Origin of the sequence: Streptomyces sp. NPDC001852 (assembly GCF_042891825.1) — a bacterium.
Lineage (GTDB): Bacteria > Actinomycetota > Actinomycetes > Streptomycetales > Streptomycetaceae > Streptomyces.
In genome coordinates this window covers 170900-283512 of sequence record NZ_JBIATN010000007.1, presented here as the reverse complement: position 1 = coordinate 283512, position 112613 = coordinate 170900, and the positions used below count along the sequence as shown (strand labels likewise).

Here is a 112613-nt window from a genome sequence, read left to right as displayed (position 1 = left end):
CCATGAGAACGATGGTACGGCGCGCCGAGGGGCGTCCGGGATGCCCCTCAGCGGTCGTCTGCGTCACGTCCCGGCGACCGGTCTGACCGTTCCGCCGGGAATACGACATGCCCGGCGTGCCCGTCGTGCCGTCGCCTGTCCTCCAGCTCCTTGACCAGGTCCTGCAGTTCCGAGCGGATCCAGTCGCGGGTCGCGACCTCGCCCAGGCCCAGGCGCAGCGCGGCGATCTCCCGGGTCAGGTACTCGGTGTCGGCGATGGACCGCTCGTTCTGCTTGCGGTCCTGCTCCAGGTTGACCCGGTCGCGGTCGTCCTGCCTGTTCTGCGCGAGCAGGATCAGCGGGGCGGCGTAGGAGGCCTGCAGGGACAGTGCCAGGGTCAGGAAGATGAAGGGGTACTCGTCGAAGCGCAGGTGGCGGGGCGCGGCGATGTTCCACAGCACCCACAGGATGATGACGGCCGTCATCCAGACGATGAAGCGTCCCGTGCCCAGGAAGCGGGCGATGCGCTCCGACAGCCGGCCGAAGGCCTCCGGGTCCCACTCGGGCAGCACCCGGCGGCGCGGCGGGCGCGGCTGGTCCAGCCGGGGCGCACGGGGCCGGGTGGCGGCCGTGGCGCCCGCCGGAGTGCGCTCGCGGGTCGCGCTGTCACGCTCAGGAGCCATAGGTGCCCACCCCCTCGTTCTCGTCGTTCAGGTGGAACTCCGTCTCCCGCCAGTCCTCGGGCAGCATGTGGTCGAGTACGTCGTCCACGGTGACCGCGCCGAGCAGCGACCCGGACTCGTCCACCACGGGCGCGGCGACCATGTCGTACGTGGCGAAGAACCCGGCGATGACGCGCAGCGCCGCATCCGGGTCGAGGGGCTGCAGGTCGGTGTCGACGATGGAACTGACCAGGGAGTAGGGCGGCTCGCGCAGCAGCCGCTGGAAGTGGACCGTGCCCAGGTACTTGCCGGTCGGGGTCTCGTCCGGCGGACGGCAGACGTAGACCTGGGCGGCGAGCGCGGGGGAGAGGTCCGGGTTGCGGACGCGGGCGAGCGCGTCGGCGACGGTGGCGTCCGGGCGCAGCACGATGGGCTCGGTGGTCATCAGACCGCCGGCCGTGTGCTCCTCGTACGACATCAGGCGGCGCATGTCGGCCGCGTCGCCCGGCTGCATCAGGCTCAGCAGCCGCTCCTTGTCCTCCTCGGGCAGTTCGCCGAGCAGGTCGGCCGCGTCGTCGGGGTCCATGGCCTCCAGGACATCCGCCGCGCGCTCCTCCTTGAGCTTGCCGAGGATCTCGATCTGGTCGTCCTCCGGGAGTTCCTCGAGCACGTCGGCCAGCCGGTCGTCGTCCAGGGCGGCGGCGACCTCGGCGCGCCGTTTGGCGGAGAGGTGGTGCAGGACGTTGGCGAGGTCGGCGGGGCGCAGCTGCTCGAAGGTGGCGAGCAGGCTCTCGGCGCCCTGTCCGTGCTCCTCCAGGGAGAAGCCGGTGACGGCCGACCACTCGACGGTCAGCGTCTCGCCCTTGGCCCGCCGGAAGGCGCTCGCCTTCCTGCCCTTGCGGACGAAGACGCGGTCGACCTCCCAGTCGCGGCGGGCCGGCAGCTGCTGCACGGACAGGTCGAGGACGGTGACCTCCTCGCGGGTCTCCGCCAGCGTCACCCGCCGGTCCAGCAGTTCGCCGAAGACCAGCCGCTCGGTGGGCCGCTGCTCGAAGCGCCGGACGTTCATCACGCCGGTGATGATGACCTGCCCGGACTCGACGCCGGTGACCCGGGTCATGGGCAGGAAGATACGGCGCCGGGTGGTCAGTTCGACGACCAGCCCGAGCAGGCGCGGGGGTTTGCGTCCCACGCGCAGCATCACGACGAGGTCCCGCACGCGGCCCACCTGGTCGCCGTTCGGGTCGAAGACGGGGACCCCGGCGAGGTGCGAGACGAAGATCCGGGGGGCGCCGGCTGCCATGGCTGTGATTCCTTTGGGTGGGGTTCGTGTGAGTTGCTCGGATTTGCCCGCACGGTTGCGCTTCAGGCTAGCCCTTCCTGATCGGATACGCCCTGGTGGGCCGTCCGGACGGACTGGCTCCGCCGGGCGGCCGGGGCACCGGTACGCTGCGGTACGCCGCTCAGGAACCGTCAGAAAGGCAGCTCCACCTGTGACTGCGATTCCCCGGGGCCGAACCGGCCGCGCCGCGCGGGTCACCGCGCTGTGCACACTGGCCGTGACAGGGGTGGCGGTGCTGACGGGGTGCGGCGGCGGGGATCCGGACGCGGGGACCAACGGTGTGGGCAAGCTGCCCGCCGCCGAGATCCAGGCGAGGACGCGCGCGGCGGCGTCGTCGGCGTCCGCGGTACGGCTGTCGGGCACGGTCGTCACCAGCGGCCGTACGTACACGCTGGACATGCAGCTCAAGGCCGACGGCGGCAGCGGGTCGGTGACGTCGAAGGGGGCGACCTTCAAACTGCTGAGGGTCGGCAGGCAGCTGTATCTGAAGGCCGACGCGGACTTCTGGAACCAGGCCGGCGGCAAGGGCGGCGACGGCGCGGCCGCCACGCTCGACGGCAAGTACGTCAAGGTGCCGCAGACAGACCCCGCGTACAAGAAGTTCAGCGGCTTCACGGACAAGGACGTCCTCCTCGACGGACTGCTCACACTGCACGGCACGCCGGCGACGGACGGCCACCACGACGACGCGGGTACCCGCACCATCCGTATCACCGGCGACAAGGGCTCCGGCGGCAGCCTCGACGTCTCCCTGGAGGGCACGCCGTACCCCCTCCGCCTGGTCCGCGGCGGCGGGGCCGGGACGCTCAGCTTCTCCGACTGGGGCAAGGACTTCGCCGTGACCGAGCCCGCGAAGGGTGAGACCGTCGACTACGGCAAGCAGCTGCCGACGTCGTGACCGTCCGCCGGCGCTGTTCGGTGCCGACGGTGGCGCACCTGTGTGAGCCGCCGGCTGCTACTTCTTCCGTCGCCTGGCAAGCAGCTTGGGGAGCCCTGCCGGGACCGGCCTCCGTGTGGTCGCCGGTGTCGGCACAGGAGTCTCGGCCAGGCTGCCGGAAGGCAACGGCGCCAGGGACCCGGCCGGAGCCAGGCGCAGCACCCGGCACTCACGCGCCCAGCGGGCCGGCATCTCCTCGCCGTCGGGGGCGTTCAGCCGCTTGCCCTTCAGCTCGGCGACGGCTGCCTCCCACTCCGCGGAGCCTGCGGGCAGCTCGGACACGGTCGCCGGGAACGTCACCAGCCGCCCGCCCTTGTCCTTGCTGCGCACGGTGACCTCGGCGGTGCCCCCGTCGACCAGGCCCTCCAGCGGCTGCTCACCGGGCCCGCCGCCGACCAGGCACACCGCGCCCTCGTGCCACACGTGCCACAGCGCACGCGCGGCGGACGCCCCGGCGCCCCTGACCCAGATGAGGCCGGACTTCTTCGAGGCCTCCTCGATGAGGGCCCGGTCGAGCAGCTCGCTTGTCATGGGCCCAGCCTATCCAGCGCCCGCTCACAGCCAGCCGTTGCGCTTCAGTACGCGGTGGATGCCCACGCACGCGGCGACGGTGACGCTCAGGACCAGCGGGTAGCCGTACTTCCAGTGCAGCTCCGGCATGTGGTCGAAGTTCATCCCGTACACACCGGTCACCATGGTCGGCACGGCGATGATCGCGGCCCAGGCCGTGATCTTGCGCATGTCCTCGTTCTGCGCGACGGAGGCCTGCGCCAGGTTGGCCTGGAGGATGGAGTTGAGGAGTTCGTCGAAGCCCAGCACCTGCTCCTGGACCCGGGCGAGGTGGTCGGCGACGTCCCGGAAGTACTTCTGGATGTCCGGGTCGACCAGCCGCATCGGCCGCTCGCTCAGCAGCTGCATGGGCCGCAGCAGCGGCGCCACGGCGCGCTTGAACTCCAGTACCTCGCGCTTGAGTTGGTAGATCCGCGCCGAGTCCACGCCCCGGGACACCCCGCCCCTGCGGCCCGGCGAGAAGACCTCGGTCTCCACCTCGTCGATGTCGTCCTGCACCGCGTCGGCGACCGCGATGTAGCCGTCCACGACATGGTCGGCGATCGCGTGCAGCACCGCCGACGGGCCCCTGGCCAGCAGCTCCGGGTCGTCCTGCAGACGGTGCCGCAGCGCCCGGAGCGAGCCCTGGCCGCCGTGCCGCACGGTGATGAAGAAGTCCCGCCCGGTGAAGCACATGACCTCACCCGTCTCGACGACCTCGCTGGTGGCGGTGAGCCGGTCGTGCTCGACGTAGTGGATGGTCTTGAAGACGGTGAAGAGCGAGTCGTCGTAGCGCTCCAGCTTGGGCCGCTGGTGGGCCTGCACCGCGTCCTCGACGGCCAGCGGGTGCAGCCCGAACTCGCTCGCGACACCGGCGAATTCGGCCTCGGTCGGCTCGTGCAGGCCGATCCACACGAAGCCGCCGTCGCGCCGCACCTGCCGCATCGCCTCGTGCGGGCTCAGCGGCTTGTCGCTGCGCACCCGCACGCCGTCGCGGTAGATCGCGCAGTCGACCACGGCGGACGGCGTGGCGGGGTCGCGGGTGGTGTCGTACGACGCGCCCGAGGTGCTCGTGGGCTTGCGCAGCGAGACGCGGGACGGACGGACCACGGCGCGCAGGTCGCGGATCATCGACATGGGCAGGCTCCTTCGCGACAGGCAACGAAAGACCGCCGGCGACGGGTGGAACCACCCGGAATGAGGACGTCCTGAGTGCGGATGTTTGGCACGTCCACAAAGCGGGCAGCACCGCACCGTCGCGGTGGCGACTTCGCTACTGATGCAGAACTGATTCAGATCAGGCAAAGCAAGACGAAGTGCTCTTCCGAAGGGCGGACGCGCACGGGAAGGCGTCGAACAGCCAGAAACCAGCCAGTGAGCAGATTCAGCGGGCGGAAGAGCGAGTGGTACTGCACGGTCGACTTCGATCCATGACAGCCCCACCTCCTCCGGCCGGTCCCTCGTAAGGGAGTCTCAGTGTCGGGGCTTGACGGCACGCTCTGCGGGCTGCCCCGAACCACCGGCTCAGCGTAGCAGTCGCCCGATGTGTCAAGGCGCCGCTTTGCCCGCAGCTGACGAGTTCTATGCTCGCCGCATGGTTGATGTTCTTCCTCTGGTCGAGGCACGGTTGACCACCGCGCTGGGCGAGCCGGACGCGCGCGCCGCCGTCACCTTCCTCGGTACGGACCGCATCGAGGTGCTCCGGTTCCAGGAGGGGGACGTCCTGCGGTACGCCACCCTCGGCATGTCCGCGCACCCCATGAGCGACCCCACCGCGATGCTCGCCGACCCCGTCGAGGGGCCCCGGGCCGAGCTGGTCCTCTCCGTCCGCGCGGGCCTCGCCGACACCGACAAGGTGCTCCGTCCGCTCGCCGTGCTGGCCGCGTCCCCGCAGGTGGAGGGCCTGATCGTGACCCCGGGCGCGTCCCTGGACACCGGTGAGCCGCTGTGGCCCGGCGCCCCCTTCACCTCGGTCCTGGTGGGTGAGCCCGGCGGCCTGGTGGAGGACCTGGAGCTGGACGCCCCGATGGACCCCGTACGGTTCCTGCCGCTGCTGCCGATGACCCCGAACGAGGCCGCCTGGAAGCGCGTGCACGGCGCCCAGGCCCTGCAGGAGCGATGGCTCGCGAACGGGACGGACCTGAGGGACCCCGGCCGCAGGTCCGTCCCGCTCGACTGATCCGGAGAGTGACCGATCTCACCAACGCAAGGCGGAATCCGGCCAGTTGGCGCAGCCGGTGAGGCCGCCTGGTGCGCGGCAGGGCGTGCAGGTTAGCGCGCCTAATAGGTGTGGATTGCATCGAGTCTGCCGGACGGGTGATCGTCCTTGACGTGGGCGGGCCGGGGTAGGACCGTGGAGCCCTATGAGGGGCGAACCCAGTTGCCCGAGGTGCGGTGGCCGGGTCAGGGCGCCCGGTCTCTTCGCCGATGCGTGGCAGTGCGATGTGCACGGCACGGTGTATCCGCTGCAGCCCGTGATCCCGCCCAGCGTCGAAGCCCTCGGTGCCGTCGTGCACCGCACGCACGTTCCGTTGTGGATGCCCTGGCCGCTGCCGGTCGGCTGGCTCTTCACGGGTGTGGCCTATGCGGGCGACGACCGCAGCGGAGGCCGCGCGACCGCCGTCGCCTGCTCCGGCCCCGGCCCGCTGGGCGGTCCGGCTGAACTCATCCTGGTCGCCGAGGAACTCGGCGTCGGCCTCGGCGCCCGGTATGCGGGCATCGACGGCCCGGACCCGGGGTCGTACATGAACGTCGAGAAGCCGCCGCAGGCCAAGGTGCTGGCCGTCGGCCGCCCGACCCCGCTCTGGCACGTCTACCGCACCCCCGACGACCGGGCGGTCTTCGCCGGTGAGGCCCTCGGCATGTGGCTGTGGGCGGTGATCTGGCCGGAGCAGGCGGGTCTGCTCATGTACGACGAACTGGTGCTGACGGATCTGCGGGACGCGGGGGCGGAGCTGGACCTGGTGCCGTTCGGGGCGTTGTCGCCGCGCTTGCTTCGGCCGTAGCGCCCACCGGGGTGCCGGGTGCTGCCCGGTGGCGGCCGCGGGTTTCGCCGTGTTGCCCGCGCCCGCGTGGGGGAGCCGCGCATCGGACACGGCCTCGCGCCCCCAGGGGGTGCAGGTAGGGGGCGCTGAGGGGTTGCGGGTGTGACATGCGGGCTGGAAAACCCCGCTATCCTTAGGTGTCCCCTTCCGTAGCGTCCCCCGTCTGGAGTCACCGTGCGCATCGATCTGCACTGTCACTCCACGGCCTCCGACGGTACGGACACTCCGGCTGAACTGGTGCGCAACGCCGCTGCCGCCGGGCTGGACGTCGTCGCGCTGACCGACCACGACACCACCCGTGGGTACGCCGAGGCGATCGCCGCGCTGCCCGAGGGGCTCACCCTGATCACCGGGGCCGAGCTGTCCTGCCGGATCGACGGCATCTCGATGCACATGCTGGCCTACCTCTTCGACCCCGAGGAGCCCGCCCTGCTCGCCGAGCGCGAGCTGGTGCGGGACGACAGGGTTCCGCGGGCCAAGGGCATGATCGCCAAGCTCGACGCGCTGGGCGTGCCGGTCACCTGGGAGCAGGTCGAGCGGATCGCGGCCGGGGGTTCGGTCGGACGGCCTCATGTCGCCACCGCGCTCGTCGAGCTCGGCGTCGTACCGACGGTGAGTGACGCGTTCACCGAGGAGTGGCTGGCCGACGGCGGCCGGGCCTTCGTGGAGAAGCACGAGACCGACCCCTTCGAGGCGATCCGGCTGGTCAAGAACGCGGGCGGGGTCTGTGTGTTCGCGCACCCGGCCGCCGCCAAGCGTGGCCGTACGGTCCCCGAGGCGCGGATCGCGGAGCTGGCCGAAGCCGGTCTGGACGGCATCGAGGTCGATCACATGGACCACGACGCCGATGCGCGCGACCGGCTGCGGGGCCTGGCGAAGGACCTGGATCTGCTGGTCACGGGCTCCTCGGACTACCACGGCAGCCGCAAGACCGTGACGCTGGGCGCGTACACGACCGACCCCGAGGTGTACGGGGAGATCACGCGGCGGGCCACCGGGGCGTTCCCGGTGCCGGGCACCGGCGGAGCCTGAGGCCGTCAGCGGCCCTCGCACGCCCCCAGTTCATCCCCTTTCCAGCAAGGCCAGTACTTCCCCATGTTCGACGTCGCCGTCTTCGGCTCCCTGTTCCTGACCCTTTTTGTCATCATGGATCCCCCAGGGATCACCCCGATCTTCCTCGCCCTGACCGTCGGACGCCCGGCCAAGGTGCAGAAGCGGATGGCCTTCCAGGCCGTCTGCGTGGCCGGCGGGGTCATCGCCACCTTCGGCGTCCTGGGCCACCAGATCCTCAACTACCTGCACGTCTCCGTCCCCGCGCTGATGATCGCGGGCGGTCTGCTGCTTCTGCTGATCGCGCTGGACCTGCTCACCGGCAAGACCGACGAGCCGAAGCAGACCAAGGACGTGAACGTGGCGCTCGTACCGCTGGGCATGCCGCTGCTGGCCGGGCCCGGTGCGATCGTGTCCGTGATCCTGGCCGTACAGAAGGCCGGCGGTGTGGCCACGCAGATATCGGTGTGGTCCGCGATCCTCGCGATCCACGTCGTGCTGTGGCTGGTGATGCGCTACTCGCTGCTGATCATCCGGGTCATCAAGGACGGCGGTGTCGTCCTGGTGACGCGGCTCGCGGGCATGATGCTCTCGGCGATCGCCGTGCAGCAGATCATCAACGGGGTCACTCAGGTGATCCGGGGGAGCTGAGCCCTCGTCGGCTCGGCTCCCCCGGAAAGCTTGAGTGGCGCTCTGCGCGTGAGCGTTATGAGGCCTGGGTCTCGGCCGGGCGGATCCACAGGCGCTGTCCGATGGCGGCGGCCTGCTGCACGATCCGGTTGACGGAGGCGGCGTCCACGACGGTGCTGTCCACGGTGGTGCCGTCGACCTCGTCGAGTCGCATGATCTCGAAGCGCACGGGCTTCTCCCTTCGTCTGGTCATCCTCCTGAGGAGAACTACTCGGTGCACCCGATGTGTATCCGGTGTCGTACGTAGTCAACGAGCCGTTTGTTACAAACATTCCCTACGCTAAAGAAATTTTTCGAACGACTAATTACTGACCGGTAAGCGTCCGGTTGTGTTCGCAGCGTGACCACCGGGACAATGGAGGCGATGAACGACGACCCGGCGGCCCTGGCCGCCCGCATCGACCGCACGAACGAGCTGCTGGAACGCATGCTCGCCGAGGTGGCGAAGACGCCCTCCACCCACGCGATCTTCGTCGACGCGGGCTACCTGTACGCCGCCGCGGGCCGGCTGGTCGCCGGGACCGAGGACCGCCGGGCCTTCGACCTCGACGCCGAGGGCCTGATCGAGGCCCTCATCGACCGGGCCCGCCAGGTCTTCGCGGACAGCCGCCTGCTGCGTGTGTACTGGTACGACGGCGCCCGCCGCCGCATCCACACCGCCGAGCAGCAGTCCATCGCCGAACTGCCCGACGTCAAGGTCCGCCTCGGCAACCTCAACGCCAACAACCAGCAGAAGGGCGTCGATTCCCTGATCCGCGGCGACCTCGAATCACTGGCGAGGCACCGCGCGATCAGCGACGCGGCCCTGCTGGGCGGCGACGAGGACCTGGTCTCGGCGGTCGAGGCGGCGCAGGGCTACGGCGCCCGCGTCCACCTCTGGGGCATCGAGGCACCCGAGGGCCGCAACCAGGCCGAGCCGCTGCTCTGGGAGGTCGACAGCCAGCGCACCCTCGACCTCGAGTTCTTCAAGCCGTACGTCTCCCGCCGCACGGCCGCCGCCTACGACGCCACGGCCGGCACCCGCCCCACCCGCGACGACGTCCGCTTCGTCGGCGCCCAGATCGCCGCGAAGTGGCTGGTCTCCCGGGGTCGCGAGGCCCTGGTCGAGCTGCTCCCCGGTCATCCCTACCTCCCCGGCTCCGTCGACCAGGACCTGCTGGTCGAGGCCGAGAGCCTGCTCCAGTACTCCCTGCGCGGCCAGGCAGACCTGCGCCGCGCCCTGAGGGACGGCTTCTGGGAGCATCTGCAGACGCAGTACTAGCGCCGTCCGCCCGGCCCGGTCTCGTCCCAGAAGTCGGCGAGCGCGCGGGCCGTGGCGAGGGGCTGGTCGGTGTTGGGGGAGTGCTCGGCGTCCTCGATCACCGTGCGCCGTGCGCTCAGCCGTACCGCCATGTCGTCCAGCAGGGACAGCGGCCAGGTGTCGTCCTGTGCGCCGGACAGGACGTGGAACCGCAGCGGCAGCGCGGCCAGTTCCGTGACGCGGTCCGGCTCCGTGCACAACTGGCGTCCGGTGGCGATGAGTTGGGCAGGCTTGGTGCCCAGCCAGCGACGCTGCAGGTCGTCGCGGTCGTCGAGGCCGCCGTCGAGCGCCGCCGTCTCGGTCTCCTCGGGCGTCTCCATCGCCCGCATCGCGTCCCACACCTGGCCCATGCTCATCACCGCGAGGGCGTCCCGCAGCAGCTTCACGCGCTGCTGCTGGGGTTCCGAGATCTGCGCGGGGCCGGAGGCCATGAGGGTGAGCGACCGGAAGGGTGCATGGTCGAGCAGTACGGCCGCGCGCGAGATCTGCCCGCCGAGGGAGTGCCCCAGCAGGTGCACCGGCTCCCCGATCGCCTCGGCCTGCGCCAGTACGTCCCGCGCCAACTCCTGCTGCGCATAAGCCGATTCGTCGGTCTCGGGCCCGTCCGACTCGTACTGTCCGCGCCCGTCGACGGCCACGGTCCGGTACCCGCGCCGCGCGAGCGGCACGTGCAGCGGATTGAAGTCCTCCTTGCTCCCGGTGAACCCCGGCAGCAACAGAGCCACCCCCCGGGGCTCGACCCCGTCGGCCACGGGAGCGTCGACGACGGCGAACTCCCCGCGCGCGGTGCGCAACGCGTACGCACGGGCACCGGGAGGCGGAACGAAGGTGTCGGGCCTGCTCATGGGGAGAGGCTATCGGAGTGTCCCGAAGGGCCGCGGGGCCCTGCTCGGTCTGCGGCTCGGCCGCGTATCGCGTGGAGAAGGGCGACGGCCCGGTCCACACCAGGTGGACCGGGCCGTCGCTCGTCGGGTGCCGGATCAGGCCTCGGCGGCCTCGACGGTCGCCGTGGCCTTGCGCGTACGGCGACGCGGCTTGGCCTCCGGCTCCTCGGTGGCCTGCGCCGGAATCTCGGCGGCAACCGCCTTGGCGACGGCCTTACGGGTCCGCCGGACCTTCGGCGCGGCCGCCTCGGCGTCCCCGTCCGCCTCGACGACGGCAGCGGCCGTCTTGCGGGTACGGCGGGGCTTGGCCTCGGCTTCGGGTGCCTCGGTCGTCTCCGGTGCGGCGGCGGCCTTCTTGCGCGTGCGGCGGGGCTTGGCTTCCGTGGCCTCGGCGGTGTCGACGGTGGCCTCGGCCTTGGGTGCCTCGGTCGTCTCCGGTGCGGCGGCGGCCTTCTTGCGGGTGCGGCGGGGCTTGGCTTCCGTGGCCTCGGCGGTGTCGACGGTGGCCTCGGCCTTGGGTGCCTCGGTCGTCTCCGGTGCGGCGGCCGCCTTCTTGCGCGTGCGGCGCGGCTTGGGCTCCGCCTCCGTGTCCGCCGGTGCTGCCTCGGTGACCGTGGCGGCCGCCTTGCGGGTGCGGCGCGGCTTGGTCTCCGTGCCCTCGGCCGTGGCGACGGCCGCCTCGGCGGCGGGCTCGGCCGTCTTGCGGGTACGGCGGCGCGGCTTCGCCTCCGGGGCTTCCACGGGCGCGGCTTCGGCCTGCGGCTCGGCGGCCACAGGTGCCGGCTCCGGCGCGGTGGCCTCGGGCGCCGTCTCGGTCACGGCCGGTTCCGCCGACTTGCGGGTGCGGCGGCGGCGCGGCTTCTCCGCGGCCTCCGGAGTCTCCGACTGCGCCGGGCCCTCCGCGGTGTCGACCGACTCGACGGCGGCCTCGGTGGCCGTCGCCGGCTGCGCCGGCGCCCCACCGCGCGTACGGCGACGGCGGCGCAGGGTACGGGGAGCTCCGGACTCCTCCACGCCGGCGGCCTCAGCGGCGCCCGGCTCGGAGGCCGGCACCGCGGTGGTCGCGGCGGCGTCGACCAGTGCTCCACCACGGGTACGGCGGCGACGGCGCGGCGTACGAGCCGTACGCTCGCGCTCGGCGGTGCCGGACTCGGGACGGCCGCCGCGCTCGCCCCGGCCACCAGCGCCGCGGCCGCGCGCGCCACGGCCGCCGGTCTCGCCGAGGTCCTCCAGCTCCTCCGCGTCCAGACCGGCACGCGTCCGCTCCGAGCGCGGCAGGGTGCCCTTGGTGCCGGCGGGGATGCCGAGGTCGGAGAACAGGTGCGGGGACGAGGAGTACGTCTCCACCGGGTCGTTGAAGTCCAGCTCCAGCGCCTTGTTGATCAGCTGCCAGCGCGGGATGTCGTCCCAGTCGACGAACGTGATCGCCGTACCCTTGGCGCCCGCGCGGCCCGTACGGCCGACCCGGTGCAGGTACGTCTTCTCGTCCTCGGGGGACTGGTAGTTGATGACGTGGGTCACGCCCTCGACGTCGATGCCGCGCGCGGCGACGTCGGTGCAGACCAGGACGTCCACCTTGCCGTTGCGGAAGGCGCGCAGCGCCTGCTCGCGGGCGCCCTGCCCGAGGTCGCCGTGGACCGCGCCGGAGGCGAAACCGCGGCGCTGGAGCTGCTCGGCGATGTCGGCGGCCGTCCGCTTCGTACGGCAGAAGATCATCGCCAGTCCGCGGCCCTCGGCCTGCAGGATGCGGGCGACCATCTCCGGCTTGTCCATGTTGTGCGCGCGGTAGACGAACTGCTTGATGTTCGCGACCGTCGCGCCCTCGTCGTCCGGCGCGGTGGCACGGATGTGCGTGGGCCGGGACATGTAGCGGCGCGCGAGGCCGATGACCGCGCCCGGCATGGTCGCCGAGAACAGCATGGTCTGGCGCCGGACCGGCAGCATGTCGATGATCTTCTCGACGTCGGGCAGGAAGCCCAGGTCGAGCATCTCGTCGGCCTCGTCGAGCACCAGGCACTTGACGTGCTTGAGGTTCAGCTTCTTCTGGCCCGCGAGGTCGAGGAGACGGCCCGGCGTGCCGACGACCACGTCGACGCCCTTCTTCAGGGCCTCGACCTGGGGCTCGTAGGCCCGGCCGCCGTAGATCGCGGCCACGCGCACGTTACGGACCTTGCCCGCGGTCAGCAGGTCGTTGGTGACCTGGGTGCACAGCTCGCGCGTGGGGACGACGACGAGGGCCTGCGGGGCGTCGGTGAGGGCCTCGGGGGCGGCGCGTCCGGCCTCGACGTCGGCGGGGACGGTGACGCGCTCGAGGAGCGGAAGACCGAAGCCCAGCGTCTTGCCGGTGCCGGTCTTGGCCTGGCCGATGACGTCCGTGCCGGACAGGGCGACGGGGAGCGTCATCTCCTGGATGGGGAAGGGAGTGATGATGCCGACGGCCTCCAGGGCCTCGGCGGTCTCGGGAAGGATTCCGAGTTCTCGAAACGTCGTAGTCAGGGTCATGCCTCTTCTGTGTGCGCGGTGCGAGGCGAGCGCGGGGGTCATGTGCGACCGTGCCCGGGGACGTCGGCTGCCGTACGGGCTAACCAGTCAAGGCAAGCCGTAAGACACGGGACCTCTGCCGACGCTCTAGCGCTCGTACCGCTGAGGGTGTCCCTCCGGTCGTCGTACGTACTGCGCCGTACGGCCAGGGAGGGCTGTCGGGTCGGAGCCGATCGGGCCACCGACCGGGCATCCTCATGCGTGCGGCCTGTTCGGAGACGTCGAACACCGTCGACGCACTCTGGCAGGCGCATTACCACCATACCCCGGATTCGCGCACATGCGATGGCCGATTTCGTCACGTCATGGTCGTCACACTGATCGGCCGGGCCCCTCCGACGCCGCGCAAGCGGGCTATTGTGCGCCTCATGACTAGCTCTGACAAGCCTGAGAACGCGTCCGCCGCCTCCGCCGAACCCACCGGTGTCGCCGCCCAGGACTGGGCGCAGGCCTCCGCCGACCCGCAGTACCGCGCCGCCGTCGTGGATCTGCTCGGCGCGCTCGCGTACGGGGAGCTGGCGGCGTTCGAGCGGCTCGCGGAGGACGCGAAGCTGGCGCCGACCCTCGCGGACAAGGCGGAGCTGGCGAAGATGGCCTCGGCCGAGTTCCACCACTTCGAGCGGCTGCGCGACCGCCTGACCGAGATCGGCGAGGAGCCGACGGCCGCGATGGACCCGTTCGTCGCCGCACTCGACGGCTTCCACAAGCAGACCGCGCCCTCGGACTGGCTGGAGGGCCTGGTCAAGGCGTACGTCGGTGACTCGATCGCGAGCGACTTCTACCGGGAGGTCGCGGCGCGCCTCGACTCCGACACCCGCGAGCTGGTGCTGGCGGTGCTGGACGACACCGGGCACGCCGAATTCGCGGTGGAGAAGGTGCGGGCCGCCATCGACGCCGACCCGCGTGTGGGCGGCCGACTGGCGCTGTGGGCGCGGCGGTTGATGGGGGAGGCGCTGTCGCAGTCCCAGCGGGTCGTCGCCGACCGGGACGCGCTGTCGACGATGCTCGTGGGCGGGGTCGCCGACGGGTTCGATCTCGCGGAGGTCGGGAGGATGTTCTCGCGGATCACTGAGGCGCACACCAAGCGGATGGCTGCGCTGGGCTTGGCGGCCTGAGAGCCGGTGTGCTCCGTGGGGGCGGGTGCGGTGAGTTGCGCGGCTGCGGGTGCGTTGTGGTTGCTCGCGCCCACGCGGCGGAGCCGCATGTCGAACAGAGCCACGCGCCCCTTCGGGGCGCCCGGCCCCCTACGCCGTCGCTGATCGTCGGCGCAGGCCGGCTGACGGGCGCAGGAGCAGGGATAGGGAGGCCGCCGAGATGATCGCGGCGCCCAGGAGGCTCAGCCAGGCGATGCCGGGGTCGAGGGCGGTGTGGGTGACGAAGTCGCCGAAGAGGGCGCCGGCGACGCCCGTGCAGAGGACCAGGGGGCGGGCCGGCAGGCGGTGGGGCAGGCGGTAGGCCGCCGCCCAGGCGAGGACGAGACCGAGCACGGCGGATCCGAGTGCTTCCAGGATCATCAGCAGGTCCCTCCCACGGCACGGCTGCCCTTGACGGTCGTAGCCCGTCATACCCGTGACCTGCGGAGTGCAATCCTCCACTGTGGAGGAGTTGTGCTCCACCCGTGTGGAACGCTCATACGGAAGGGCCCGGCGGCTCGCGGCCGCCGGGCCCTTGTGCATGTCGTCCGCCTACAGCGTGCCGAAGCCCACCTTGCGCACGGTCGGCTCGCCGATGTCCACGTAGGCGAGGCGGTCGGTCGGGACCAGGACCTTGCGGCCCTTCTCGTCCTGAAGGCTCAGCAGCCCCGTCTTCCCGGCCAGCGCCTCGGCCACCACGCGCTCGACTTCCTCGACGCTCTGACCGCTCTCCAGAACGATCTCGCGGGGCGCGTGCTGCACGCCGATCTTGACCTCCACGGCTATGTCCCTCCGACGGTCAGTGATGTGCGCGATCTTCCGCGCCGTACGCAGCACACATTAGTCCGGTCATGGGACCCGCACGCTCCGGGCCGGAACGCCGTCAGCGAACACTGCACGGGAACAAACGGCCGTCAGCGGTGCGTCAGTGGTGCTCGGTGCCGTGCAGCGGGAAGCCGGCGATGCCCCGCCAGGCCAGCGAGGTCAGCAGCTGCACCGCCTGGTCGCGCGGCACACTGCGGTCGCTGTGCAGCCAGGAACGGGCCACCACCTGGGCGAGACCGCCGAGACCGGAGGCGAGCAGCATCGACTCCGCGCGCGACAGGCCGGTGTCCTCGGCGATGACGTCGCAGATCGCCTCGGCGCAGTCGTTGGTGACCTTGTCGACGCGCTCGCGCACCGCGGGCTCGTTCGTCAGGTCCGACTCGAAGACCAGCCGGAAGGCGCCGCCGTCGTCCTCGACGTAGGCGAAATAGGCGTCCATGGTCGCCCGGACGCGCTGCTTGTTGTCCGTCGTCGAGGCCAGTGCGTTGCGCACGGCCTGGATCAGCGACTCGCAGTGCTGGTCCAGCAGGGCGAGGTAGAGGTCGAGCTTGCCGGGGAAGTGCTGGTAGAGCACCGGCTTGCTCACGCCGGCCCGCTCGGCGATGTCGTCCATCGCGGCCGCGTGGTACCCCTGCGCGACGAAAACCTCCTGGGCGGCGCCCAGCAGCTGGTTCCGTCGGGCTCGGCGCGGCAGACGGGTGCCACGCGGGCGGGCCGCCTCAGTTTGCTCGATGGCTGTCACGCCGCCTCCCAAAGTCGTCCATATCGCGGTATCGGCCGCGCGGCCATCGTACTTTTCGGTAACCGTGGTGTGCGCGGTGCGAGCGCAGAATTTCACGTACCGGACGGCGGCGAAAGCCGCAGTGGGCCCCTCGTGCGTCCGCGGGAGTCGGTCGAGGTCAGCGGTAGTCGTCCTCGTCGAGCGAGACGACACGGGCCTGTTCGGCCAGATCGGCCTCGTTCGCGCGGGCCGGATCCACGTTCGTCAGGGGGTCGTCACGGTCCGGCGTGACATCGGCGTGCTGCTCGGCGGCGTCCACCTCGGGGGCTTCGACGTCGACCTCCGGGGCCGTCTCGTCCTCCAGGTCCTCGATCGTGTCGGGTTCGGTGGGGTCATAGGCCATGGTGGGGCTCCCTTCCTACGAACGTCCCTGGAAGCAGCAGGGGCCACATACGGGTGCCCTGTTTACGAGCCTAGGAGACAGCAGAACCGGACGCCATGCCGTCGCGCCCGTTCGTAGCGGGCCCGGTCCGTTCCGGTGCGGGCGTCGTTTCACCCGTCCCGCGGGGTTCATTCTGTGACGGCGAACACACGAGCCACGGCGTGATCACCTCGTAACATTGCCGCATGTCTTCGACCGAGTCGCCGTCCGTGCCGGCCGCCAGTGTGCTTCCGAAGGTGGCGCCCGTCCGGGTCGGTGAGGGTGAGCGGCTGCGGTCGGCGGGGCTGCCCGGAGTCACCCTGTCGATCCGGTCCCGCCCGCCCGCCCGCGAGGGCCTGCCGCCCGCGCTGTACGTCCACGGGCTCGGCGGTTCCTCGCAGAACTGGTCGTCGCTGATGGCCGCGCTGGACGGCGTCGTCGACAGCGAGGCGGTCGATCTGCCGGGCTTCGGCGACTCCCCGCCCCCGGACGACGGGAACTACTCCGTCACCGGGCACGCGCGCGCGGTGATCCGCTATCTCGACGCGGCCGGCCGCGGCCCGGTCCACCTGTTCGGCAACTCGCTCGGCGGCGCGGTCACCACGCGCGTCGCCGCCGTACGCCCGGACCTCGTCCGTACGCTCACCCTGGTGTCGCCGGCCCTGCCGGAGCTGCGCATCCAGCGCACCGCGGCGCCGACCGCACTGCTCGGCGTGCCCGGTGTCGCCGCCCTGTTCACCCGGCTCACCAGGGAGTGGACGGCCGAACAGCGGGTGCGCGGCGTCCTGGCGCTCTGCTACGGCGACCCCGGGCGGGTGTCGCCGGAGGCGTTCCAGCACGCCGTGGAGGAGCTGGAGCGGCGCCTGCAGCTGCCGTACTTCTGGGACGCGATGGCCCGCTCCGCGCGCGGGATCGTCAACGCCTACACGCTCGGCGGACAGCACGGGCTGTGGCGTCAGGCCGAGCGCGTGCTCGCGCCGACCCTGCTGATCTACGGCGGCCGCGACCAGCTGGTCGGCTTCCGCATGGCCCGCCGGGCCGCCCGCGCCTTCCGCCACTCGCGCCTGCTGTCCCTGCCGGACGCCGGGCACGTGGCGATGATGGAGTACCCGGACGTGGTGGCCACGGCCTTCCGGGAACTCCTCGCGGAGACCGGGGGCGCCGGTACCGACTCGGACACGGGGAGCTGAGGCCGGCGTGGGACGCCACAGCCGCCGGGGCCCGGCCCCGAAGGGCGACTCCGCGGACATAGCCCCCGACAGGCGGACGAGCGGTGCCCGGGGCGAGCAGCCGCTGCTGCCCGGGCAGCGACAGGCCCCGCCGGGCGGCACCGGCGTAGCTCCTGGTACCGGCGTGGCCCCCGGCGCCGGCGTGGCTCCTGGTACTGGTGCCGCTCCTGGCGCCGGCGCCGGGTACCCGCCGCGCGGCCGGCAAGCACCGCCGACGTTCCCGGCGGGGACGCCCGCGCACGGTACGCCGGGCTTCCCTGCGCGTACGCCCGGGCACGGTGTGCCCCGCCTGCCTGACGGCACTCCTGCGCGCGGAGTCCCGAGGCTTCCGGACGGCACGCCCGCGCAGGGTGTCCCGGGGTTCGCCGGTGGCACGCCGGTCGAAGGCATGCCGCGTTGGGGCCAGGGAACCCCGATGGGCGCTGTCCCCCGGCTCCCCGACGGCACTCCTGCGCACGGAGTCCCGAGGCTTCCGGACGGCACGCCCGCGCGAGGTATGCCCAGGCTTCCCGACGGCACGCCGGCACACGGCATGCCCCGGCTTCCGGACGGCACCCCGGCACACGGTGGCCCCGGTCCTCGTGAGGGTGCCCCCGCGCGTGGTGGGCACCCCGAGCAGCGGGAAGCCGGCGGTGGATGGGGGGAGTTCGCGGGGGCGGCCGGTCCGGGTGCGGTGCTGCCGCGGCAGCGGCCGGCCGGGCCGGGGACCGGTTCCGGGCCCCGGCAGGACTACCTCGACGCGTTCACCGACGGGCGCGGCGGCGGCGTCGGCCTCGACGGCATCGACGACCGCGACGACATCGACGTCTTCTCGCCCCGCACGGGGCAGCCTCGCCCCGCCGAGGAGCACCCGGCCGACGCGCCGGAGGCGGGTGGCGGTGACGCACCCTCGGCCGGCCGGCCCGGGCAGGACTCGGCCGGCCTGCCCGCGCAGCGCACCGGCGGCAAGGGGCGGGCCTTCACCGGAATCGCGGCGGCCGCCGTCACCACCGTCCTCGCGGTGGTCGTCGCCGGCCAGGTGACCGGGTCGCACCACGACGGCGGACAGTCGAGCTCCGCCACCGACCAGGCCCGGGACGCGGGCAACCTCGCCGATGGGACTCCCTCCGCCTCACCCGGCACGGTCACGCTGTCGTACGAGCAGAAGATGGACCGGAAGTACCCGCTCAGCGCCACGCTGAAGGGCCCGGGGAAGTTCGACACCGTGCCCGGTTTCGACAAGGCGCCCGGCAAGGGGCAGAAGTACACCTACCGTGTCGACGTGGAGCAGGGACTCGGGCTGGACGGTCAGCTGTTCGCGGAAGCCGTGCAGAAGACCCTGAACGACGACCGCAGTTGGGGCCACGGCGGCACCCGTACCTTCGAGCGGATCTCCTCCGGCAAGCCCGACTTCGTGATCACACTGGCGAGCCCCGGTACGACCGCCCAGTGGTGCGCCAAATCCGGGCTCGACACCACGGAGGACAACGTCTCCTGCGACTCCGCCGCCACCGAACGAGTGATGATCAATGCATACAGGTGGGCCGAGGGAAGCAAGACATATGGGGACAAGATCCACGCCTACCGGCAAATGTTGATCAACCATGAGGTCGGTCACCGGCTCGGCCACGGCCATGTGACCTGCCAGAAGGACGGCGAACTCGCCCCCGTCATGCAGCAGCAGACCAAGTTCCTCGACCATGACGGAATCCACTGTCTGCCCAACCCCTGGCCGTACCCCGGGAGTTGACGGGCGCCACTCATGTCACATTGACATGAGCCGTAAGTTCGTTCATATTTCTGCGCATGTGGTCTAGTCATGCCGTCCGTGGGAGCGCAGCCATCGAGCTGGCGCTCATCGGCGTGACCGCGCTCTGCGTGGCCGACATCGACTGTCGCTGACGCCGCCCCTTGGCGTTCGCGTCGCGACCTCTTTCCCTCTCTCTGCGTCCGTGACCGAGTCCGGACTTTTCGACGACCCGACGCCGGGGCTGACGTCTGCCTGTAATCGTCTCATTCCTCGTCCATCAGTCTCAGTATTCGAGAGGTCGTCATTCCGATGCGTCAACCGTCCGTGAACAGCGCCCGCGTGGCGACCGTTTCGCTAGCCCTGGTCGTGGCAGCGGGCGCCGCCGCCTGCGGCCCGAAGGACAACGATGCCAAGGGCTCCGGTGGCGACTCCACGCCGCACAAGGGCGGCACCCTCACGGTGCTGAACTCCCAGCCGCAGACCGACTTCGACCCCGCCCGCCTCTACACCTCCGGCGGCGGAAACGTCCCTTCGCTGGTCTTCCGCACCCTGACCACGCGCAACCGCGAGAACGGCGCGGCCGGCACCAAGGTCGTCCCCGACCTCGCCACCGACACCGGGCGCCCCAGCAAGGACGCGACCGTGTGGACGTACACCCTGAAGAAGGGCCTCAAGTACGAGGACGCCACCCCGATCACCTCGGCCGACATCAAGTACGGCATCGAGCGCTCCTTCGCCCCCGAACTCTCCGGCGGCGCACCCTACTTGAGGGACTGGCTGGTCGGCGCGGCCGACTACCAGGGGCCCTACAAGGACAAGAAGGGGCTCTCGGCGATCGAGACGCCGGACGCGCGGACCATCGTCTTCCACCTCGACAAGCCCGAGGGCGAGTTCCCGTACCTCGCCACGCAGACCCAGTTCGCGCCGGTGCCCAAGAGCAAGGACAACGGCACCAAGTACGAGGAGCACCCGATCTCGTCCGGCCCCTACAAGGTCGTCAAGAACGAGAACGACGGCGAGCACCTGGTCCTGGCGCGCAACACGTACTGGTCGGCGTCCGTCGACGACCAGCGCAAGGCCTACCCGGACACCATCGACGTCCGTTCCGGTCTGGACTCCTCGGTGATCAACCAGCGGCTGTCCGCGTCTCAGGGTGCGGACGCCGCGGCCGTCACCACGGACACCAACCTCGGCCCGGCCGAACTCGCGAAGGTGAGCGGCGACAAGGAACTGGCCGCACGCGTGGGCACCGGTCACTTCGGCTACACGAACTACATCGCGTTCAACCCGACCGTGAAGCCGTTCGACAACCCGAAGGTGCGGGAGGCGATCGCCTACGCCGTCGACCGGTCCTCGGTGGTCAACGCGGCCGGTGGCAGCGCGCTCGCCGAGCCCGCCACCACCTTCCTGCCCAACCAGAAGTCCTTCGGCTACACGCCGTACGACCCGTTCCCGGCCGGCGCGTCCGGCAGCCCGGCCAAGGCGAGGGAACTGCTCGCGCAGGCCGGTTACAAGAACGGGCTCACCGTGACGCTGACCCATTCCAACGCCAAGGACTTCGAGACCAGCCCGGAGATCGCGACCGCCGTCCAGGACGCCCTCAAGAAGGCCGGCATCACGGTCAGGCTGCAGGGCCTGGAGGACAACGACTACCGGGACAAGATCCACGGCGTGAAGACCGAGCCGGGCTTCTTCCTCGCCCACTGGGGTGCCGACTGGCCCTCCGGCGGTCCCTTCCTGGCCCCGATCTTCGACGGCCGGCAGATCGTCAAGGACGGCGCGAACTTCAACACGGGCCTGCTCAACGACAAGTCGGTCAATGCCGAGATTGACGCGATCAACAAGTTGACCGACCTTGACGCGGCCGCCAAGCGCTGGGGCGCACTGGACAAGAAGATCGGCGAGAAGGCCCTCGTCGTGCCGCTGTTCCACCCGGTCTACAAGCGTCTGTACGGCGCGGACGTCAAGAACATCGTCATCAGCGACTGGACCGGCGTGCTGGACATCTCCCAGGTCGCGGTGAAGTAGCGCCGTGAGCGAGGCACTCGTCGCCGTCGAGGCCGCCGGGACGGACGGTTCCGTCCCGGCGGCCTCGGGGGCCCGTCAGTTCTGGCGGCGGCTGCGCGCGCAGCGCGCCGCCCTGGTCGCCGCGGCCGTCGTCGCGCTGCTCGTCCTGGTCGCGCTCGCCGCCCCGCTGTTCACCGCCCTGGAGGGCCAGGACCCCACCACGTACCACCCGTCCCTGATCGACTCCGCGCGCGGGGGCGTGCCCATCGGCTCCCTCGGCGGCATCAGCGCCGACCACTGGCTGGGCGTCGAACCGCAGACCGGCCGCGACCTGTTCGCCCGTCTGGTGTACGGGGCGCGGGTGTCGCTGGGCGTCGCGCTCGCCGCCACGGTGGTGCAGGTCGTCATCGGGGTCGCGGTCGGTGTCGGCTCCGCGCTCGGCAACCGATGGGTTGATCAACTCTTGAGCCGGGCCACGGACATCATCGTCTCGATGCCGCTCATGATCATGTCGTTGGCACTGCTGGCCATCGTGCCCTCCAGTTTTCCGCGGCCGGTCCTGGTCACCCTTGTCATCGGCCTGATCGCCTGGGGCAACATCGCGAAGATCGTGCGCGCCCAGACGCTCTCCCTGAAGGGGCTCGACTACGTCTCCGCCGCCCGGCTGAGCGGCTGGGGAGCCTGGCGGGTCGCTCGCCGTGAACTGCTGCCCGGCCTCGCCGCGCCCGTCATCACCTACGCCGCACTGCTGGTTCCCACGAACATCTCCGTCGAGGCGGCGCTGTCCTTCCTCGGAGTCGGTGTGAAGCCGCCCACCCCGTCCTGGGGACAGATGCTGACCGCCGCGGACGTCTGGTACCAGGCCGCGCCCCAGTACCTGCTGCTGCCGGCCGGCGCCCTGTTCGTCACCGTCCTTGCCCTGACCGTCCTCGGCGACGGGGTACGCACCGCCCTCGACCCGCGCGCCGCCTCCCGCCTGCGCGTCGGCACCGGACGCAGGGACTCCCAGGACTCCAAGGCCGCCAAGAGCGCCACGGACGCCAAGGGTGCCAAGACCGACAAGGAGGCAAGCGCATGAGCGGCTTCGGCGGCTTCCTGCTGCGCCGCGCCGTGGGCGTGGTGGTCACCCTGCTCGCCATCTCGGTGATCGTCTACGTCGTCTTCTACGTCACCCCCGGCAACGTCGCCCAGATCACCTGCGGCCCGCGCTGCTCACCGGCACAGGTGCACCAGGTCGCCGGGCAACTGAAGCTGGGCGACCCCCTCTACCTGCGCTACTGGCACTTCCTGCAGGGCCTGTTCGTCGGCCAGGACTTCTCCACGGGCACCGCGGTCCAGCACTGCGCCGCGCCCTGCCTGGGGCAGTCGTACCAGACCGACCAGCCGGTGCTGGACATCATCCTGACCAAGCTGCCGGTCAGCCTGTCGCTAGTCCTCGGCGCCATGGTGGTGTGGCTCGTCCTCGGCGTCGGCACCGGTGTGCTCTCCGCGTGGCGGCGCGGCCGCCTCTCCGAGCGCGTGCTGACCGCGATCACCCTCGCGGGCACGGCCACGCCCGTCTTCGTCATCGGCCTGGTGCTGATGATCGTCGTCTGCGGCGAACTGCAGCTGCTGCCCTTCCCGCAGTACGTGAACTTCTCGGACGATCCCGAGCAATGGGCCTGGAACCTGCTGCTGCCCTGGCTCTCGCTCGCCCTGATCGAGGCGGCCGCCTTCGCCCGCCTCACCCGTGCCGCCATGCTGGAGACCCTCGCCGAGGACCACATCCGCACCTTCCGGGCGTACGGCATCGCGGAGCGTTCCATCGTCGGCCGGCACGCCCTGCGCGGCGCCCTGGCGCCCGTGATCGCGCTGAACGCCAACAACGTAGGCTCCGCCGTCGGCGGTGCCGTCCTCACCGAGACCCTCTTCGGACTGCCCGGCATCGGCCAGGAGCTGGTGCACGCGGTCAATGTCGTCGACCTGCCGGTGGTCGTCGGCATGGTGCTGGTCATCGGCTTCTTCGTGGTCCTCGCCAACGCCGTCGCGGACGTCCTGTACGCGGTGGCCGACCGACGGGTGGTGCTCGCATGAGCCTGGTGGAAGTCACGGACCTGACCGTCGAGTTCGGCTCGCTGAGGGCCGTGGACAGCCTCTCCTTCAGCCTGGCCGAGGGCGCCGCGCTGGCCCTGGTCGGCGAGTCCGGCTCCGGCAAGTCCACGGTCGCGGGGGCCCTGCTGGGCCTGCACCGCGGCACGGGGGCCCGGGTCACCGGCTCGGTGCGGGTGGCCGGGACGGACGTACAGGCCGCCGCGGACGAGGAGGTGCGGCGGCTGCGCGGGGCGAAGGCCGCCATGGTCTTCCAGGACCCGCTGTCCTCGCTGGACCCGTACTACGCGATCGGCGACCAGATCGCCGAGGTGCACCGCGTGCACGCGCGCGTGTCGCGCCGCGCCGCACGCGCGCGTGCCGTGGAGGTGCTGGAGAGGGTGGGAATCGCGGACGCGGTACGGCGGTCCCGGTCCCGCCCGCACGAGTTCAGCGGCGGCATGCGCCAGCGCGCCCTGATCGCCATGGCCCTCGCCTGCGAGCCGGACCTGCTGATCGCCGACGAGCCGACCACCGCTCTCGACGTCACCGTCCAGGCCCAGATCCTCGACCTGCTGCACACCCTGCGCGAGGAGACCGGCATGGCGCTGCTGCTCGTCACCCACGACGTGGGCGTCGCCGCCGAGAGCGTGGACGACATCCTCGTGATGCGGCACGGCAGGGTCGTCGAGCACGGCCCGGCAGCCACGGTCCTCGCGGCGCCCGCCGAGGCGTACACCCGCCAACTCCTCGATGCCGTCCCGCGCATGGACACCCGCCGCACCGCATCCCGGGCCTCCGACGAGGTCGTGCTGGAGGCCACCGGCGTGCGGCGCGAGTTCGGGCACGGCAAGCGGGCGTTCGCGGCCGTGGACGCCGTCTCGCTCACCGTCCGCCGCGGCGAGACGCTCGGCGTGGTCGGCGAGAGCGGCAGCGGCAAGACGACCCTCGGCCGCATGCTCGTCGGGCTGCTGGAGCCGACCGCCGGCGCGATCCGCTACGCGGGCCGCCCGCACACCGGGGTGAACCCGGCCGTCCAGATGGTCTTCCAGGACCCCGTCTCCTCCCTCAACCCGCGTCGCAGTGTGGGCGAATCCATCGCCGATCCGCTACGCGCGCGTGGGGAACAGGACGAGGAGCGCATCCGGGGGCGCGTGACGGAACTGCTGGAGCGCGTGGGGCTCGAAAGGGCGCACTACGACCGCTACCCGCACGAGTTCAGCGGCGGTCAGCGCCAGCGCATCGGCATCGCCCGGGCGCTCGCCGCCGACCCGCGCGTCATCGTGTGCGACGAGCCGGTCTCCGCGCTCGACGTCACCACACAGGCCCAGGTGGTCGAACTGCTGGCGGAACTGCAGCGCGAACTCGGCCTCGCGCTGGTCTTCATCGCCCACGACCTCGCCGTCGTACGGCAGGTCAGCGACCGCGTCGCGGTGATGCGCCGGGGCCGGGTGGTCGAGTACGGGCCCGCCGACGAGGTGTACGACAGCCCGCGCGAGCCGTACACCCGGCAACTCCTGGCCGCCGTACCGGCGCTCGACCCGGAGCTGGCGGCCCAGCGGCGCGCGGCGCGGCGCGAACCGGCCGTGGCGTAACGTTTCGCGCTTGGCTGATCGCCGTGTGAAGCCTTAGCGCGGCCGAACGCGGACCGCACGCGAAAGTTACGACCGTTCACCCCTTTTGGTGGCGCGATGGACAACCGTCCGTCGCGCCACCGCCTTGTCCCCTTACGTTCGTCCCGCTGCGCGCCGCCGGGGGACGGCGGCTCACCGGACAGGAGATCGGGGGTGCGCACGTGCGCATCGGACTGCTTACGGAAGGTGGCTACCCGTATGTGAGCGGTGACGCCGGACTCTGGTGCGACCGGCTCGTGCGCGGGCTCGACCAGCACGAGTTCGACGTCTACGCACTCAGCCGCAGCCGCCGCCAGGAGGACGACGGCTGGGTCGCGCTCCCGCCACACGTCGGCCGGGTGCGTACCGCGCCGCTGTGGACGGCCGAGGACGACGGCGTCGCCTACGGACGGCGCGCGCGCCGGCGCTTCACCGAGTGCTACGGCGAACTGGTCGCGGCGATGTGCGCCGGAGCCGACGGCACCGGGACCGAGGGCGGGCCGGACTCTCTGGCGGACCGTTTCGGCAGCGCGCTCTACGGACTCGCCGAACTCGCCCGCGAGGAGGGCGGACTGGTCGGCGCCCTGCGCTCGGACGCCGCCGTACGCACTCTCGAACGCGCCTGCCGCGCTCCCGGCGCGCTACGCGAGGCACGCGAGGCGCGCGTACCCGATCTGCTCGCCGTCACCGCACACCTCGAACGCGCCCTGCGCCCCCTCTCCCTCGACTGGTACGGCGACGACGGCCTCGGCGCGGCCGACCTCTGCCACGCCGCCGCCGGCGGCCCCGCCGCCCTCCCCGGGCTGCTCGCCCGGCACTTCGGCGACGTACCGCTGCTCGTCACCGAGTACGGCGTGCAGCTCCGTTCGCACTACCTGGCCCTCGGCCCCGACACCGCGGCCCCCGCCGTACGCGCCCTGCTCGCCGCCTTTCACGGCCGGTTCGCCGCCGAGGTCTACCGGCGCGCCGAGGTCCTCACCCCCGGCAACGCCCACGCCCGACGCTGGCAGGAACGGTGCGGTGCCGACCGGGCCCGGATCCGTACGGTCCACCCGGGCATGGACGCCACCCGCTTCGCGGAGGTAGGCGAGGCTCCGGACCGCGCCGACCCCGGCACGCTGGTCTGGATCGGGCGCGTCGAACCCGCCAAGGACCTGATCTCACTACTGCACGCCTTCGCCGAGGTCCGCAAGGAGGAGCCCGCGGCACGCCTCAGGATCGTCGGCGCGCCCGCCGGACCCGAGGGCGCGGCCTACCTCGGCCACTGCCGGGCGCTCGCCGCGCAGCTCTTCCCGGACGAGGCGGAGGGTGTGCACGCCGTCGGCGACAACCCCGTCTCCTTCGAGGAGATCGGCGGCCCGGAGGCCCCCACACTGCCCGAGGTGTACGCCGCCGGCGCGGTCGTCGTGCTGTCGAGCGTGGTCGAGGGCTTCCCGGTCGGCCTGATCGAGGCCATGTTCTGCGGCCGGGCCACGGTGTCCACCGACGTCGGCGCGGTGGTGGAGGTCATCGGGGGCACGGGACTCGTCGTGCCCCCGCGCAATCCGCGGGCGCTCGCCGAGGCATGCGTGGCGCTGCTGCGCGACCCCGAGCGCCGTGAGCGCCTCGGCGCCGCGGCGCGCGCCCGCGCGCTCGAACTGTTCACCGTCGAGCAGAACATCGCGGCGTTTCACGGCATTTACCTGCAGATCGTCTCGCACTGCCCGGTCCGCCGGGTCGTCCTCGACGAGTCCGGCGAGCCCCTGCCGTTCGCCGCCCCCGCCGAGTCCCACGTCCCCGGCCGCTGGACCGGCCCCACGGCCCGCGTCCTGCCCCGGACCGTCCCCGGATGGGCCACGGCCCCACCGGTACGCGCGACACGACTGGCCGCCGCGGAGGGGGCGTGATGGACACACGGGACGACCGCACGGCCGAGGACCGCACCGGGGCGGTGGACGCGTGGAGCGAACCGGGCGCACCGGGAGACCTCGGCCCGCTGGGCTCCGGGGCACCGGACGGGCCGGGTCACGCGGACCCGGACTTCGATGACGGCGGTCGGGTGGCGAGTGTGCCGGGTGGGCCGGACCGGCCCGGGATGCCCAGCGCGGCCGAGCCCTGGGGCTCGCGGCCGGAGGAGTGGTTCGACACGGGACGGGGCCGTGCGGAGGCCCTGTACGACGGGACCTCGCCGACGGCGTCCGTATCCGTCTCCGGTGCGCGTGGCCCCGCCGGTGGCCCGGAGCCGGGCAGGAGACCGGGGCGTCCCGGGGCGCTCGCCGCGGGCGTCGTCACCGAGGCGGAATCGGACGACTCGCCGGCGGACAACTCACGCTCCGGCACCAGGGATTCGGGCGCGCGGCGTGCCGTCGCGCCCCGGCGTGGCGCCGCCGACCCCGTGAAGGCCCTGCTGCACCGGCACCGTGAACTGTGCGAGCGGGCCGTGGACCCCTTGGAGATCGCCGCCGGGCTGGAGGCGCACGGCGTCACCGACCGGACCGCCGCCCGCTTCCGCCACCGCGACGTCTTCTCGCTCGCCGAGGAGCTGTACGCGCGCGTGCCGCGCACCGGAGAGCAGGGCCCCGGGTCCGAGCCCCCGCCCGTACCCCGTCTGCGGGCGAACCGGATCCTGCTCACCCTGCTGCCCGGCGCCCTCGGCGCGGCCACCGTGGCCGGACTGCGCCTGACCCACGGACACCCCCGCCTCCTGGCCGCCGCCGTCGGCCTGCTCGCCGTAGCCCTCGCCACGCGGGCCGCACTGCGCCGCGGCCCCCTCGCCGGCCCGCCCGGCACGCACGCGTGGCGCACGGCGAGCGGCACGCGCGCGTCGACGCTGTGGCTGCTCGGCTACGCCCTTCTCGGCGACGGTCTCCTCCACGCCCTCGTGACCGGTGGCCCCGACGCCCTGCCGACCGGCGCCCCGGACGGCCCCTGGCCCACGGCCGTCGGCCCCGTCCTGGCCCTGACCCTGGCCTGTGCCCCGGCGGCCTGGTGCGCCCACCTGCTCCGCGCGGGCGCCCGCCGCAGGCTCGCCGGAAGCCGGGGTCTGGAGGACTTCCAGGCCGCCGTCAAGCCGTTGCTGTTCGGCACGTTCGCCCTGTTCCTGGGCGCGCTCACCGCCCTGCTCCTGGTGTGCGGCACCGTCCTGCACGAACCCGTGGACTACCCGCAGACCCTCGCCCTGGGCGCCCTGCTGCTGCTCGCCCGCCTGCTCAGCGTGCACGGCCACCGGCACGCCCCGGCCGTGGTGCTCGGTGCCGCGGCGGCCATGGAGGCGGTGGCCCTCGCCCTGCCGCCGGCCGGGAGGCTGCCGGGCTGTGGCGTGCTGACGGCACCCGTACGGACCCTCGTGGACGCGTGGGGCGAGGCCGCCGTCCCGGCCCTCGCCTGCGGAACGGCCGCCCTGGCCCTGCTGTTCCACGCCGGCCGCACGCTCACCCGGGCCTCGGCGCACGCGCCCACGGGAGCCCCCGACTGAATCGTCCGCCGCCGGCCCGAACCGCAGCCGGAGGCGAACGCACCACCCCTTTTGAAGGAGAACGCCAGATGACCACCTCCCGACCCGGAGCGTCCGGAGCTCCCGGAGCCGCCGGCGCGCCCGCAGGAGCTGCAGCCGCGGGCGCACAAGCCGCCGGGACCGCCGGCGCCGGAGTCCGGGGAACCACCGGATGCGCCGGCACCGCGAGCCCGGGCGGACCCACCGCACCCTCCTGGCCCACGGCACCCGTCGGCCGGGCCGGTCACATCGGCACCACCGGTCGTATCCGTGCCGTCGGCCACGTCGGCCCCGCCGGTCACGCCGGCGCCCACACCCGGGGAGCCGCCCGATGAGGGTCCTGCTGATCGGAGCCAACGGATACATCGGCCGCTTCGTCGCCGACCGCCTGCTCGCCGATCCGGCCGTCCAGCTCACCGCGCTCGGCCGCGGCGACGACGCCGACGTCCGCTTCGACCTCGCCACCGGCAGCCCCGGCGCACTCACCCGCTTCCTGGACGCGGTGCACCCCGGGGTCGTCGTCAACTGCGCCGGCGCCATCCGCGGCGGCGCGCGCGAACTGACCCGGCACAACACCGTGGCCGTCGCCACCGTCTGCGAGGCCCTGCGCCGCAGCGGCTGCGGAGCCCGTCTGGTGCAGGTCGGGTGCAGCGCCGAGTACGGGCCGAGCCAGCCCGGCTCCTCCACCGCCGAGGACGCCGTACCGCGCCCCGGTGGTCCGTACGGCGTGAGCAAGCTCGCCGCGACCGAGCTGGTCCTCGGCTCCGGACTGGACGCCGTCGTGCTGCGGGTCTTCTCCCCGGCCGGTCCCGGCACCCCGGCCGGCTCCCCGCTGGGCCGGCTCGCCGAGGCGATGCGGCGCGCGATGCAGTCCGGCGACGGCGAGCTCAAGCTCGGCGGCCTCGGCGTACAGCGCGACTTCGTCGACGTGCGCGACGTCGCCCGCGCCGTGCACGCCGCCTCGCTCTCCGCCGCACAGGGCGTCATCAACATCGGCTCCGGCCGCGCCGTCCGCCTCCGCGACGCCGCCGCCGTTCTCGCCCGCGTGGCCGGATACGGCGGTGCCCTGCACGAACTCGACGCCCCGCCCGGGCCGCTGCGCAGCGCCATCGGCCACCCCCGCGCCGACTCCGACCACGCGGCCCCGGTGGCGTACCCGTACCCGGACGGCTGCGGCAGCTGGCAGCAGGCCGACGTGCGCACCGCGCGCGACCGGCTCGGCTGGCGGCCCCGCATCAACCTCGAAGAATCCCTGGCCGACATCTGGATGGAGGCGGCATGCCGCATCTGACCAGCACCACAGCAGGCGCCACGAGCACCGGCCTGCGCACCGCCATCGGCGTCCCCGGCTACGCCCACCCGCTCGTCGCCCCCGCCCAGTGGGCCGAGCTCGCCCGCCCCGGTACCCCGCTGGACTGGGTGGTCCTCAACGTGGCGGGCGGCCCCGGCACCCGCCCCGACCCGCACTGCCTGGAGACCGCGGGCCGGCTGCGGGGCGCCGGCGTCCGGGTCCTCGGCCACCTGGATCTCACCCACGGCGATCGTGTCCTCGCCGACCTGCTCTCCGACGCCCACCGTTACCTCGACTGGTACCGGGTCGACGGCTTCCTGCTGGACCGCTGCCCCACCGACCGCGCCGCGCTGCCCGAGGTCCGCCGCGCGGTCACCACGCTCCGGACGATCAGTGACACCGCCCACATCGTCCTGGGCCACGGCACCCATCCGCACCCGGGATACGCGGAGAACGCCGATCAACTGGTGACCTTCTCCGGGCCATGGTCCGACTACCGCTGGTCGCAGGTGGCCGAGTGGACCGCCGACTACCCGCCGGACCGCTTCTGCCACTTCGTGCACGGTGTGCCCCGCGGCCATCTGGAGGAAGCCCTGCGCATCGCCCGCTGGCAGGGAGCGGCCACGATCTACTTCACCGACCGCACGGATCGCGGGGGCCGCGCCGACCCCTGGGAGAGCATGCCCGGCTACTGGGACGAAATCGTCTCGCGTATCGGAACAGGTGTCTCGGAATGAAGAAGGCCGTGGCAGTGTTACAGGGAGAACAACTGTAGTGATTGACCGACCAACGGAGTCCCCGTGTCGCTGCCACCCCTGGTTGAGCCAGCCTCTGAGCTCACCGTAGACGAGGTCCGCAGGTACTCCCGCCACCTGATCATCCCCGACGTGGGCATGGACGGGCAGAAGCGGCTGAAGAACGCCAAGGTGCTCTGTGTGGGCGCCGGCGGCCTGGGCTCGCCGGCGCTGATGTACCTGGCCGCCGCGGGCGTGGGCACCCTCGGCATCGTGGAGTTCGACGAGGTCGACGAGTCGAACCTGCAGCGCCAGATCATCCACAGCCAGTCCGACATCGGCCGCTCCAAGGCCGAGTCCGCCCGTGACACCGTCAAGGGCATCAACCCGTACGTGAACGTGATCCTTCACGAGGAGCGGCTCGAGGCCGACAACGTGATGGACATCTTCAGCCAGTACGACCTGATCGTCGACGGCACCGACAACTTCGCCACGCGCTACCTGGTCAACGACGCGTGCGTGCTGCTGAACAAGCCGTACGTGTGGGGTTCGATCTACCGCTTCGACGGCCAGGCCTCCGTCTTCTGGTCCGAGCACGGTCCCTGCTACCGCTGCCTCTACCCGGAGCCCCCGCCCCCCGGCATGGTCCCCTCCTGCGCCGAGGGCGGCGTCCTGGGCGTGCTCTGCGCGTCCATCGGCTCCATCCAGGTCAACGAGGCCATCAAGCTCCTCGCGGGCATCGGCGAGCCGCTGGTCGGCCGGCTGATGATCTACGACGCCCTGGAGATGACGTACCGCCAGGTCAAGGTCCGCAAGGACCCGAACTGCGCGGTCTGCGGCGAGAACCCGACCGTCACCGAGCTCATCGACTACGAGGCCTTCTGCGGCGTCGTGTCCGAGGAGGCCCAGGCGGCGGCCGCCGACTCCACGATCACTCCCAAGCAGCTCAAGGAGTGGATCGACGACGGCGAGAACATCGAGATCATCGACGTCCGCGAGCCGAACGAGTACGAGATCGTCTCCATCCCGGGCGCCAGGCTGATCCCGAAGAACGAGTTCCTCATGGGCGCCGCCCTGGAGGGCCTCCCGCAGGACAAGAAGATCGTCCTGCACTGCAAGACGGGTGTCCGCAGTGCGGAAGTCCTCGCCGTCCTGAAGTCCGCGGGCTTCGCCGACGCCGTCCACGTCGGCGGCGGCGTCATCGGCTGGGTCAACCAGATCGAACCGCACAAGCCGGTCTACTGATCAAGGGGTCCTTCGACCAGCGGGCCTGACGAAGTCCACGGCTCTGAGCTGCTCAGACGCCGTGGGCTTCGGTCGTTGTCGGTTGGCGTTGGTCGGCCTCGCACGGCCCATGGCCGGCCCCGAAACCGCGCCGGTGGTGCGTGCCGGGAAGGTGCGTCACGGTGTCACGCTCACCTGCTGCGATGGTCCGCAGACGTGCACGTGTCCGCCGCCGTCTGTCGGCGTTGTCACGCAGTTGGACACTCACTGCTGCTGTGCCTGTCCGCACTCCTGTGACAGGTGACTACCGTGGCTCGTACGCCGTGGTTACCGGGAACGCTCCCAGCAACTGAGATTCGCACGTCTTCGCTCCCGCCAGAACGCCGCCGTTGAACTTCCACCAGACGGTTGGCGCCGCGCCCTTGTGGTTGCTGGGCGCCGCCATCTCCTAGTCGAAGAGCACTCCCGACAGCGGCGCTGACTTGGCGTTGCGCACGGTGGTGTAGGTGACCAGGTTCTGCCCGGCCTTCCTGGACGTCGGTTCATCGGACAGGTTGCCCGAACCTGGGCTGACTGCCCGCAGCCAACGGCTGTACACGCGCAACAAGTTGAGCGGAGACGTTGAAGGGCCTGTCGTGGTGAACGCAGAGACCGGCGGGCTCTTGGCCCGAGCGGGCTGATGCCGAGGGTGACTTGGTCGGACCGGTCCGACTGCCGACGGCCAACTGTGAGTATGGTCACACAGGTTTATGCACGGCGAGCACAACTGTCCGGCTGTGATCGGGTCTGTCCCGCTGGCGGCCCACGGCCCCGACCCACGTCCGCCGCAGGGCCACCCCGCAAATCCGCCCGCGGGGAATAGCATCTGCGTCCTGCCGCATCGCGTACAACCGCGACGGCATCTGCACTCTTCTCTCATTCTTGTCCTGACCCCATGAGGTCGTAGTGAAGCTGTCCGGTGCCCAGGCGGCGATCGGCTCGGTCTCGTCACCGCCTTCGCCACTGTGCCGGCGGGCCTCCCAGCCGCCCGCGCTGCACGGTCCTGCTCCGTCCTCACGTCCCCAAGAGGCGCGGCCGTCGCGAGTGCCCAAGGCATCCCCGCGCGTAGCTGTCCTCATCCCGCCCGTCGGAGGAAGTGTGATATCCAAGCGCGGCCTGTTCGCCGCCAGTGCAACCGGAGCGGGCGCCGTTCTGCTGTTCAGCGGCGCCGCCTTCGCCTGCAACATGAGCGACTTCTCGGTGACCCCCGTGGCCAGTTGTGACACCAGCTCCGGTGTCGCCAAGGCCGCGATCACGGTCACCGACAAAGACAGCTCGGGCACGCCTGCCCACATCACCATCGGCCCGCACATGGCGTCCGGCCTGCCCGGCCCGGTGTTCGACCAGTGGGACTTCCCCCACCCCACCGCGGCCGGAGTCAGTCACACCTTCTACGTGGACTGGAAGCCGGGCGCTCAATGGGACGTCCGCGTGACAGCCGGACCGATCAGGGACGAACCCATCACCCCGTACCCCACGTCCGCTGACAAGCCGTGCACCGTCCCGTCGTCGGCGCCGTCGAAGACTCCGGTGCCGTCCAACACGCCGACCAGCAGCGTGTCGCCTGCCCCCGCGCCCAGCTCGACCGCCGCCGCCAGTGCCCCCGCCCCGTCCGCCTCGGCGTCGACACAAGGCGCATCGCTCGCCAAGACCGGCGGCGGCAGCGACAGCGGAATGATCGCAGGAGTCGCCGGTGCCCTGATCGTCATCGGCGGTGGCGCGCTATTCACCGTCCAACGGCGCAAGGCCGCTGCGCGGCACTGACCCCGTCACGCGTAGCTCCGCTCCCCGAGGGGAGCGGAGCTACAGGCGTGGACTGTCGTCCGTGTTGGTCGTCGTTGAGCAGCAGTCTGTGTGGTTGCTGTACTCCGCTGCTGTACAGCGACTTTGGGGGACCCGTGACCGCCCTGCCGGCAACCGTCGACCGCGACATCCTCGATCACCGGATCCTCTGTGCGATCAAGGCGATCCGCAAAACGCTGCGCTGCACGATTCATGAAGCCATCGACGTGTTCGCGGCACGGTTCCTCCTTGCTCCCCGCTGCGCGCCACCTGAGGCGCTGGATGATGTCGCTACCGGGGGATGAGCTTCACTCGGACACCGCCGATGGTCGAAGCCCATGCTTGACCGCTCTCCAGCGCTTTCGCGCCCTCATCCAGCATTTCGATCTTCATGGCATCGGCCGATGTCCTCAGCTCATGCCACGGTCGGTCGGAGTCGAGGACACGTCGGGACCGTGCCACCGAGATGTCCAGTGCTCGGACAGCAGCGTTGACGTCAGCCACTTCCTCCCCCGCACTGCCGACGCCCTCAAGTGACCAGTTCAGCCACAAGTTCATGTTCTTACTTTCCCACGGCAGCCCAGTGGCGCGCTCCACCTGGACGCCAGGTGCATACGCGGCCGCGCCCGTGATGGCTTGTGGATAACACTCTGACCAGCGGTTTCTTCGCGAGTGCGGGAGTTTCGGACGCCGGGGCGGGTCAGGAGCAGACCGTGCCGGCCTTCGGCTCCCGCCCGTCCAGCAGATAGCCGTTCACCGCGCTCTGCACGCACCTGTTCTTGCTGTCGTACGCACCGTGCCCCTGGCCCTTGTACGTCAGCTCGACGGCGACGCCCTTGCCGAGAGCGTCCGCCATCTTCCTCGCGCCCTCGTACGGGGTGGCCGGGTCACCCGTGTTGCCGACGACGAGGATGGGTGCCGAGCCGGGCGCGCTGACGTCGGGATGGTCGGCGGCACCCGCCACGGGCCAGTCGGTGCAGCTGAGCATGCCCCAGGCCAGATAGTCCCCGAACAGCGGGGAGGCGGCGCGGAACTCGGGCAGCTTCTGCTGGACGTAGTCGGCGGTGTACCGCGGCTTCTCGTCGGCACAGCTGATGGCGACGTTGGCCGCGGTGATGTTGCTGTACTGGCCGTCCTCGCTGCGGCCGTTCATCGAGTCGGACAGCAGCATGAGGACTCTGCCGTCACCCGCGTACGCCTGCTCCAGGCCCTCGGTGAGGTACTCCCAGAAGTCCTTGGAGTACAGGGACTGCGCGATGCCGTTCGTCGCGGCGGTCTGGGTGAGCTCGCGCGGCGCGATGCCGGGGATCGGCTTCTTCTCCAGGTCGTCCAGCAGCTTCGCGATGCGGTTCTTCACGTCCTGCGCACTGTTTCCGATGGGACATCCCGTGGCCTTCGAGGCGCAGTCCTCGGCGAAGTTGTTCAGCGCGAGCTGGAAGCCCTCGGCCTGTCCGAGCGCGCTCTGTTCGGGGTTCTGCGTGGGGTCGACGACGCCGTCGAGCACGGCGCGGCCGACGTTCCTGGGGAACAGGTGGGCGTACACACCGCCGAGTTCGGTGCCGTAGGAGATGCCGAAGTAGTGCAGCTTGTCGTCGCCGAGGACCTGGCGCATCAGGTCCATGTCGCGGGCCGCGTCGGTGGTCGCCACGTGCGGCAGGATCTTCTTGGAGTTCTTCTCACACGCTGCGTTGAACTGCTTGGTGCGGTCCAGGAGTTGGGCGCGCTCGGCGCTGTCGTCGGGGGTCGCGTCCTGCTGGAAGTACGTGTCCAGCTGGGAGTCGCTCTCGCACGTCACCGGCGCGCTGCGGCCGACCCCGCGCGGGTCGAAGCTGACCAGGTCGTAGCGGGTGCGCAGGGCGGCGTAGTCCGAGGCGAACGCGGGCAGCGCACTGACGCCGCTGCCGCCCGGCCCGCCGAAGTTGAACACGAGCGAGCCGATCCGCTTGCTCGCGGGGCCGCTGGCCCTGGCGCGGATCAGGGCGATGCCGATCGTGTCGCCCCTCGGTCTGCTCCAGTCCAGCGGCGCCTTCATGGTGGCGCACTGCCATGTGCCGCCGCTCGGCAGCGGGGACGGGGCGCTGCCGCCGCCCTCGGCCTCGGACGGAGCCGGGCAGTCCTTCCAGTCCAGCTTCTGCGCCGAGAGGTCGCCGTGCGCACTGGCGTCGCCGCACCCGGCCAGCAGGGCCGAGAGCAGCAGGACAGCGGTGGTCAGGGCGGCGGCACGCAGCCGGGATGGGTTCGCCATACTCCCATCCTGGAGGCGCGCACGCCGGGGCGCGCGGGGCGCGGGCCGTACGAGGTACGGGCGCTCGGCACCCGTACAGGCCTTTCTGCGGGGCGGGCACCGCGCGCCGCACAGGGCGCCCCCAGAGGCTCCTCAGAGGGCTCCCTTGCGGGTGAGCTGGTTGAAGGCGAGCCAGCCCGGCAGCACCGGAAGCCACAGCGTGAGCAGGCGGTACAGCAGGACGGCCGGGGCGGCGACCTCCTTGGGCAGGCCGACGGCGATCAGGCCGACCGTCAGGGTCGCCTCCACGGCGCCGACGCCGCCCGGGGTGGGCGCGGCGGATCCGAGCGCGTTGCCGGCGAGGAAGACCACGGCGACGCTGGCGATGCTGAGCGATGCCGAGCCGTCGCCGAACGCGCGGATGGAGGCGTCCAGGCACATCACGAAGCAGAACGTCAGCAGCAGGATGCCGCCGATGCCGGTGACCAGCTTTTGCGGCCGCTGCAGCACGTCGAGCATGCGGGGCACGACACCCGCGAAGAGCGACCGCACGCGCGTGACCACGAATTTCCGCAGGAACGGCACCGATGTCACCACGAGCACCAGCACCGCGACCGTCAGCAGACCTGCGATGACCGTCCGGGACGGCGACAGGGACGGCGTCTTCTCGGTACCGGTGAGATAGCCGAAGGACAGCAGCATCAGGATGTGGGCGCCGAGCCCGGCCAGCTGCGAGGCGCCCACGCTCGCCACCGCGAGCCCCGGCCGGACTCCCGACCGCTGCAGATACCGGGTGTTCAGGGCCACACCGCCGACCGCCGCCGGCGCCACGATCTTCACGAACGAGCCGGCCACCTGGGCCCCGACGGCCCGCAGGAACGGCACCCGCTCCGGTACGAAGCCCAGGAGCTGCATCGCCGCCGCGACATAGCTGAGCGCCGAGAACAGCACGGCGGCCACGACCCAGCCCCACTGGGCGTGGGCGACCAGCGGACCGAACTCGATGTGCGTGAGCTGCGTCAGCAGGAAGTACGCGCCGATCGCACCGGCGATGAAACTGATCAGTGTGCGCGGCCGTACCCGCTCCAGCCGGGCCGGCTCCACCGGTGCCTGCGGCCTGATCCGCAGCACCTCGTGGCGGATCTGGGTGAGCAGATCCTCCTCACGCGCGTCCTCCAGGGCCTCGTCGATGGCCCGCTTCTCGGCCCGCGCCTGGGCGCGCACGGCCTTCTTGTCGGCCTTCGAGAGGGCGACGGCACCCTCCTCCCCGGCTTCCTCGGGACGGGCCTGTCTGGTCTGCCGGGACGCCTCCAGCACCGCCTCGCGCTCGCGCTGGGCCTGTTCCCGGGCGAGTCTGCGCAGCGTCGCGCGCGTGGAGCGCGTCAGCGCGATCGGCTGGAGCAGCGGCAGACAGTCGGCGACCGCATCGGGACCGAGGACCCGGACCGCCGAGGCCACGGCGCGCTCGGCGCCCACCCGCAGCCCCAGCGTCGTGACCAGCTGGGCCACGTCCATGCGCAGCAGCAGTTCGCCGGCCGCGATCTCACCGCCGCGCAGTTCGGTGAGGATCACCCTGCCGGAACGATCCACCAGAATCGCGTCACCCGCGAGTCTGCGGTGGGCGATGCGCCGGGACTGCAGCGCCTGCACCTGGTGCCAGGTGTTGCGCAGCAACTCGTCGGTGATGTCCTCGTCGGCCAGCGAGTCGAGCGTGCGCCCGCCGGTGTGCTCGTAGACGAGCATGACGGCGTCGGGGCCGAGCTCGGAGGTGGCGATCAGCTTGGGCGCGTGGGCGCCGGCCGCGATCGCCGCGTACGCCAGCAGGGCCTCCTGTTCCAGAGCCTGGCGCAGCGACTGGAGGCTGGAGCGGGTGGCGAAGCCGCGCAGGGTGAGATTGCGCCACGCGCGGTAGAAGAAGCCCTGGGCCTGCTGTTCCCGGTCCACGACCGTGACGTCCAGCGGCGGGCCGTCCTCCAGGGTGACGAAGTAGCGCCGGCCGCGGTCGCCGTTCTCCGTCTCCCCGGCCTCCTCGCGGGCCGCGCTGACGGGATGGAAGCCGACGTGCCGCAGGCCCGCCATCAGGGTCTGCCCGGTGGGGCGGACGTTGGGGGAGCCGACGGCGTACAGCGTGCCGTAGGCGATGGTCCAGCCGATCAGTACCGTCAGGATGATCGAGAACGGGGTCGTGTAGCCGGTGACCAGCATCGAGAACGCATCGAGCAGCAGCACGATCCACAGCACCGCGCGCCATCTGGGTCTGCGGGACATGCCGACGGCCGTCATGTAGGCGATGACGGGGGCCAGATATCCGTGCACGGGGTCGGTCAGGGCGTGGATGTCGCCCGGAGAGGGCTGGGTGAGCGCCTCCTGGATCGAGCCCGGGGCGGCCCGCGCCACCCACAGGTCGGTCGCGAGGGTCACTCCGTGGGCCAGGACCGCCGCGAGGACGCCGTCGGCGATGCGCAACCCGTCGCGTTTGATCAGCCGTTCGATCGCGAAGGCGACCGGCACCAGCAGGATCGCGATGCTGGACGCCAGCCCCGCGATCTTGATGAGCAGGTCGGGGGCCTGACCGGTGCCCTTGTTGATGTCCTGCTCGAAGCCGGAGGTGGTGCCGTGCGCGAACGCGGCGATCGCGAGCAGCACCACGATGGCGAGCACGCCGACCAGGAGCCGCATGAGGTCGGAGGGGCGGTGCACGCGCGCGGGGAGCAGCGGTTCGTCGCCTTCCACGGCCTCGGCGTGCGGATCGTCGTCCGCGCCCGGGCCGTGGCCGGAGCGCGTGTTCTCCGGGACGTGCGCTCCCTCGGCGTCGTCGTTTCCGCCCTCACGCGCGCGCGTGCCGTCGTTTCCGTTGTCCTCGCGCGTGCGCGAGGTGCCGTCGTCCGTGCCGTCGCGCCGACGCGGACCGGTGTCCTCCTGCTGGGCGTCGCCGCCGCCCTTGGCGGCGCCGTCGGCGGTGTCGGGGCGCGCGGCGGCGTCAGGGGTGCCCGCCGCGCCTTCGGGGTGCACGCCCTGCTGCTTCATGGTCTCTTCTTGGTCTCGTATCACCAGTCACCGCCCGCACGATGGTGGCATGCCCCACCGACACACGCGGGCATCAGGGTGCGGATCCGCGGGCGCACAGTCTGCCGGAAGCGCCGTCCGGTGGCGAGAGGGCCGTTCCCCGCGGTCCGCGCCGCGCTGTCGGTGGGGTGGGGCAGGATGGTCGGATGAGCGAGCAGAGCCCTGCCGAGGACACCCGCGAGGAGCACGCGGACGCGCTGCCGGAGTACGCCGAGCGGGTCCTCGAGGTCGCCGAGCGGATCCCTCCGGGGCGGGTCATGACGTACGGCGATGTCGCCGAGTGGCTCGAGGAGGGGGGACCGCGCCAGGTCGGCCGGGTGATGTCGTTGTACGGCGGCGCCGTCCCGTGGTGGCGTGTCGTACGCGCCGACGGGATGCTGCTGCCCGGCCACGAACTGCGCGCGCTCGCCCACTACCGCTCGGAGGGCACGCCGCTGAAGGAGGCGGCCAGGAGCGCCGAGGGGCATCTGCCGCGGATCGACATGCGGCGGGCCCGATGGGACGGCGGGGCGTGCGCGGTGGGTCACACATGACAGCTTCCGCCATCCGGTGCCCTCGGGGAGAGCCCGTGGCCCGTACGGGTGACGCGGGGGACATCCGTGGCATGACGTACGTTCGTGGGTTGTGGGACGCACGCGGCCCGAGCGCCACGAGAGAAGAAGCGGAAGCCCTGCTTCCGCCCGGTGCGGCGGCGTAGCGTCGGCTGCACGCGTCCCCCTCACCCCGCGGTCACCGCCTCGCGCCCCTGACCGCCCGCCCACCAGCACGAACACCAGGACCGGCCCATCACGTGAGCTCCTCTTCCTCCACCAGGCGCCTGCCGCACCCCCCGGTGCGGCAGGGGGGCCGTGGCGCTTACCGACTGGTCCGTACCCCGCCGGCCGCCGCCGACCCCCCTCGTCTGGACGCGGCACAGCGCGCCGTGGTTGACCACCGCAGCGGACCCCTGCTCGTCCTCGCCGGTCCCGGCACCGGCAAGACCACCACCCTCATCGAGTCCGTGGCCGCGCGAATCGCCCGCGGCGCCGACCCCGAACGCATCCTGGTGCTGACCTTCAGCCGCAAGGCCGCCGTCGACCTGCGCGACCGCATGGCCCTGCGCATCGGCGCCGCCCGCGCGCCCCGGGCGACCACGTTCCACTCGTACTGCTACGCACTGGTGCGCGCCCACCAGGACAGCGGCCTGTTCACCGAGCCGCTGCGGCTGCTCTCCGGCCCGGAGCAGGACGTCACCGTCCGCGAGCTGCTCGCCGGGCAGCCCGAACTGCAGCGGCTCGGACTGGCACACGTGCGCTGGCCCGACGAACTGCGCGCCTGCCTGACCACGCGCGGCTTCGCCGACGAGGTCCGCGCGGTCCTCGCCCGCAGCCGCGAGCTGGGCCTGGCTCCCGGCGCACTGGACGCCTTCGCCCGCCGCATCGGCCGCCCCGACTGGCGCGCCGCGGCCGCGTTCCTCGCCGAGTACCTGGACGTGCTCGACATGCAGGGCGTGATCGACTACGCGGAACTGGTCCACCGCGCGGTCCTGCTCGCCCACCGCCCCGAGACCGCCGCACGGCTCGCCGCCCAGTACGACGCCGTGTACGTCGACGAGTACCAGGACACCGACCCCGCACAGGTACGGCTCCTGCATGCCCTGGCCGGGGGCGGCCGCACCCTGGTCGCCTTCGGTGACCCCGACCAGTCGATCTACGCCTTCCGGGGCGCCGACGTGAACGGCATCCTCGACTTCCCGGCGGCCTTCCCGCGCGCGGACGGCCGCCCCGCCCCCGTCGAGGTGCTGCGCACCTCCCGCCGCTCCGGCAGCGCCCTGCTGGCCGCCACCCGGCTGATCACGCAGCGCATGCCGCTGCCCCGGCTGCCGGCCGACAAGGTTCGCGCGCACCGCGAGCCGACCGCCGTACGCGACGGGGGCCGCGTCGAGGTCCACACGTACCCGACGGCAGGTACAGAACTGGACAACATCGCGGACATCCTGCGCCGCGCCCACCTGGAGGACGGCCTCTCCTGGGGCGACATGGCCGTCCTGGTCCGGGCCGGATCCCGCAACCTGCCCACCCTCCGCCGCGCCCTCACCACGGCCGGCGTCCCACTGGACATCGACGGCGACGACCTGCCCCTGCGCCACGAGCCGGCGGTGGCGCCCCTGCTCACAGCCCTGCGCGCGGTGGCCACGGCGGAGGCCCGGAGCCACGAGGAGAACGCAGGCGCGCTCTCTGCTGCTGACGAATCCGGGACAACCGCCTCCCAAGAGGCCATCGCCGCGGACACCGGCCCCGAGGACGCTGCCCCCGAAGACACCGCAGGTCCGGCCCCGGCCACCTCCTGGCTCGACACCGAGACCGCCCTCACCCTGCTCGCCTCCCCCCTCGCCGGCATGGACCCCGCCGACCTGCGCCGCCTCGGCCGTGCCCTGCGCGAGGAGGAGCGGGCGGCCGGCAACCCGCTGCCGCCCCCCTCCGACGTACTGCTCGCACGGGCGCTCGCCGAACCCGAGCGCCTGGCCGTGCACGACCCGGTGTACGCGCGCGGGGCGCAGCGTCTCGGCGCGCTGCTCCGCACGGCCCGCCAGCGCCTCGCCGGCGGCGGTACGGCCGAGGAGGCGCTGTGGGACCTGTGGGAGGGCACGCCGTGGCCCGCGCGCCTGGAGCGGGCCGCCCGGCGCGGCGGCGCGGCCGGCCGCAACGCCGACCGGGACCTGGACGCCGTGTGCGCGCTGTTCGCCACCGCCGCCCGCGCGGAGGAACGCACCGGAGGCCGTGGCGCGCTGAACTTCCTGGAGCAGATCGAGGCCGAGGACATCGCCGCCGACACGCTCGCGCGCCGCGCGGTTCGCCCCGACGCCGTCCGCCTCATGACCGCGCACCGCGCCAAGGGCCTTCAGTGGCGGCTGGTCGTCGTCGCCGGGGTCCAGGAAGGCCTGTGGCCCGACCTGCGCCGCCGCGGCTCCCTCCTGGAGGCCGACCGCATCGGCCGCGACGGGCTCGCCGAACCGCTCACCCCGGGCGCACTGCTCGCCGAGGAGCGCAGGCTCTTCTACGTGGCCGCCACGCGCGCGTGTGAACGTCTCGTCGTCACCGCGGTGAAGGCACCGGCGGACGACGGCGACCAGCCCTCCCGCTTCCTGACCGAACTCGGCGTCGAGCCGAAGGACGTCACCGGCCGCCCCCGCCGCCCGCTGGCCGTGGCCGCGCTCGTCGCCGAGCTGCGCGCCACCACCGTCGACCCGCGCGTCTCCGCCGCCCTGCGCGAGGCCGCCGCCCGCCGCCTGGCCCGGCTCGCCGCCCTCGCCGACGAGGACGGCCGCCCGCTGGTGCCGTCCGCGCACCCCTACCGCTGGTGGGGCATGTACGACCCGACCGAGAGCAAGGTGCCGCTGCGCCACCGCGACCGGCCCGTCGTGCTCTCCGGCAGCGCCCTCGACCAGCTCGCCAACACCTGTGCACTCCAGTGGTTCCTGGGCCGCGAGGTGAAGGCCGACGCCCCGGCCACCACCGCACAGGGCTTCGGCAACGTCGTCCACGTCCTCGCCGACGAGGTCGCCTCCGGTCGCAGTCCGGCCGACCTCGACGTCCTCATGGAACGCCTGGACTCGGTGTGGAACGCGCTCGCCTTCGACGCGCCCTGGAAGTCCCAGCAGGAGAAGGACAACGCGCGCGTGGCGCTCGAACGCTTCCTGAACTGGCACGTGCTGGACCGCACCGGGCGCACCCCGGTGGCCAGCGAGCAGGACTTCGACGTCACCCTCGAGGCGGGCGACTACCAGGTCCGCATCCGAGGCCAGATGGACCGCGTGGAGACGGACGCCGAGGGCCGCGCCTACGTGGTGGACTTCAAGACCGGCAAGCAGGCGCCCAGCGCCGCCGAGGTGGCCCGCCACCCCCAGCTCGCCGTCTACCAGCTCGCCGTCCGCGAAGGCGCCGTCGACGAGGCCCTCGACGGCGTACGTCCCGAACCCGGCGGCGCCGAACTGGTGCACCTCAGGCAGGGCGCCGCCAAGCGCGACGGAGGCGACAGCCTGCCCAAGGTGCAGACCCAGGAGCCGCTGTCGGGGGAGTGGGTCGGCGAGCTGCTGGCCACCGCCGCCGGCAAGGTCCTCGACGAGCGGTTCGCGCCCAGCAGCGGCCAGCACTGCACGCACTGCGCGTTCCGCGCCTCGTGCAGCGCCCGGCCCGAGGGACGGCACGTGGTCGAGTGAGCCATCGTCAGATGCCGGAGTGACGCACGGCACCACACGTGCTGACCTGCGCTTCTTTCGCCCCGGTCGGCTGATCCGGCCTCGACTGTCAGTCCCCGCCGCTAGCCTTTTCCGACATGCCCGCCCGTATCACCGACCCCGAGCAGCTCAAAGAGCTCCTCGGCATCCCGTTCACCCCGGAGCAGACGGCCTGCATCACCGCGCCGCCCGCCCCGCAGGTGATCGTGGCCGGAGCCGGGTCGGGCAAGACCACCGTGATGGCCGCCCGCGTGGTCTGGCTGGTCGGCACCGGCCAGGTGGCCCCCGAACAGGTCCTCGGCCTGACGTTCACCAACAAGGCCGCCGGCGAGCTGGCCGAACGCGTCCGCAAGGCACTGATCAAGGCCGGCGTCACCGACCCGGACGCCCTCCCGTCACCCGACCACCACCCCTCAACGACAGCGCTTCGCGCTGATTCCTTCTGGTCGGATCCCGACAACCCGCCCGGCGAACCCGTGATCTCCACGTACCACGCCTTCGCCGGCCGCCTCCTCACCGACCACGGCCTGCGCCTCGGCCTGGAGCCCACCTCCCGGCTCCTCGCCGATGCCACCCGCTACCAGCTCGCCGCACGTGTGCTCCGCGAGGCCCCCGGCCCCTACCCCGCGCTGACCCGCTCCTTCGCCGACCTCGTCAGCGACCTGCTCGCCCTCGACTCCGAACTCGCCGAGCACCTCGTCGACCCCGAGGAACTGCGCTCCTGGGACGCGGACCTGCTGAGCATCCTCCAGAGCGCCAAGCTCACCAACGCCGACCTGCGCAAGGTTCCCGAGACGGCCGCCGCCCGCATCGCACTGGCCGATCTCGTCCGCCGCTACCGCACGGCCAAACGCGAACGCGACCTGCTCGACTTCGGCGACCAGATCGCCCTGTCCGCCCGCCTCGCCCGCATCCCCGAGGTGGGCCGGCTGCTGCGCGAGGAGTTCCGCGTGGTGCTCCTGGACGAGTACCAGGACACCTCCGTGGCCCAACGCGTCCTGCTGGCAGGCCTGTTCGGTGGTGGCACGGGCCATCCCGTGACCGCGGTCGGCGACCCCTGCCAGGCCATCTACGGCTGGCGCGGCGCCTCCGTCGCCAACCTGGACGACTTCCCCGCGCACTTCGCGCACGCCGACGGCCGTCCCGCCACCCGCCAGGCCCTCAGCGAGAACCGCCGCAGCGGCGGCCGCCTCCTCGACCTGGCCAACGGCCTCGCCGAACCCCTGCGCGCCATGCACGCGGGCGTGGAGGCCCTGCGCCCGGCCCCCGGCGCCGAGTACGACGGCACGGTCCGCTGCGCCCTGCTGCCCACCCACGCCGAGGAGATCCACTGGATCGCCGACGCGATCGCCCACCTCGTGCTCACCGGCACGGCTCCCGGCGAGATCGCCGTACTGTGCCGCACGGCGACCGACTTCGCCGAGATCCAGGGCGCCCTGGTGGCCCGGGACGTCCCCGTCGAGGTCGTGGGCCTCTCCGGGCTGCTGCACCTGCCCGAGGTCGCCGATCTCGTCGCCGTCTGCGAGGTCCTGCAGGATCCCGGCGCCAACGCCTCCCTGGTGCGCCTGCTGACCGGCCCGCGCTGGCGCATCGGCCCCCGCGACCTCGCCCTGCTGGGCCGCCGCGCCCGCCTGCTGGTCGCCCACGCGCGCGTGGACGACGGTGACGACCCCGACCGCCGGCTCGCCGCCGCCGTCGAAGGCGTCGACCCGGCCGAGGTGATATCGCTCGCGGACGCCCTCGACACCTTCCTCGAATCACCGATGGAGACGGACTTCGAGGAGGGCGCGGACGACGGGCTGCCGTTCTCGCCGGACGCGCGCGTGCGCTTCGCGCGCCTGGCCGCCGAGCTGCGCGACCTGCGCCGCTCCCTGTCCGACCCGCTGATGGACGTCCTGCACCGCGTGCTCGCCGTCACCGGCCTGGAGGTGGAGCTGTCGGCGTCCCCGCACGCCCTGGCCGCCCGCCGCCGCGAGACCCTGTCCAACTTCCTGGACGTCGCCGCGTCCTTCGCGGCGAGCGACGCGGAAGCCACCCTGCTCGCCTTCCTCGGCTTCCTGCGCACCGCCGCGCAGTACGAGAAGGGCCTCGACAACGCCCTGCCCGGCGGCGAGAACACCGTCAAGGTGCTCACCGCCCACAAGTCCAAGGGCCTGGAGTGGGACGTCGTGGCCGTCCCCGGACTGGTCAAGGGCACCTTCCCCAGCGCCCAGGGCCGCGAGAAGTGGACGGCCCAGGCCAAGGTGGTGCCGCACGCCCTGCGCGGCGACACCGACACCCTGCCCGACGTCGACAGCTGGGACGCGCGCGGCATGAAGGCCTTCCACGAAGCCATGAAGGACCACCAGCACACCGAGGAGCTCCGCCTCGGCTACGTCACCTTCACCCGCCCCCGCTCCCTCCTGCTCGGCTCCGGTCACTGGTGGGGGCCCAGCCAGAAGAAGCCGCGCGGCCCCTCCGATTTCCTCCAGGCCCTGCACGACCACTGCGCCGCCGGATACGGAGAGATCGAGGCCTGGGCGGAGGAGCCCGCCGAGGACGAGGAGAATCCCGCCCTGCATGCGGCCGGCGCCGACCAGGTGTGGCCGCTCCCGCTGGACGCCGCCGCCCTGGCCCGCCGCCGTGCGGCCGCCGAAACCGTCCTCGCCCACCTGGACGCCCTCGCCACCCAGGACCCCGCCCGGCCGCCGGCCGCCCACGACCCCGCCGCCCTCGACGACCCGGACTGGCCACCGCCCCCGGACGACGACCCCTACGGCGACGAGCCGTACGACGAGCACGGCGGGTTCCCGTACGACGAGGACGTCCCGTACGAGGAGTACGCAGAGGGCGTGCCGTACGCCGAGGGCGGCGCGGACCTCCCGTACGAGGAGGACACCTTCGGCGCCGCGGCCGCCCTCGGCGACGAGGAACCGCCGTACGACGCGGACACCCCCGACACCGAAGCCCCCGACACGGAAGCCCCCGCCGACCGGGACGCCGCCCGGCCCACGGTCCCGCACCAGGCGCCCGCCCCACCGCACCGCCCCCGCCCCGCCGGGCCGCGGCACTCCACCGACCTCACTCCCGAGGAAGCCCGCACCGTCGCCTCCTGGGACCGTGACCTGGACGCGCTCACAGGAGAGCTGCTGCGCGCCCGCCAGACCGTCACCGACGTCCCGCTGCCCGCCGTGCTCACGGCCTCCCAGCTGCTGCGCCTGGCCGAGGACCCGGACGGGCTCGCGCAGGAACTCGCGCGCCCCATGCCGCGCCCTCCGCAACCGGCCGCACGCCGGGGCACCCGGTTCCACGCCTGGGTCGAAGCCCGCTTCGAGGAGCTGGCGCTGCCCCTGCTGGAACCGGACGACCTGCCGGGCAGCGAAGCCGAGATCGCCGACGAACAGGACCTGGAAGCACTGAAGGAGGCCTTCGAACGCACCGAGTACGCCCGGCGCACCCCCCACCGGGTCGAGGCGCCCTTCCAGCTCACCCTCGCCGGCCGCGTCGTACGGGGCCGCATCGACGCGGTCTACAAGCACGGCGACGGCGACGGGGCGACGTACGAGATCGTCGACTGGAAGACCGGCCGCACCCGGACCGCCGACCCGCTCCAGCTCGCCGTGTACCGGCTGGCCTGGGCCGAGCAGCAGGGCGTGCCGCCGGAGTCGGTCACGGCCGCCTTCCTCTACGTGCGCAGCGGCGAGGTCGTACGGCCGCGGGACCTGCCGGGCCGGGCCGCCCTGGAACGGCTCCTCGGCGACGGCACCGCAGCGGAAGACTCCGAAACGGCACAGCAGGCGACCTGAGTGTGACGAACCGCCCGCCGAGGATGTCGGTGCGGGCCGATAGGCTCGTGAACATGAGCCAGACCCCGGACAGCGCCGTCCGCACGTACATCGAGCAGCACCGCGCCGCCTTCCTCGACGACCTCGCCGCATGGCTGCGCATCCCCTCCGTGTCGGCCCAGCCCGATCACGCGCCCGACGTACGGCGCAGCGCCGACTGGCTCGCCGCCGAACTCAAGGAGACCGGCTTCCCGACCGCCGAGGTCTGGCCGACCGCCGGCGCCCCGGCCGTGTTCGCCGAGTGGCCCTCGGGCGGCCCCGAGGCGCCCACCGTCCTCGTCTACGGCCACCACGACGTGCAGCCCGCCGCCCCCGAGGACGGCTGGGACAGCGACCCCTTCGAGCCGGTCGTCCGCGGAAACCGGCTCTACGCGCGCGGGGCGGCCGACGACAAGGGCCAGGTGTTCTTCCACACACTCGGCGTCCGCGCCCACCTCGCCGCCACCGGCCGCACCGCCCCCGCGGTCAACCTGAAGCTGCTGATCGAAGGCGAGGAGGAGTCCGGATCCCCGCACTTCCGGGCCCTCGTCGAGGAGCACGCGGAACGGCTCGCGGCCGACGTCCTGATCGTCTCCGACACCGGCATGTGGTCCGAGGACACCCCGACCGTCTGCACCGGCATGCGCGGCCTCGCCGAGTGCGAGATCCGGCTGTACGGCCCCGACCAGGACATCCACTCCGGCTCCTTCGGCGGTGCCGTGCCCAACCCGGCCACCGCCGCCGCCCGCCTGGTCGCCGCCCTGCACGACGAGCACGCGCGCGTGGCGATCCCCGGCTTCTACGACGGCATCGTGGAACTGACCGACCGCGAGCGCGAGCTGTTCGCCGAGCTGCCCTTCGACGAGGAGCGCTGGCTGGACACCGCCAAGTCCCGCGCCACCCTCGGCGAGGCCGGGTACAGCACCCTCGAGCGCATCTGGGCACGCCCGACCGCCGAGGTCAACGGCATCGGCGGCGGCTACCAGGGCCCCGGCAGCAAGACGATCATCCCGTCCTCGGCCATGCTCAAGCTGTCCTTCCGGCTGGTCGCCGGCCAGGACCCCGACCACCTCGAGAAGGCCGTCCGTGCCTGGGCCGGCGCACAGGTGCCCACCGGGATCCGGTACGAGATCGACTTCGGCGCGGCCACCCGCCCGTGCCTGACGCCGCTCGACCACCCCGCCCTGCAGTCCGTGGTCCGCGCCATGAGCCGCGCCTTCGAGAAGTCCGTCCGCTTCACGCGCGAGGGCGGCTCCGGCCCCGCCGCCGACCTCCAGGAGGTCCTCGGCGCCCCCGTCCTCTTCCTGGGCATCTCCGTCCCCTCCGACGGCTGGCACGCCCCGAACGAGAAGGTCGAGCTGGACCTCCTCCTCAAGGGCGTCGAGACCAGCGCCTACCTGTGGGGTGACCTGGCCGAGCACTGGCGTCCCGCGCCCTGACCGGCCGGCGCCGCACGGGACGGCATCGCGCGCGGGGCACACTGGAAGGACCGTCCCACCCGCGCCCGGCCCGGTGCCCTCCCGCCCACGTCCCGCCGAACCGCCCGCCGAACGAACCGCTGCACTGGGGGAGTTGGAAGCACCCGTGACCACCTGGACCGACGACACAGCCGATCGACCCATCTCGCTGACCGCCCCGAGCGGCATCGACCGCGCCGCCCACCACCGGCTCGACGAGGCCTGGCTCGCGGCGGCGTGGAGCCACCCCACGACCCGCTGCTTCGTGGTCTCCGGCGGCCAGGTGCTCATAGACGAGACACCGGACGGCCGGACCGAGCTCGTCATGACGCCCTCCTTCGAGGCCCCGCTCACCGAGGCACACCGCTACTTCCTCGGCATCGACGAGGAGGGCGTCAGCTACTTCGCGCTCCAGAAGGACGCGCTGCCCGGACGCATCGACCAGTCGGCGCGCCCGGCGGGCCTGCGCGAGGCCGGCCTGCTCCTGTCGCCCCGCGACACGGGCCTCATGGTGCACGCGGTCGGTCTGGAGAACTGGCAGCGCACCCACCGCTTCTGCTCGCGCTGCGGCGAACGCACGGTCATCGCCGCCGCCGGCCACATCCGCCGCTGCCCGGCCTGCGGCGCCGAGCACTACCCGCGCACCGACCCGGCCGTGATCATGGCCGTGACCGACGCGGACGACCGCATCCTGCTCGGCCGCCAGGTCCACTGGCCCGAGGGCCGCTTCTCCACGCTCGCCGGTTTCGTCGAACCCGGCGAGTCGATCGAGCAGGCGGTGCGCCGCGAGGTGTCCGAGGAGGTCGGCGTCACCGTCGGCACCGTGGAGTACGTGGCCAGCCAGCCCTGGCCCTTCCCGTCCAGCCTGATGCTCGGCTTCATGGCCCGCGCCACCTCCACCGACATCGACGTCGACGGCGACGAGATCCACGAGGCCCGCTGGTTCTCCCGGGAGGAACTGCACGACGCCTTCGAGTCCGGCGAGGTGCTGCCGCCCTACGGCATCTCCATCGCGGCCCGCCTGATCGAGATGTGGTACGGCAAGCCGCTGCCGACGCGCAGCTTCATGTGAGACACAGAGCTTCCTCCCGGACGCAGCAGGGCGGCCCCCGAGAGCTCGGGGGCCGCCCTGCTGCGGTCACCGCGGAAACCCGCGGAGCGTCATGCGGCGAGCTTCTGCTTCACCTGGGCGAGCGACGGGTTCGTCAGCGTGCTGCCGTCCGCGAAGAGCACGGTCGGGACCGTCTGGTTTCCGCCGTTCGCCTTCTCCACGAAAGCGGCGGACTCGGGGTCCTGCTCGATGTTGATCTCGGTGTAGGCGATGCCCTCCCGGTCCAGCTGGCTCTTCAGCCGCCGGCAGTAGCCGCACCAAGTCGTGCTGTACATCGTCACAGTGCCCTGCATGTCTCTCGCGCTCCTCAGGCAGCTCGGTAAATCGTCCAGGGGAAGAACGTACGCGAGCCGTCCGCCATTCCCGGCAGGCGTGTCCACAGGCGACGGTGGCGCCTGCGCCACCGCCTGTGGCGTCTGCCGCATTGGTACGACTATCTGGGCACGCCTGTGGACAACCGGCACGGCAGTCCCGCACGACCTGGCAGCATGGCGGTGTGACAGCAGCAACGCACTCCACCCTCTTCCCGCAGACACCGGACTCGGCCGACGCGGTGCTCGAAGGGCTCGACCCCGAGCAGCGCGCGGTGGCCACCGCCCTGCACGGTCCGGTGTGCGTCCTGGCCGGAGCCGGCACCGGCAAGACGCGGGCGATCACGCACCGCATCGCCTACGGCGTACGCGCCGGCATCCTCCACCCCTCCAGCGTGCTCGCCGTCACCTTCACCAACCGTGCCGCCGGAGAGATGCGCGGCCGGCTGCGCCAGCTCGGCGCACACGGCGTCCAGGCCCGCACCTTCCACTCCGCCGCCCTGCGCCAGCTCCAGTACTTCTGGCCGAAAGCGATCGGTGGCGGCATGCCCCGTCTCGTCGACCGCAAGATCCAGCTCGTCGCCGACGCGGCCGCAAGCCTGGGCACCCGGCTCGACCGGGGTGAGCTGCGGGACGTCACCGCCGAGATCGAATGGTCCAAGGTCACCCAGACCATCCCCGCCGACTACCCGTACGCGGCCGCGAAGGCCGGCCGTGAGGCCCCCCGCGACCCCGCCGAGATCGCCCACCTCTACGCGGCCTACGAAGACCTCAAGCGCGACCGCGCCGTGATCGACTTCGAGGACGTCCTGCTGCTGACCGTCGCGATCCTGCAGGACCGGCACGACATCGCCGAACAGGTCCGCGCGCAGTACCAGCACTTCGTCGTCGACGAGTACCAGGACGTCAGCCCCCTGCAGCAGCGGCTGCTGGACCTCTGGCTCGGCGACCGCGACAACCTGTGCGTCGTCGGCGACGCCAGCCAGACCATCTACTCGTTCACGGGAGCAACGCCCGACCACCTCCTCGACTTCCGCACCCGGCACCCCGGCGCCACCGTCGTCAAACTCGTCCGCGACTACCGCTCCACCCCCCAGGTGGTCCACCTCGCCAACGGCCTGCTGGCCCAGGCCCGCGGCCGCGCCGCCGACCACCGGCTGGAACTCGTCTCCCAGCGCTCCGCAGGCCCCGAACCCGTCTACACCGAGTACACCGACGAGCCGGCCGAGGCCGAAGGCGCCGCCCGCCGCATCCGCGAACTGATCGACGCGGGCGTCCCCGCCGCCGAGATCGCCGTCCTCTTCCGTACGAACGCCCAGTCCGAGACCTACGAGCAGGCCCTCGCCGACGCCGGCGTCCCCTACCAGTTGCGCGGTGCCGAGCGCTTCTTCGACCGGCCCGAGGTGCGCAAGGCGGGCATCGCCCTGCGCGGCGCGGCCCGCTTCGGCGGCAACGACTCCCTGCTGGACGACGCCGTGGACCTGCCCTCCCAGGTGCGTGCCGTCCTGTCCGGGGAGGGCTGGACCATCGAGCCACCGGCCGGCTCCGGCGCCGTGAGAGAGCGCTGGGAGTCCCTCGCCGCCCTGGTGAGCCTCGCCCACGACCTCGCCGCCGCCAGACCCGGCGCCACCCTCGGCGACTTCGTGGCGGAGCTCGACGAGCGCGCGAACGCCCAGCACGCCCCGACCGTCCAGGGCGTCACCCTCGCCTCCCTGCACGCCGCCAAGGGCCTGGAGTGGGACGTCGTCTTCCTGGTCGGCGTCGCCGAGGGCATGCTGCCCATCACCTACGCCAAGACCGACGAGCAGACCGAGGAGGAACGCCGGCTGCTCTACGTCGGCGTCACCCGGGCGCGGGAACGGCTCCACCTCTCCTGGGCGCTGTCCCGGTCACCCGGCACCCGCCCCAACCGCAGGCCCAGCCGCTTCCTCGACGGACTGCGCCCGGGCACCACGCCCACCGTCGGCCGCACCGGCGCCGCCGCCACGGCAGGCATCGAGCGCGGGAGCACCACCGGAACCATCGCCGCCCCACGGCGTACCCAGCGCACCCCCGCCCGCTGCCGGGTCTGCGGCCGCACGCTCACCGACGCCGGCGAGATGAAGCTGATGCGCTGTGAGGACTGCCCCTCGGACATGGACGAAGGGCTCTACGAACGGCTGCGGGAATGGCGGGCCGTCCAGGCCGAGCACAGCGGACAGCCCGACTTCTGCGTCTTCACCGACCGCACGCTGATGGCCATCGCCGAGGCCCGGCCCGAGACTTCCGCAGAGCTCTCCCGCATCCCAGGCGTCCTCAGCCGCAAGCTGCGCAGCTACGGAACCGACGTTCTCGCCATCTGCGCAGGCCACGAGGCCGGGGAAGCCGACGAGGACGACTGATGCGAACTCGTCGAAAAAATAGTTTGCGCATGCCCCAGCAATCCCCATAGGTTCTAGGCACGGATGCAGCGGCCTTCTCGAAGACCCCGCCTCCGTGATGTACTTGCATACCCGAACGGACTGGTTCACCCCAGTCCCCTGAGACGCCGAGAGGAGGCGAGTCCAGTGATCAGCATCAACACCAGCACCATCAGCACGGCCAAACTGACCGATCGCTCGACCGTCTCCCTGTGCATGCTCGGCGCCTCCCACCAGGGCACCGGTGTGTCCGGCATTCGTGCCGACCGTCCGGCGTCCTCCCACGCTCTCGCGGGCCTTCCCGTCCGTGAGCGCAATGAGCGACCGACCAAGGCACTGGAAGCGGTAGCGGCACAGGCACAGGCCTATGCCTTTGCGGCGGCCGGTGCCGGATTCCGGAAGCAGACGACGCAGCACCACCTGATGTGGGCCTTCCGTGGGCCAGAACCCTGGAGTGATCCAGCCTGATCCGATCAGGCCGGCGCCTTCAGGGCCGCGGAACCCCATCCGGGATCCGCGGCCCTTCTGTTTTCCCCGAACGGGGACGACGGAGCGAAGGGGCCTCGGGACAAGAAAAGAACCCGGTACCAAGCCGACACCCGGTCAACCGGCCGGAACGACCAGACGAGGAAGACCAACCGTGCAACTCGAAGCGCACGCCCCGTCCGTACCGCCTTCGCAAACGATCCCCCCGCCCGGCCTCACGGAGGACTCCACCTTGACCCCCCTCACCGCGCTCACCGCGCTCGACGACGCCATCGAGAACCTCGGCGTACCCGTCCCCTGCCGCTCCTACGACCCGGAGGTCTTCTTCGCCGAGTCGCCGGCGGACGTCGAGTACGCCAAGTCCCTCTGCCGCACCTGCCCGCTGATCGAGGCCTGCCTCGCCGGCGCCAAGGAGCGGCGTGAGCCCTGGGGCGTCTGGGGTGGCGAGCTGTTCGTCCAGGGTGTCGTCGTCGCCCGGAAGCGGCCGCGTGGCCGCCCGCGGAAGAACCCGGTCACGGCATGAACACCGCAGGAACGATCGACCGTCCCCTCACGCACGACCCCCAGAAGCAGGCCCCGATGAAGCCGTCCACCAGCGAGCCCGCAGGCTCCGCGACCGAAGACGTCACCACCACCGGCGCGACCGAAGCGCGCCAGAACAGGACCCGAGAGATGCAACTCATGCAAGAAGCCCTGGCTCGTGCGCATATGCACGAGCGACTCCATGACGCCGTGCACGAACGCCGGGCCATGCGCCTGGCGGTCGCCCAGCGGATGCAGCGCCGGGCCGAGCGTGCCTCGCGGCGCGCCCGGCGCGCGCTCGCCATGGCGGTCATGCAGTAACGATCACACCGTCAGAAGCGGTGGCCTCCCGGTCAGGGAGGCGAAGCCTTCGCCCGCGGGGGCCGGTCCGACGAACGGACCGGCCCCCGCGGTGCGTTGTACGGCGATCCGCCGCGTGCGGAGTTATCGTCGCCAGGTGACGAGTCTTCCCGGAGGAAGTGATCAGGGCGGCTCCACCTCGGAGCGCCGTGTGCTCGTGTGCGCCCGCTGCGGCACCCCCGCCGACGGCCCCCCGCCGGCCACCTGGACCTGCTCCGTGGAGAACGGCGTCCGCCAGTACTTCTGCGACACCTGCTCAAGGGAGAACCTGAGGGCGATCGAGGGGCGGCTGGACTCGTCCTGGTGGTGAGCCTCGTTCGGGGGCCCTCCCCCCTCCCCCCTCCCCCTCCCTCCCCACCTCCAACGAACCCGGGTCACACCCGATTGCAGGCATCCGGGTCACCCACGGTCACCCGGGTCACCCCTTTCCAGGCGCCCGGGAACCCGATTCCAGGCACCCCGGTCACCCATTTCAGGCACCGGGACACCCCTTTCAGGCACCCCGGATCACGCCTCCGCCGCAGACTCCTCCTCGGTCAGTTCGTCACCAGGCGCGTCGAGGACGAATCCCGGCAGCCACTCCTCCAGTTCCTCGCGGAGCCGTACTGTCGCCCCCAGCTGGCACAGCACCCCGATGGTGCTCAGGGTCACCCGGTGGATCAGCAGATAGGCGGGCGGCAGGTTGAGCCGCTTGCCCAGCTGGTAGGCGGGGGAGCGGGGATCGGCGATGCGGGCGGCCTGGTTGCGCATCCAGGTGCGGTTGAAGCTGAACGCCTCGACCCGGGCCGGTTCGATGATCGGCAGCAGGTAGTCGAGGACCGCGTCGGGGTCCAGCTCTATGGACTCCTTCACGAATCCTTCCTCGCAGAGGAGTTCGTAGACCGTCTCGGCCTCGCCGTCCAGCGTCATGCGGAGCGAGATGCCGATCGGTGCCGGCAGACCGCCGGGCAGCCGGTCGACCGTGCCGAAGTCCAGGACGCCCAGGCGCCAGTCGTCCTCGCCGGCCGGGCCGCCGGGCAGCAGCCGGAAGTTGCCGGGATGCGGGTCGGCGTGCAGCAGGCCGGTGCGGGCCGGGCCCGAGAAGAGGAACCGGGCGAGGAGCTGGCCGGCGCGGTCGCGCTGCTCCGGGGTGCCGTCCGAGATCACCTCCGACAGCGGGATGCCGTCGATCCACTCGGTGACCAGGATCTGCTCGCACTGGTGCACCACCGCCGGGACCACCACGTCCGGGTCGTCGGCGAACTCCTCCGCGTGAACGGTCTGGGCCTGTGCCTCCAGAGCGTAGTCCAGCTCCTCGGAGACGCGGTCCCTCAGCTCCGCGATGAGCGGCTTGAGGTCCATGCCGGGAATCAGCGGCCCCAACAGGCGGGCGAAGCGGCTCAGTTGGCCCAGATCGGAGAGCAGGGCCTCGCCGGCGCCCGGGTACTGCACCTTGACCGCCACCTCACGGCCGTCGTGCCACACCGCCCGGTGCACCTGCCCGATGGAGGCCGCGGCGGCCGGCTTGTCCTCGAACTCCTCGAACAGATCGCGCCAGTCCGGACCGAGCCGCTCCGCGAGCACCGCGTGCACCGTGCGGGTCGGCATGGGCGGCGCCGCCTCCTGGAGTTTGGTCAGGGCGGCTCGGTAGGGTCCGGCGATCTCCTCGGGCAGCGCTGACTCGAAGACGGACAGGGCCTGCCCGAACTTCATCGCACCGCCCTTGAGCTCGCCCAGCACCTTGAACAGCTGCTCCGCCGTGCGCTGTTGCAGTTCACGACCGACGATCTCCGCGGACTCGCCCACGATCCGCTTGCCCAGCCCCCAGGTCGCCCGGCCGGCGATGCCGAGCGGGAGCGCGGCGAGCTTGGCGGTACGGGTGACCGCCTTCCGGGGAAGATCAGACATGCGCCCTCCAAGTCCCTGTCGGCCGCGTCGCGCCCGCTGTGCGTCGCCGCTCCGTCGACGGCCGTTGCACCGCCATTGTCTCGCGCGCTTCGCCGCCCGATGAGGAGTGCTCCGCTTTGGGTCTTTCCGCAGCGCCGCACCCGCATGCCGGATGCGGCCGGACCGGTCGCGCGTGCCAGTGCAGGCCGGGTGTTGACACCTCCCAGCGGGTGCCCGCAATGGAGGGCGACCCCCCGTCCAGGAAGGCGAGCGCGTGCGCCGAGGCCAGGCCGGCGACCGCCGTGGCCAACGTCAGATCGCAGGCCCCGACCCGGCGGGCCCTGGCGCACCGCCACTGGGCGGTCAGTCGCGGCCAGGCCGGGTCGCGGTCCCCGCGGTCGAGGTGCAGGCAGCCTGCGCAGCCCGACTCGCCGGGCAGGACGAGCGGTCCGACGATTCCGGTGCCCTCGACGACGCCGGCGTACAGGTGGGGCGTCCCGGAGGCCATGAGCGGCTCGGCTTCGGCCGGGTCCGGTGCGTGCACGGCGACGTCGTCCCGGGGGGTGAGGACCACCAGGGAGAGCCCGGGGTCCCGGGCGCCGGATCCGGGGGAGTGGGCGCGGCGCGGTGGGCGGTCGGGTGCCGCACGGCGCACGGCGGCCCGCGCCGCCGTGTCCCGGCGCTCGCCGAGTGACTCGGGGGGCAGCCCGCCCGGCGCCACGTCCCACGGCTCCACGTGCCCCACGTCGCGCACGTCGACCTCGCCGACCCCGGCGCCCGACAGGGTGGAGGCGAGCACCGCGCCGACCCGTCCCGCGCCCCGCACCTGCACGCGCAGTGCGCGGCGGGCGGCGAGCCGGGCGAGCGCGCCGCCGGGCTCGGCCGTGGTCAGGGACAGCGCGGCGAGGTCGGGGCGCAGCCGTCGCAGGACGTCCGTCCTGGCGCGCAGCGCGTCGGCGGCCCGGCCGCCGCCGCGCGCGTCGTCGACCAGGCCCGCGCGGGTCAGCCGTGCCAGGAGGGTGTCGACATGGCCGGACGGGAGCCGCATGCGGCGGCCCTCCGCGCGGAGCAGTGGCAGTGCGCGGGTGCCGTTGAGCAGATCCAGGAAGCCGTGTGTCGCCGGATCCATCGGTCCCAGTGTCAGGGCGTGCGCCGGGGTCATCCCGAACTGCACGGTCTCGCGATCACGCCAGCCGCGCCGTAGCGCGGGCTTCATCACCGGATGCATGACTGGCCCCCGTATCCCTTGACAGCATCGTGAACATCTCGGCGCCGGTGGAACCGGTCACGTTCCTCCGACGCCTGCAAGCATGCCGCGCCGGGCCGCCCGGCGCCGAGAGTTATCCACAGGTTGGGGGTGTTCGTCATATAAGAGGGTCGGGAGAAGTGTGTCAAAGCGGACACGTGGATCCCGTGAAACAGACACGCGGAGCCCCGTAAACCGGATGTGCGGATCAGTCGTAGGAATCATAGGAATCAAACGCATGGTGGGGGATCGGCATCGAACCGTTCGGGAGCCGGGACTTCGGCCACGCCCAGCGGGTAACGTCGGGGCGTGCCCGCCGACCCACTGCACCGCGCCGGAAAGCCACAGCGCAGCACGACGAGCCAGCCACCCGGCGGCTCGGGGGCGAGCGCGATCGAGGTCCGCAGGAGTTCCCGGCGCCGCCGGACGGTCTCCGCGTACCGCGAGGGCGATCGCACCGTCGTACTGATCCCCGCCCGGATGTCGAAGGCGGAGGAACAGCGCTGGATCACCGTCATGCTCGACAAACTCGCCGCCCAGGAGAGCCGGCGGGTTCTCGGCGACGCCGAGCTCGCCGAGCGTGCCGAGCGGCTGTCGGACCAGTACTTCGACGGCCGGGCCCGTCCCGCCTCCGTACGCTGGGTCACCAACCAGAACACGCGCTGGGGTTCGTGCACCCCGGCGGAGGGCAGCATCCGGCTCTCGCACCGGCTGCAGGGGATGCCGGAGTACGTCGTCGACTACGTCCTCTGCCATGAGCTGGCCCATCTGCTGGTCCCCGGTCACGGGGCGGACTTCTGGCGGCTGCTGGAGGCATATCCGCGCACCGAGCGGGCCCGTGGCTACCTCGAAGGGGTGGTCGCCGCGGAACGGCTGCCGCATGTGCCCGGGGTGCGCGGGGAGTGAGCCCGGCGCTGTCCGTCCTCCTCCGGGTGCGGTTGTGTACCGGGTCTGTACCGGCTGCGTCCGCCGTCGGACTTTGCCGTTAGCCTGGCGCGACGCACTCACATTCGGGATGGGGGACGGTCGTTACGCATGGCCAGGGAATTCCAACGCGGCCACAAGGCCAGGATCAGTGACCTGACGGCGGGCACGGATCTGTACGTAGGCGTGCAGATCTCCGCACCCGGGCTGACCTTCGACATCAGCTGCTTCGGTCTGGACGCCGACGAGCGCCTCTCGGACGACCGGTACTTCGTCTTCTTCAACCAGCCGAAGTCCCCCGAGGAGTCCATCCAGCTGCTGGGTGCCCAGGCGGGCGACACCGAGTCGTTCCGGGTCACCCTGGACCGGATCCCGTCGCACATCCGCAAGCTGTCCTTCACGGCGACCGTCGACGGCGCCGGGCAGATGTCGCAGATCGCCCCCGGCTACCTGCGCATCGTGGCGGGCGGCGAGGAGGTCGCGCGGTACGCGTTCAACGGCGCGGAGTTCTCCACCGAGCGGGCCGTGATGCTCGGCGACATCTACCTGAAGGACGTGTGGCGGTTCGCCGCCGTCGGACAGGGCTTCGACGGCGGTCTGGAGGCGCTGCTGAAGAACTTCGGCGGCGAGGTGCTGGAGGAGGAGGCGCCGGCCGCCCCGCAGCAGCCGCAGACCGGTGCCGTCCCCGGCTTCGCCCCGCCCGCCCAGGCCGCGACCCCGCCCCCGTTCGCCGCCCCGCCCGCCCCCGCGCCGGCTGCCGCGCCCGCTCCGGCACCTGCGCCTGCCGCTCCCGCGCCGCAGCCCGCCGCCCAGGGCTTCGCCCCGCCGTCAGGAGCCACGCCCCCGCAGGGCTTCACCCCGCCGCCCGGCCAGACCCCGCAGAGCCACACGCCGCCCCCGCCCCACGCACCGGCCCCGGCGCCCGCGCCGAACGTGCACGCCGCGCCGACGGTCATCGCTCCCCTGACCCCGCCCGCCGGTGGCACCGTCCCGCCGCCGGCCCCGGCACCCGCACCGTACGGCCAGCCCCCGCATCAGCCGTACGGCCAGCCGCCCCAGCAGCACTCCTACGGCGGCCAGGCGACCGCGCCGATGCCCCCGGGCTACGGCCAGCAGCCGCCCTCCTACGGCGGTCATCCCGCCCCGCCGATGTCCCCGGGCTACGGGCACCAGCAACCCGGCGGCCACGGCGTGCCGCAGGGCGCCCCGCAGGGCGGTGCCGGTGTGGCGGCCGCGCTGCACATGTACAAGGAGACGCCGACCGGGCAGCGCTGGACGCAGCAGAACAAGAAGCTCATCCGCGTCGACCTCGGCATCGGCGGGCAGCCCGTGCTGGCCAGGCAGGGCAGCATGGTGCTCTACCAGGGCAAGGTCGACTTCGGCTACAAGGGCGCCGGATTCGCCGGACGGATCGTCGGCCACGCCACCGGCCAGGAGATGCAGCTGATGCGCTGCACCGGCAACGGCCAGGTGTTCCTCGCCGAGAACTCCACCCATCTGCACCCCGTCGAGCTGCAGGGCGACGCGATCTGCGTCTCCGCCGAGAACGTCCTCGCCTTCGACGAGAGCCTGCACCACGAGGTGCGCCGCATCGAGGGCCACGGCATCCCCGGTGGGGCGCTGTTCACCATGCAGTTCCAGGGCACCGGCACGATCGTCGTCAAGACGCACGGCACGCCCGTGGTCCTGCCGGTCACGCCGACCACCTTCGCCGACTGCAACGCGGTCGTCGCCTGGTCGGCCGCCTCCCAGGTGATCGTCTCCAGCCAGGTCCGCATGCGCCGCAACGCCTACCCGGGCGACACCGGCGAGAGCGTCAACCTCCAGTTCCGGGGCGCGCCCGGCAACTTCATCGTCGTCCAGCCGTACGAGGTCTAGAGGGAGCCCGTCATGAACCAGCCGCTCGCGGGCTACGCCCCCGCACCCGTCACCGCCCGCATGGAGAACCACGGCAGCCACATGCTGAAGGTCGCCATGCAGACCGGAAACGACCTCCTCGCGCGCGTGGGCTCGATGGTCGCCTACGAAGGCTTCGTCCAGTACGAGCCCAACCCGCCGGCCGTCCGCCAGATCGCCCGCGACTGGATCACCGGCGAGGGCGCGCCGCTGATGAAGTGCACCGGGGACGGCCTGCTCTACCTCGCCGACTACGGTGCGAACGTCGTCGTGATCAACCTCAACGGCGACGGCATCTCCGTCAACGCCACCAACCTGCTCGCCTTCGACGCGCACCTCAGCTGGGGCGTGGAACGGGTCAAGGGGCTCGCGAAGTTCGCCGGGCAGGGCCTGTGGAACACGAGGATCTCCGGGCAGGGCTGGGTCGCGCTGACCTCCCGCGGCGAGCCGATCGTCGTCGACTGCGGCGGCGGTGAGGACGAGACGTACGTCGACCCGGACGCGCTCGTCGCCTGGTCGCCGAACCTGAAGGTGAAGGGCAAGCGCAGCTTCAAGGCGCAGTCGCTGATCGGCCGGGGCAGCGGTGAGGCCTACCAGATGGCGTTCTCCGGTCAGGGCATCGTCGTCGTCCAGCCCAGCGAGGACAGCACCGACCGCATCCGGATCCGGGGCTGAGGGGGAGTCAGTAAGCCATGCAGAGCCCGCTTTTCGCGCACAACGACCTCCAGACCCAGGAACGCTGGAGCCTGCAGAACGCGCAGCTGCTCCGCGTCACCCTGGAGGGCCATGACGACATCCTCGCCCGCAAGGGCGCCATGGTCGCCTACCAGGGGCTGATGGAGTTCGACGCCGAGTACCAGAGCAACAACCAGGCACGCGCGCGTGCGTACACCGGCGAGGGCCTGGACCTGATGCGCTGTCACGGGCAGGGCACGGTGTATCTCGCCAACCTCGCCCAGCACGTGCACATCATGGATGTCGAGCAGGACGGCCTGACCGTCGACAGCTCCTACGTCCTCGCCACGGACTCCTCGCTGCACCACGAGGTCATCGCCGTCGACAGCCTCTACGGCATCTCCGGGTCCGGCAAGTACCAGCTGAACATCACCGGACGCGGCAAGGTCGCCCTGATGACCTCGGGCGCGCCGCTGCTGATGCAGGTCACACCGGACAGGTACGTCAACTGCGACGCGGACGCGATCGTCGCCTGGTCCACCGGGCTGCGCGTGCAGATGCAGGCCCAGACCCATTCCTCCGGAGTGTGGCGCCGGCGCGGCAACACCGGTGAGGGCTGGGAGCTGAGCTTCATGGGTTCCGGGTTCGCGCTGGTCCAGCCCAGCGAGCTGCTGCCGCCGCAGAACGCGGTGATCGGGCAGGGTCTCGCCGCGCAGTTCGGCATGGGGCAGCACGGGGCGCGGGGACAGAACCAGGGCAACGTCTGGAGCTGACCGTCCAGGAAACAAACGTAAGGGGCGGCCGCTCATGCGGACGCCCCTTACACGTTCAGAGCCTGGCGCGTGTCGCCTCCAGCAGGCGTACGACCGACTCGTCGGCCACCGCCGCCACCTCGTCGTAGGCGAACCAGCGCAGGTCGAGGGACTCGTCGCTGATCGTGTGCTCGGCGTCCGCGGGGGCCAGGGCCGCGTACTGGACGTCGTAGTGCCAGTGGCACGGCGCCGGGATCGGATGCCGGTCCAGGCGCACCGGGCCGCCGGGCAGCAGGGTCAGCCCCAGGACGCCGGACTCCTCCGTGGCCTCGCGCAGGGCCGCGGCGGCGAGCGAGGCGTCGCCCGGCTCGCAGTGGCCGCCCATCTGCAGCCACATCCGCAGCTTCCTGTGCAGCGTGAGCAGTACCCGGCCGCGCCCGGGATCGACCACCAGGGCGCTCGCCGTGACATGGCCCGCGTGGCAGGCCTTCCACATGCCGTCCGGGTGGGCCGCCAGATGGTCCAGGTAGTCCTGGCGCAGCTCGTCCTGGTCCTCGTACCCCTTCAGCACGAGGACCGCGTCGTCATGCAGGCTCACTCGGTGTCGTCGCCCTCGCCGTCGTCGTCCTTCTTGCGCAGGTCCGGCTTGCCCTGCGAGCCGCCGGCGGCCTCGCCCAGCATCTTGTCCAGCTCGGAGAAGTCCAGCTGCTCGCGGTGCACGAAGCCGTCCGGGTCGTCCAGGTCGGTCGCCGTCGGCAGCATGTCCGGGTGGGCCCACAGGCCGTCCCGGCCGTCGACCCCGCGCGCGTCCGTGAGCGAGGCCCACAGACGGGAGGCGTCGCGCAGCCGGCGCGGGCGCAGCTCCAGACCGATTAGCGTGGCGAACGTCTGCTCGGCGGGGCCGCCCGTGGCCCGGCGGCGGCGCAGGGTCTCGCGCAGGGCGTCGGCGGACGCCAGACGGGGCTTCGCGGCCGCGTGGACCACCGCGTCCACCCAGCCCTCGACGAGCGCCAGAGCGGTCTCCAGACGGGCCAGGGCGGCCTTCTGCTCCGGGGTGTCCTCCGGCTGGAACATGCCCTGCTGGAGTGCGTCCTGCAGTTGCTCGGGGTTCTGCGGGTCGAACTGGCCGACCACGTCCTCCAGCTTCGCGGTGTCGACCTTGATCCCGCGCGCGTACCCGTCGACCGCGCCGAACAGGTGCGAGCGCAGCCACGGCACATGCGCGAACAGACGCTGGTGGGCGGCCTCGCGCAGGGCCAGGTACAGCCGCACCTCCTCCTGCGGCACGCCGAGGTCCTTGCCGAAGGCCTCCACGTTGGCCGGGAGCAGCGCGGCCTTGCCGGCCGGGCCGAGCGGCAGACCGATGTCGGTGGACCCGACGACCTCGCCCGCGAGCACGCCGACGGCCTGCCCGATCTGGGTGCCGAACATGGCGCCGCCCATCGAGCGCATCATGCCGATCAGCGGGCCCGCCATGGCCTGCATCTCCTCCGGCAGGACGTCGCCCATGGCGGCGCCGACCCGCTCGGCGACCGGGTCGACCAGCTCCTGCCAGGCGGGCAGGGTCGCCTCGACCCACTCCGCACGGGACCAGGCGACCGCCGAGGCGGAGCCCGATGGCAGGGACGTCGCGTCGTCCAGCCACAGGTCGGCCAGGCGGACGGCCTCCTCGACCGCCCTGCGCTCGGCCGGGCCGACGCTCGCGTCCTTCGTGCCGTCCGGGCTGCCCTGGGCGACCGTCTGGCGGGCGATCTGCTTGGCCATGTCCCAGTTCACCGGGCCGCCCTCGTAGGAGAGCATCTGGCCCAGCTGCTGGAACGCGGCGCCCAGGTCGGTGGGGTTCAGCGACCCGAACATCGCTGCGAGCGGATTGTCGGCGCCGGGGCCGCCAAAGCCTCCGGCTCCGGGCAGGCCGCCGAAGCCGAACGGGTTGGCCGGTCCCTGCCCACCACCGCTCTGCTGGTCCTTCTTCTTGCCCTCGTCGCCGTCCTCCGGCTCCTCCGGCGGAAGACCGAAACCGAATGGGGTGTCACTCACGGGATTCCTCGGCTGGTAAGGCCGCCGGTTCTCTCCGGCGGCGCGGCTGCCCGACAACACCACCCAGCGTAGACACCCGGACCCGATCGGGCCTCGGTGCTTCACCCACGGAAGGCCTGCGGCAGGATGGATACACCTGGTACGTACGCGTCACTCGCGCCCGTACTGAAGACAACCGCTGGAGACGCCCGGTGAGTTCCCCAGATCCGCAGGTTCGCGCAGCGCGAAACCCTTCAACCCCTCCCGCGGTGCGCGGACCCGTCGTCGCGGTCACCGGCGCCGCCACCGGTGTCGGCGCCCTGCTCACCGAGCGGCTCGCCGCCTCCGAGGAGGTCAAGCAGGTCATCGCGATCGACGAGCGGCGCGGCGAGTGCGCCGAGGCGCAGTGGCACATCCTCGACGTCCGCGACCCTGCCATCGCGGACAAGCTGCGGGGCGCCCACGTGGTCGTCCACCTCGCGCTCGACCTGGACCTGGAGACCGATCCGGCCGCTCGCACCGCTTACAACGTCCGGGGGACGCAGACCGTGCTGACCGCCGCCGCGGCGGCCGGCGTGCACCGGGTCGTGCTGTGCACCTCGGCCATGGTCTACGGCGCGCTGCCGGACAACGAGCTGCCCCTTTCGGAGGACGCCGAGCTGCGCGCGACCGCCGAGGCCACCGGGGTGGGCGACCTGCTGGAGATCGAGCGGCTGGCCCGGCGGGCGCCGCGCGCGCACCCGGGGCTGAACGTCACCGTCGTACGGCCCGCGGTGCTGGTCGGGGGCACGGACACCGCCCTGACCCGGTACTTCGAGTCGCCGCGGCTGCTGGTCGTCGCCGGGTCGCGGCCCGCGTGGCAGTTCTGCCACGTCGAGGACCTGTGCAGTGCCCTGGAGTACGCCGTCCTGGAGAAGGTCGACGGGGAACTGGCCGTCGGCTGCGACGGGTGGCTGGAACAGGAGGAGGTCGAGGAGCTCAGCGGGATCCGGCGGATGGAGCTGCCGTCGGCGGTGGCGCTGGGCGCGGCGGCCCGGCTGCACCGGATCGGGCTCACGCCGTCACCGGCGGGGGATCTGGCGTACACGATGTACCCGTGGGTGGTCAGCGGGAGCCGGCTGCACGACGCCGGGTGGCGGCCTCGGTGGACCAACGAGGAGGTCCTCGCGGAGCTGCTGGAGGAGGTCTCCGGGCGGCACACGGTGGCCGGACGGCGCCTCGGGCGCAAGGACGCGACGGCCGCGGGCGCCGCGGGAGCCACGGTGGCGCTGCTCGGCGCCGCCGCTGTGGTCCGGCGCGCCCGGAAGGCCCGGCGGCGCGCGTGAGCCGGGTGGGCGGGGTGCCGCCGGGCCCCCGCCACGTCGTAGGACACTCCAAACGTCCCCGCGCGCGTGCCTGGTGAATCTCGTATTCCCCGCTGTCACAGGCGTGCGGCACGATGGGGGCATGGCACACGCGAACGAGCACCCCGGTGAGCAGGCGGCGCAGGATCCCATCAAGCTGATCGGTGTCCGGGAGACCGCCCTCTCCGTGGACGAGGTGTTCCGGGCCGTCGGGGACGACGCGGCCGGGGGCATCGCCCTGTTCGTGGGGACCGTCCGCAACCACGACGCGGGTGCGGACGTGGACGCGCTCGGGTACTCCTGCCATCCCAGTGCCGAGGCCGAGATGCGACGGATCGCCGAGAAGGTGGTGGCCGCCTATCCGGTGCGGGCGCTGGCCGCCGTGCACCGGGTGGGGGACCTGCGGATCGGGGATCTCGCCGTGGTCGTCGGCGTCGCCTGTCCGCACCGGGCCGAGGCCTTCGACGCCTGCCGCAAGCTGATCGACGACCTCAAGCACGAGGTGCCCATCTGGAAGCACCAGAGGTTCTCCGACGGCACGGAGGAATGGGTGGGGGCCTGCTGACGGCTGCCGCGGCCCCGCCTCGCTCCCACCCGCACTCCTGCGTCACTCGGAGCACATGGACGACTCCATGTTGCGTAACCGGCACCCTCGCGTGAGCGTTGTCAGTGCGGATGGTTAATCTGCTGATCAGTCAGTTGCGGACGCTCGTGGCGTTGGGAGGTCGGCATGGGGGCGCTTGTCTGGCTGCTGATTCCGCTTGTGGCCGCGATCGGCGGCGGACTGTGGGGCAGTTGGGCCAATCGGACTCGTAAGGTGCGCGGCGACGGGCCGGAGCTGGACGGCTATGCCCGGTTCCGCGAGGCCATGGAGAGATCCCACACGGGTGCCGGCGGCGCGTGACGGGGGTGCCCTGACGGTGCGCTGACAGAGGCGTCCCGTACTGTCGTGGCATGCCACGCCGCACCGCGACGATGCTCGCCTCCACCCTCATGCTGATCGCGCTCCTGTGCGCGGGAGTGCTCATCCCCGTGCCGTACGCGGAGATGTCTCCCGGCCCGACCGTGAACACGCTCGAGGACCATGACGGCGAGCCGGTGCTGCAGATCTCCGGGCACAGGACGTACCCGACCGACGGCCACCTGAACATGACGACCGTCCGGGTGACCAGCGCGGACTTCCGCATGAACCTGGTACAGGCCGTCTACGGCTGGCTGGACCCCGACACCAAGGTCGTCCCGCACGACACGCTCTACCCGAGCGGGACGACCGAGGAGCAGTCCTCACAGCAGAACGCCGAGGAGTTCAGCCAGTCCCAGGAGAGCGCCAAGGTCGCCGCACTGAAGGAACTGGGCATCCCGGTGAAGTCCTGGGTGATCGTCTCCACCGTCATCAAGGGCTCACCCGCCGAGGGCCGGCTGCACGCCGGTGACGTGATCAAGGCCGTCGACGGCACGGTGGTGAAGCAGCCCTCCGACGTCGCCAAGCTCGTCACCAAGCACAAGCCCGGGCAGAACGTCGTCTTCACCGTCGTGCCCGTCAAGGACCAGGCCGCCGCCGAGAAGGCACACCGGACGGCGGCGAAGACGCAGGACGTCACCCTCACCACCAAGCCCTCCGACGACACCGGGCCCAAGCGCGCCATCGTCGGGATCTCGGCCGGGACCGACCACACCTTCCCGTTCAGCATCGACATCAAGCTCGCCGACGTCGGCGGGCCCAGCGCCGGTCTGATGTTCGCCCTCGGCATCTACGACAAGCTGACTCCGGGCAGCCTGACCGGCGGCAAGTTCGTCGCCGGCACCGGCACCATCGACGACGACGGCACCGTCGGGCCGATCGGCGGCGTCGAGATGAAGACCGTCGGCGCGCGCGACAGGGGCGCCCAGTACTTCCTGACGCCCGCCGACAACTGCGCCGCCGCCGCCAAGGACACCCCGAGCGGGCTGAAGCTGGTCAAGGTCAGGACGATCGGGGACGCGCTCGACGCCCTGAAGGACATCCGCAGCGGTAACACCGCGGCGCTGCCCCAGTGCACCACCAAGGGCTGAGCGGCACGCACGCGCGACGGTGACACACGGCTGGGGGCGCCCCTCGCGGCAGGGGCGCCCCCATCGCCGTACCGAACCGGGCGGGGCCGCGCGGCGAAGCGGGCGGGGTCAGTCCTCGAACGTCGCCGCCAGGGCCTCGGCCAGGCCCGGCACCAGGTCGGGGCCGGTCAGGACCTCCGTCGGGGAGTCCTTCTCACGCAGCCGCAGCGCCGACTCGCGGCCGCCGTCGCGCAGCACCGCGACCGTCATGCGGACCTCCTGCCGCTCGGGGTGCTCGGCGACCCACCTGGTCAGCTTGGCCTCGCTCAGGTTCTTCGGGACCTGCGCCTCGGCGGACGGCGGCAGCATCAGGCGCTCCACCGAGAGCGCGCAGCCGACCACCGCGTCGGGCCAGGCGATGGTGCCGAGGAAGTCGTCCAGCGGCTTGCCGGACGGGATCTCGTCCTGCTCGATCGGGGTGAGACCGGTGGAGGCGGACTCGTCCTCAAGGCCCAGCTGGGCCGCGAGCGCGGGTTCCTGAGCCCGTAGCCGTGCGGTGTCGACAAGGGCGAAGAGGCGGGCGGGCTGGTCCCAGCCGAGGCCGGAGACGTACTCGTCGATCTCGAGTACGGCCCGGGTGAGCGGGCTCGCTGCCATGGGAGTGTTGGACATGGTCACAATCCTGCCTCGTTCCCCGCCCGAATCGGGAACCGAGCAAAGCGTGAGTAAGTTGCATAGGTGTGGGTCCGCGATCACGGGGGGCCACGGCGGGTCCGCGAACACGAGGGCCTGACGGATCGACAGCGAACTTCGAGGTGCGCACCTTGGCTTTCCAGATGCCGGACCGCGGCGGAGGCCCGACGGGGCCGCGGATCAGAGCGGGACGACCGTCCCGCGGTGTCCGGACCCTGCTGATGACGCTGGGCGTCCTGGCCGTCCTCGGCATGGCGTTCACCATGTTCGCGGGCTTCTGGACGGACTGGCTGTGGTACCGGTCGGTGCACTACTCGTCGGTGTTCACGACCACACTGTGGACCAAGATCGGCCTCTTCTTCGTCTTCGGTGTGCTGATGGCGGTCGCGGTGGGGGTCAACATCTGGCTGGCGCACCGGCTGCGGCCCCCGCTGAGCGCCATGTCCATGGAGCAGCAGAGCCTCGACCGCTACCGGATGGGCATCGCGCCGTACAAGAAGTGGCTGCTGCTCGCCGTCACCGCGCTCGTCGGGCTGATCGCCGGCGCCTCCGCGGCCGGCCAGTGGCGGACCTGGCTGATGTGGGTCAACGGCGTGCCCTTCCACCAGAAGGATCCCCAGTTCCACCTCGACGTCTCCTTCTACGCCTTCGATCTGCCCTGGTACCGCTTTCTGCTCGGCTTCGGCTTCGCCACCGCCATCCTGTGCCTGATCGCCGCCGCGCTCACGCACTATCTGTACGGCGGGCTGCGCGTCACCAGCCCCGGCGCGAAGGCCACCGCCGCCGCGACCGGGCACCTGTCGGTGCTCCTCGGCGTCTTCGTCGCCCTCAAGGCGGTCGCCTACTGGCTCGACCGGTACGGCCTGGCCGTCAAGTCCAGCGACTTCAAGGCGACCGGCCAGTGGACCGGCCTGCGCTACGTCGACGCCAACGCCTATCTGCCGGCGAAGACGATCCTGTTCTGCATCGCCGTCATCTGCGCGCTGCTGTTCTTCGCCACACTGTGGCGGCGCACCTGGCAGCTGCCGGTCATCGGCTTCGGCCTGATGGTCCTGTCGGCCGTCCTGATCGGCGGCCTGTACCCGGCGATCGTGCAGAAGTTCCAGGTCCAGCCCAACGAGCAGGCCAAGGAAGCCCCGTACGTCCAGAAGAACATCGAGGCCACCCGCGAGGCGTACGGCATCGACGACACCAAGGTCACCGAGTACGCCGGCAAGTCCACGGCCACGGACAGGCCCAGGCTGCGCAGTGACGCGGACGCCGCGGCGAGCATCCGGATCATGGACCCGAACATCGTCTCGCCGACGTTCCAGCAGGCGCAGCAGATGAAGAAGTACTACGCCTTCCCGACCAACCTGGACGTCGACCGGTACTCCGCGAAGGACGGCGCGGACGCCACGGCGCAGGACACGGTCATCGGGCTGCGCGAGCTGAACCTGGACGGCGTCCCGAGCAACAACTGGATCAACGACCACTTCCGCTACACGCACGGTTACGGCGTGGTCGCCGCCAAGGGCACCGAAGCCGACGACCAGGGCCAGCCGGTCTTCACCGAGTCCGGCCTGCCGTCCAAGGGCGACCTCGGCGCGTGCCAGCAGGGCGTCTACTACGGCGAGAAGACCACCACGTACTCCATCGTCGGCGGACCGCAGCAGGAGGTCGACTACTCGAGGGACGACGGCACCGAGAAGACCACCAGGTACACCGGCAAGAGCGGCGTCAACCTCGACAATCCGATCAACCGGGCCGCGTACGCGGTGGCGTTCAACGAGCCGCAGATCCTCTACTCCGGCGCGATCGGCAAGGGCTCGCGGATCCTGTACAACCGCACGCCCAAGGAGCGCGTGGAGGCGGTCGCTCCCTGGCTGACCATCGACGGGGACGCCTACCCGGCGGTCGTGGACGGCCACATCCAGTGGATCGTCGACGCGTACACCACGTCGAACGGCTACCCGTACTCCTCCCGTACGACCCTGGGCGACACGACGGCCGACTCGCTCACCGCCGCCAACAACAACCGCGCGGTGGTGGCCCAGCAGAACCAGGTCAACTACATCCGCAACTCGGTGAAGGCGACCGTCGACGCGTACACCGGCGAGGTCAGGCTGTACCAGTGGGACACCCAGGACCCCGTGCTGAAGACCTGGATGAAGGCGTTCCCGGGCACGGTGCAGCCGAAGAACGCCATCTCCAAGGACCTGCTGGCCCATCTGCGCTATCCGCAGGACCTGTTCAAGGTCCAGCGCGAACTGCTCTCCCGCTACCACGTGACGGACGCGCAGACGTTCCTCACCGGCAGCGAGGTCTGGCAGGTGCCCGACGACCCGACCAACGACTCGGGCAGCGCGGTGCCGCCGTACTACCTGAGCATGAAGATGCCGGACCAGAGCAGGCAGACGTTCTCGCTGACGACGACGTTCACGCCGAACGGCCGGGACAACCTCAGCGCGTTCATGGCGGTCGACTCCGACCCGGGCACCAGTGACTACGGCAAGATCAGAATCCTGAAACTGCCGACCAGTACGACGGCCGACGGTCCCAAACAGGTGCAGAGCCAGTTCAACTCCCGGCCGGACATCGCCGAGACGATCAGCCTGCTCACCCGCGGGCACTCCAAGGTCGAGTACGGCAATCTGCTGACCGTACCGCTGGACGGCGGGCTGCTGTACGCGGAGCCGGTCTACGTCCTCGGCGGCAAGCTGAAGTACCCCCTGCTGGGGAAGGTGCTGGTCACCTACAACGGCAAGACGGCGTTCGAGGACACCCTCGACGAGGCGCTCAACAAGGTGTTCGGCGTGGAGGGTTCGACCACCACGCCACCGGACACCGGCACCACCAACCCGCCGTCGTCCACCAACCCGACAGTCCAACAGGCCCTGGCCGACGCGCAGAAGGCGTACGACGCGGGGCAGAAGGCCCTGCAGGGGACGAACGGGCCGGACTGGGCCGCGTACGCCAAGGCCCAGAAGGACCTGAAGGACGCGCTGCAGCGGGCGCAGGAGGCGGAGGCCAGGGCCGGCCAGTCCGGCGGCGGCAAGAACGGGAGCGGGAAAAAGAGTTGATCAAGCGCACCCCGTGTCGTGATACGGTTGACACGCAACGGCGCGGGGTGGAGCAGCTCGGTAGCTCGCTGGGCTCATAACCCAGAGGTCGCAGGTTCAAATCCTGTCCCCGCTACTGCAGTCGAAGGCCCGGATCCCCAAGGATCCGGGCCTTCGTGGTGTGCGAACTCATGTACTGGGGGGAGGGACGGCCGCGCCGCCGTGGGGAGTTGAGGACGGTGTGTTTGACTTGTCGTCCTGTGGGCATGTCGACAAAACGCTGAAGTGACCTCACGGGCTGCGGTATACCGGGTGTACCCAGGTGCAGGTGGTGCGACGATGGACGTTATGGGGGACAAGGCAACTCTGTTCGAGTCAGGGCGATTTGTGCAGACTTCCGGTGAGGAGCCGACCCGCGACGAGCTGAGCGAGATGGGGGACGCCGCGGAGGAGGTGCGCCTCGGGCTGGCCGCGCAGAGCGGCGACGCCGAGGCGGCGAGCGTCCTCGGAGCCATGCGGCTGCGCCGCGGCGACCTCGACGGAGCCGAACCCCACCTGCGGGCCGCCACCGCGGCCGGCGACCGGGCCGCCGCCAACAATCTGGGTGTCCTGCTGCACCAGCGCGGCTACCCCGAGGAGGCCGCCGGCTGGTGGCGCATCGCCGCCGTCGCCGGTTCCGCCGCCGCCGCGCACGCGCTGGGCCGTTACCACCGTGAGCGCGGGGACGAACCCGCCGCCGAGTACTGGCTGCGCCAGTCCGCCGAGCAGGGCCACGTCCTCGGCGCCTACGCGCTCGCCGACCTGCTGGAGCACCGCGGGGACGTCGGCGCCGAGCACTGGATGCGCGCCGCGGCCGAGCGCGGCCACCGGGAGGCCGCCTACCGGCTGGCGCGCGCGCTCGACCAGCGGGCCGCGGGAGAGGACGAGGCCGGGTCCGACAACGCTGTCGAGGAGGCCGAGCAGTGGTACCGGCAGGCCGCCGCACGCGGTCACCGGCGTGCCGCGCTGCACCTCGGGGCGATCCTGGAGAAGCGCGGGGAGCTGAAGGAGGCCGGGCGCTGGTATCTGACCTCCGCCAAGGACGGCGAGTTCCGGGCCGCCTGCGCGCTGGGCTTTCTGCTGCGCGACGCCGGGGACACCGAGAGCGCGGCCGTGTGGTGGCTGCGCGCCGCTCAGGAGGGCGACGGCAACGCGGCCAACGCGCTCGGCGCGCTGCACGCCGAGCGCGGCGAGACGCAGACGGCCGAGCGCTGGTACCGGGCGGCCCTGGACGCCGGTGACGACAACGGCGCCTACAACCTCGGGTTGCTCTGCGCCGAGCAGGGACGGACCGCGCAGGCCGAGCAGTGGTACCGGCGGGCCGCCTACGCCGGGCACCGGGAGGCCGCCAACGCGCTCGCCATCCTGCTGCTCCAGGGCAGCGACACCACCGGCGCCGAGCCGTGGTTCTCCAAGGCCGCGGAGGCCGGCAGCGTGGACGCCGCCTTCAACCTCGGCATCCTCTACGCCGGGCGCGGCGAGGAGGCCACGGCGCTGCGCTGGTACGAGCGGGCGGCCGCCGCCGGGCACACCGAGGCCGCGCTCCAGGTCGGGATCGCCCGGCTGCGCGGGGGCGAGGAGCAGGAGGCCGAGCGGCATCTGCGGTGCGCGGCCGGCGGGGGCAGCGCGGAGGCGGCGTACCGGCTGGCGGCGCTGCTCGACGCTCGGCGGCCGCCGGAGCCGGCGCACGAGCTCGGCGAGACCGTGCACGAGAAGACCGAGTGCGAGGAGTGGTACGAGCGGGCGGCGACCCAGGGGCACCGGCGGGCGCAGGTGCGGGTCGGCATGCTCGCGGCGGCACGGGGTGACGTGGTCGAGGCGGCGCGCTGGTACCGGTCGGCGGCGGAGGCCGGGTCGCGCAACGGCGCCTTCAACCTCGGGCTGCTGCTGGCGCGGGAGGGGAGCGAGCCGGAGGCGGCGGTGTGGTGGACCCGCGCGGCCGACGCCGGGCACGGCCGGGCGGCACTGCGGCTGGCCCTTGTCTACGCGCGTCGGGGTGAGCTGGCGGAGGGGCAGAAGTGGGCCGACCGCGCGGTCGAGCTGGGACCGGCGGAGGTCTCGGAGCGGGCGGGGCGGCTGCGGGATGCGCTGCGGGAGGAACTGTCGGCGTGAACGAGTGAGCCCGGCCACGTCCCGGGTAATCGATTTGCTTCCGTCGACCCCCCTCACGTAATGTCGTGTTCACCGACGCGGGGTGGAGCAGCTCGGTAGCTCGCTGGGCTCATAACCCAGAGGTCGCAGGTTCAAATCCTGTCCCCGCTACTGAAGGCCGAGGGCCGGAATCCAGAGATGGGTTCCGGCCCTCGGTGTTTGTGTGGGCGATGCGTGATGCGCGTGCGACACGCAAAGAGCCCCGGCGGTCGCCGGGGCTCCGAAGAGGCGGCGGGTCACGCCTTCGCGCAGTCCGGGCACAGCCCCCGGTACGTCACCTCGACGTCCGACACGGTGAAGCCGAAGCGTTCGGTGTCGGGCAGGTCGGCGAGCGGGTTGCCCGTGGGGTGGACGTCACGGATCGCACCGCACCGGGCGCAGACCAGGTGGTGGTGCGGCCGGTGCGCGTTCGGGTCGTAGCGCTTGGCGCGTCTGTCCGTCGCGACTTCCAGCACCTCGCCGAGGGAGACCAGCTCACCCAGCGTGTTGTAGACGGTCGCCCGGGAGATCTCGGGCAGCTTCGCGACAGCCCTCGCATGGACCTCGTCGGCCGTCAGATGGACGTGCTCGCCGTCGAGGACCTCGGCCACGACGCGCCGCTGCGCGGTCATCCGCCATCCGCGTCCACGCAGCCGTTCCAGAAGGTCGCTCATGAGTCCAGCCTAACAGCAACGGCGACCAGGACGGGAATAGGTGTGAGTTTGGATCGCTGTTTGACTTAGAACTAGTCCAATGTAGGATCTGGAACGGCTTTGGCCACAGGACAGGACTGGGACAGGACAGGTCAGGAATGACGCAGGAGGCGCGCGTGACGCAGGGACCGCTCACCACGGAGGCCGGTGCTCCGGTCGCCGACAACCAGAACAGCGAGACGGCGGGCGTCGGCGGACCGGTCCTCGTCCAGGACCAGCTCCTGCTGGAGAAGCTCGCCCACTTCAACCGGGAGCGCATTCCGGAGCGGGTCGTACACGCGCGGGGCGCGGGAGCCTACGGCACCTTCACCGTCACCGCCGACGTCACGCCGTACACCCGTGCCGCCTTCCTCTCCGAGGTCGGCAAGGAGACCGAGGTCTTCCTGCGCTTCTCCACGGTGGCCGGCAACCTGGGTGCGGCGGACGCCGTCCGGGACCCGCGGGGCTTCGCGCTGAAGTTCTACACCGAGGAGGGCAACTACGACCTCGTCGGCAACAACACCCCGGTGTTCTTCATCCGGGACGCGATCAAGTTCCCGGACTTCATCCACACCCAGAAGCGCGACCCGTACACCGGCTCCACGGAAGCCGACAACGTGTGGGACTTCTGGTCGCTGTCACCGGAGTCGACCCACCAGGTGACCTGGCTGTTCGGCGACCGTGGCATCCCGGCGTCGTACCGCCACATGGACGGCTTCGGCTCGCACACCTTCCAGTGGAACAACGCGGCCGGCGAGGTCTTCTGGGTCAAGTACCACTTCAAGACCGACCAGGGGATCAGGAACCTCACCGCGGACGAGGCCGAGATCCTCGCGGGCAAGGACCCCGACTCGCACCAGCGCGACCTGCGCGAGGCGATCGAGCGCGGGGACTTCCCGAGCTGGACCGTGGGGGTGCAGATCATGCCGGCGGCGGACGCGGCGACGTACCGCTTCAACCCGTTCGACCTGACCAAGGTCTGGCCGCACGCGGACTACCCGGTCGTCGAGATCGGCAGGCTGGTGCTGAACCGCAACCCGCGGAACGTCTTCGCCGAGGTCGAGCAGTCGATCTTCAGCCCCGCCCACTTCGTGCCGGGCATCGGCCCCTCGCCGGACAAGATGCTCCAGGGCCGGCTCTTCGCGTACGGCGACGCGCACCGCTACCGCGTCGGGATCAACGCCGACCACCTGCCGGTCAACCGTCCGCACGCCACCGAGGCGCGCACGAACTCCCGCGACGGCTTCCTGTACGACGGCCGGCACGGCGGGGCGAAGAACTACGAGCCGAACAGCTTCGGCGGACCGCGGCAGACCGGCCGTCCGCTGTGGCAGGCCACCTCCGCCGACGGCTCCACCGGCAACCACCCGACGCCCGTGCACGCCGAGGACGACGACTTCGTGCAGGCGGGTGACCTCTACCGGCTGATGTCGGAGGAGGAGAGGGAGCGACTGATCGCCAACCTCTCCGGGTTCATCGCCCGGGTGTCGAAGGACGACATCGTCGAGCGGGCGATCGGCAACTTCCGCCATGCCGACGCCGGCTTCGGCAAGCGGCTGGAGGCGGCGGTGCAGGCGCTGCGCGGCTGAGCCGGCACCACTGACCGGCGGCGCTCGCCGCTGGGCGGGCCGGACCCCACGGTGCTCGGGGTCCGGCCCGTTCCGCATGCTCCGAGCGTGTTCAGAGCACCGGTGCGGGCTCGCGGGCCGGGGCCCAGCAGCGGATGATGTCGCGGACCGAGACGATCCCGGCCACCTCGCCGCGGTCGAGGACGACCAGATGCCGGAAGCCGCCATGGGTCATGGCGCGTGCGGCCTGCTCCAGGGTCCAGCTCGGAGCGGCGAAGACGACGTCGGTGGTGGTGTGGGCGTGGGTGCGTTCCGTGTCGGGGTTCTGGCCGAGGCCGACGGAGTTGAGGATGTCGCGTTCGGTGAGGATGCCGATGCCACCCGCGTCCGGGTCGAGGACGACGGCGGCACCGACGCGGCGGGCCGACATCAGGGCGGCTGCCTGGCGGAGGGTGTGGGCGGGACCGACGGTGAGGATCACCGTGCTCATGGCGTCACGGACGAGCATGGGTGGGGCCACCTCCTAGGAATCGCTGCCGTTGTGCATCGATTCACAAGTTCACAAGTGGGGGTAGACCCAGAGTGCCAGGTAAAGGACGGGTCAACAAGGGGGCGCGTGGCGCCAGTTGAGGGCGTACCGGAAGTACTCCCGTGTCTCAGTGGCGCGGGTTGAGATACCCCAGCAACTCGTCGTGCAGCAGGCCGTTGGACGCCGCCGCGTTGCCGCTGTGCGGGCCCGGACGGCCGTCGAGGCCGGTGAAGGTGCCGCCGGCCTCGGTGACGACGACCGCGTTGGCCGCCATGTCCCACAGCGACAGCTCCGGCTCCGCGCAGATGTCCACCGATCCCTCGGCGACCATCATGTACGGCCAGAAATCGCCGTACGCGCGCGTGCGCCACACCTGCCGGGTGAGGTCGAGGAAGCCGCCGAGGCGGCCCTGTTCCTCCCAGCCGGAGAGCGAGGAGTACGCGAAGGACGCGTCCGCGAGCCTGCCGACGCCCGAGACGTGGATGCGGCCGGCGGAGGTCAGGCTGCGGCCGGTGAAGGCGCCGTGCCCCTTCGCGGCCCACCAGCGGCGGCCGAGGGCGGGGGCGGAGACGAGGCCGACGACGGGCTCGTAGCCGCCCTCGCCCGCCTCCATCAGCGCGATGAGGGTCGCCCAGACGGGGACGCCGCGGACGTAGTTCTTGGTGCCGTCGATGGGGTCGATCACCCAGCGGCGGGGGCCGGAGCCCTCGACGCCGTACTCCTCACCGAGGACGGCGTCCCTCGGGCGGGCGCGCTGGAGCTGGCCGCGGATCAGTTCTTCCGCCGCTTTGTCCGCCTCGCTCACCGGGGTCATGTCCGGCTTCGTCTCCACCTTCAGGTCGAGGGCCTTGAAGCGTTCCATGGTGGCGGCGTCGGCGGCGTCCGCGAGGACGTGGGCGAGACGCAGGTCGTGGAGATAGTCCGGCATGTAGGGCACGGTATCTGCCGTGGCCGGTATGGGCCACCAAGGGCGGGGCGCGCCGGGCGCCCTGTACTGCGGCTGGCCGCGGGGCGCAGGTGAAGCGCACCCATGAACCACCGCGAACCCTTGACAGTGCATACAGGCGCGTCAAATCTGGGCGCAGAGCCGCTCCGCCCAGGGAGGCGATGATGCCTGCTGCCCGGGAGTCCCTGCTGGACGCCGCCTGTACGGCCCTCGCGCGCCGGCCGTGGTCCGCGGTGCGGATGGTCGACGTGGCCGCGGCGGCGGGAGTGTCCCGGCAGACCCTGTACAACGAGTTCGGCAGCAAGGACGGGCTGGCGCGGGCGCTGGTGCGGCGGGAGGCCGACGGATACCTCGCCGGAGTGGAGCGGGCCCTCGCCGGGCCGGGCGAGCCGGGGGAACGGCTCACCGCCGTCGCCGAGTGGACGAGCTCCGTCGCGCGGGACAACGCGCTGGTCCGCGCCCTGCTCACCGGCTGCTGGAGCGAATGGCTGCCCACCCCGCCGCTCGCCGCCGTACCGTCGTCCTCCTCGGTGCCGGCGCAGCGCCGCGCGGACGGCCCGCTGCCCACGCCCCGCGACTTCGTACGGATCGTGCGGGACCGCGCGGTCACCGCGCTGACCGGCCCCGCCGCCACCCCCGCCGACACCGCCGAGCTGACCCGCCCCTGCGAACTGGCCGTACGCCTCGCCCTGTCCTGTGTCGCGGCACCGCCGGAGGAGGGCGGCACGGCGGAGCTGATCCGGGCGGTCGTCCCCCGCCGGACGGTGTGACTCCAGGGCCCCGTTTCTCCGCAAACCCCTGCCGCGGTGCACCGGCCTAGTGCGCCGACCCCGACAACTGCAGCCCGATCACCCCGACGATGACCAGGCTGATCGAGACGATCTTCAGGGTGGAGACCAGGTCGCCGAGGAACACCATGCCGTAGATCGCGGTGCCGGCGGCGCCGATGCCGGTCCACACCGCGTAGGCGGGGCCCACGTCGAGCTTCTTCAGGGACAGGGTCAGCAGGCCGAAGCTGCCGAGGGCGAAGGAGGCGAAGGCGACGGTCGGCCAGAGGCGGGTGAATCCGTGCGAGAGCTTCAGGCACACGGCGAAACCGGTCTCCAGAATCCCGGCCACGATGACCAGCAGCCACGCCATGTGCTGTCCTCCCGTTGATCCGGATCACCGGCTCGGTGCGAGTATGCACTTACCGGACCCGGGCCCCGGCAAACAACGCAGGGCGGCTCAGTCGCCTTCCGTGCGCTCCCGCGTGGCCAGCAGCCGGCGCAGCGAGTACAGGCGCGCAGGGTCCGCATGACCCTCCTCCACCCATGGGTCCAGCGCGCAGTCCGGCTCGTCGTGGCTGCACGCGCGCGGGCAGCCCTCGGTGCCGGGTTCGAGATCCGGGAAGGCGTGGATCACCCGGGACGGGTCGATGTGCGCCAGGCCGAAGGAGCGGACCCCGGGGGTGTCGATGACCCAGCCGTCCGCATCGGACAGGGGCAGGGCGAGGGCGGACGTCGTGGTGTGGCGGCCGCGGCCGGTCACCGCGTTCACACGGCCCGTCATACGGCGCCGCTCGTGCGGGACCAGCGCGTTCACCAGCGTCGTCTTGCCGACGCCCGAGTGGCCCACGAACGCGGTGACCCTGCCGTCAAGGTACTCCCGCACCCGGTCCGCCGCGTCCCCGCTCTCCAGCTCCTCGCGACTGGTGACGACGTACGGGATGTCGAGGGCGCCGTACAGCTCCAGCAGCTTGTCGGGCGGGGCCAGATCCGACTTGGTCATCACCAGCAGCGGTTCCAGGCCGCCGTCGAAGGCCGCGACCAGGCAGCGGTCGATCAGCCGCGGGCGCGGTTCCGGGTCGGCCAGCGCCGTGACGATCGCCAGCTGGTCGGCGTTGGCGACGACCACCCGCTCGTAGGGGTCGTCGTCGTCGGCCGTGCGCCGCAGCACCGACGAACGCTCCTCGATCCGCACGATCCTGGCCAGCGTGTCCTTCCTGCCGGACAGGTCGCCGACCAGGGCCACCCGGTCCCCGACCACCGCCGCCTTGCGGCCCAGCTCGCGGGCCTTCATCGCGAGCACGGTCCGGTCGTCGACCAGGCAGGTCAGCCGGCCGCGGTCGACCGTGAGGACCAGCCCCTCGGCGGCGTCCTCGTGCTTGGGCCGGATGTTGGTGCGCGGCCGGGTGCCCCGGCGGCCGGGACGGGTGCGGATGTCGTCCTCGTCGGTGTGCTTGCCGTAGCGGCGCATGACGTACGTCCCTACTGCCCGAGCATCCCGGTCCACAGCTCGGGGAAGTCCGGCAGGGTCTTCGCCGTCGTCGCCACGTTCTCGATCCGCACGCCCTCGACGGCGAGACCGATGATCGCGCCTGCCGTGGCCATGCGGTGGTCCTCGTAGGTGTGGAAGGTCCCGCCGTGCAGCCTGCGCGGGCGGATGTGCAGTCCGTCGGCGGTCTCGGTGACGTCACCGCCGAGTTCGTTGATCTCCTTGGTGAGCGCGGCCAGCCGGTCCGTCTCGTGCAGCCGCAGATGGGCCACGCCCCGCAGGGTCGAGGGGGAGTCCGCGAGCGCGGCGACCGCCGCGATGCCCGGGGTCAGCTCGCCGACGTCACCCAGGTCCACGTCGATGCCGTGGACGGCGCCGGAACCGGTGAACACCAGCCCGTACTCGGTGAGTTCGCAGGAGCCCCCCATCTCGGTGAAGATCTCCCGCAGCCGGTCACCCGGCTGGGTGGTGCGCTCCGGCCAGTCCGGGATGAGCACCTTGCCGCCGGTGACCAGGGCCGCGGCCAGGAACGGCTGGGCGTTGGACAGGTCCGGCTCGATCGTCAGGTCCCGGCCGAGCAGCGCGCCCGGCGTCACCCGCCAGACGTTCGGCTCGCCGCCCGACTCCGGGGTGTCCACCTGGGCGCCGACCGCGCGCAGCATGTCGACGGTCATCCGGATGTGCGGCATGGAGGGCAGGGTGGTGCCGGTGTGGCGGACCTCGACGCCCTGGTTGAAGCGCGGGCCGGACAGGAGCAGCGCCGACACGAACTGCGAGGAGGACGAGGCGTCGATCGACACCGGGCCGCCGTCCAGGGCCCCGCCGCCGTGCACGGTCAGCGGCAGCGCGCCGCGGCCGTCGTCGTCGATCCGGGCGCCGAGCACCCGCAGCGCGTCGATCACGCCGTGCAGGGGGCGCTCGTACGACCGCGGGTCGCCGTCGAACCGGATGGGCCCGTCGGCCAGCGCGGCCACCGGCGGCAGGAAGCGCATCACCGTGCCGGCGTTGCCGACGTCGACCGTGGCCGGGCCGTGCAGGCCCGTCGGGAGCACCCGCCAGGCCTCGCCGGTGCCGTCCGGACCGACCCCCTCTTCGATCTCCACGCCCATCGCGCGCAGTGCCCCGGCCATCAGCAGGGTGTCGCGGGAGCGCAGCGGGCGGCGCAGCCAGCCGGGCTCGGAGGCGAGGGCGGCCAGCACCAGCGCGCGGTTGGTGACCGACTTGGACCCGGGCACGTGGACCGTCGCGTCGACGGCTCCGCTCGCGTGCGGGGCGGGCCAGAGGGCGGGGTGGGCGGTGTTCGGGGCCATGGGGCCACTTTATAAGGAGGGCCGAGGGGGCGTTCTTCGTCCGCGGCCGAGTGGGGCCCCGGAGGAGATGCCGCCCCTTCGGAGCGGATCTCCTCACACCTCCAGCAGCCAGCGGCCCCCGCCGATCAGCGAGCTCAGTGACACCGCGTGGAACAGGAACAGCCACAGCCCCGCCGGCACGTGCGTGAGCCGCGACAACTGGTCCGCGTCCGAGTCCCCCGCTCCTCCCCGCGACCGCTTCAGCTGCAGCTCGAAGGGCGGCCGCACCCCGCCGAACAGCAGGAACCACACCACCGCGTACGCGAACGCGGCCTGCACCTGGGGCCCCGCCAGCCAGGACACCAGCAGGAAGGCGCCCCCGGCCAGCACCACGGTCAGCACGCCGTACGCGTTGCGGATCATCACCAGCATCGCCACCAGCAGTGCCGTCGCGGCCCAGAGCAGGAGGGTGATCCGGCCCGCGGCCAGCAACGCGGCCCCGCCCAGTCCCAGCAGGGAAGGAGCCGTGTACCCGGCGGCCGCCGTCAGGATCATGCCGAGCCCGTACGGCTTGCCCCGGCTGACCGTGAGGCCGCTGGTGTCGGAGTGCAGCCGGATGCCGGTGAGCTGCCGGCCGGTGAGCAGCGCGATCAGGCCGTGGCCGCCCTCGTGGGCGATGGTGATCGCGTTGCGGGATATCCGCCACATGGTGTGCGGGACGATGACGGCGAGCGCGGCCGCCGAGGTGGCGAGCACCACCCACAGGTCGGGGTCGGGCTGGGTGCCGGTGAGCCGGTCCCAGAGGTCGGGCAGCGCGAGGGCGGCGAGGCTGTCCATGTGTCCGAGTGGCTCCCTCTCCTTGTGATCAATGGGGGTCGGCGCGGAGCGCCGTTGTTGGGTGGTGGTGGTCGGGTGACGGGTGGGCCTGGCAGTGTGGCACGTATGTGCGGACGGTATGCATCGAGTCGTAGGCCCGAGGATCTCGCAGGAATCTTTGAGATCGAGAAGTGGGAGCCCGAGGAGACCCTGGAGCCGGACTACAACGTGGCCCCGACCAAGGAGGTCTACGCCGTCCTCGACCGTCCCCTGAAAGACGCGGACTCCCCGCGTCCGGTTCGCCAGCTGCGCAAGCTGAAGTGGGGACTGGTGCCGTCCTGGGCCAAGACGCCCGAGGGTGGGGCCCGGATGATCAACGCGCGCGCCGAGACGGTGCACGAGAAGCCCGCCTACCGCCGTGCCTTCGCCGCCCGGCGCTGCATCGTCCCGGCCGACGGCTACTACGAGTGGGTCACCGGCACGCAGGAGCGCGAGCTGGAGGTCGAGGGCAGGAAGAAGCGGCCGCGCAAGCAGCCGTACTTCGTGCTGCCGGCCGACGGCTCGGTGTTCGCGATGGCCGGGCTGTACGAGTTCTGGCGCGACCGCACCCTGCCCGACGACCACCCGCAGGCCTGGTGGGTCACCTGCTCGGTGATCACCACGGAGGCCGAGCGGACCCCGCTGGCCGTGGCCCCCGCCGACGGTCCGCACTCCCTCGTCGACATCCACCCCCGGATGCCGCTGATGCTCACCCCGGACCGCTGGGACGCCTGGCTCGACCCGGGCCGCACCGACCCCGACGGCCTGCGCGACCTGCTGGCCCCGCCCCCGCCCGGCCTGATGCGGGCCTACCCGGTCTCCACGGCCGTCAGCAACGTCCGCAACAACGGCCCGGAGCTGCTGAAGGAGCTTGAGGCGCCGGAAGAAGGGACACTCTTCTGACGTGATCGAGATTGTCGAGACCGACGCCGGGACGGCCCGCATCACCTGGCACAAGGCGAAGAAGGCCCGGCTGGTGCTGGCTCTGAGCCATGGCGCGGGCGGGGGCGTCGAGGCACGGGACCTCCAGGCGCTCGCCGGGGTGCTGCCGGGGCACGGCGTGACCGTGGCCCTCGTGGAGCAGCCCTGGCGCGTCGCCGGGAAGAAGGTGGCCCCCGCGCCGAGGACCCTGGACACCGGCTGGCGGGGCATCTGGCCCGCGCTGTCCGGGATGGAGCTGCCGGTGGTCTCCGGCGGCCGCAGCGCCGGGGCCCGGGTCGCCTGCCGTACGGCGGCCGAGCTGGGCGCGCACGCCGTGCTCGCGCTGAGCTTCCCGCTGCACCCGCCGGGCAGGCCGGAGAAGTCCCGTGCCGGGGAACTGCTCGGCGCCGGGGTGCCGACGCTGGTCGTGCAGGGCGGCAACGACCCCTTCGGGAGGCCGGAGGAGTTCCCGAAGGGCGACTTCGAGTTGGTGGAGGTGCCGTACGGCGATCACGGGTTCACGGTCCCCAAACGCGCGGAGATCACCGGGGAGCGGGCCCTGGAGATCATCACCGAGGGTGTCGTGGAGTGGGTCGGGTCACTCGGGTGACCCCCGGGAATGTTGCGGGGCGGACCTCTGTTGAGGCGGACAGAAGTGCTGAGGCCTCGGCACCGACGTCGTAGGAGAGGAAGTCCGCCGCATGGGTTCGACCATCTGCCCGAGCCATAAGCGCAGCGCTGACCTGGACTGGACGGTGCTGTACGCGGCCAAGACCGCTCCTATTCGAGGGGCGGCGGGCACGGGTGGTGTTCTATCCTCCGAAACGAGTGGGACCGGTCTCGGTCCTGCCCGGGATCTTGAGGAGGTGGGTCCGGTCACCGGTACCGACGCAGGGACCGACAACGGCCAGGCGGAGCAGCCCGAGGGCCGGGGCGCCGGCGCGGAGGCGACCGACGAGTCGACCGCGCAGCGCAGTGCGCGCTTCGAGCGGGACGCGCTCGAGTTCCTCGACCAGATGTACTCCGCCGCGCTGCGCATGACGCGCAACCCCGCCGACGCCGAGGACCTGGTGCAGGAGACCTACGCGAAGGCGTACGCGTCCTTCCACCAGTTCCGTGAGGGCACCAACCTCAAGGCGTGGCTGTACCGGATCCTCACCAACACGTTCATCAACTCCTACCGCAAGAAGCAGCGCGAGCCGCAGCGCTCCGCCGCGGAGGAGATCGAGGACTGGCAGCTGGCCCGCGCCGAGTCGCACATGTCGACGGGCCTGCGCTCCGCCGAGTCGCAGGCGCTCGACCACCTGCCCGACTCGGACGTGAAGGAAGCGCTGCAGGCGATCCCCGAGGAGTTCCGCATCGCCGTCTATCTCGCGGACGTCGAGGGCTTTGCGTACAAGGAGATCGCGGACATCATGGGGACACCCATCGGTACGGTGATGTCCCGGCTGCACCGGGGCCGCCGTCAACTGCGCGGCATGCTGGAGGACTACGCGCGTGAGCGCGGGCTGGTCCCGGCGGGCGCCGGAGAGTCGAACGAAGCGAAAGGCTCGGGCTCATGAGCTGCGGAGAGCCGCACGAGACGGACTGCAGTGAGGTCCTCGACCACCTGTACGAGTTCCTCGACAGCGAGATGCCGGACGTCGATCGCGACAAGTTCCAGCACCACTTCGAGGAATGCTCTCCGTGCCTGGAGAAGTACGGCCTGGAGCAGGCCGTGAAGAAGCTGGTCAAGCGGTGCTGCGGCCATGACGACGTGCCCGCCGACCTGCGCGCCAAGGTCATGGGGCGGATCGACCTGATCCGCTCCGGCGGGACCGTGCCGGAGCACGACGTGACCGCCGCCCCGCAGGAGTACTGACCGCGGGAGTACTGACCGCCGGGTCATCACCCGAATGTGCTAATCCTCAGGTCATAGGCCCCGCACCGCCCCGTCCCCGCCCTAGGCTTCCAGCCCGGACGGGCGTGGTCGGGGAGGGGCGCGATGGAGGCGGTACCGGCGAGGGCACGCGGCTGTGTGGCCGCCGCCGCCCTGCTGGCGCTGCTCTGCCTCCTGCCGCTGCCGACCATACGCACCCCCTGGTGGGCGCTCGGCCTGCTCGCCGCGCTCTACGCCGCCTGCGAGCACGTCGTACGCCGCCGCTTCGGCGGCACCTTCTACCCCGTGCTGCTCGCCGGGGCGTTCCTGCTGCCGCCGCCGGCCGCCGCCCTGGTCCCGCTGCCCGCGGCGCTGCTCCCGCCGGGCGAGCAGGCCGGGCACCGCTCCGCGCCGCTCCGGCGGGTCTGGCGGGCCGCGCGGCCCGCGCTCGCCGTGTGGGGCGCCGCCCGGGTGCACTGGGCGCTCGGCGGCCGGCACGCGGTCGTCGCCGCCGACTTCCCGTACGCGCTGCTGCCCGCCGGCGCGGCCGTCCTCGCCTTCTGCCTGATCCTCACCGTCCTCGACGGCGGCATCCGCGTGGTCGCCCTCGGCGTCCCGCTGCGCCGGGCCTGGCGCGGGCTGCTGTCCCGCTGTCTCGCGCCGGTCGCGGTGCACGGACTCGCCGGGCTGATGATGGCCGTGCTGTGGCGCAGCCCGTACGGCCCGGTCGCCGCGCTGCTCGTGCTGCTGCCGATGTGCGTGTCCTGGTGGATCTTCGCCCAGTACCACCGCGAACGCGCCGCCCACCAGGCCACCATCCGCGCCCTGGTGAGGGCCGTCGACATCAAGGACGGCTACACCCGCGGGCACAGTGAACGCGTCGGCCAGGCCTCCGTCATGATCGCCCGGGAACTCGGCATGGACGACGACCGCGTCGAGGTGCTGCGCTTCGCCGGCATCCTGCACGACGTCGGCAAACTCGGCGTCCCCACCCGGCTGCTGCGCAAGGACGGCCCGCTGACCGCCGAGGAACGCCGGATCATCGAACTGCACCCCGAGTACGGCCATGAGATGGTCCGCGGGATCTCCTTCCTCGGCGAGGCCCGCGCCGCGATCCTGCACCACCACGAACGCCTCGACGGCAGCGGCTACCCGTACGGCCTCGTCGGCGCCCAGATCCCCGAGTGCGCCCGCATCGTCGCGGTCGCCGACGCCTTCGACGCGATGACCTCCACCCGCTCCTACCGCCGGGCCCGGCCCGTCGAGGCGGCCGTCGCCGAACTGGAGCGGTGCGCGGGCACGCAGTTCGACCCGCGCATGGTCGTCGCCCTCGCCCGGGCGCTGGAGCGCTACGGCTGGCATCCCACGGTCACCGCCGACGAGACCGGGACGCCGTACGAGAGCCAGGGCCCGGCGCCGGTCACCGGGGCACCCCGATGACCGCCCTGCGGATCGTGCACGGCACCGCCGCCCTGGCCGCGGCCGGCTCCCTGGCCGTCACCCTGTGGACGGGCCTGGACGAACGGGGCGTCGCGCTCGCCTTCGGGGTGCTCATAGCCGTCGGCGAGCTGACCCGCTGGAGCGGTGCCCGGGTACGGCAGGCCGCCCCCCTCGCCACCGCCGGTTCGCTGTCGTACGCCCTGCTCGGAGCGGAGGCCGGGCGGCCCACGCACCACGACCCGGCGCAGGTCGTCACCGTGGTCCTCGCCGCTGCCCTGCTCGGCGCCGTCCCGCACATCTGGCACGGACGCACCCCCACCCTCGACCATCTGGCCCGCCGGGTGCTCACCGTCGGCTTCGCCGCCGTCTGCTTCCAACCCCTCTCCGGCGAGGGTGTGTTCGGCTCCTTGAGCGGTCCGGCCCACGCCCTCCTCCTCGTCGCGCTGCTCTGCCTGACCGCGCTGTGCGACGCCGTCCTGGCCGCCGCCCTCGCCCACTCCCGCACCCGCTGGCCGTTCGGCCCGCTGCTCAGGGAGGAGCTGCGCGGGCTGCTCGGCATCGGCTCCGCCGTCTGTGCGACCGGCGCGGTGATGGCGCTCGGGGTCGCCGTCGCCGGGCTGTGGGCGCTGCCCGTGTTCTGCCTGCCCCTGCTGCTCACCCAGTTGTCCCTGCGCCGGTACGCGGCCGTGCGCGCCACCTACCGGCAGACCATCGCCTCCCTCGCCCGCGCCACCGAGATAGCCGGCTGCACCCCCGCCGGGCATGCCCGCCGCGTGGCCGCGCTCAGCCTCGCCGTCGGCCGGGACCTCGGCCTCGCCGGGAGCGAACTGACCGTCCTGGAGTACGCGGCCCTCATGCACGACATCGGCCAGCTCAGCCTGGTCGACCCGGTCCCGGCCGGGGCCACCGCCTCGCTGCCCGTCGAGGAGCAACGGCGGATCGCGCTGCTCGGCGGGGCGGTCGTGCGGCAGACCGGTGTGTCCGCGGCCGTCGCCGTGATGGTGGAGCGGCAGGCGGACCCCTACCGCGAACAGCCCCTCGCCGCCCGGATCATCCGGGCCGTGAACGCCTACGAGGAGAAGGCCCGGGACGCCGGCCCCGAGGGACCCCTGCGGGCGCTGGAGGAACTGCGCCTCGGCACCGCCGGCGACTACGCTCCCCAGGTGGTGGAGTCCCTCGCCCGGGTGCTGGCCAGGCCACGGACCTGGCGGGAGAGCGCGCCGGTGGCGGGCGAGAGACGCACGGCACTGTCTGACCCCGCTCGCGGCTGGGTAACCCATGGGTAATGAGCGCCTTTCCCACCGCACGTGGTTGGATGCGAGGGAGAGGGTGTCCGGGGGCACAAGCCAGCCCATGGTGTGGAACTGGAACTGGCAGGCGGGAATCGTGAGGATCTTCGGCAAGGGACGGCACCGGCCCTCCGCCTCCTGGCGGCAGGCCACCGACCGCGCGTTCACGCTGATCGGTGACGGCCGGTACGAGGACGCGGGCGAGTTGCTGACACGGGCCGCCGACCTGGAGCCCTGGCTCTCGGAGTCCTGGTTCAACCTCGCCCTCCTGCACAAGTTCCGGCACGACTGGGAGCAGGCCCGCGCGGCCGGACTGCGGGCGGTGGCCCTGCTGGACCGGGAGGCCGGGGCGCCCGACTGGTGGAACGTCGGCATCGCCGCGACCGCGCTGCAGGACTGGCCGCTGGCCCGCCGCGCCTGGCAGGCGTACGGGCTCAAGGTGCCCGGCGGCGCCGCCGTGGCCGGGGAACCGGTCGGCATGGAGCTGGGCAGCGCGGCCGTACGGCTCTCCCCGGAGGGCGAGGCCGAGGTCGTGTGGGGCCGCAGGCTGGACCCGGCACGGATCGAGGTGCTGTCCATCCCGCTTCCCTCGTCCGGGCGGCGCTGGGGCGAGGTCGTGCTGCACGACGGGGTCCCGCACGGCGAGCGCACGACGTCCACCGGCCATGCCTACCCGGTCTTCGACGAGATCGAGCTGTGGGCGCCCTCACCCGTGCCGACCTGGGTGGTCCTGCTGGAGGCGGCCACGGAGGCGGACCGGGACGCGCTGGAGCAGCTCGCCGCGGACGCCGGGTTCGCCGCGGAGGACTGGTCCTCCTCGGTGCGGCTGCTGTGCCGGATGTGCTCGGAGTCGCGGATGCCGTCGGACGAGGGCGAGGGGGTCCACCTGGACCCGCATGATCACAGCGAGCCCGGTCATCCCGGCCCGCTGGGGCACCGGACGGACGGGCAGCTGTGGGTGCCGGAGCGGGAGTGCGGGGTGGCCGCGCCGGCTTCGCTGGTGCGGGGGCTGCTGGACGGGTGGGTCGCGGACAGCCCGGATTCGCGGGACTGGCGGGATCTCGAAGAGGTTTGCTGAGCCGCCGGTGACCAGCCGCCTTTAGGCTGTACCCGAGACTTTTCCCAGGTTTGCAGGAAGGCGTACGGCGGTCATGGCGCAGCAGGACACCGATCAGCAGCACGCGGGCGTGCTCCCCGTCGACGACGAGGGGTACGTCGTCGACACGGAGGACTGCGAGGAGCGCGAGAAGGCCTGGCGCGAGCGCGGGACCTCGCGGCCGATCACGGTCGTCGGCAACCCGGTGCTGCACAAGGAGTGCAAGGACGTCACCGAGTTCGGCGAGGAGCTGCAGCAGCTCGTCGCCGACATGTTCGCCAGCCAGCGCACCGCCGAGGGCGTGGGCCTGGCCGCCAACCAGATCGGTGTCGACCTGAAGGTCTTCGTCTACGACTGCCCGGACGACGAGGGCGTCCGGCACACCGGTGTGGTGTGCAACCCGAAGCTGGTCGAGCTGCCGGCCGACCGGCGCCGGCTGGACGACAGCAACGAGGGCTGCCTGTCCGTGCCGACGGCGTACGCGCCGCTCGCCCGGCCCGACTACGCCGAGGTGACCGGCCAGGACGAGCAGGGCAACCCGGTCAGGGTCCGCGGCACCGGCTACTTCGCACGGTGTTTGCAGCACGAGACCGACCACCTCTACGGCTACCTGTACATCGACCGGCTGTCCAAGCGGGACCGCAAGGACGCCCTGCGGCAGATGGCCGAGAACGAGCCACGTTATCCGGTGGTCGCCAACGACTAGCCGTCACTGGGACGTTGGGGCGCCCGGCCGGGATCACCCGCGGTCGGGCGCCCTTCGTGCGACCGGCCTCGCTCGTCCGTGCGTCGTACAACCGATCGCTTCCACCCTCTTAATGATCCCTAATCGGTCACACATGGGGGGATTCTCGGCATCTCGGGGTGGTGAGTGAAGCAAATCCGTTCCCATGACGGTCAGTTGTGGTGCTGAATGTAAGTGCGGGGATACGCAACGGCGCACGCCCGGCACGACGGGAGGGTGTGCGCTCCTGGCGGCGGAGAGGGGTTTGTACGTGCATGCTTTCCCACACAGCACCACAGCGACGCCGACGGCGATCGTAGTACCACCCTCACTGGCACTTCCGGTGATCGAGTCCGCCTTTCCTCGGCAACTGCACCCGTATTGGCCGCGACTACAGGCGAGGACGCGGCTGTGGCTGCTCGAAAAGCGGCTCATGCCGGCGGACAAGGTGCAGGAATATGCCGACGGACTGTGCTACACCGACCTCATGGCGGGGTACTACCTCGGCGCCCCCGACGAGGTCCTACAGGCCATCGCCGACTACAGCGCGTGGTTCTTCGTCTGGGACGACCGGCACGACCGCTGTGTCGTGCACGGCCGGGCGGGGGACTGGCGGCGGCTGAGGTACCGCCTGCACGCGGCCCTCGACGCACCCCGGCACCATCTGCACCACCCGGACCCGCTGGTCGCCGGGTTCGCGGACAGCGTGCTGCGGCTCTACGACTTCCTGCCGCGCACCTGGAACCAGCGGTTCGCCCGGCACTTCCACGCGGTCGTCGAGGCCTACGACCGCGAGTTCCGCAACCGCACCACGGGATACATACCCGGCGTCGAGGAATACCTCGCCCTGCGCCGGCACACCTTCGCCCACTGGATATGGACGGACCTGCTGGAGCCGAGCGCCGGGCGTGAACTCCCGGATTCCGTGCGGAAGAACCAGGCCTATCGCCGGGCCGCCCTGCTCAGCCAGGAATTCGCCGCCTGGTACAACGACCTCTGCTCGCTGCCGAAGGAAATAGCGGGCGACGAGGTCCACAATCTCGGAATCAGTCTCATCACCCATGAGGGACTGACTCTCGAGGAATCGGTGGACGAAGTCAGGCGGCGCGTCGAGAACTGCATCAGCGAATTCGTCGAGGCCGAGCAGGAGGCCTTGCGGTTCGCCGACGGCCTTGCCGACGGCACGGTCCACGGAAAGGAGCTGAGCGCCGCGGTGCGCGCCTGTGTCGGCAATATGCGGAACTGGTTCAGCTCCGTCTACTGGTTCCACCACGAGTCCGGCCGGTACATGGTCGACACCTGGGACGACCGGTCCACGCCCCCGTACGTCACCAACGAAGCGGCAGGTGAGAAATGACCGTCGAGTCTGTGAAGCCCGTGACCCCCGGGGCCGGCGAGGCGACCGAACTGCGTGAGCCGCCCCTGGCCGGGGGCGCCGTCCCGGGCCTCGGGCACGGCCTGAAGCTGGTCCGCGACCCGCTCGCCTTCATGTCCCGGCTCCGTGAGCACGGCGACGTCGTACGCCTCAGGCTCGGCCCCAAGACGGTGTACGCCGTCACCACCCCGGAGCTCACCGGCGCGCTCGCGCTCAACCCCGACTTCAAGATCGACGGACCCCTGTGGGAGTCCCTCGAAGGGCTGCTCGGCAAGGAGGGCGTGGCCACCGCCAACGGCCCCCGGCACCGGCGTCAACGGCGCACCATCCAGCCCGCGTTCCGGCTGGACGCGATCCCGAACTACGGGCCGGTCATGGAGGAGGAGGCGCACGCGCTGACCGAGCGCTGGCGGCCCGGCGAGACCGTCGACTGCACCTCGGAGTCCTTCCGGGTGGCCGTCCGCATCGCCGCCCGCTGCCTGCTGCGCGGCGAGTACATGGACGAGCGCGCCGAGCGGCTCAGCGTCGACCTCGCCACCGTCTTCCGCGGCATGTACCGGCGGATGGTCGTCCCGCTCGGTCCGCTGTACCGGCTGCCGTTCCCGGCCAACCGCGAATTCAACCGGGCGCTGGCCGATTTGCATCTGCTGGTGGACGAGATCGTCGCCGAGCGGAGGGCATCTGGTCAAAAGCCGGACGATTTGCTGACCGCATTGCTGGAGGCAAAGGACGACAATGGCGACCCCATCGGGGAACAGGAGATCCACGATCAGGTCGTCGCGATACTGACCCCCGGCAGCGAAACAGTGGCGTCCACGATCATGTGGCTGCTCCAGGTCCTCGCGGAACATCCGGAACACGCCGAGAAGGTACGGACCGAGGTCGAATCCGTGACCGGTGGCCGACCCGTCGGATTCCCACACGTCCGCGCACTCACGCACACCAACAATGTCGTCGTCGAGGCCATGCGGCTCAGGCCGGCCGTATGGATTCTGACGCGGCGCGCGGTGACCGACACCGCGCTCGGTGACTATCGCATTCCGGCCGGGGCGGACATCGTCTACAGCCCGTACGCGATCCAGCGCGACGCCCGCTCCTACGACCGCCACCTCGACTTCGACCCGGACCGGTGGCTGCCGGAGCGGGCCAAGGAGGTGCCGAAGTACGCCATGAGCCCCTTCAGTGTCGGCAACCGCAAGTGCCCCAGCGACCACTTCTCCATGACCCAGCTGAGCCTGATCACGGCGGCGATCTCGGCGAAGTACCGCTTCGAGCAGGTCGCGGGGTCGAACGACACCACCCGTGTGGGCATCACGCTCCGCCCCCACAACCTGCTGCTGCGGCCGATGCCCTGGTAGCCCACCTGGTACCGGCGCGCGCTCAGGAGGCTCTGCGGCCCCCGGAACGCGCGCCGGCAGGTGCTGGACGTCAGGTGCTCAGAAGTCCTCGTCCAGGTCGACGGTGCCTTCGACCGCGACCTGGTACGCCGACGGGCGGCGCTCGAAGAAGTTCGTCAGTTCCTGGACGCCCTGCAGCTCCATGAAGGAGAAGGGGTTCTCCGAGCCGTACACCGGCGCGAAACCGAGGCGGACGAGGCGCTGGTCGGCGACGCACTCCAGGTACTGCCGCATGGACTCGGTGTTCATGCCCGGCAGGCCGTCACCGCACAGGTCACGCGCGAACTGCAGCTCGGCCTCGACGGCCTCCTTCAGCATGTCGGTGACCTGCTGCCCCAGCTCGTCGTCGAACAGCTCCGGCTCCTCCTTGCGGACGGTGTCGACCACGTCGAAGGCGAAGGACATGTGCATCGTCTCGTCGCGGAACACCCAGTTGGTGCCGGTGGCGAGGCCGTGCAGCAGGCCCCGGCTGCGGAACCAGTAGACGTAGGCGAAGGCGCCGTAGAAGAACAGGCCCTCGATGCAGGCGGCGAAGCAGATCAGGTTGAGCAGGAAGCGCCGGCGGTCGGCCTTCGTCTCCAGCCGCTCCAGCTTCTCCACCTCGTTGATCCACCTGAAGCAGAACTGCGCCTTCTCGCGGATGGAGGGGATGTTCTCCACCGCCGCGAACGCCGCCGCGCGGTCCTCCGGGTCGGGGAGGTAGGTGTCCAGCAGCGTCAGATAGAACTGGACGTGCACGGCCTCCTCGAAGAGCTGACGGCTCAGGTAGAGCCGCGCCTCGGGGGAGTTGATGTGCTTGTACAGCGTCAGCACCAGGTTGTTGGCGACGATCGAGTCACCGGTCGCGAAGAAGGCGACCAGACGGCCGATGAGGTGCTGCTCCTCGGGCGTCAGCTTCGCGAGGTCGGCGACGTCCGAGTGGAGGTCGACCTCCTCCACGGTCCAGGTGTTCTTGATCGCGTCCCGGTAGCGCTCGTAGAAGTCCGGGTAGCGCATGGGACGCAGGGTCAGCTCGAAGCCCGGGTCGAGAAGGTTGGCATTACGGGACATCACTGGCAGGCCTCGCAGGACTCGGGGTTTTCCAGGGAGCAGGCGACCGCGTCGGGGTCGGCGACCTGCTGGACGGGGATGGTGGCGGGGGTCTGCGCCCGGGCCGCGCGGGCGATGCGGGTCGCCGGGCGGGAGCGCAGGTAGTACGTCGTCTTGAGCCCGGACTTCCAGGCGTACGCGTACATCGAGGAGAGCTTGCCGATGGTCGGGGTCTCCATGAACAGGTTCAGGGACTGCGCCTGGTCCAGGAACGGGGTGCGGGCGGCGGCCATGTCGATCAGGCCGCGCTGCGGGATCTCCCACGCCGTGCGGTACAGCGCGCGCACGTCCTCGGGGATCCACGCGAAGCCCTGCACCGAGCCGTTGGAGTCGCGCAGCGCCTCACGGGTACGGGCGTCCCACACCCCGAGGTCCTTCAGGTCCTGCACCAGGTAGGAGTTGACCTGGAGGAACTCACCGGACAGCGTCTCGCGCTTGAACAGGTTCGACACCTGCGGCTCGATGCACTCGTACACGCCCGCGATGGAGGCGATGGTGGCGGTCGGCGCGATGGCCAGCAGCAGGGAGTTGCGCAGGCCGACCTCGGCGATACGGCTCCGCAGCGCCGCCCAGCGCTCCGGCCAGGTCGGCTCGACGCCGTAGTGGTCGGGATGCAGCACGCCCCGGGCCGTACGGGTCTTCTCCCAGGCCGGCAGCGGGCCGCTGCGCTCGGCGAGGTCGGCGGAGGCCTCGTACGCGGCGAGCATGATCCGCTCGGCGATCCGGGTGGACAGGGCCTTGGCCTGAGGCGAGTCGAAGGGCAGGCGCAGCTTGAAGAAGACGTCCTGCAGACCCATCGCGCCGAGGCCCACGGGGCGCCACTTGGCGTTCGACCGTCCCGCCTGCTCGGTCGGATAGAAGTTGATGTCGACCACGCGGTCGAGGAAGGTGACGGCGGTGCGGACGGTCTCGTCCAGCCGTGCCCAGTCGATGTCCCCGGTCGCCAGGTCGACAAAGGCGCCGAGGTTGACGGATCCCAGGTTGCAGACCGCGGTCTCCCCGTCGTCCGTGACCTCCAGGATCTCCGTGCAGAGGTTGGAGGAGTGGACGACGTGCCCCGGCAGGGCCGTCTGGTTGGCGGTGCGGTTGGCCGCGTCCTTGAAGGTCATCCAGCCGTTGCCGGTCTGCGCGAGGGTGCGCATCATCCGGCCGTACAGCTCCCGGGCCGGCATGGTCTTCTTCGCCAGGCCCGCCGCCTCGGCCTTGCGGTAGGCGGCGTCGAACTCCTCGCCCCACAGGTCGACCAGCTCCGGCACGTCCGCCGGGGAGAACAGCGACCACTGCTCGTCGGCGTTGACCCGGCGCATGAACTCGTCCGGGACCCAGTGCGCGAGGTTCAGGTTGTGCGTACGGCGGGCGTCCTCGCCGGTGTTGTCCCGCAGCTCCAGGAACTCCTCGATGTCGGAGTGCCAGGTCTCCAGGTAGACGGCCGCGGCGCCCTTGCGCCGGCCGCCCTGGTTCACCGCGGCCACCGAGGCGTCCAGGGTCTTCAGGAACGGCACGATGCCGTTGGAGTGCCCGTTGGTGCCGCGGATCAGCGAACCGCGGCTGCGGATCCGGGAGTACGACAGACCGATGCCGCCGGCGTGCTTGGAGAGCCGGGCCACCTGGTGGTAGCGGTCGTAGATGGAGTCCAGCTCGTCCAGCGGGGAGTCGAGGAGGTAGCAGGACGACATCTGCGGGTGCCGCGTGCCGGAGTTGAAGAGCGTGGGGGAGGACGGGAGGTAGTCGAGCCGGCTCATGAGCCCGTAGAGCGCGGCCACTTCGTCCACGGAACGGGGCGTGTCGTCCTCGGCCAGGCCGCTCGCTACCCGCAGCATGAAGTGCTGGGGCGTCTCGATGACCTTGCGGGTGATCGGGTGCCGGAGGAGGTAGCGGCTGTGCAGGGTGCGCAGGCCGAAGTAGCCGAAGCGGTCGTCGGCCCGGCGGTCGACCAGTGCGTCGAGCCGCTCGGCGTGCAGCCGTACGAACTCGGCGGTGCGGTCGGCGATGAGCCCCTCGCGGTGCCCCACGGCCACGGACCCGGTGAAGGACGTCACGCCCTGCGAGGCGGCCTCGGCGCGGATGGAGAGGGTCAGCAGCCGGGCGGCCAGCCGGGAGTAGGCGGGGTCCTCGGAGATGAGCCCGGCCGCGGCCTCCGTGGCCAGCTCGCGCAACTCCGCCTCGTCGGCCTTCGCCGACCGGCCGCGCAGCGCGGCGGCGGCGACCCGGCCGGGGTCGGCGTCGGGGAGGTCGGCGGTCAGCTCGGTCAGGGTCCGCAGCAGCGCGGTACCGGGACCGTCGGTCTCCAGGCCGGTGGCTGAAACGCCGTCGGCTGAAGCCGGGTCTGCTGGCGCGATGGTCACGTGGGGCTCTCCCTCGCTCGGCACGGGGGCCCTGCGGAGACAGGGGGCAGCCACGAACGCACACGGCGTCGCGTCCACCGGCCCATTCCACGAGGCCCGGACGTCGGAAGTCACCCGGACCGGACGGCCGGGCGCACGCTGCCGGCAGGTCCTCGGACTGACTCCTGTGCACGGCGTTTCCGGGAACAGACATGCACAAGTACACCGTTGCGGGACAGTTCCGGATTCGCACCGGATTCCCCTGCGGCGACAGCGAGGATGAGCATACATCTAGTGCCGGGCTGTCGTGTCACCCCCAGATGTTGTGTCGTGGCGGTGTCACAGCGTCAACTCGTAGGTGAGGAGAGTGATGTCGTCGAGTTCCGGCAGCGGGGTCCAGTCGCGTTCGGGGACGCGGACGAATCCCAGGCGCTCGTAGATGCGGTGGGCGGCGTGCATGGTGCGCTGGGTGGACAGGACGAGGGCCGTGCAGCCCCCCGTGGCCCGTGCGCGGTCGATGCAGGCCCGGACGAGGGCCTCGCCGGCACCCTGCCCCCGGCCCGCGTGCGCGACCGCCAGCATGCGGATCTCGGCCTCTCCGGGCCGGGCGACGTCGGCCATGGGGCCCGGGGACGGCACGAAGGTGACTCCGCCGAGGAGGGTGCCGTCGCGGACGGCCACGAGTACCTGTGCCGCGGCCGCCCGCTTGGCGACGTCTCTCAGTTCGCCCAGGTACCAGTCACTCTCCCCGAAGTCGAGGAGTCCGTCGTCCAGGTACGCCCGGGCGGTGATCTCGCCGAGGGCGTCGTACTCTTCGGGGGTTGCCTGCCGGATCACGATGTCCATGGCACCGAGTCTGCCGGAGCGGTACGACGACGGGCCGCCGGATTTCCTCCGGCGGCCCGTCGTACGGCGGTCGCTCAGTGACCGGCGCCCGCCGTCGCCGGCGGCAGTTCCACCTGGACGCCGGGGTCACCCGCGTCCGCCGTGTAGTCCTCCGGGCTGGTCTCGTCGACGCCCTCGGGGGCCTTCACGGCCCTGAGGACGAGGGTGAGGGCCACGGTGACCACGACGTTGAGGACGAACGCGGTGAGGCCGATGTAGCCGATCTCGCCGATGCCGGGGATCTCCTTGGCCGAGCCGCCGAAGTGCTTCTGGGTCGGGGAGGCGACACCGTACGCGGCGACCGTGCCGTACGCCATGCCCACCGCCCAGCCCGCGAGCAGGGCCCAGCGGTGGAACCAACGGGTGAACAGGCCGCCGACCAGGGCCGGGAAGGTCTGCAGGATCCAGATGCCGCCCAGCAGCTGGAAGTTGATCGCGACCGTCTTGTCCATGGTGAGGACGAAGACCAGCGCGCCGACCTTCACCAGCAGCGACACGATCTTGGAGACCTGGGCCTCCTGCTTCGGCGTCGCGTCCGGCTTGATGAAGTCCTTGTAGATGTTGCGGGTGAAGAGGTTCGCCGCCGCGATCGACATGATCGCCGCCGGGACCAACGCGCCGATGCCGATCGCCGCGAAGGCCACGCCCGCGAACCAGTCGGGGAACATGTTCTCGAACAGCTGCGGGATGGCCAGCTGGCCGTTGGTGACCTTGACCCCGGCCGCGATCGCCATGAAGCCCAGCAGGGCCAGCAGGCCGAGCATCAGGGAGTACAGCGGCAGGATCGTGGTGTTGCGGCGGATCACCTCACGGCTCTTGGAGGACAGGGTCGCGGTGATCGAGTGCGGGTACATGAAGAGCGCGAGGGCGGAACCCAGGGCCAGGGTGGCGTACGTCCACTGGCCGGCCGCCGGCGGCACGAGCGCCCCGCGGGGCTTGCCCGTGGCCGGGTTGACGTGGCTGAACGCATGGGCCGCCTTGGCGAAGACGTCTTCGAAGCCGCCCAGCTTGATCGGGATGTAGATGATCGCCACCGCGATGACGATGTAGATCAGCGCGTCCTTGACGAAGGCGATCAGGGCGGGGGCCCGCAGGCCGGAGGAGTAGGTGTACGCCGCCAGCACGCCGAAGGCGATCAGCAGGGGCAGGTCCCGCACGAACCAGTTGGTGCTGCTGTCCCCGCCGACGCCCATCACGTCCAGCACCGCCTGGATGCCGACGAGCTGGAGCGCGATGTACGGCATCGTCGCCAGGATGCCGGTCAGCGCCACCGCCAGCGACAGCCCCTTGGAGCCGAAGCGGCCCCGGACGAAGTCCGAGGTGGTGACGTACCCGTGGCGGTGCGAGACCGACCACAGGCGCGGCAGGAAGGTGAAGATCAGCGGGTAGACCAGGATCGTGTACGGCACCGCGAAGAAGCCGGCCGCGCCCGCCGCGTAGATCGCCGCCGGTACGGCGACGAAGGTGTACGCCGTGTACAGGTCGCCGCCGAGCAGGAACCAGGTGATCCAGGTGCCGAACGACCGTCCGCCCAGGCCCCATTCGTCCAGCGAGTGCTCGTCCTCGGCCCTGCGCCAGCGCGCGGCGAGGAAGCCCATGACCGTGACGGCCAGGAAGAAGAAGATGAAGACGCCGAGCGCGACGCCGTTGACGCCGTTCTTCACTGCGCCTCACCGCCCTTCCGGGAAGCGCGGGAGCGCTGGTCGCGCTTCCAGAGCTGGTGGGCCGTCATGGTGAGCGCCGTCGAGATCAGCACCCAGAGCATCTGGTACCAGTAGAAGAACGGGATCCCGATGAAGGCGGGGTCCGTCTCGGCGTAGGAGCCGACCCAGAGCATCGCCACGAAGGGCGCGACCAGACACAGGGCGATGATCACCCGTACCGGTGTGACGACCGGGGGTCTCACTTCAGGTGTTTCGGACATGCCACGGCTCTCCGTCCCCTCGCTGATCACCTGTGTAATGCGCAGGCAATCTAGGTGACGGTGTCATGGAAGTGGAAGACCTCGTCCGCATATCGGTATATCGATTCAGCGAACGTCCACAGGTCCCACCCGCCTTGCTCCGCAGGCCGCTTGGGCCTTTACTCCACCGGCCGCTTCAGCCTCGCCACGAACTTGTAGCGGTCGCCGCGGTACACCGACCGCACCCACTCCACCGGCTTGCCCTCGTGGTCCAGGGAGTGGCGGGAGAGCATCAGCATCGGCAGGCCCACGTCGGTGCCGAGCAGGCCCGCCTCGCGCGGGGTGGCCAGCGAGGTCTCGATGGTCTCCTCGGCCTCGGCGAGGTGGACGTCGTAGACCTCGGCGAGCGCGGTGTAGAGGGACGTGTACTTCACCAGGGAGCGGCGCAGGGCCGGGAAGCGCTTGGCGCTCAGGTGAGTGGTCTCGATGGCCATCGGCTCGCCGTTGGCCATGCGCAGCCGCTCGATGCGCAGCACCCGTCCGCCGGCGGCGATGTCGAGCAGCTCGGCGAGCCGGTCGTCGGCGGTGATGTAGCCGACGTCCAGCAGCTGCGAGGTCGGCTCCAGGCCCTGGGCGCGCATGTCCTCGGTGTAGGAGGTGAGCTGGAGCGCCTGGGAGACCTTGGGCTTGGCGACGAAGGTGCCCTTGCCCTGGATGCGCTCCAGGCGCCCCTCGACCACCAGTTCCTGCAGGGCCTGGCGGACGGTGGTGCGGGAGGTGTCGAACTCGGCCGCCAGCGTGCGCTCGGGCGGGACCGGCGTGCCCGGCGCCTGGGTCTCCGTCATGTCGAGCAGGTGCTTCTTCAGGCGGTAGTACTTGGGCACGCGCGCCGTACGGACGGTCGTCCCGGCCTCGTTCTCCGCACTGCTGACGTCGGTGGTCATGCTCTGCCTTCCCGGCTCCGGATGCCGAAAGCGACCGACTGACATCGGCCACGGTTCACATCGTGGCACGGGTTCTTCTGTGAGGACTCCACCCGCACGCTCCGTGATCTCCTCTATATACAGCGGTGACCGGGGTTGGTCTAGTCCATCGGGCGGGCGAGCGGAGTCAGATGCCCTGCCAGTCCGGCTTGCCCGCGTACGTGTGCCGGAAGTAGTCGGCCAGCTTCAGCTTGGACGCCGCCGCCTCGTCGACGACCACCGTGGCGTGCGGGTGCAGCTGGAGCGCGGAGGCCGGGCAGACGGCCGCGACCGGGCCCTCGACGGTCGCGGCGACCGCGTCCGCCTTGCCCTCGCCGGTCGCCAGCAGCACCAGGTGGCGGGCCTCCAGGATGGTGCCGATGCCCTGGGTGACGACGTGGTGCGGCACCTGCTCGATGTCGCCCTCGAAGAAGCGGGCGTTGTCGACGCGGGTCTGCTCGGTCAGCGTCTTGATCCGGGTGCGCGAGGCCAGCGAGGAGCAGGGCTCGTTGAACCCGATGTGCCCGTCGGTGCCGATGCCCAGCAGCTGCAGGTCCACCCCGCCGGCCTCGGCGAGCGCCCGGTCGTACGCCGCGCAGGCCGCCCGGATGTCGTCGGCCGTGCCGTCGGGCCCGAGGAACTTGTCCATGCCGATGCCGAGCGGCTCCAGGACCTCCCGGCGCAGCACGGAGCGGTAGGACTCGGGGTGGTCGGCGGGCAGTCCCACGTACTCGTCGAGCTGGGCTATGCGGGCCCGCGAGGTGTCCACGGCGCCGGCGCGCACCTTCGCGGTCAGCGCCTGGTAGATGGGCAGCGGGGTCGAGCCGGTGGCCACGCCGAGCAGGGCGTCGGGCTTGCGTCGCAGCAGCTGGGCCATGGCCTCGGCGATGAGCTCGCCGCCCGCAGCGGCGTCCGGAACGATGACAACTTCCACGCTGGGCCTGCCGTTCTGAAGTGGGCTCTGGACGTCTATGTGGTTTAGACCAATCTAACAGAGCCGGGCCCGTCCCGGACCGTCTCCGTATTTCTCTAGGGTCCGCTATAAAATGACTCCATGGTGATCTCCAGATCGCGTGGCCGCCCGCGCTCCTTCGATCGTGCCACCGCCCTGGAGAAGGCGCTCATGGCCTTCTGGGAGCACGGCTACGAGGCCACCTCGGTCGCCGACCTCACCCGGCTCATGGGAATCGGCGCCCCGAGCCTGTACGCGGCCTTCGGCGACAAGCGGACGTTGTTCGAGGAGGTCGTGCGGCTCTACACCGACACCTACGGCGCCTTCGGCGAGCACGCCCTCGCGCAGGAGCCCACCGCCCGCGCCGCCGTCGAGCGCATGCTGCGCGAGGCCGCCGCCGAGTACACCGACCCCGCCCATCCCCGGGGCTGCCTGGTCGTGCACGCCGCCACCAACTGCACCAGCCCCGAGGTGGCAGGGCCGCTGCGCGCGCGGCGCAACGCGGACATCGCCGCCGTCGAGTCCCGGATCCGGGCGGACGTCGCCGCGGGACGGCTCCCGGCCGGCACCGACGCCGCCGCCCTCGCCCGGCACGCCGGCGCGGTGATCCAGGGCATGTCCCAGCAGGCGCGCGACGGAGCGAGCCGTGCGGAACTGGAGGCACTCGCGGAAATTGCCATGTCCATCTGGCCCCAAGGGTGACCCGCGCGGGCTAGGCTGCGTGGCATCGGGTGCCACCCGTGTCGTGCACCTGACTTCGTCCATGTCGGCAACACCATGGACACACGGTTGTGGTCTAGTCCAGAATCGAAGTGGACATCCAACTGAACAAGCCTCCGTCTTCCCCGCACAGGAAGGCGGATCGAGGAACCGGAGCTCTCTGCCCTGACTGCCCCGGCTCCTCGACCTTCGGCCGACCGGGACCGCACACCCCACGGCCGATGATGCTCCGGGCTGCGGTGCCGGGAGGGTTGAGGGTCCCTTCCAGGCGCCGCGGCCCGCGGGTGTTTCGGGGGCCGCTCGCGGCCGGTTTTCGGCCACCTTCACACGTCCGGGTACGCTCGCAGACGTGCCCTCCATGAACGAACTGGTCCGCCAGCACACCGCCCTCGACGACTCCGACCTCGAGTGGCTCCATCTGCTGGTCTCGGAGTGGCAGCTGCTCTCCGACCTCTCCTTCGCGGACCTGGTCCTGTGGGTCCCCACCCGGGACGGCACCCGGTACGTCTCCGTCGCCCAGATGCGCCCCAACACCGGCCCCACCTCCTACCAGGACGACATGGTCGGCCACCTGGTCCCGCGCGGCCGGCGGCCCATGCTGGACGCGGCGCTGGACGAGGGCCGGATCGTGCGCGAGGGCGACCCGGAGTGGCGCGAAGAGGTCCCCGTACGGGTCGAGTCCATCCCCGTGCGCCGCGAGGGCCGCGTCCTCGGCGTGATCGCCCGCAACACCAACCTGCTCACGGTCCGCACCCCGAGCCGTCTGGAGCTCACCTACCTCCAGAGCGCCTCGGACCTCGCGCAGATGATCGCGGCAGGATCGTTCCCCTTCCCCGACCAGCAGGTCGACATGGACGCCTCGCCGCGCGTCGGCGACGGCCTGATCCGGCTGGACGCGGACGGCCTCGTCCAGTACGCCTCCCCGAACGCGCTGTCCGCCTACCACCGCCTCGGCCTCGCCGCCGACCTGGTCGGCCAGCACCTCGGGCAGACCACCGCCGAACTCGCCCCGACCCGGGGGCCGGTCGACGAGGCGCTCGCCAAGGTGGCCAGCGGCTGGGCGCCGCGCGAGTTCGAGATCGAGGCCAACGACGGGGTGATCCAGTTCCGGACCATCCCGCTCAAGCCCAAGGGCACCCGGATCGGTTCGCTGGTGCTGTGCCGGGACGTCACCGAACTGCGGCGCCGCGAGCGGGAGTTGATCACCAAGGACGCGACCATCCGGGAGATCCACCACCGGGTGAAGAACAACCTCCAGACGGTCGCCGCGCTGCTGCGGCTGCAGGCCCGGCGCATCGAGTCCGAGCGCGGCCGGGAGGCCCTGGAGGAGGCCGTCCGCCGGGTCGGCTCCATCGCCATCGTGCATGAGACGCTGTCCCAGAACCTGGATGAGCGCGTGGAGTTCGACGACATCGCCGACCGCGTGCTGGCGATGGTCGCCGAGATCTCGCCGGGCAAGGTGACCGGCCGGCGCAGCGGACGGTTCGGGATCCTCGACGCCGAGGTGGCCACCCCGCTGTCGATGGTCCTCACCGAGGTCCTGCAGAACGCGCTGGAGCACGGGTTCCGCGAGGGCGACACCGGCACCGTCGAGGTCTCCGCGGTCCGTGGCGGTACGACGAAGGAGGCCCGCCTGCTCGTCACCGTCCAGGACGACGGGGTCGGCCTGCCCGAGGACTTCGACCCGCATCGTTCGGGCAACCTCGGCCTGCAGATCGTACGGACCCTGGTGGAGGGCGAGTTGGGCGGCTCCTTCGACATGGTCCCGGCGCCGGGCCGGGGGACCAGGGTGATCCTCGACATTCCGGTGCGGGCGCAGAAGTAGGAGCCCTGTCGCCGTACCGCGGGAGCCGGTTGCGGACAGCAAAAAGCCCCGGACCACCGCTGGTCCGAGGCTCGTGCTCGTTGCTGCTCTGCGTTGTCGCTAAGCGCATCGGGGGATACTGCGCGCTGCGGCTCGGGGGCGGGAGATGCGTGCGTGCTGCACGCGCCGCCAAGCTCAGGCTGTCAGCAGGGGTGGGTATGTCAGGCGGAGGCCTGACGGGCCCGGTTGCGGGCGGCGCGGCGCTTCATGGCGCGGCGCTCGTCCTCGCTGAGACCACCCCAGACGCCGGAGTCCTGGCCGGACTCGAGCGCCCACTGCAGACACTGCTCGATCACCGGGCAGCGACGGCAGACGGCCTTGGCTTCCTCGATCTGCAGCAGCGCAGGACCGGTGTTGCCGATGGGGAAGAAGAGCTCGGGGTCTTCCTCGCGGCAAACGGCGTTGTGACGCCAGTCCATGGCTGCTACCTCTCCTAGGTTCTCTGAACGTATGACGTACAGGTTGCTTGTGAATGTGAACGCTTTCACGAATCCCTCAACAAGTGAAGGGCCGACCGCCGAGTCTTCCCCGGCGTGGTCCTTGGTTTGAAGAGGGGTTCCGGTGATCAGTGGAGGCCGGTGTTGCGGGCCGTCCCGATCGCCACGTAGAGACTCGCAAACCTCAGCGACGGATACAACCCCTTCCGGAAAGTTTTTTTTGATTCCTCGGTGTCGACTGGGTCACAGCCGTACTTCCATGGGGTGGATCCTGGCCTAAACGTTCGAGTGAAAGGACTTTTGCCTGTTCCGCTCACACAATCACACGCAGTGCGCGGCGTACACCTGTGAACGTCACGCTCGTACGCAGTCCCAGGTGGTCACCGTCCATCTGCAAGGGCAGGGGCGCCTTCGAATGCAAGGTGAACTGATCCAGATCATGCAGCGAGACGACATGTCGACCATGAGGTCCGCGCTCGGGGGACGAAGTGAGCAACTGGGTGCCATACCGGGCAACCGCGGCCGTCGACAGGCGGCTGAGACCGAGCACGTCGACGCCGGTATCGAACGAGGCCTTAGGTGATGTGTACATCGGACGATTGCCGAGATACGTCCAAGGGGACGTGTTCGAGACTATGGCGACCACGAGATCGGCGATCGGGTCCTCGCCGGGCCGCTCCAGCGTGATCGAGCCGTGCCGGCGGTGCTGCTCACCGAGGAACTGCCGGATGACCTGACGTACGTACAAGGCGTGCGTCGACTTCTTCCCGCGCTCGCGCTGCTGCTCCACCCGGCCGACCACGCCCGCGTCGAATCCCAGCCCGGCGTTGAAGGTGAACCAGCGGTCCGGGACCGCCTCGTCCTCGGTGCCGGGCGTGCCCGAGGCCAGCCCGAGACCGACGACCCGCTCGCTGCCCTCCCGCAGCGCGTCCAGCAGGGCGCCGGTGGCCTCGACCGGGTCGTTGGGCAGGCCCAGGGCGCGGGCGAAGACGTTCGTGGAGCCGCCGGGTACGACGGCGAGACCGGGCAGGCGATCCAGGGCGGGGCCGGCGTGCAGCAGGCCGTTGACGACCTCGTTGACCGTGCCGTCGCCGCCGAGGGCCACCACGAGGTCGATGTCGTCGCTGTCCGCCGCCTGCCGGCCGAGGTCGCGCGCGTGCCCGCGGTACTCGGTGGTGACCGCCTCCAGCTTCATCTCGCTCGCCAGCGCGTGGATCAGCACGTCACGCCTGCGTGCGCTTGTGGTGGTTGCTGCCGGGTTGACCACGAGAAGTGCACGCATGGACTGCAGCGTACCTACTGGGGGGTACCGGGCCCATAGCGAGGTAGGGATCCGGTAAGAGGTGGGGACGTGAGCCTGGACACTCCGTGGTCCGCGGACCGCCCCTTCGGGCGCTGACACCACCCCCGCTACCCTGCTGGGGTGAGCAGTGAGCAGAACCCCGCCCAGGACACCACCGGACCCCGGCCGCGTCGGCTGACGTACGCCGCCCTGCTGGCCGCGCTGGAGGGCGTCGCCCTGGTGGTCGGCGGGCTGTGGGTGCTCGTGCTCGGGGTCGCCGGCTCGCCGGACGACCGGCAGCAGGCCGTGACCCTGGGCATCACGCTGGTCGTCCTCGCGCTGCTGCCGCTGCTCGCCGCCCGCGGACTGCTGCTGCGGCGCAGCTGGAGCCGCGGCCCCGCGGTGATCACCCAGCTCATGGCGCTGCCGATCGCGTACAACCTGATCCACGCCGACAGCGTGGCCATCCCGGCCGGTATCGCCCTCACGGCCGTCGCCGTGGCGGCACTGGTGCTGCTCGTCAACGGCGAGACGACCCGGGCACTCGGCATCAAGGGACCGGGTCGCGCCGAGTAGCTCACTCCTCGACGAGCAGCTTCTCCCGCAGCTGGGCCAGCGTGCGGGCCAGCAGCCGGGAGACGTGCATCTGGGAGATGCCGACCTCCTGCGCGATCTGCGACTGGGTCATGTTCCCGAAGAAGCGAAGCAGCAGGATCCGCTTCTCCCGCGGCGGGAGATCCTCCAGCAGCGGCTTCAGGGACTCCCGGTACTCCACGCCCTCCAGCGCCTCGTCCTCCGCGCCGAGGGTGTCGGCGACCGCCGGGGACTCGTCGTCGGTGTCGGGGACGTCCAGGGACAGCGTGGAGTACGCGTTGGCGGACTCCAGACCCTCCAGGACCTCCTCCTCGGAGATCGCCAGCTTCTCGGCCAGCTCGTGGACCGTGGGGGAGCGGCCGTGCAGCTGGGACAGCTCGGCCGTCGCCGTGGTCAGCGCGAGCCGCAGCTCCTGGAGCCGGCGCGGCACGCGGACCGCCCAGCCCTTGTCACGGAAGTGCCGTTTGATCTCGCCGACCACCGTCGGGGTGGCGTACGTGGAGAACTCCACGCCGCGCTCCGGGTCGAACCGGTCGACGGACTTGATCAGACCGATCGTGGCGACCTGCGTGAGGTCGTCCAGCGGCTCGCCGCGGTTGCGGAAGCGGCGCGCCAGGTGCTCCACGAGCGGCAGGTGCATCCGGACCAGCTGGTTGCGCAGCTCCGCGTACTCCGCACTGCCCGCGTTCAGCTTGCGCAGCTCGACGAACATCGCCCGGGCCCCGCTGCGGTCCGCCGGGTCGTGCTGTGCGGCCTGCACGGTCTTCGCGCCCGGCGCGTCGTCCTCGGCGTACCGCTCGTGCTCGCTCATCGTCCCGCCCGTAGCCCTTCCCCGAGGCCTGGCTCCCGCGCGCCCGGCGGACCCGGCGCCGCCGGGATCCTCCGGCGGTACGCCCTGCGCGGCACCGTCGTCTGCGGCGCGCGCGGAGTCGTCCTCCGGGTGCGGTCTGGCCTGCTCGGGGATGCCGTCGATGCCGTCCGCCATGCGCCGGGAACCGTCCCGGGGAGCCTCCCCGGAGAGGTCGCCCGTGCTCGGCCAGGGGGCACCCCCGTCCCCGGCCGGCAGCTCCCGTGTGCCGCGCTCTTCGTCCCGCACCGGACCGTCCCCGTTCCTCACGCCGGGCCAGGGCCCGCGCCGCGCTGTTTGTAGAGGCTGATCGACACGGTCTTGTCCTCGTCGACGGCGGACGAGACCTTGCCCGCGAGGGCCGAGAGCACGGTCCAGGCGAAGGTGTCCCGCGAGGGGGCGTGACCGTCCGTGGTCGGCGCCGAGACCGTGACCTCCAGCGAGTCGTCGACGAGCCGGAAGACACAGCCGAGCACCGAGCCGGGCACGGCCTGCTGGAGCAGGATCGCGCAGGCCTCGTCCACGGCGATGCGCAGGTCCTCGATCTCGTCCAGGGTGAAGTCCAAGCGGGCCGCGAGTCCGGCCGTGGCCGTCCGCAGCACCGACAGGTAGGCACCCGCAGCCGGCAGCCGGACTTCCACGAAGTCCTGGTTCGCCGCGGGCTCGCCTGCGATCTGGGACACCCTCACCTCCATGGTGGTACAAGCTTTACGGGGCCGAGGGTCGCCCCCCGGGGTAACGCGTACGCGGTTCCGCGGTGACGCTATCGCGCTCCGAACGTTCCTGTCCCGGGACCCCAACCCCCCTGGCGTCACTCACAGTAAAGCTGTGCATACGCTCCGTGTCTAGAGGGTTTGCGGGCCCAAATGGGAAGAGCGCGCGCCGGGTTGACGTACCCAGACGTCAGACGCTCGAACCGTCGTGCGGCCACCGCCGCAAGCAGTGTCACACGAGAACGGGGTCGGGCGGGAATGCGATCACGCGGAAAGCCGTTCCGATCAAGGCCGCTCAGACCAGCATGTGGTCCACGAAGCACCACCGCCAGTCCTCGCCGGGCTCGAAGGTCCGCATCACCGGGTGACCGGACGTCTCGTGGTGCTGCGTCGCGTGCCGTCCGGGCGAGGAGTCGCAGCAGCCGACGTGGCCGCAGGTGAGGCACAGCCGCAGCTGCACCGGGTGCGTGCCGTCGCGCAGGCACTCCGGGCAGGTCGGGTCGAGCGGGTCCGGTTCCGGGTGCGGCAGCGCGGCGGCGTGCGTGCACTGTTTCATGATTGCCAGGTTACGACGGGCGTGCGGGTGGCCGCGCGGAACACGAGGGTGGGCGAGGTTCATGGACGTGATGCCGCTGCTGTTGCTGGTGGCGGGCAGTGCGGGGATCGCGGGGGCCGCCCGGCGCACTCCGGTGCCGGCGCCGCTGCTGCTGGTCGCCGTGGGCCTCGCGGTCTCGTACGTCCCGGGCGTCCCGCACTACACCCTGGACCCGGAGGTCGTGCTGCCCCTGGTGCTGCCCCCGCTGCTGTACAAGGAGGGCACCGAGAGCTCGTACCTCGACCTGCGCGCCCAGATGCGCCCCGTGGGGCTGCTGTCGATCGGATACGTGCTCTTCGCGACCTTCGCCGTCGGCTGGGTCGCCTATCTCGTCGTACCGGGGCTGCCGCTGCCCGCGGCGCTGGTGCTGGGCGCGGTGGTGGCGCCGACCGACGCGGTCGCGGCCGCGGCGATCGCGCGCCGGGTGGGCCTGCCCTCCCGGATCACCACCATCCTTCAGGGCGAGTCCCTGCTCAACGACGCCACCGCGATCACCGCCTACAAGGTGGCCCTCGCCGCGGCCGTCGGCGCGGGGGCCACCTGGGGGGGCGGGGTGGGCGAGTTCCTGCGGGCGGCGGTTGGCGGGGTCGTCGTCGGACTGGTGCTCATGGTGCCGATCCACTGGCTGCGCACGCACCTGAAGGAGGCCCTCCTCCAGAACACCCTTTCCCTGCTGATCCCGTTCGTCGCCTATGGCGTCGCCGAGCAGTTCCACGGCTCCGGCGTGCTCGCGGTCGTCGTGGTCGCCGTCTACCTCGGGCACCGCGCGTGGGAGGTCGACTTCGCCACCCGCCTCCAGGAGGACGCGGTGTGGCGGATGGTCGCCTTCCTGCTGGAGTCGGCGGTGTTCGCGCTGATCGGCCTGCAACTGCCCACCGTGCTCAAGGGGTTGGCCGCGTACCACGGGGCCGACGCGGCCTGGTACGCGATCGCGGTGTTCTTCGTGGTCGTCGCGGCCCGCTTCGTCTGGGTGTACCCGGCGGCCTTCCTGCCCCGCATGGTCTCCCGCCGCATCCGGGAACGCGAGGACAACCCGACCTGGCGGGCGCCGATCGTGACGTCGTGGGCCGCCATGCGCGGGGTGGTGTCCCTGGCCATCGCCTTCTCGATCCCGCTCACGGTGCACGGCGGCGCGCCCTTCCCGCAGCGGAACCTGATCCTCTTCCTGACCTTCACCACGGTCATCGGCACCCTCGTGGTGCAGGGCCTGACGCTCGCGCCGCTGATCCGCCTGATGAGGTTCCCCGGCCGCGACCCGCAGGCCGAGACCCTCGCCGAGGCCAACGCGCAGGCCCAGGCCTCCCGCGCCGCCGAGAGCCGCCTCGACGACCTCCTCGCCGACGACCGCAACGCCCTGCCCCCGCCGCTCGCCGACCGGCTGCGCGCGGTCCTGGAGCACCGCCGCAACGCCGTCTGGGAGCGCCTCGGCCAGACCAACCCCGTCACGGGCGAGTCCGTCGACGACACCTACCGCCGCCTCTCCCGCGAGATGATCGGCGCCGAACGCGAGGTCTTCGTCAAGCTCCGCGACCACCGCTACATCGACGACGAGATGCTGCGCGTCCTGCTCAGACGCCTGGACCTGGAGGAGGCGGCGGCCTACCGGGAGGAGGCGGGGTAGGCCCTGTCGTCGAACTCCCTCCCCCGGCCCCGCCCTCCGGGCGGACGACGGGACTTTGACGACAGGGCCTGGCGCTACGGGAACGGCCGGCCGGTGATGACGGCGGCGATCGTCGTCCCGCGGGCGAAGGCGCCCTCTTCCGCGAGGGTGACAAGGCCGTGGAGCAACTTGGCGACATAGAGACGTTCGACGGGCAGCCCGTGGCGGTCCTCGAAGTCCTCGGCGAACGCGTGCAGTTCGGGTGTCGTACGGCCGTAACCGCCGAAGTGGAAGCGCTCGTCCAGGGACCAGGATCCGGTACGGGCGCCGAAGGCACGTTCCTGCAGTGCCTGTACGTCGTCCCCCAGGAAGCCGCCCCTGAGGACCGGCACGCCGATGGCCCGCTGCCCCGGGGCCAGACCCGCGGCCAGGCCGGCGAGCGTGCCGCCGGTGCCGCAGGCGACCGCGACGACCTCGGCGTGTCCGCGCAGCTCCGCTCCCAGCGCCCGGCAGCCGTGGACGGCCGCGCTGTTGCTGCCGCCTTCGGGCACCACGTACGCCTCCTCGGCGCCGGCCGCGCGCAGGACGGCGCCCAGCGTCTCCGGCTCGTTCTTCAGCCGGTAGGTCGACCTGTCGACGAAGTGCAGCCGCATGCCGTCCGCCGCGCACCGGGCCAGCGAGGGGTTGAGCGGGCGGTCGGCCAGCTCGTCGCCGCGGACCACGCCGGTGGTCGGCAGCCCGAGGAGGCGGCCCGCGGCGGCGGTGGCCCGCAGGTGGTTGGAGTAGGCCCCGCCGAAGGTGACCAGCGCCCGCCCCTGTGCCGCCTCGATGTTCGGCACGAGCTTGCGCCACTTGTTGCCGACGAGGTCGGGGTGGATCAGGTCGTCGCGCTTCAGGAGCAGCCGGAGCCCGTGCCGCTCGAACCGGTCGTCCCGCACCTCCTGGAGGGGGGAGGGGAGACGGGGGGTGAGCGGGGCACGGCTGGTCACCGCCTCATTGTCGCCCGGCGGGAGGCCGGCGCCCCGACGGGGCGTGGAGTCCCTCTTCGTGCCCAGTAATCCGATGATCCATTCCCGCTCTTTCGGGTAATGGCGTGACCACGGTCGGTAATGGAAGGCTCGATGCCGAGACCGGTGCCCCCTGCGATTCGGCGCCGGGCATACCTGGGAGGCAATTCTCTATGTCGGTAGGCGAAGAGGTCCGCACGGAACAGGGCAAGCCGCAGCAGTCCCTCGGGACCGCGGCCGCGCGGAACCTGGCCACCACCACCAAGTCCGTTCCGCAGATGCAGGAGATCAGCTCCCGCTGGCTGCTGCGCACACTCCCGTGGGTCGACGTACAGGGCGGCACATACCGGGTGAACCGGCGGCTGGCGTACTCCGTCGGCGACGGCCGCATCACCTTCGTGAAGACCGGGGACCAGGTCGAGGTCATCCCGGCCGAACTCGGCGAGCTGCCCGCCCTGCGCGGTTACGAGGACGAGGAGGTGCTGACGGAGCTCGCCCGGCGCTGCCGCCAGCGCGATTTCGCGCCCGGTGAGGTGATCGCGGACTTCGGCAACCAGACGGGCGAGGTGTACCTGCTGGCGCACGGCAGGGTCGAGAAGATCGGCACCGGCCCCTACGGCGACGACGCCGTCCTGGGAGTCCTCGCCGACGGCGCCTACTTCGGCGACCAGGCGCTGCTGGACCCGGACGCCATCTGGGAGTACACGGTCCGCGCCGACACCGCGACCACCGTGCTGATCCTCAGCCGCCAGGACTTCCAGCAGGTCGCCGAGCGCTCGGACTCGCTGCGCGAACACCTGGAGCAGCTGCGCTCGCTGCCGGAGCAGCGGACCAACAAGTACGGCGAGAAGGAGGTCGAGCTGGCGGCCGGTCACTCCGGCGAGCCCGACATCCCGCACACCTTCGTGGACTACGAGGCGCGGCCCCGCGAGTACGAGCTGAGCATCGCCCAGACCGTGCTGCGCATCCACACGCGCGTGGCCGACCTCTACAACCAGCCGATGAACCAGACCGAGCAGCAGCTCAGGCTGACGGTCGAGGCGCTCAAGGAGCGCCAGGAGCACGAGCTGATCAACAACCGCGACTTCGGCCTGCTCCACAACTGCGAGTACGACCAGCGGATCCAGCCGCACGACGGCGTGCCCAGCCCGGACGACATGGACGAGCTGCTCAGCCGCCGGCGCAGCACCAAGCTGTTCCTGGCCCACCCGCGCGCCATCGCCGCGTTCGGCCGCGAGCTGAACAAGCGGGGACTGGTCCCGGAGACCGTCGAGATCGGCGGCAACCGCATTCCGACCTGGCGCGGGGTGCCGATCTACCCGTGCGGCAAGATCCCGGTCACCCCGGAGCGCACGACCTCGATCATCGCGATGCGCACCGGCGAGCAGGACCAGGGCGTCATCGGACTGAGGCAGTCGGGCATCCCGGACGAGATCGAGCCGAGCCTGTCCGTGCGGTTCATGGGCATCAACGAACAGGCCATCATCAAGTACCTGGTGACGGCCTACTACTCGGCCGCCGTGCTGGTGCCCGACGCGCTCGGCGTGCTGGAGAACGTCGAGATCGGCCGGTGGAGGTGACGTTTCCGCACTTCGCGGCCGTGTCCCCGCCCGCCGGGCAGGGTAGACCCTCGGAATATGCGTCCGGCCGGGCCGGCGACGCCGGTGTCCGCGGACCTGGCGAGGGGGAGACATGGCCGAGTTCATGACGGAGACCGAACAGCGTTCCCCCGTCGTGCCGCACCCTGGCACGGCGGGGGAAGGGCGGGTGAGGACCGGCGAGGCCGGTGGCGGTCCGCTGGACGGGCAGGAGGCGGCGGCGCTGCTGGAGCGCACCCGTGCCGTGGTCGACCCGGAGCTGCGCGCGGCCCTGGAGTCGCTGCCCGCCTCCATGCGCCGGATCGCGCTCTACCACTTCGGCTGGCGGCACGCGGACGGCTCCCCGGCAACCGGCAACGCCGGCAAGGCGATACGGCCCGCGCTCGTCCTGGCGGCGGCCGCGGCCCTGGGCGGGCCCGCGGCCCGTACGGCGGCGGTCCGGGCGGCGGTCGCGGTCGAACTGGTCCACAACTTCACGCTGCTGCACGACGACGTGATGGACCGGGACACCTCCCGCCGGCACCGGCCCACGGCCTGGAGCGTGTTCGGCGACGCCGACGCCATCCTCGCCGGGGACGCCCTGCAGGCACTGGCCCTGCGGCTGCTCGCCGAGGACCCGCACCCGGCCGCCGGTCCGGCCGCGGCCCGGCTCGCCGCCTGCGTCGTGGAGCTCTGCGCCGGTCAGCACGCCGACACGGACCTGGAGCACCGCGCCCCGGACGAGGTCACCCTCGACGAGGTGCTCGCCATGGCCGAGGCGAAGACCGGCGCACTGCTGGGCTGCGCCTGCGCCCTGGGGGCGCTGTACGCGGGCGCCGGCCAGGAGGACGTGGCGGCTCTGGACGGCTTCGGCCGCCAGGCCGGGCTCGCCTTCCAGCTGATCGACGACGTCATCGGCATATGGGGCGACCCGCGGCACACCGGGAAGCCGGCCGGTGCCGATCTCGCCGCCCGCAAGAAGTCGCTGCCCGTGGTGGCGGCCCTGTCCTCCGGCACCGAGGCCGCGGCCGAACTCGCCGAGCTGTACGGGAAGCCGCACGTCTCCGGTGACGCCGAGGGTGTCGCACGTACGGCACTGGCCGTGGAGCGGGCCGGTGGCCGGGACTGGGCGCAGGCCGAGGCGGCCGACCGGATGGCCCGCGCCGTGCAGGAGCTGTCCCGCGCCGTGCCCGTCCCCGAGGCGGCGGGCGGTCTGCTGGCGCTCGCCGAGTTCGTGACCCGGCGCAGCAGCTGAGCGCGCCGCCCCGGCAGCCGGCAAGAACCCGGAGCCCCGGCCCCGTGCGGCTCCTGACCCCGCACGCCCTCCGGGGCTCCGGCCGGGCGGCCCCGCGCATCCCCACAGTGCGCGGGGCCCCCGACGTACCGCGGGAAGCGCTGCACCCCCGCCCGCCCTACCCTGAGGACATGGACAGCGAGGACCACGTCTGTCCCGTCTGCGGACAGCCCGTCGGGAAGGTCGTCGGACGGCGCAAGACGCTGGGCGCCTGGGTACCGGTATGGGGTCCCGGTCCCTGCCGCAACCCCGGCTGCGCGGCCTACAGGGAGCCGGCCGAGCCCACGGTTCCGGCCGACGGGACCGGGCACCCGCGCTCCGGTGAATCGGCGGCCGGGAAACCCTGAGCCGGGTGGGCCCGAGCCGGAGGAGTGGACCGTGAAGTACCTGGTGATGGTGCAGGGTACGCAGGCGGACTACGACGCGATGAGCGGCCGGGCCACCCCGCACGCCCCCGCCTGGACCCAGGTACAGCTCAAAGCCATGTACGCCTACATGAGCTGGATCAACGACGACCTCACCGAGTCCGGCGAACTCATCGACGCCGAGGGCCTGGCGGAGCCCGCCCGGACCCGGCTGGTCGCCCGCGGCAAGGACGGCGAGACGGTGATCACCGACGGCCCGTACGGCGAGACCGAGGAGGTGATCGTCGGCTACTGGCTGCTGGACTGCGCGAGCCTGGACCGGGTCACCGAGATCGCCGAACGCGTCACCCGCTGCCCCGGTCCCGAGGGCCTGACCGAGTACCCCGTGGTGATCCGGCCCCTCATGGAGGGCGCCGACGACATCGGTGCCGCATGAGGCGACATCGGTGCCGCATGAGGCGACATCGGTGCCGCATGAGGCGACACCGGTGCCGAACGAAGGAGACGCGTGCGCCCCGGCGGAGGCCGTAGCGTGGCCGCATGCCGAAACTTCCGCACATCGTCCACATCACCGAGCGCTCCCTGTGGGAGGCGGCGCGCGAGCGCGGCACGTACGAGGTGTCGACCCGCGGCCGCACCCTGGAGGAGGAGGGCTTCATCCACTTCTCCACCCGCGAACAGCTCCCGCGCATCGCCGAGTTCCTCTACGGCGACTACGACGGCCCGGACGAGCTGGTCGTGCTGGTCGTGGACCCGGCCCTGGTCGGCGCGCCGGTGAAGTACGAGGCCATGGAGCCCGGCGGCGAGGAGTTCCCGCACGTGTACGGGCCGGTCCCGGCCGACGCCGTGGTGGACGTGGAGCCCTGGGGCTGACCGGACAGGGGGAGCGCCACGCCGCCGCCGGTGGCCGGTGCCCGTCCGGGCGCTCGCCGTGCCGTGGCGGGTGACGCGTTCGGCGGTCTCGGTGACCCGGTCCCTTCGCCCGGTCCGCCGGCGGATCCGGCCGAGGCCTCCCCGCGCACCGGTGTCGTGTGCCGCTACACGACGACGGCTCGCCGGCTCCCGTCGGGCAGGCCGCCGGTCTCCGGGTCCCGGCCGGTCAGGCAGTAGACGCCGCCCGCCGGATCGCGCATCACCGTCCAGTGCGGGCCGCCGCCCACCAGGACGGCGCCGTGTTCCTCGTGCCGGGCGCGGACGGCGGCGATGTCCGCGCAGGCGAGGTCGAGGTGGGCCGAGGCGGGGCGCTCGTCGTCGAGCCGCTGGAGCAGGATCCGGACCGGCAGCCCCGCCGGCGGCCTCAGCACCTCGAACTCCGGCCGGGAGCCCGTCAGCCGCTCCCAGCCGGTGAGGCCGGCCCAGAAGTCCGACTCGGCGGCGTACACCGACGGCGGGATGTCGAGGCACACCTGGTCCAGCCGGCTGCCTGCCACCACCGGTGGCCGTACCGCCTCCCCGTGCCACGGCACCGCACAGAACAACTGCCCCGCGGGAGAGCG

Annotated in this window: 105 protein-coding genes, 2 tRNA genes and 1 riboswitch (2 of these 108 running past the window's edge); of the genes, 64 read left to right on the top strand and 43 right to left on the bottom strand. The window is 71.7% G+C overall.

From position 1 onward, the window contains the following. The 3 genes in view from ACFYZB_RS15200 to ACFYZB_RS15190 are tightly spaced (at most 43 nt apart) and all read right to left on the bottom strand, a layout consistent with a single transcriptional unit that may run on beyond the window. Positions 1 to 4, bottom strand: partial view of an Mrp/NBP35 family ATP-binding protein gene (locus tag ACFYZB_RS15200; protein WP_388758498.1) — the 5' end (the start) only. The gene continues 1130 nt to the left of window position 1, outside the view; the window shows 4 of its 1134 coding nt (coding positions 1-4); it begins with the start codon at positions 2 to 4; its stop codon lies beyond the left edge, outside the window. 43 nt (positions 5 to 47) lie between these two features. Then, positions 48 to 662, bottom strand: coding sequence for a DUF1003 domain-containing protein (locus ACFYZB_RS15195; RefSeq protein WP_388758496.1), 615 nt, complete (start codon positions 660 to 662; stop codon positions 48 to 50). Beyond that, positions 652 to 1944: a magnesium transporter MgtE N-terminal domain-containing protein gene (locus tag ACFYZB_RS15190; protein ID WP_388758494.1), complete on the bottom strand. Its 1293-nt coding sequence runs from the start codon at positions 1942 to 1944 to the stop codon at positions 652 to 654. The genes ACFYZB_RS15195 and ACFYZB_RS15190 overlap by 11 nt, the downstream gene beginning before the upstream one ends. Before the next feature lie 190 nt (positions 1945 to 2134). On the opposite strand from ACFYZB_RS15190, the gene ACFYZB_RS15185 reads away from it, so the two are divergent. Further along, entirely contained in the window at positions 2135 to 2881 is a 747-nt protein-coding gene (locus ACFYZB_RS15185; protein WP_388758492.1) for a hypothetical protein, read from the top strand. Positions 2882 to 2938: 57 nt separating this feature from the next. Here the strand turns inward: ACFYZB_RS15185 and ACFYZB_RS15180 are convergent, their stop codons facing one another. Together ACFYZB_RS15180 and ACFYZB_RS15175 are read right to left on the bottom strand one after the other, a co-directional pair. Continuing rightward, a complete protein-coding gene (locus ACFYZB_RS15180; protein WP_388758490.1) occupies positions 2939 to 3451 on the bottom strand; it encodes a hypothetical protein in 513 nt (170 codons plus the stop codon). 24 nt (positions 3452 to 3475) lie between these two features. Beyond that, positions 3476 to 4606, bottom strand: coding sequence for a magnesium and cobalt transport protein CorA (locus ACFYZB_RS15175; protein ID WP_388758488.1), 1131 nt, complete (start codon positions 4604 to 4606; stop codon positions 3476 to 3478). Positions 4607 to 5063: 457 nt separating this feature from the next. On the opposite strand from ACFYZB_RS15175, the gene ACFYZB_RS15170 reads away from it, so the two are divergent. The 4 genes from ACFYZB_RS15170 to ACFYZB_RS15155 all read left to right on the top strand — a co-directional run bounded on the left by ACFYZB_RS15170 (position 5064) and on the right by ACFYZB_RS15155 (position 8214). After that, positions 5064 to 5648, top strand: a complete 585-nt coding sequence (locus ACFYZB_RS15170) for a suppressor of fused domain protein (protein ID WP_388758487.1) — start codon at positions 5064 to 5066, stop codon at positions 5646 to 5648. A 184-nt stretch (positions 5649 to 5832) separates the two neighbouring features. After that, positions 5833 to 6474, top strand: a complete 642-nt coding sequence (locus tag ACFYZB_RS15165; RefSeq protein WP_351207970.1) for a DUF6758 family protein — start codon at positions 5833 to 5835, stop codon at positions 6472 to 6474. A gap of 213 nt (positions 6475 to 6687) precedes the next feature. Beyond that, on the top strand, positions 6688 to 7545 hold the full coding sequence (locus ACFYZB_RS15160) for a PHP domain-containing protein (protein ID WP_388758485.1): 858 nt from the start codon (positions 6688 to 6690) through the stop codon (positions 7543 to 7545). 63 nt (positions 7546 to 7608) lie between these two features. Further along, positions 7609 to 8214, top strand: coding sequence for a MarC family protein (locus ACFYZB_RS15155; protein ID WP_388758483.1), 606 nt, complete (start codon positions 7609 to 7611; stop codon positions 8212 to 8214). 55 nt (positions 8215 to 8269) lie between these two features. Here the strand turns inward: ACFYZB_RS15155 and ACFYZB_RS15150 are convergent, their stop codons facing one another. Continuing rightward, on the bottom strand, positions 8270 to 8446 hold the full coding sequence (locus ACFYZB_RS15150; protein ID WP_159045531.1) for a hypothetical protein: 177 nt from the start codon (positions 8444 to 8446) through the stop codon (positions 8270 to 8272). Between the two features lie 162 nt (positions 8447 to 8608). Here ACFYZB_RS15150 and ACFYZB_RS15145 point away from each other — a divergent pair, with 162 nt between their 5' ends. After that, complete coding sequence (locus ACFYZB_RS15145; protein WP_351208142.1) at positions 8609 to 9514, top strand: NYN domain-containing protein; 906 nt, start codon at positions 8609 to 8611, stop codon at positions 9512 to 9514. On the opposite strand, the gene ACFYZB_RS15140 is transcribed toward ACFYZB_RS15145, so the two are convergent. Both ACFYZB_RS15140 and ACFYZB_RS15135 read right to left on the bottom strand, forming a co-directional pair. Beyond that, the gene (locus ACFYZB_RS15140) at positions 9511 to 10398 is read right to left on the bottom strand and encodes an alpha/beta fold hydrolase (RefSeq protein ID WP_388758481.1); all 888 of its coding nucleotides are present in this window, start codon (positions 10396 to 10398) and stop codon (positions 9511 to 9513) included. The genes ACFYZB_RS15145 and ACFYZB_RS15140 overlap by 4 nt on opposite strands. 135 nt (positions 10399 to 10533) lie before the next feature. Continuing rightward, positions 10534 to 12939, bottom strand: a complete 2406-nt coding sequence (locus ACFYZB_RS15135) for a DEAD/DEAH box helicase (RefSeq protein ID WP_388758479.1) — start codon at positions 12937 to 12939, stop codon at positions 10534 to 10536. A 407-nt stretch (positions 12940 to 13346) separates the two neighbouring features. Between ACFYZB_RS15135 and ACFYZB_RS15130 the strand changes: the two genes are divergently transcribed. Beyond that, on the top strand, positions 13347 to 14093 hold the full coding sequence (locus tag ACFYZB_RS15130) for a ferritin-like fold-containing protein (protein ID WP_388758477.1): 747 nt from the start codon (positions 13347 to 13349) through the stop codon (positions 14091 to 14093). A gap of 129 nt (positions 14094 to 14222) precedes the next feature. Here ACFYZB_RS15130 and ACFYZB_RS15125 read toward each other — a convergent pair whose 3' ends face one another. From ACFYZB_RS15125 to ACFYZB_RS15110, 4 genes are all read right to left on the bottom strand, one after another. Further along, complete coding sequence (locus ACFYZB_RS15125) at positions 14223 to 14492, bottom strand: hypothetical protein (RefSeq protein ID WP_388758475.1); 270 nt, start codon at positions 14490 to 14492, stop codon at positions 14223 to 14225. 171 nt (positions 14493 to 14663) lie between these two features. Continuing rightward, on the bottom strand, positions 14664 to 14891 hold the full coding sequence (locus tag ACFYZB_RS15120; RefSeq protein ID WP_014674832.1) for a DUF3107 domain-containing protein: 228 nt from the start codon (positions 14889 to 14891) through the stop codon (positions 14664 to 14666). 145 nt (positions 14892 to 15036) lie between these two features. Continuing rightward, on the bottom strand, positions 15037 to 15678 hold the full coding sequence (locus ACFYZB_RS15115; protein WP_037886738.1) for a TetR/AcrR family transcriptional regulator: 642 nt from the start codon (positions 15676 to 15678) through the stop codon (positions 15037 to 15039). Positions 15679 to 15835: 157 nt separating this feature from the next. Continuing rightward, positions 15836 to 16060 carry a hypothetical protein gene (locus ACFYZB_RS15110; RefSeq protein ID WP_388758473.1) on the bottom strand — a complete coding sequence of 75 codons (225 nt, stop codon included), beginning with the start codon at positions 16058 to 16060 and terminating at the stop codon, positions 15836 to 15838. Positions 16061 to 16284: 224 nt separating this feature from the next. Here ACFYZB_RS15110 and ACFYZB_RS15105 point away from each other — a divergent pair, with 224 nt between their 5' ends. From ACFYZB_RS15105 to moeZ, 12 genes are all read left to right on the top strand, one after another. Continuing rightward, positions 16285 to 17268 carry an alpha/beta fold hydrolase gene (locus ACFYZB_RS15105; protein ID WP_388758471.1) on the top strand — a complete coding sequence of 328 codons (984 nt, stop codon included), beginning with the start codon at positions 16285 to 16287 and terminating at the stop codon, positions 17266 to 17268. A 454-nt stretch (positions 17269 to 17722) separates the two neighbouring features. Next, positions 17723 to 19036: a DUF3152 domain-containing protein gene (locus tag ACFYZB_RS15100; RefSeq protein ID WP_388758469.1), complete on the top strand. Its 1314-nt coding sequence runs from the start codon at positions 17723 to 17725 to the stop codon at positions 19034 to 19036. A 56-nt stretch (positions 19037 to 19092) separates the two neighbouring features. Further along, positions 19093 to 19188 (top strand): Ms4533A family Cys-rich leader peptide, encoded by a 96-nt coding sequence (locus ACFYZB_RS15095; RefSeq protein WP_351207989.1) that lies wholly within the window; start codon positions 19093 to 19095, stop codon positions 19186 to 19188. Between the two features lie 157 nt (positions 19189 to 19345). Continuing rightward, entirely contained in the window at positions 19346 to 21064 is a 1719-nt protein-coding gene (locus ACFYZB_RS15090; protein ID WP_388758467.1) for an ABC transporter substrate-binding protein, read from the top strand. A gap of 4 nt (positions 21065 to 21068) precedes the next feature. After that, positions 21069 to 22121: an ABC transporter permease gene (locus ACFYZB_RS15085; RefSeq protein WP_388758465.1), complete on the top strand. Its 1053-nt coding sequence runs from the start codon at positions 21069 to 21071 to the stop codon at positions 22119 to 22121. Then, positions 22118 to 23116: an ABC transporter permease gene (locus ACFYZB_RS15080; protein WP_388758463.1), complete on the top strand. Its 999-nt coding sequence runs from the start codon at positions 22118 to 22120 to the stop codon at positions 23114 to 23116. The genes ACFYZB_RS15085 and ACFYZB_RS15080 overlap by 4 nt, the downstream gene beginning before the upstream one ends. Then, the gene (locus tag ACFYZB_RS15075; RefSeq protein ID WP_388758461.1) at positions 23113 to 24705 is read left to right on the top strand and encodes a dipeptide ABC transporter ATP-binding protein; all 1593 of its coding nucleotides are present in this window, start codon (positions 23113 to 23115) and stop codon (positions 24703 to 24705) included. The genes ACFYZB_RS15080 and ACFYZB_RS15075 overlap by 4 nt, the downstream gene beginning before the upstream one ends. 239 nt (positions 24706 to 24944) lie before the next feature. Further along, entirely contained in the window at positions 24945 to 26609 is a 1665-nt protein-coding gene (locus tag ACFYZB_RS15070) for a glycosyltransferase (RefSeq protein WP_388758459.1), read from the top strand. After that, a complete protein-coding gene (locus tag ACFYZB_RS15065) occupies positions 26609 to 28177 on the top strand; it encodes a hypothetical protein (protein ID WP_388758457.1) in 1569 nt (522 codons plus the stop codon). The genes ACFYZB_RS15070 and ACFYZB_RS15065 overlap by 1 nt, the downstream gene beginning before the upstream one ends. Before the next feature lie 349 nt (positions 28178 to 28526). After that, entirely contained in the window at positions 28527 to 29486 is a 960-nt protein-coding gene (locus ACFYZB_RS15060; protein WP_351208001.1) for an NAD-dependent epimerase/dehydratase family protein, read from the top strand. Continuing rightward, complete coding sequence (locus ACFYZB_RS15055) at positions 29474 to 30223, top strand: spherulation-specific family 4 protein (RefSeq protein ID WP_388758455.1); 750 nt, start codon at positions 29474 to 29476, stop codon at positions 30221 to 30223. Before ACFYZB_RS15060 ends, ACFYZB_RS15055 begins: the two co-directional genes overlap by 13 nt. A gap of 63 nt (positions 30224 to 30286) precedes the next feature. After that, a complete protein-coding gene (gene moeZ / locus ACFYZB_RS15050; RefSeq protein ID WP_351208005.1) occupies positions 30287 to 31465 on the top strand; it encodes an adenylyltransferase/sulfurtransferase MoeZ in 1179 nt (392 codons plus the stop codon). Between the two features lie 427 nt (positions 31466 to 31892). On the opposite strand, the gene ACFYZB_RS15045 is transcribed toward moeZ, so the two are convergent. Continuing rightward, on the bottom strand, positions 31893 to 32042 hold the full coding sequence (locus ACFYZB_RS15045; protein WP_351208007.1) for a hypothetical protein: 150 nt from the start codon (positions 32040 to 32042) through the stop codon (positions 31893 to 31895). 539 nt (positions 32043 to 32581) lie between these two features. On the opposite strand from ACFYZB_RS15045, the gene ACFYZB_RS15040 reads away from it, so the two are divergent. After that, positions 32582 to 33247, top strand: a complete 666-nt coding sequence (locus tag ACFYZB_RS15040; RefSeq protein WP_388758453.1) for an LAETG motif-containing sortase-dependent surface protein — start codon at positions 32582 to 32584, stop codon at positions 33245 to 33247. A gap of 134 nt (positions 33248 to 33381) precedes the next feature. Continuing rightward, positions 33382 to 33570, top strand: a complete 189-nt coding sequence (locus tag ACFYZB_RS15035) for a hypothetical protein (RefSeq protein WP_388758451.1) — start codon at positions 33382 to 33384, stop codon at positions 33568 to 33570. Here the strand turns inward: ACFYZB_RS15035 and ACFYZB_RS15030 are convergent. The 3 genes from ACFYZB_RS15030 to ACFYZB_RS15020 form a co-directional block, all read right to left on the bottom strand. Then, positions 33557 to 33823 carry a hypothetical protein gene (locus ACFYZB_RS15030; protein WP_388758449.1) on the bottom strand — a complete coding sequence of 89 codons (267 nt, stop codon included), beginning with the start codon at positions 33821 to 33823 and terminating at the stop codon, positions 33557 to 33559. The genes ACFYZB_RS15035 and ACFYZB_RS15030 overlap by 14 nt on opposite strands. A gap of 142 nt (positions 33824 to 33965) precedes the next feature. Then, positions 33966 to 35510, bottom strand: a complete 1545-nt coding sequence (locus ACFYZB_RS15025) for an alpha/beta hydrolase (RefSeq protein ID WP_388758447.1) — start codon at positions 35508 to 35510, stop codon at positions 33966 to 33968. A 132-nt stretch (positions 35511 to 35642) separates the two neighbouring features. Further along, entirely contained in the window at positions 35643 to 38516 is a 2874-nt protein-coding gene (locus ACFYZB_RS15020; protein ID WP_388758445.1) for a lysylphosphatidylglycerol synthase domain-containing protein, read from the bottom strand. 185 nt (positions 38517 to 38701) lie between these two features. Here ACFYZB_RS15020 and ACFYZB_RS15015 point away from each other — a divergent pair, with 185 nt between their 5' ends. The 5 genes from ACFYZB_RS15015 to nudC all read left to right on the top strand — a co-directional run bounded on the left by ACFYZB_RS15015 (position 38702) and on the right by nudC (position 49103). After that, complete coding sequence (locus ACFYZB_RS15015) at positions 38702 to 39088, top strand: MGMT family protein (RefSeq protein WP_388758443.1); 387 nt, start codon at positions 38702 to 38704, stop codon at positions 39086 to 39088. 257 nt (positions 39089 to 39345) lie between these two features. After that, entirely contained in the window at positions 39346 to 42753 is a 3408-nt protein-coding gene (locus ACFYZB_RS15010) for an ATP-dependent helicase (protein ID WP_388758441.1), read from the top strand. A 116-nt stretch (positions 42754 to 42869) separates the two neighbouring features. Then, the gene (locus ACFYZB_RS15005; protein ID WP_388758439.1) at positions 42870 to 46556 is read left to right on the top strand and encodes an ATP-dependent helicase; all 3687 of its coding nucleotides are present in this window, start codon (positions 42870 to 42872) and stop codon (positions 46554 to 46556) included. A gap of 53 nt (positions 46557 to 46609) precedes the next feature. Next, complete coding sequence (locus ACFYZB_RS15000) at positions 46610 to 48013, top strand: dipeptidase (protein ID WP_388758438.1); 1404 nt, start codon at positions 46610 to 46612, stop codon at positions 48011 to 48013. A 145-nt stretch (positions 48014 to 48158) separates the two neighbouring features. Continuing rightward, entirely contained in the window at positions 48159 to 49103 is a 945-nt protein-coding gene (gene nudC / locus ACFYZB_RS14995) for an NAD(+) diphosphatase (RefSeq protein WP_351208015.1), read from the top strand. Between the two features lie 89 nt (positions 49104 to 49192). Here nudC and ACFYZB_RS14990 read toward each other — a convergent pair whose 3' ends face one another. Next, on the bottom strand, positions 49193 to 49435 hold the full coding sequence (locus ACFYZB_RS14990; protein WP_030649619.1) for a mycoredoxin: 243 nt from the start codon (positions 49433 to 49435) through the stop codon (positions 49193 to 49195). A gap of 203 nt (positions 49436 to 49638) precedes the next feature. Between ACFYZB_RS14990 and ACFYZB_RS14985 the strand changes: the two genes are divergently transcribed. The 5 genes from ACFYZB_RS14985 to ACFYZB_RS14965 all read left to right on the top strand — a co-directional run bounded on the left by ACFYZB_RS14985 (position 49639) and on the right by ACFYZB_RS14965 (position 53530). Next, on the top strand, positions 49639 to 51834 hold the full coding sequence (locus tag ACFYZB_RS14985) for an ATP-dependent DNA helicase UvrD2 (protein WP_388758435.1): 2196 nt from the start codon (positions 49639 to 49641) through the stop codon (positions 51832 to 51834). A gap of 165 nt (positions 51835 to 51999) precedes the next feature. Beyond that, on the top strand, positions 52000 to 52320 hold the full coding sequence (locus ACFYZB_RS14980; protein WP_388758433.1) for a hypothetical protein: 321 nt from the start codon (positions 52000 to 52002) through the stop codon (positions 52318 to 52320). 172 nt (positions 52321 to 52492) lie between these two features. Further along, positions 52493 to 52861: a WhiB family transcriptional regulator gene (locus ACFYZB_RS14975; RefSeq protein WP_023546912.1), complete on the top strand. Its 369-nt coding sequence runs from the start codon at positions 52493 to 52495 to the stop codon at positions 52859 to 52861. Continuing rightward, positions 52858 to 53181: a hypothetical protein gene (locus ACFYZB_RS14970; protein WP_388758431.1), complete on the top strand. Its 324-nt coding sequence runs from the start codon at positions 52858 to 52860 to the stop codon at positions 53179 to 53181. Before ACFYZB_RS14975 ends, ACFYZB_RS14970 begins: the two co-directional genes overlap by 4 nt. Positions 53182 to 53317: 136 nt before the next feature. Continuing rightward, the gene (locus ACFYZB_RS14965; RefSeq protein ID WP_388758429.1) at positions 53318 to 53530 is read left to right on the top strand and encodes a hypothetical protein; all 213 of its coding nucleotides are present in this window, start codon (positions 53318 to 53320) and stop codon (positions 53528 to 53530) included. 197 nt (positions 53531 to 53727) lie between these two features. Here ACFYZB_RS14965 and ACFYZB_RS14960 read toward each other — a convergent pair whose 3' ends face one another. Continuing rightward, positions 53728 to 55107, bottom strand: coding sequence for an ABC1 kinase family protein (locus tag ACFYZB_RS14960; protein WP_388758427.1), 1380 nt, complete (start codon positions 55105 to 55107; stop codon positions 53728 to 53730). Then, positions 55100 to 56314: a TOMM precursor leader peptide-binding protein gene (locus ACFYZB_RS14955; RefSeq protein WP_388758426.1), complete on the bottom strand. Its 1215-nt coding sequence runs from the start codon at positions 56312 to 56314 to the stop codon at positions 55100 to 55102. The genes ACFYZB_RS14960 and ACFYZB_RS14955 overlap by 8 nt, the downstream gene beginning before the upstream one ends. Before the next feature lie 327 nt (positions 56315 to 56641). On the opposite strand from ACFYZB_RS14955, the gene ACFYZB_RS14950 reads away from it, so the two are divergent. From ACFYZB_RS14950 to ACFYZB_RS14935, 4 genes are all read left to right on the top strand, one after another. After that, positions 56642 to 57238 (top strand): M48 family metallopeptidase, encoded by a 597-nt coding sequence (locus ACFYZB_RS14950; RefSeq protein WP_388758424.1) that lies wholly within the window; start codon positions 56642 to 56644, stop codon positions 57236 to 57238. 129 nt (positions 57239 to 57367) lie between these two features. Next, positions 57368 to 59134 carry a TerD family protein gene (locus ACFYZB_RS14945; RefSeq protein WP_388758422.1) on the top strand — a complete coding sequence of 589 codons (1767 nt, stop codon included), beginning with the start codon at positions 57368 to 57370 and terminating at the stop codon, positions 59132 to 59134. A 12-nt stretch (positions 59135 to 59146) separates the two neighbouring features. Beyond that, complete coding sequence (locus ACFYZB_RS14940) at positions 59147 to 59827, top strand: AIM24 family protein (RefSeq protein WP_388758420.1); 681 nt, start codon at positions 59147 to 59149, stop codon at positions 59825 to 59827. A gap of 17 nt (positions 59828 to 59844) precedes the next feature. Then, entirely contained in the window at positions 59845 to 60600 is a 756-nt protein-coding gene (locus tag ACFYZB_RS14935) for an AIM24 family protein (protein WP_388758418.1), read from the top strand. A 55-nt stretch (positions 60601 to 60655) separates the two neighbouring features. On the opposite strand, the gene ACFYZB_RS14930 is transcribed toward ACFYZB_RS14935, so the two are convergent. Beyond that, positions 60656 to 61177: an NUDIX hydrolase gene (locus ACFYZB_RS14930; protein ID WP_388758416.1), complete on the bottom strand. Its 522-nt coding sequence runs from the start codon at positions 61175 to 61177 to the stop codon at positions 60656 to 60658. Continuing rightward, on the bottom strand, positions 61174 to 62616 hold the full coding sequence (locus tag ACFYZB_RS14925; RefSeq protein ID WP_388758414.1) for a zinc-dependent metalloprotease: 1443 nt from the start codon (positions 62614 to 62616) through the stop codon (positions 61174 to 61176). Before ACFYZB_RS14925 ends, ACFYZB_RS14930 begins: the two co-directional genes overlap by 4 nt. Before the next feature lie 191 nt (positions 62617 to 62807). Here ACFYZB_RS14925 and ACFYZB_RS14920 point away from each other — a divergent pair, with 191 nt between their 5' ends. The 4 genes from ACFYZB_RS14920 (at position 62808) to ACFYZB_RS14905 (ending at position 65990) form a co-directional block, all read left to right on the top strand. After that, the gene (locus tag ACFYZB_RS14920; RefSeq protein WP_351208028.1) at positions 62808 to 63920 is read left to right on the top strand and encodes an SDR family oxidoreductase; all 1113 of its coding nucleotides are present in this window, start codon (positions 62808 to 62810) and stop codon (positions 63918 to 63920) included. A 121-nt stretch (positions 63921 to 64041) separates the two neighbouring features. Then, on the top strand, positions 64042 to 64503 hold the full coding sequence (locus ACFYZB_RS14915; RefSeq protein WP_388758412.1) for a molybdenum cofactor biosynthesis protein MoaE: 462 nt from the start codon (positions 64042 to 64044) through the stop codon (positions 64501 to 64503). Positions 64504 to 64668: 165 nt separating this feature from the next. Further along, a complete protein-coding gene (locus ACFYZB_RS14910) occupies positions 64669 to 64842 on the top strand; it encodes a hypothetical protein (protein WP_351208030.1) in 174 nt (57 codons plus the stop codon). A gap of 50 nt (positions 64843 to 64892) precedes the next feature. Beyond that, entirely contained in the window at positions 64893 to 65990 is a 1098-nt protein-coding gene (locus tag ACFYZB_RS14905) for a PDZ domain-containing protein (protein WP_388758410.1), read from the top strand. A gap of 108 nt (positions 65991 to 66098) precedes the next feature. Here ACFYZB_RS14905 and ACFYZB_RS14900 read toward each other — a convergent pair whose 3' ends face one another. Further along, entirely contained in the window at positions 66099 to 66641 is a 543-nt protein-coding gene (locus ACFYZB_RS14900; protein ID WP_351208032.1) for a PPA1309 family protein, read from the bottom strand. A 164-nt stretch (positions 66642 to 66805) separates the two neighbouring features. On the opposite strand from ACFYZB_RS14900, the gene ACFYZB_RS14895 reads away from it, so the two are divergent. The 4 genes from ACFYZB_RS14895 to ACFYZB_RS14880 all read left to right on the top strand — a co-directional run bounded on the left by ACFYZB_RS14895 (position 66806) and on the right by ACFYZB_RS14880 (position 72004). Next, entirely contained in the window at positions 66806 to 69724 is a 2919-nt protein-coding gene (locus ACFYZB_RS14895; RefSeq protein ID WP_388758598.1) for a UPF0182 family protein, read from the top strand. A gap of 41 nt (positions 69725 to 69765) precedes the next feature. Beyond that, positions 69766 to 69839, top strand: a tRNA-Met gene (locus tag ACFYZB_RS14890). 203 nt (positions 69840 to 70042) lie between these two features. Further along, positions 70043 to 71854 carry a sel1 repeat family protein gene (locus ACFYZB_RS14885; protein ID WP_388758408.1) on the top strand — a complete coding sequence of 604 codons (1812 nt, stop codon included), beginning with the start codon at positions 70043 to 70045 and terminating at the stop codon, positions 71852 to 71854. Positions 71855 to 71930: 76 nt separating this feature from the next. Further along, positions 71931 to 72004 (top strand) — tRNA-Met (locus tag ACFYZB_RS14880). Positions 72005 to 72129: 125 nt separating this feature from the next. Here the strand turns inward: ACFYZB_RS14880 and ACFYZB_RS14875 are convergent. After that, complete coding sequence (locus ACFYZB_RS14875; protein ID WP_388758406.1) at positions 72130 to 72546, bottom strand: Fur family transcriptional regulator; 417 nt, start codon at positions 72544 to 72546, stop codon at positions 72130 to 72132. Positions 72547 to 72701: 155 nt separating this feature from the next. Here ACFYZB_RS14875 and ACFYZB_RS14870 point away from each other — a divergent pair, with 155 nt between their 5' ends. Next, positions 72702 to 74153, top strand: a complete 1452-nt coding sequence (locus tag ACFYZB_RS14870; protein WP_388758404.1) for a catalase — start codon at positions 72702 to 72704, stop codon at positions 74151 to 74153. A gap of 91 nt (positions 74154 to 74244) precedes the next feature. Here ACFYZB_RS14870 and ACFYZB_RS14865 read toward each other — a convergent pair whose 3' ends face one another. Both ACFYZB_RS14865 and hisN read right to left on the bottom strand, forming a co-directional pair. After that, the gene (locus tag ACFYZB_RS14865; RefSeq protein WP_388758402.1) at positions 74245 to 74640 is read right to left on the bottom strand and encodes a cyclic nucleotide-binding/CBS domain-containing protein; all 396 of its coding nucleotides are present in this window, start codon (positions 74638 to 74640) and stop codon (positions 74245 to 74247) included. A gap of 148 nt (positions 74641 to 74788) precedes the next feature. Beyond that, positions 74789 to 75589, bottom strand: a complete 801-nt coding sequence (gene hisN / locus ACFYZB_RS14860; RefSeq protein WP_388758400.1) for a histidinol-phosphatase — start codon at positions 75587 to 75589, stop codon at positions 74789 to 74791. Between the two features lie 179 nt (positions 75590 to 75768). On the opposite strand from hisN, the gene ACFYZB_RS14855 reads away from it, so the two are divergent. After that, positions 75769 to 76377 carry a TetR/AcrR family transcriptional regulator gene (locus ACFYZB_RS14855; RefSeq protein ID WP_388758398.1) on the top strand — a complete coding sequence of 203 codons (609 nt, stop codon included), beginning with the start codon at positions 75769 to 75771 and terminating at the stop codon, positions 76375 to 76377. Positions 76378 to 76423: 46 nt separating this feature from the next. Here the strand turns inward: ACFYZB_RS14855 and ACFYZB_RS14850 are convergent, their stop codons facing one another. The 4 genes from ACFYZB_RS14850 to ACFYZB_RS14835 form a co-directional block, all read right to left on the bottom strand. Further along, positions 76424 to 76747, bottom strand: coding sequence for a multidrug efflux SMR transporter (locus tag ACFYZB_RS14850; RefSeq protein ID WP_055710521.1), 324 nt, complete (start codon positions 76745 to 76747; stop codon positions 76424 to 76426). A gap of 87 nt (positions 76748 to 76834) precedes the next feature. Then, positions 76835 to 77845 (bottom strand): ribosome small subunit-dependent GTPase A, encoded by a 1011-nt coding sequence (rsgA, locus tag ACFYZB_RS14845; RefSeq protein ID WP_388758396.1) that lies wholly within the window; start codon positions 77843 to 77845, stop codon positions 76835 to 76837. Positions 77846 to 77856: 11 nt separating this feature from the next. Beyond that, complete coding sequence (gene aroA / locus ACFYZB_RS14840) at positions 77857 to 79173, bottom strand: 3-phosphoshikimate 1-carboxyvinyltransferase (protein WP_351208040.1); 1317 nt, start codon at positions 79171 to 79173, stop codon at positions 77857 to 77859. Positions 79174 to 79266: 93 nt separating this feature from the next. Beyond that, positions 79267 to 79989: a M50 family metallopeptidase gene (locus ACFYZB_RS14835; RefSeq protein ID WP_388758394.1), complete on the bottom strand. Its 723-nt coding sequence runs from the start codon at positions 79987 to 79989 to the stop codon at positions 79267 to 79269. A 105-nt stretch (positions 79990 to 80094) separates the two neighbouring features. Here ACFYZB_RS14835 and ACFYZB_RS14830 point away from each other — a divergent pair, with 105 nt between their 5' ends. The 10 genes from ACFYZB_RS14830 (at position 80095) to ACFYZB_RS14785 (ending at position 90068) form a co-directional block, all read left to right on the top strand. Further along, entirely contained in the window at positions 80095 to 80910 is an 816-nt protein-coding gene (locus ACFYZB_RS14830; protein ID WP_351208042.1) for an SOS response-associated peptidase, read from the top strand. A gap of 1 nt (position 80911) precedes the next feature. Continuing rightward, positions 80912 to 81538, top strand: coding sequence for an alpha/beta family hydrolase (locus ACFYZB_RS14825; RefSeq protein WP_388758391.1), 627 nt, complete (start codon positions 80912 to 80914; stop codon positions 81536 to 81538). 256 nt (positions 81539 to 81794) lie between these two features. After that, positions 81795 to 82490 (top strand): RNA polymerase sigma factor SigR, encoded by a 696-nt coding sequence (gene sigR, locus ACFYZB_RS14820; RefSeq protein WP_351208146.1) that lies wholly within the window; start codon positions 81795 to 81797, stop codon positions 82488 to 82490. Then, positions 82487 to 82789 carry a mycothiol system anti-sigma-R factor gene (rsrA, locus tag ACFYZB_RS14815; RefSeq protein ID WP_388758388.1) on the top strand — a complete coding sequence of 101 codons (303 nt, stop codon included), beginning with the start codon at positions 82487 to 82489 and terminating at the stop codon, positions 82787 to 82789. The genes sigR and rsrA overlap by 4 nt, the downstream gene beginning before the upstream one ends. 123 nt (positions 82790 to 82912) lie before the next feature. Then, positions 82913 to 84226, top strand: a complete 1314-nt coding sequence (locus tag ACFYZB_RS14810) for an HD-GYP domain-containing protein (protein ID WP_388758386.1) — start codon at positions 82913 to 82915, stop codon at positions 84224 to 84226. Then, positions 84223 to 85512: an HD domain-containing protein gene (locus ACFYZB_RS14805; RefSeq protein ID WP_351208046.1), complete on the top strand. Its 1290-nt coding sequence runs from the start codon at positions 84223 to 84225 to the stop codon at positions 85510 to 85512. Before ACFYZB_RS14810 ends, ACFYZB_RS14805 begins: the two co-directional genes overlap by 4 nt. 100 nt (positions 85513 to 85612) lie before the next feature. Then, a complete protein-coding gene (locus ACFYZB_RS14800; RefSeq protein WP_351208147.1) occupies positions 85613 to 86593 on the top strand; it encodes a hypothetical protein in 981 nt (326 codons plus the stop codon). A gap of 73 nt (positions 86594 to 86666) precedes the next feature. Then, on the top strand, positions 86667 to 87317 hold the full coding sequence (gene def, locus ACFYZB_RS14795) for a peptide deformylase (RefSeq protein WP_351208047.1): 651 nt from the start codon (positions 86667 to 86669) through the stop codon (positions 87315 to 87317). Positions 87318 to 87606: 289 nt separating this feature from the next. Then, entirely contained in the window at positions 87607 to 88692 is a 1086-nt protein-coding gene (gene cyc1 / locus ACFYZB_RS14790; protein WP_351208048.1) for an epi-isozizaene synthase, read from the top strand. Continuing rightward, positions 88689 to 90068: a cytochrome P450 gene (locus ACFYZB_RS14785; RefSeq protein ID WP_388758383.1), complete on the top strand. Its 1380-nt coding sequence runs from the start codon at positions 88689 to 88691 to the stop codon at positions 90066 to 90068. Before cyc1 ends, ACFYZB_RS14785 begins: the two co-directional genes overlap by 4 nt. Positions 90069 to 90146: 78 nt before the next feature. Here ACFYZB_RS14785 and ACFYZB_RS14780 read toward each other — a convergent pair whose 3' ends face one another. The 7 genes from ACFYZB_RS14780 to nagB all read right to left on the bottom strand — a co-directional run bounded on the left by ACFYZB_RS14780 (position 90147) and on the right by nagB (position 98204). After that, the gene (locus ACFYZB_RS14780) at positions 90147 to 91157 is read right to left on the bottom strand and encodes a ribonucleotide-diphosphate reductase subunit beta (protein ID WP_388758380.1); all 1011 of its coding nucleotides are present in this window, start codon (positions 91155 to 91157) and stop codon (positions 90147 to 90149) included. Further along, entirely contained in the window at positions 91157 to 93541 is a 2385-nt protein-coding gene (locus tag ACFYZB_RS14775) for a ribonucleoside-diphosphate reductase subunit alpha (protein WP_388758378.1), read from the bottom strand. The genes ACFYZB_RS14780 and ACFYZB_RS14775 overlap by 1 nt, the downstream gene beginning before the upstream one ends. A gap of 125 nt (positions 93542 to 93666) precedes the next feature. Continuing rightward, a riboswitch (cobalamin riboswitch) is annotated at positions 93667 to 93837 on the bottom strand. A gap of 22 nt (positions 93838 to 93859) precedes the next feature. Then, a complete protein-coding gene (locus ACFYZB_RS14770) occupies positions 93860 to 94366 on the bottom strand; it encodes a GNAT family N-acetyltransferase (protein WP_388758376.1) in 507 nt (168 codons plus the stop codon). 74 nt (positions 94367 to 94440) lie between these two features. Next, entirely contained in the window at positions 94441 to 96069 is a 1629-nt protein-coding gene (mctP, locus tag ACFYZB_RS14765) for a monocarboxylate uptake permease MctP (RefSeq protein WP_388758374.1), read from the bottom strand. Then, positions 96066 to 96329: a DUF3311 domain-containing protein gene (locus ACFYZB_RS14760; protein ID WP_351208054.1), complete on the bottom strand. Its 264-nt coding sequence runs from the start codon at positions 96327 to 96329 to the stop codon at positions 96066 to 96068. The genes mctP and ACFYZB_RS14760 overlap by 4 nt, the downstream gene beginning before the upstream one ends. A gap of 158 nt (positions 96330 to 96487) precedes the next feature. Beyond that, positions 96488 to 97252 (bottom strand): GntR family transcriptional regulator, encoded by a 765-nt coding sequence (locus tag ACFYZB_RS14755; protein ID WP_388758371.1) that lies wholly within the window; start codon positions 97250 to 97252, stop codon positions 96488 to 96490. A gap of 166 nt (positions 97253 to 97418) precedes the next feature. Continuing rightward, positions 97419 to 98204: a glucosamine-6-phosphate deaminase gene (nagB, locus tag ACFYZB_RS14750; RefSeq protein ID WP_388758369.1), complete on the bottom strand. Its 786-nt coding sequence runs from the start codon at positions 98202 to 98204 to the stop codon at positions 97419 to 97421. A gap of 120 nt (positions 98205 to 98324) precedes the next feature. On the opposite strand from nagB, the gene ACFYZB_RS14745 reads away from it, so the two are divergent. After that, positions 98325 to 98924: a TetR/AcrR family transcriptional regulator gene (locus ACFYZB_RS14745; RefSeq protein WP_388758367.1), complete on the top strand. Its 600-nt coding sequence runs from the start codon at positions 98325 to 98327 to the stop codon at positions 98922 to 98924. 367 nt (positions 98925 to 99291) lie between these two features. Then, entirely contained in the window at positions 99292 to 100767 is a 1476-nt protein-coding gene (locus ACFYZB_RS14740; protein WP_388758365.1) for a sensor histidine kinase, read from the top strand. A 200-nt stretch (positions 100768 to 100967) separates the two neighbouring features. Here ACFYZB_RS14740 and ACFYZB_RS14735 read toward each other — a convergent pair whose 3' ends face one another. Then, a complete protein-coding gene (locus ACFYZB_RS14735) occupies positions 100968 to 101225 on the bottom strand; it encodes a WhiB family transcriptional regulator (protein WP_003992873.1) in 258 nt (85 codons plus the stop codon). 331 nt (positions 101226 to 101556) lie between these two features. Next, a complete protein-coding gene (locus tag ACFYZB_RS14730) occupies positions 101557 to 102525 on the bottom strand; it encodes a diacylglycerol/lipid kinase family protein (RefSeq protein ID WP_388758363.1) in 969 nt (322 codons plus the stop codon). A 141-nt stretch (positions 102526 to 102666) separates the two neighbouring features. On the opposite strand from ACFYZB_RS14730, the gene ACFYZB_RS14725 reads away from it, so the two are divergent. Next, a complete protein-coding gene (locus ACFYZB_RS14725) occupies positions 102667 to 103101 on the top strand; it encodes a hypothetical protein (protein ID WP_351208060.1) in 435 nt (144 codons plus the stop codon). A 1-nt stretch (position 103102) separates the two neighbouring features. Here ACFYZB_RS14725 and ACFYZB_RS14720 read toward each other — a convergent pair whose 3' ends face one another. The 3 genes from ACFYZB_RS14720 to ACFYZB_RS14710 form a co-directional block, all read right to left on the bottom strand. Further along, positions 103103 to 104236 carry an RNA polymerase sigma factor SigF gene (locus tag ACFYZB_RS14720; RefSeq protein WP_388758361.1) on the bottom strand — a complete coding sequence of 378 codons (1134 nt, stop codon included), beginning with the start codon at positions 104234 to 104236 and terminating at the stop codon, positions 103103 to 103105. Then, positions 104233 to 104649 (bottom strand): anti-sigma regulatory factor, encoded by a 417-nt coding sequence (locus tag ACFYZB_RS14715; protein ID WP_055705999.1) that lies wholly within the window; start codon positions 104647 to 104649, stop codon positions 104233 to 104235. The genes ACFYZB_RS14720 and ACFYZB_RS14715 overlap by 4 nt, the downstream gene beginning before the upstream one ends. A gap of 325 nt (positions 104650 to 104974) precedes the next feature. Beyond that, on the bottom strand, positions 104975 to 105235 hold the full coding sequence (locus ACFYZB_RS14710) for a UBP-type zinc finger domain-containing protein (protein ID WP_388758358.1): 261 nt from the start codon (positions 105233 to 105235) through the stop codon (positions 104975 to 104977). Between the two features lie 61 nt (positions 105236 to 105296). On the opposite strand from ACFYZB_RS14710, the gene ACFYZB_RS14705 reads away from it, so the two are divergent. Next, a complete protein-coding gene (locus ACFYZB_RS14705) occupies positions 105297 to 106895 on the top strand; it encodes a Na+/H+ antiporter (protein ID WP_388758356.1) in 1599 nt (532 codons plus the stop codon). A 74-nt stretch (positions 106896 to 106969) separates the two neighbouring features. Here ACFYZB_RS14705 and ACFYZB_RS14700 read toward each other — a convergent pair whose 3' ends face one another. Beyond that, positions 106970 to 107863 (bottom strand): 1-aminocyclopropane-1-carboxylate deaminase/D-cysteine desulfhydrase, encoded by an 894-nt coding sequence (locus ACFYZB_RS14700; protein WP_388758354.1) that lies wholly within the window; start codon positions 107861 to 107863, stop codon positions 106970 to 106972. Positions 107864 to 108054: 191 nt separating this feature from the next. Between ACFYZB_RS14700 and ACFYZB_RS14695 the strand changes: the two genes are divergently transcribed. The 5 genes from ACFYZB_RS14695 to ACFYZB_RS14675 all read left to right on the top strand — a co-directional run bounded on the left by ACFYZB_RS14695 (position 108055) and on the right by ACFYZB_RS14675 (position 111990). Then, on the top strand, positions 108055 to 109461 hold the full coding sequence (locus tag ACFYZB_RS14695) for a family 2B encapsulin nanocompartment shell protein (RefSeq protein ID WP_351208065.1): 1407 nt from the start codon (positions 108055 to 108057) through the stop codon (positions 109459 to 109461). Positions 109462 to 109573: 112 nt separating this feature from the next. Then, the gene (locus ACFYZB_RS14690) at positions 109574 to 110713 is read left to right on the top strand and encodes a family 2 encapsulin nanocompartment cargo protein polyprenyl transferase (protein WP_388758352.1); all 1140 of its coding nucleotides are present in this window, start codon (positions 109574 to 109576) and stop codon (positions 110711 to 110713) included. 170 nt (positions 110714 to 110883) lie between these two features. Beyond that, on the top strand, positions 110884 to 111099 hold the full coding sequence (locus tag ACFYZB_RS14685; RefSeq protein WP_388758350.1) for a hypothetical protein: 216 nt from the start codon (positions 110884 to 110886) through the stop codon (positions 111097 to 111099). 31 nt (positions 111100 to 111130) lie between these two features. Then, on the top strand, positions 111131 to 111553 hold the full coding sequence (locus ACFYZB_RS14680) for a YciI family protein (RefSeq protein ID WP_388758348.1): 423 nt from the start codon (positions 111131 to 111133) through the stop codon (positions 111551 to 111553). Positions 111554 to 111657: 104 nt separating this feature from the next. Beyond that, complete coding sequence (locus ACFYZB_RS14675; protein WP_388758346.1) at positions 111658 to 111990, top strand: DUF952 domain-containing protein; 333 nt, start codon at positions 111658 to 111660, stop codon at positions 111988 to 111990. 164 nt (positions 111991 to 112154) lie between these two features. Here the strand turns inward: ACFYZB_RS14675 and ACFYZB_RS14670 are convergent, their stop codons facing one another. Further along, positions 112155 to 112613 carry the 3' portion of a VOC family protein gene (locus tag ACFYZB_RS14670; protein WP_388758344.1) on the bottom strand. Its footprint extends 306 nt past the window's final position, so the window shows 459 of its 765 coding nt (coding positions 307-765); its start codon lies off the right edge, out of view — the gene reads right to left on this strand; the stop codon is at positions 112155 to 112157.

What these genes read in the sequence shown, in the direction of transcription:
- ACFYZB_RS14730 (WP_388758363.1), bottom strand. Translation starts at nt 102,525, where the DNA reads ATGCGTGCACTTCTCGTGGTCAACCCGGCAGCAACCACCACAAGCGCA.
- ACFYZB_RS14760 (WP_351208054.1), bottom strand. Translation starts at nt 96,329, where the DNA reads ATGTCCGAAACACCTGAAGTGAGACCCCCGGTCGTCACACCGGTACGG.
- ACFYZB_RS14770 (WP_388758376.1), bottom strand. Translation starts at nt 94,366, where the DNA reads ATGGACATCGTGATCCGGCAGGCAACCCCCGAAGAGTACGACGCCCTC.
- ACFYZB_RS14940 (WP_388758420.1), top strand. Translation starts at nt 59,147, where the DNA reads ATGAACCAGCCGCTCGCGGGCTACGCCCCCGCACCCGTCACCGCCCGC.
- ACFYZB_RS15140 (WP_388758481.1), bottom strand. Translation starts at nt 10,398, where the DNA reads ATGAGCAGGCCCGACACCTTCGTTCCGCCTCCCGGTGCCCGTGCGTAC.
- ACFYZB_RS14885 (WP_388758408.1), top strand. Translation starts at nt 70,043, where the DNA reads ATGGACGTTATGGGGGACAAGGCAACTCTGTTCGAGTCAGGGCGATTT.
- ACFYZB_RS15060 (WP_351208001.1), top strand. Translation starts at nt 28,527, where the DNA reads ATGAGGGTCCTGCTGATCGGAGCCAACGGATACATCGGCCGCTTCGTC.
- ACFYZB_RS14875 (WP_388758406.1), bottom strand. Translation starts at nt 72,546, where the DNA reads ATGAGCGACCTTCTGGAACGGCTGCGTGGACGCGGATGGCGGATGACC.
- ACFYZB_RS14690 (WP_388758352.1), top strand. Translation starts at nt 109,574, where the DNA reads ATGGCCGAGTTCATGACGGAGACCGAACAGCGTTCCCCCGTCGTGCCG.
- ACFYZB_RS14935 (WP_388758418.1), top strand. Translation starts at nt 59,845, where the DNA reads ATGCAGAGCCCGCTTTTCGCGCACAACGACCTCCAGACCCAGGAACGC.
- aroA (WP_351208040.1), bottom strand. Translation starts at nt 79,173, where the DNA reads ATGGCCCCGAACACCGCCCACCCCGCCCTCTGGCCCGCCCCGCACGCG.
- ACFYZB_RS14835 (WP_388758394.1), bottom strand. Translation starts at nt 79,989, where the DNA reads ATGGACAGCCTCGCCGCCCTCGCGCTGCCCGACCTCTGGGACCGGCTC.
- ACFYZB_RS15075 (WP_388758461.1), top strand. Translation starts at nt 23,113, where the DNA reads ATGAGCCTGGTGGAAGTCACGGACCTGACCGTCGAGTTCGGCTCGCTG.
- ACFYZB_RS15100 (WP_388758469.1), top strand. Translation starts at nt 17,723, where the DNA reads ATGGGCGCTGTCCCCCGGCTCCCCGACGGCACTCCTGCGCACGGAGTC.
- ACFYZB_RS14745 (WP_388758367.1), top strand. Translation starts at nt 98,325, where the DNA reads ATGGTGATCTCCAGATCGCGTGGCCGCCCGCGCTCCTTCGATCGTGCC.
- ACFYZB_RS15125 (WP_388758475.1), bottom strand. Translation starts at nt 14,492, where the DNA reads ATGATCCTGGAAGCACTCGGATCCGCCGTGCTCGGTCTCGTCCTCGCC.
- ACFYZB_RS14910 (WP_351208030.1), top strand. Translation starts at nt 64,669, where the DNA reads ATGGGGGCGCTTGTCTGGCTGCTGATTCCGCTTGTGGCCGCGATCGGC.
- ACFYZB_RS14705 (WP_388758356.1), top strand. Translation starts at nt 105,297, where the DNA reads ATGGACGTGATGCCGCTGCTGTTGCTGGTGGCGGGCAGTGCGGGGATC.
- ACFYZB_RS15135 (WP_388758479.1), bottom strand. Translation starts at nt 12,939, where the DNA reads ATGACCCTGACTACGACGTTTCGAGAACTCGGAATCCTTCCCGAGACC.
- ACFYZB_RS14735 (WP_003992873.1), bottom strand. Translation starts at nt 101,225, where the DNA reads ATGGACTGGCGTCACAACGCCGTTTGCCGCGAGGAAGACCCCGAGCTC.
- ACFYZB_RS15190 (WP_388758494.1), bottom strand. Translation starts at nt 1,944, where the DNA reads ATGGCAGCCGGCGCCCCCCGGATCTTCGTCTCGCACCTCGCCGGGGTC.
- rsrA (WP_388758388.1), top strand. Translation starts at nt 82,487, where the DNA reads ATGAGCTGCGGAGAGCCGCACGAGACGGACTGCAGTGAGGTCCTCGAC.
- ACFYZB_RS14785 (WP_388758383.1), top strand. Translation starts at nt 88,689, where the DNA reads ATGACCGTCGAGTCTGTGAAGCCCGTGACCCCCGGGGCCGGCGAGGCG.
- ACFYZB_RS15165 (WP_351207970.1), top strand. Translation starts at nt 5,833, where the DNA reads ATGAGGGGCGAACCCAGTTGCCCGAGGTGCGGTGGCCGGGTCAGGGCG.
- ACFYZB_RS15005 (WP_388758439.1), top strand. Translation starts at nt 42,870, where the DNA reads ATGCCCGCCCGTATCACCGACCCCGAGCAGCTCAAAGAGCTCCTCGGC.
- ACFYZB_RS15130 (WP_388758477.1), top strand. Translation starts at nt 13,347, where the DNA reads ATGACTAGCTCTGACAAGCCTGAGAACGCGTCCGCCGCCTCCGCCGAA.
- rsgA (WP_388758396.1), bottom strand. Translation starts at nt 77,845, where the DNA reads ATGCGCCGCTACGGCAAGCACACCGACGAGGACGACATCCGCACCCGT.
- ACFYZB_RS14685 (WP_388758350.1), top strand. Translation starts at nt 110,884, where the DNA reads ATGGACAGCGAGGACCACGTCTGTCCCGTCTGCGGACAGCCCGTCGGG.
- ACFYZB_RS14850 (WP_055710521.1), bottom strand. Translation starts at nt 76,747, where the DNA reads ATGGCGTGGCTGCTGGTCATCGTGGCCGGGATTCTGGAGACCGGTTTC.
- ACFYZB_RS14970 (WP_388758431.1), top strand. Translation starts at nt 52,858, where the DNA reads ATGAACACCGCAGGAACGATCGACCGTCCCCTCACGCACGACCCCCAG.
- ACFYZB_RS14915 (WP_388758412.1), top strand. Translation starts at nt 64,042, where the DNA reads ATGGCACACGCGAACGAGCACCCCGGTGAGCAGGCGGCGCAGGATCCC.
- ACFYZB_RS15065 (WP_388758457.1), top strand. Translation starts at nt 26,609, where the DNA reads ATGGACACACGGGACGACCGCACGGCCGAGGACCGCACCGGGGCGGTG.
- ACFYZB_RS14955 (WP_388758426.1), bottom strand. Translation starts at nt 56,314, where the DNA reads ATGCATCCGGTGATGAAGCCCGCGCTACGGCGCGGCTGGCGTGATCGC.
- ACFYZB_RS14755 (WP_388758371.1), bottom strand. Translation starts at nt 97,252, where the DNA reads ATGACCACCGACGTCAGCAGTGCGGAGAACGAGGCCGGGACGACCGTC.
- ACFYZB_RS14805 (WP_351208046.1), top strand. Translation starts at nt 84,223, where the DNA reads ATGACCGCCCTGCGGATCGTGCACGGCACCGCCGCCCTGGCCGCGGCC.
- ACFYZB_RS15110 (WP_388758473.1), bottom strand. Translation starts at nt 16,060, where the DNA reads ATGGCCTATGACCCCACCGAACCCGACACGATCGAGGACCTGGAGGAC.
- ACFYZB_RS14830 (WP_351208042.1), top strand. Translation starts at nt 80,095, where the DNA reads ATGTGCGGACGGTATGCATCGAGTCGTAGGCCCGAGGATCTCGCAGGA.
- ACFYZB_RS15145 (WP_351208142.1), top strand. Translation starts at nt 8,609, where the DNA reads ATGGAGGCGATGAACGACGACCCGGCGGCCCTGGCCGCCCGCATCGAC.
- ACFYZB_RS15080 (WP_388758463.1), top strand. Translation starts at nt 22,118, where the DNA reads ATGAGCGGCTTCGGCGGCTTCCTGCTGCGCCGCGCCGTGGGCGTGGTG.
- ACFYZB_RS14695 (WP_351208065.1), top strand. Translation starts at nt 108,055, where the DNA reads ATGTCGGTAGGCGAAGAGGTCCGCACGGAACAGGGCAAGCCGCAGCAG.
- ACFYZB_RS15175 (WP_388758488.1), bottom strand. Translation starts at nt 4,606, where the DNA reads ATGTCGATGATCCGCGACCTGCGCGCCGTGGTCCGTCCGTCCCGCGTC.
- ACFYZB_RS14780 (WP_388758380.1), bottom strand. Translation starts at nt 91,157, where the DNA reads ATGTCCCGTAATGCCAACCTTCTCGACCCGGGCTTCGAGCTGACCCTG.
- ACFYZB_RS15095 (WP_351207989.1), top strand. Translation starts at nt 19,093, where the DNA reads ATGTGGTCTAGTCATGCCGTCCGTGGGAGCGCAGCCATCGAGCTGGCG.
- ACFYZB_RS14905 (WP_388758410.1), top strand. Translation starts at nt 64,893, where the DNA reads ATGCCACGCCGCACCGCGACGATGCTCGCCTCCACCCTCATGCTGATC.
- ACFYZB_RS15195 (WP_388758496.1), bottom strand. Translation starts at nt 662, where the DNA reads ATGGCTCCTGAGCGTGACAGCGCGACCCGCGAGCGCACTCCGGCGGGC.
- hisN (WP_388758400.1), bottom strand. Translation starts at nt 75,589, where the DNA reads ATGCCGGACTATCTCCACGACCTGCGTCTCGCCCACGTCCTCGCGGAC.
- ACFYZB_RS14900 (WP_351208032.1), bottom strand. Translation starts at nt 66,641, where the DNA reads ATGTCCAACACTCCCATGGCAGCGAGCCCGCTCACCCGGGCCGTACTC.
- ACFYZB_RS14960 (WP_388758427.1), bottom strand. Translation starts at nt 55,107, where the DNA reads ATGTCTGATCTTCCCCGGAAGGCGGTCACCCGTACCGCCAAGCTCGCC.
- ACFYZB_RS15000 (WP_388758438.1), top strand. Translation starts at nt 46,610, where the DNA reads ATGAGCCAGACCCCGGACAGCGCCGTCCGCACGTACATCGAGCAGCAC.
- ACFYZB_RS15180 (WP_388758490.1), bottom strand. Translation starts at nt 3,451, where the DNA reads ATGACAAGCGAGCTGCTCGACCGGGCCCTCATCGAGGAGGCCTCGAAG.
- ACFYZB_RS14855 (WP_388758398.1), top strand. Translation starts at nt 75,769, where the DNA reads ATGATGCCTGCTGCCCGGGAGTCCCTGCTGGACGCCGCCTGTACGGCC.
- ACFYZB_RS15015 (WP_388758443.1), top strand. Translation starts at nt 38,702, where the DNA reads ATGAGCGAGCAGAGCCCTGCCGAGGACACCCGCGAGGAGCACGCGGAC.
- ACFYZB_RS15030 (WP_388758449.1), bottom strand. Translation starts at nt 33,823, where the DNA reads ATGAACTTGTGGCTGAACTGGTCACTTGAGGGCGTCGGCAGTGCGGGG.
- ACFYZB_RS15025 (WP_388758447.1), bottom strand. Translation starts at nt 35,510, where the DNA reads ATGGCGAACCCATCCCGGCTGCGTGCCGCCGCCCTGACCACCGCTGTC.
- ACFYZB_RS15055 (WP_388758455.1), top strand. Translation starts at nt 29,474, where the DNA reads ATGCCGCATCTGACCAGCACCACAGCAGGCGCCACGAGCACCGGCCTG.
- ACFYZB_RS14945 (WP_388758422.1), top strand. Translation starts at nt 57,368, where the DNA reads ATGGCCAGGGAATTCCAACGCGGCCACAAGGCCAGGATCAGTGACCTG.
- ACFYZB_RS14710 (WP_388758358.1), bottom strand. Translation starts at nt 105,235, where the DNA reads ATGAAACAGTGCACGCACGCCGCCGCGCTGCCGCACCCGGAACCGGAC.
- ACFYZB_RS14865 (WP_388758402.1), bottom strand. Translation starts at nt 74,640, where the DNA reads ATGCTCGTCCGTGACGCCATGAGCACGGTGATCCTCACCGTCGGTCCC.
- ACFYZB_RS15155 (WP_388758483.1), top strand. Translation starts at nt 7,609, where the DNA reads ATGTTCGACGTCGCCGTCTTCGGCTCCCTGTTCCTGACCCTTTTTGTC.
- ACFYZB_RS14990 (WP_030649619.1), bottom strand. Translation starts at nt 49,435, where the DNA reads ATGCAGGGCACTGTGACGATGTACAGCACGACTTGGTGCGGCTACTGC.
- ACFYZB_RS15105 (WP_388758471.1), top strand. Translation starts at nt 16,285, where the DNA reads ATGTCTTCGACCGAGTCGCCGTCCGTGCCGGCCGCCAGTGTGCTTCCG.
- ACFYZB_RS15170 (WP_388758487.1), top strand. Translation starts at nt 5,064, where the DNA reads ATGGTTGATGTTCTTCCTCTGGTCGAGGCACGGTTGACCACCGCGCTG.
- ACFYZB_RS14895 (WP_388758598.1), top strand. Translation starts at nt 66,806, where the DNA reads ATGCCGGACCGCGGCGGAGGCCCGACGGGGCCGCGGATCAGAGCGGGA.
- ACFYZB_RS15020 (WP_388758445.1), bottom strand. Translation starts at nt 38,516, where the DNA reads ATGAAGCAGCAGGGCGTGCACCCCGAAGGCGCGGCGGGCACCCCTGAC.
- ACFYZB_RS14810 (WP_388758386.1), top strand. Translation starts at nt 82,913, where the DNA reads ATGGAGGCGGTACCGGCGAGGGCACGCGGCTGTGTGGCCGCCGCCGCC.
- def (WP_351208047.1), top strand. Translation starts at nt 86,667, where the DNA reads ATGGCGCAGCAGGACACCGATCAGCAGCACGCGGGCGTGCTCCCCGTC.
- ACFYZB_RS15090 (WP_388758467.1), top strand. Translation starts at nt 19,346, where the DNA reads ATGCGTCAACCGTCCGTGAACAGCGCCCGCGTGGCGACCGTTTCGCTA.
- ACFYZB_RS14675 (WP_388758346.1), top strand. Translation starts at nt 111,658, where the DNA reads ATGCCGAAACTTCCGCACATCGTCCACATCACCGAGCGCTCCCTGTGG.
- ACFYZB_RS15150 (WP_159045531.1), bottom strand. Translation starts at nt 8,446, where the DNA reads ATGACCAGACGAAGGGAGAAGCCCGTGCGCTTCGAGATCATGCGACTC.